We start from the raw sequence: 113350 nt of genomic DNA, 5'->3' as shown, positions 1-113350 counted from the left end.
GTCATCGCGACGTCGTCGCCCGGGACGGCGGGTCGCACGGAGACGTCGGCGGTCTCGCGGAAGAGGCTCATGGACCCACCCTAGGCGGGTGGACGGTCAGCCCCACCCGAGGGCGCGGAGCCCCGCGGCGGTCGCGGCGGCGAGCAGCACGACGACGATGAACGGCGCCCGCAGCGCGAGCGCGACGGCGGCGACCGCGAGCGCGGGCAGCCGCGCGTCGACGACGACCGACTGCCCCGCGGCGAGCGTCTGCACGGCGACGAGCGCCCCGAGGAGCGACGCCGTGACGAGGGCCGCGGTCCGTGCGACGCGCTCGTCGGCGAGCCAGTGCTCGGGCACGAGATGGCCCGCGAGCTTGAGCGCGAAGCAGACCGCCGAGGCGACGAGGACGACGAACCAGACGGTGGCGGGGGACATCAGGACTCCTTCCGCGGGTGGCGCCGGGCGTCGACCTGACCCACGACGACCGCGGTGGCGGCGGCGGCGAGCACGGGCAGGCCCGGCGGCACGAGCGGGATGAGGACGACGGAGACGACGACCGCGGCCGCGACCGTGAGCTGCACGGCCCGCGTCGCGAGACGCGGCCACAGGAGAGCGAGGAACGCCGCCCCGGCCGCGGCGTCCAGCCCCCACGTGCGCGGGTCGCCGAGCGCGTCGCCGGCGAGCGCACCGACGAGCGTCATGAGGTTCCACAGCACGAAGACGCCGGCCCCGGTGAGCCAGAATCCGACGCGTGCGGCGCGGCGCGAGCGCTGCGCCGTCGCGACGGCCGCGGACTCGTCGATCGTCAGCTGCGCGCCGAGGACCTTCTGCCACGCGCGCAGCGCGAGCAGCGGCCCCAGCTGTGCGCCGTACAGGCTGTTGCGCACGCCGAGGAGGCCCGCGGTGGTGATCGCCGCGGCCGCGGTACCGCCCGCGCCGACGACGCCGACGAGCGCGAACTGCGACCCGCCGGAGAACATGAGCAGGCTCAGCGCCATGGTCTGCACGACGTCGAGCCCGGCGACGACGGAGAGCGCACCGAACGAGACGCCGTAGAGCCCGGTCGCCACCGAGACGGACACGGCCTGCCGGACGGCGCCGCGGACCTCGTCCTCGACGGCGGCCTCGACCGCCTCCTCCACCCCCTCCGGCTCGGTCACGGGTGCGGGTCCGCGGGGCCCTCGCCCGCCGCCGCGGCGTTCGCCGCGCGCTGGTGCGCCGTGAGGGACATCCGGTCGATCGCGGCGAGGGCCAGCGCCGAGACGACGAAGGCGAGATGGATGACGACCTGCCACAGCATGACGTCGTCCGGGATGCGTCCGCTCGAGGACTCGATGAACGTGCGGAGCAGGTGGATGGACGAGATGCCCACAATCGACATGGCCAGCTTCGTCTTGAGCACGTTCGCGTTCACGTGGCTCAGCCACTCGGGCTGGTCGGGGTGACCCTCGAGCCGGATGCGGGAGACGAAGGTCTCGTACCCGCCGACGATGACCATGATGAGCAGGTTCGAGATCATCACGACGTCGACGAGGCCGAGCACCGCGAGCATGATCTCCTCGGCGCCGAAGACGTGCGCGACCATCTCGTGCGTCTCGGGGTCCTCGACCACGTGCTCGCCCGTGAAGCCGCCGACGATGAGGTGCCACAGCTCCTTGAGGAACTGCCACACGTAGACGACCTGCGCGACGATGAGACCGAAGTAGAGCGGCGCCTGGAGCCAGCGGGACGCGAAGATCATGTAGCCGACGGCGGTGACGCGCGCGCTGGGCGACGGCAGGCTCGGAGCGGTCGGGGCAGGTGCGACGGGCACGGGTTCGGTCTCTCCGGGGGGTCGGACGGCGCGGGGGCGCACTGCGCTCGGCGAGGCAGGGCGGGCGTCAGGCTACCAACGGCCGACGACGGTCAGGTCGACCGTCCCGGACGTCCGCCCCGGCGCGCGCTGAGCCCGCCGGGCAGCGGGCGCGCCGGTCACAGCGCCACGTACACCGTCTCCTGGAACTCCTCGAGCCCGGCCTCGCCGCCCTCGCGCCCGAGGCCGGACTGCTTGAGCCCGCCGAAGGGTGCGCTCGCGTCGGACACCATGCCGCGGTTGACCCCGATCATCCCGGCCTCGATCTCCTCCGAGACGCGCACCGCGCGGTCGAGCGAGGTCGTGTACGCGTAGGCGGCCAGGCCGTACTCGGTCGCGTTCGCGAGCGCGATGCCCTCGTCGTCGTCCCCGAACGCGACCACGGGGGCCACCGGGCCGAAGATCTCCTCGGTGACCACGCGCGCGTCGGGATCCACGCCCGACAGGACCGTGGGCGCGTAGAAGTGGCCGACGTCGCGGGGCCGCGTCGCTCCCGTGAGGACCTGGGCACCCCCGTCGGCCGCCGCGCCGACGAGCTCGTCGACCTTCTCCACGGCCTTCTCCTCGATCAGCGGCCCGACCTGCACGCCGTCGTCCGCGCCCGGTCCGACGCGCAGGTCCTCGAACGCGGCGGCGAGACGCTGCGCGAACTCGCGCGCCACGGCGTCCTGCACGAGGAAGCGGTTGGCGGCGACGCAGCTCTGGCCGGCGTTGCGCAGCTTGGCGACGAGCGCACCCTCGACCGCGGCGTCGAGGTCGGCGTCGGCGAACACGAGGAACGGCGCGTTGCCCCCGAGCTCCATCGAGGTCCGCAGGACCTGCTGCGCCGCCTTCTCCAGCAGGGTCCGTCCGACGGCCGTCGAGCCCGTGAACGACAGCTTGCGCAGGCGCGGGTCCGCGAGCAGGGGCTCGCTGACGTCGGCCGCGCGCGACGACGGCACGACGTTGACGACCCCCGCGGGCAGGCCGCGGTCCGCGAGCTCGGACCGCACGACCTCCGCGACGAGCGCCGTCGTGAGCGGGGTGAGGCGCGCGGGCTTGACGACGACCGTGCACCCGGCGGCGAGCGCCGGGCCGATCTTTCGCGTGGCCATCGCGATGGGGAAGTTCCACGGCGTGATGAGCAGGGCCGGCCCGACCGGACGGCGGTGGACGAGCTGCCGGTTGCCGCCGGCCGGGGCCGTGCGCACGAGCCCGTCCGCCCGCACGGCCTGCTCGGAGTACCAGCGCAGGAAGTCGGCGCCGTACAGCACCTCGGCCCGGGCCTCGGCGAGCGGCTTGCCGCACTCCGCGGTGATGAGGGCCGCGACGTCGTCGGCCCGCGCGACGAGCCGGTCGTGGACGGCGCGCAGGACCTCGCCGCGCTCGCGCGGGGGCGTCGCCCGCCAGGCGGGGGCCGCCCGGTGCGCGGCGTCGAGGGCTCGCAGGGCGTCCGCCGGGCTCGCGTCGGCCACGTCGAACAGCGACTCCTCGGTCGCCGGGTCCTCGACCTCGAACGTGCGCCCGCCCTCGGCGGGGCCCCAGCGGCCGTCCACGAGCAGGCCCGTGGGCACGTGCGCGACCAGCGCGGGGGACAGGTGCGACACCGACGCCGGGCGGGACATGGTCCGAGTATCGCCCTGGACCGGGGACCGACGCACCCGGGCGCCACGTGGTCCGGCGCGCCCCCGGTGACCGGTGGCACGGTAGTTTGTGCACATGGTCCTTCCCGCCACGCCTGCGCGCCCCTTCGGCGCGGTCCTCACCGCCATGGTCACGCCGATGACGACCGACGGGACCGTGGACCTCGAGGCGGCGGCACGCCTCGCGGAGCGCCTGGTCGACGACGGCAACGACGGCCTCGTGCTCAACGGCACGACCGGCGAGTCCCCGACCACCCACGCCCCCGAGAAGGCCGACCTCGTCCGTGTCGTCGTCGAGGCCGTGGGCGACCGGGCCGCGGTCGTCGCGGGGGCCGGGTCCAACGACACGGACCACGCGCTGCGGATGGCCGAGCAGGCCGCCGAGGCGGGCGCCGACGGACTGCTCGTCGTGTCGCCGTACTACTCCCGGCCGAGCCAGGAGGGCCTCTACCGGCACGTCGTGGCGGTCGCGGACGCCACGGACCTGCCCGTCATGCTCTACGACGTCCCCGGTCGCACCGCGGTGCGGTTCGCCGCCGAGACGTACGCCCGTCTCGCCGCGCACGAGCGGGTCGTCGCGACGAAGGACGCCTCGGGCGACGTGTACGCGGCGGCCACGCTCGCCGCCTCGACGGGGCTCGCCGTGTACAGCGGGGACGACACCCTGCTGCTGCCGTTCCTCGCGCACGGCGGGGCGGGGGTCGTCGGGGTGTCGTCGCACGTCGTCGGGTCGCGGTTCGCCGAGGTCGTGCGCCGGTTCGACGCGGGCGACCACGCCGGCGCGCTGGACGTCTTCCTCACCACCGTCCCCGTCATCGACGCGCTCAACGGCGCCGGGTTCCAGGCCGTCATGGCCAAGGCGGCGGTCGAGCTGCTCGGCCTCGCCGACAACCGTCACCTGCGCCTGCCCAACGTCGCGGCGAGCGAGGAGGAGGTCGCGATCGTTCGCGACGCCCTCGCGGCCGCGGGGCTGCTCCCCGCGGGGGCACCGGTCGCGCGGTAGCGCGCGACCACCAGACATCGATCCATCGGCTCAGCCACGACAGGAGGCCTCATGAGCCACCCCCATCCCGAACTCTCCCTGCCTCCCGAGCTCCCGGCCGGAGGGCTGCGCATCGTCGCCCTCGGCGGGCTCGGCGAGGTCGGGCGCAACATGGCCGTCCTCGAGTACGACGGGCGCCTGCTCGTCATCGACTGCGGCGTGCTCTTCCCGGAGGACAACCAGCCCGGCGTCGACCTCATCCTCCCGGACTTCGACTACATCGCCGACCGTCTCGACGACATCGAGGCGATCGTGCTCACCCACGGGCACGAGGACCACATCGGCGCCGTCCCGTACCTGCTGCGCCTGCGCCGCGACATCCCGCTCGTCGGGTCGCAGCTCACGCTCGCGTTCGTCGAGGCGAAGCTCAAGGAGCACCGCATCACGCCCGTGACGCTCGTCGTCAAGGAGGGCCAGGTCGAGCAGCTCGGCGTGTTCGGGTGCGAGTTCGTCGCCGTGAACCACTCGATCCCCGACGCGCTCGCGGTCGCCGTCACCACGGGTGCCGGCACGGTCCTGCACACGGGCGACTTCAAGATGGACCAGCTCCCCATGGACGGCCGCATCACCGACCTGCGCGCCTTCGCGCGGCTGGGCGAGCGGGGCGTCGACCTGTTCATGGTCGACTCGACCAACGCGGAGGTCCCCGGCTTCGTCACGCCCGAGGTCGAGATCGGCCCCGTGCTCGACAACGTGTTCGCCCAGTCGGAGAAGCGCATCATCGTCGCGTCCTTCTCGTCGCACGTGCACCGCGTCCAGCAGGTGCTCAACGCGGCGCACCACCACGGTCGGCGCGTCGCGCTCGTCGGGCGGTCGATGGTCCGCAACATGACGATCGCGTCCGAGCTCGGCTACCTCGACGTGCCGCCGGGCGTGCTCATCGACCTCAAGAAGGTCGACTCGCTGCGCGACGACGAGATCGTCCTCATGTGCACCGGGTCGCAGGGCGAGCCCATGGCCGCGCTGTCCCGCATGGCGAACGGCGACCACAAGGTGTCCGTCGGCATGGGCGACACCGTGATCCTCGCGTCGTCGCTCATCCCGGGCAACGAGAACGCCGTCTTCCGGATCATCAACGGGCTCACGCGGCTCGGCGCACGCGTCGTGCACGGCGGCAACGCCAAGGTCCACGTGTCCGGGCACGCGAGCGCGGGCGAGCTGCTCTACTGCTACAACGTGCTCAAGCCGAAGAACGTCATGCCCGTGCACGGCGAGGTCCGCCACCTCGTGGCGAACGGGGCGCTCGCGGTGCGCACGGGGGTCCCGGCGGACCGGGTCGTGCTCGCCGAGGACGGCGTCGTCGTCGACCTCGTCGACGGCAAGGCGTCCGTCGTGGGCGCGGTGCCGTGCGGCTACGTGTACGTCGACGGCTCCAGCGTCGGCGAGATCACCGACGCCGAGCTCAAGGACCGGCGCATCCTCGGCGAGGAGGGCTTCGTGTCCGTCTTCGCCGTGGTCGACTCCGCGACCGGGAAGGTGCTCGCCGGGCCGCAGATCCTCGCGCGCGGCTTCGCCGAGGACGACGCGGTGTTCGAGGGCATCCGGCCCGACGTCGTCCAGGCGCTCGAGGACGCGATCGCGGGCGGCGCGACCGACACGCACCAGCTCCAGCAGGTGATGCGCCGCGTCATCGGCCGCTGGGTGTCGAACCGCCTGCGTCGCCGCCCGATGATCGTCCCGGTCGTCGTCGAGGCCTAGCCCCCGTCCCTCGGGACCGTCGTCCGGTGGACGACGGTCCCGAGGCGCTCTCCGCGGCCCTATCCTGGCGCTCCGTCCGAGCCCAGGAGGCCGACCGTGTCCTTCCACCACCCCGTCGGGGTCGAGCCGCGCCACCCCGACCTGCCCGGCGCCACGGGGCGGCCCGTGCGGGCACGTCCGGGGCCGTCGACCGGGTGGGGACACCCGCCGGCGTCGACCGTGCTGAGGCCGGTGCCGCGGGCGTGGGGGACGGCGTCGGTCGCGCTCGCGGCGGTCGTCGCGGCCACCCAGGTCGCCGCCTTCGGGCTCTCGATCCCCGTCGTGGCGACGCTGCACGACGCGTGGTCCGGGCTGCCTGTGTCCCTCGGGGTGCTGTCGTCGTACGACGCCACCACCTACGCCATGTTCGCCGCCGGTCTCGTGGCCGGGGTCGTCACGATCGTGTGGCTGTGGCGCAGCCGCGTGCTGGCCGAGGACCTCTCGCCGGGCTGGCGCCACGCACGGTCGCGCACGTGGGTGTGGCTCGGCTGGCTGCTCCCGGTCGTGTCGTGGTGGTTCCCGTACCAGGTCGTCCGGGACGTCCGCACCGCGACCCTGCGCGTCCGCCGGCCCGGACCGGTGGCGTGGTGGACGGCGTGGGTCGTCGCGGCGTTCGCGTCGCAGCTGTCCGGACGCGTGCTGTCGTCGACCGAGCCGGCCGTCTGGAACGCGCTGCCCGTGCTCGACGGCGTCGGGGCAGCGGCGTTCGTCGCGGCCGCGGTGCTGTGGGCCCGGATCGTCCGCGAGGTCGCAGCGGGGCAGCGCGCGGCTGCGGCGGCCGCGCCCCCGACGACCGCGGCCGTGTCCTGACGGCCGCCGGGACGACCCGTCAGGGCGTGAGGAGGGCGCGCCCGACGGTGAGCGCCGCCGCCCGGTAGCGTGCGTCGCGCGCAGGGACGTCCCCCGGGACGAGGCCCGCGAGCTCGAGCGAGACGAGACCGTGCACGAGGCCCCACAGGCCGAGGGCCGCGTCCTCCACGGCCGGGGGCGGCGCGGCGGGCACGACGCGCGCGACCGCGTCGCGCAGGACGAGGAACGTCGGCTCGTCGACGGCGCGGTCGGCGTCCCCGCCAGGACGCACGCCGCGCGCGAACATCACGGCGTAGAAGTGCGGGTCCGCGAGGGCGAAGCCCCGGTACGCGACGGCGAGCGTGGCGAGGTCAGCGGCCGGGTCGTCGGTCCGCCCGGCGGCGCGCAGGTGCGCGGCGAAGCGGCGGAAGCCCTCCGCGGAGACGGCTGCGAAGAGGTCCTCGCGGCTGCCGAAGAGCGCGTACACGGCGGACGGGCTGGTCCCCGCGTCGGTCGCGACGGACCGGACCGTCACGGCCGCCTCGCCGTGCGCGGAGATCGTGCGGGACGCGACGTCGAGGAGCCGGTCGCGCAGCGCGGCGTCGTGCAGTCGGGGTCGGGCCACGGCACGAGTCTAGGGGCCTTGACGCCGGTTTGCGAACGGTGTTCTATAACGGTGTTCGCAAACTCTTCGACCCGCTGGGCGCCGTGCCGCGCGGCGGTCCCGTCGACCCTGGAGGTCCCCTCGTGATCGAGCTCACCGACGCCGCCCGCATCACCGCCGGCATCGTCCTCCTCTCCGTCGTCGGCATCGAGTCCGGCGGCGCGTTCCTCGTGCGGGTGGTCACCGGCAGGGTCGCCGCCACGGGCTTCCAGACGTCGTTCTTCCGCGCCGGTCACGCGCACGCCGGGGTGCTCGTCATCCTCGGCCTCGTGTGCCTCCTGCTCGCCGAGACGACGGACCTCACGGGCTTCTGGCGCTGGCTCGGGGCGACCGGTGTGCTCGTCGCGGCGATCGTCATGCCCGCCGGGTTCTTCCTGTCGGCGGCCGGTGCAGGCCGCGACGCGCCGAACCGTGCCGTCGTGCTGCTGCCCGTCGGGGCCGCGGTCCTCGCGGCCGGTCTCGTGACGCTCGGCGTGGGCCTGCTCCTCGCCTGAGGCGGCCCGCCGACGCCGGCCCGCGCGTCACCGCTGTGCCGGGCCTCCGCTCCCGTCCCGTGACCGCAGCGCGGCGAGCTGCTCGGCGTGCCAGCCGGCGACGTACCCGGTCAGCCGGGCGTCGGCGACCGGGCGCCCGTCCGACGCCGCCCGCTCGAGCGCGTCGAGGTACGCGCGGTCCGCGGCGAACCGGCGGGCGACCGCAGGGCGCCCGGCGGCGGGGGAGCCGTGCCCCGGCACCAGGACCCGCGCGTCGCGGGCCACCTCCTCGAGCAGGTCGAGCGCGGCACGGTATGTGCCCACGGGGTCGGGATCCTGCGTGTCCACCAGCGGCACCTCGACGTCCGACAGCATGTCCCCGGCGAGCACCGCGCCCGCGACGACGAGCGCCGCGTGGCCCGGGGCGTGCGCGTCGTGCCCGACGACGCGGGGCCGCTCGCGCTCGGCAGGCGGGCCGGGCGCCGGGGGTGTGAGGCCAAGGTCTCCGGGCCACGGGAGGGTCGGGCCGTCCGGCAGCGCGTCGAGCGCCCCCACGAGCGCGGGGTCGTGTCCCGGGGCGTCCGCCTCGACCGCCGCGAGGACCTCGCCGCGACGCCGCGCCAGCCCGGCCACGGCCCGCGCCATCGCCCACCGCGGCACGCGCCCGAGGTCACGGTGCCACAGCACGTGGTCCCAGTGCGGATGCGTCGAGAGACCGGCCGTGACCCGCCAGCCGCGCTCCGCGATCGCGGTCGCGAGCCCCGCGCACTCCGCGACGGTCACGCCGGGGTCCACGACGAGGGCCTCGCCGGAGCGCGACACGACCACGGTCGAGGTCGTCGTCCAGATCGACGACGTCGCGACGTGGACGCCCGGCGCGACCTCCACGAGCGACCGGGCACGAGGGCGTGCCGGGCGTCCCCGTGCCGGACCCGTCATCCCGACCTCCTTCGCAGACACACGTCGTCGCGTCCCCGCCCGTGTCGTCCCTCACGGGTAGGTTAGGACCACTATGGCGACCCGGACGTCCCCGCAAGCACGTCGGGCCGCGGCCAACCGCAGCACGACCGCCCGGACGGCGTCGCGCGGCGGCTCGTCCACGGCCCGCGGAGCGGCGCGCGCGGGCACCGGTCGCCAGAGCACCTCGACCCGGCGTGCGCCGGCGAGACGACCGGCGTCGCAGCCCCCGTGGCCCGTGCGAGCGCTGCGCGGGCTCTGGCTCGGCGCGGCCCACGGCGTGGGGGCGGTCACCCGCAAGATCGGTAAGGGAGCGAGAGAGCTGGACCCCGCACATCGGCGCGACGGCGTCGCGTTCTTCCTGCTCGCCCTCGCGGTCGTCGTCGCCGCCCGGGAGTGGTGGGGCATCTCCGGCACGTTCGGCACCGTCGTGCACGCCGTCGTCGCGGGCACGTTCGGGCTCGCCGGGGTCGCGGTCCCGGTCCTCCTCCTGTGGCTCGCCGTGCGCATCATGCGCCACCCCGAGCGCGCGCAGGCCAACTCGCGCGTCGCGATCGGCCTCACGCTGATCGTCGTGTCCGTGTGCTCGCTCGTGCACGTCGCGGAGGACCTCCCCGCACCGCGCGACGGGTTCGCGGCCGTGCAGGACGCGGGCGGGATCGTGGGCTATCTCGTCGCCACCCCGGTCACCACCGGCCTCACCGAGTGGTTCGCGGTGCCGATCTTCCTGCTCGTCGGCTTCTTCGGCCTCCTCGTCGTGACCGCCACGCCCGTCCACCGCATCCCGAGCCGGCTGCGCGGCGTCTACGACACGCTCACGGGCAACCACCGCGCCGGGGACGTCGAGACCGACGCGGACGGGCTCCCGCTCGCCGAGGGCGTGTCCCGGCACGACGGCAGCGAGGACGGGGTCCCGACGGGCCGGCGGCCCCGCAAGCCGCGCAAGACCAAGGCCCAGCGCGCCGCGGAGGCCGCGGAGATCGAGAAGCCGGAGGGTGGCTTCGCCGGCGACGAGGCGTTCGAGACGGCCGCGTTCCTGGACTACGAGGACGGCGTCGCACGACGGGCCAAGGGCCGCAAGGGCGGTGACGACCCCGCCCCGGGCACCGCGCCGACCGAGGCCGTCCCGGCGGTCGGACCGGCAGCGGGGCCGGGCGCGGCGCAGGACACCGCGGCCGCCGGGCTCGGCGCCGTCGCGGCCACGCCCGACGACGGACCGGGCGGCATCCCCGCACCGCCACCGCCGAGCGCGCCGCTGCCGCGGGGCGTCCAGCCCATGCTCGAGGGCGACACCGTGTACCTCCTGCCCAATGAGGACTCCCTCGTCAAGGGCGCCCCGCACAAGGTGCGCTCCGCCGCGAACGACCGCGTCGTGGAGGCGCTCACGCAGACGTTCGACCAGTTCGAGGTCGACGCGAAGGTGACCGGCTTCACGCGTGGTCCCACGGTGACGCGGTACGAGGTCGAGGTCGGCCCCAAGGTCAAGGTCGAGCGCATCACGTCCCTGTCCAACAACATCGCCTACGCGGTCGCGAGCGCCGACGTCCGCATCCTGGCGCCGATCCCGGGCAAGTCCGCGATCGGCATCGAGATCCCCAACACGGACCGCGAGACGGTCGTCCTCGGCGACGTCCTGCGCTCGTCCGCCGCGCGACGCACCGAGCACCCGATGGTCATGGGCGTCGGCAAGGACGTCGAGGGCGGCTACGTCGTCGCGAACCTCGCGAAGATGCCGCACATCCTCGTGGCGGGCGCCACGGGCGCCGGCAAGTCGAGCTTCATCAACTCGATGATCACGTCGATCCTCATGCGCTCCACCCCCGAGCAGGTGCGGCTCGTGCTCGTGGACCCCAAGCGCGTCGAGCTGACGATCTACGAGGGCATCCCGCACCTCATCACGCCGATCATCACCAACCCCAAGAAGGCCGCCGAGGCGCTCGACTGGGTCGTGCGCGAGATGGACGCCCGCTACGACGACCTCGCCGCGTTCGGCTACAAGCACATCGACGACTTCAACGCCGCGGTGCGCTCGGGCAAGGTCAAGCCGCTCCCCGGCTCGGAGCGCAAGATCGCGACGTACCCGTACCTCCTCGTCGTGGTCGACGAGCTGGCCGACCTCATGATGGTCGCGCCGCGCGACGTCGAGGCCTCGATCCAGCGCATCACCCAGCTCGCGCGCGCCGCGGGCATCCACCTCGTGCTCGCGACGCAGCGCCCGTCGGTCGACGTCGTCACCGGTCTCATCAAGGCGAACGTGCCGTCGCGTCTCGCGTTCGCGACGTCGTCGCTCGCGGACTCGCGCGTCGTGCTGGACCAGCCGGGCGCCGAGAAGCTCATCGGGCAGGGTGACGCGCTCTTCCTCCCCATGGGCGCGGCCAAGCCGATGCGTGTGCAGGGGGCCTGGGTCTCCGAGTCCGAGGTGCACTCGGTCGTCGAGCACGTCAAGGCACAGCTCAAGCCCGTGTACCGCGAGGACGTCGCGCAGTCCGTGACCAAGAAGCAGATCGACGAGGACATCGGCGACGACCTCGACCTGCTGCTCCAGGCGGCGGAGCTCGTCGTCACGTCGCAGTTCGGCTCGACCTCGATGCTGCAGCGCAAGCTGCGCGTCGGGTTCGCGAAGGCCGGACGGCTCATGGACCTGCTCGAGTCCCGCGAGATCGTCGGTCCCTCCGAGGGGTCGAAGGCCCGCGAGGTCCTCGTCACGCCGGAGGAGCTGCCGTCGGCGCTCGCGCTGATCCGCGGCGAACCCGTGCAGGAGGTGTTCGACGGCCAGTCCGACGCGCCGGCGCAGCCCGCCCCGCCGACCGGTCGCGACTACTCGGACGGGACCGACGGGCACATGCCGGCCGTCGCCCAGGAGTACCACGACGGCGCGGACGTCGAGTCCGGCTGGCGCTGAGCCGCCCGTCCCGCGCTCTGCCCGCGGTACCGACCCACCGGCGGCGACCGCCTAGGCTGGGTGCGTGGTCACCGACGTCCCGTCACCCTGGAACTCCGCGAACATCGTCACCATGGTCCGGATCCTTCTCGTCCCCGTCTTCGCGTGGGCGCTCCTCGTCGACGGCGGCGAGTCCGTCGCGTGGCGGCTCGTGGCGACGGGGATCTTCGTCCTGGCCGCGGCGTCGGACCGCCTCGACGGCTACCTCGCGCGGCGCTATGACCTCGTCACCGACCTGGGCAAGCTGCTCGACCCCATCGCGGACAAGCTCCTCATCGGAGCGGCGCTCGTGCTGCTCGCGTGGCCCCTCGGCGTGCTGCCCTGGTGGGTGCCCGTCGTGGTCCTCGCGCGAGAGCTCGGCATCACGGTCATGCGTCTGGCGGTGCTCAAGTACGCCGTCATGCCGGCCTCTCGGGGCGGCAAGCTCAAGACCGTCCTCCAGTCGGTCGCGATCACGCTCTTCCTCCTGCCGCTCGACCACCTGCCCTCGTGGGTCGAGGTCGTCGCGTGGATCGTGCTCGGGGCGGCGATCGTCGTGACCGTCGTGACGGGCGTCGAGTACGCGTACCAGGGGTGGCGGCTGCGTCGGGACGCGATCCGCGCCACGCGCGCCGGCGGCGGTCAGGACGCCGCGACCGTCCGGTGACCGGGACGGCGGCGCGCCTCCTGGCAGCGCTCGAGGCGCGCGGCTGGACGGTCGCCACCGCGGAGTCCCTCACCGGTGGGCTCGTCGCGGCGGCGCTCGTCGAGATCCCCGGCGCGTCGCGCGCCCTGCGCGGGGGCGTCGTGGCCTACGCGACCGACGTCAAGGCGTCGCTCCTCGGCGTGGACGCCGACCTCCTGGCCCGCCGCGGCGCCGTCGACCCGGACGTCGCGGCGCAGATGGCGTCGGGCGTCCGTGCCGCGGTCGGCGCCGACGTGGGCGTGGCGACGACCGGCGTCGCAGGACCGGACCCGCAGGACGGCCGGCCGCCCGGTCTGGCCCACGTCGCGGTGCGGACGCCGACGCGCGACGCGGTGCGCACGCTGCACCTAGCGGGGGACCGGGACGAGGTGCGCCGTGCGACGGTGGCCGCGGCGCTCGAGCTCGCCCTGCACCTCACGGCAGGAGACGCCGACGAGCCCGGCGGCGGTCCGGGCCGAGCGGCCTGAAGGAGCCCGCAGGGGGTGAAATCCTGCGCGCCCGCGAGGCTCCTGGGTGCGCCCCGTGGAGGGAGGGTGAATCCGGCGCCGACGGTCCGGGAGCGCGCGCCCGGGCGGGAACAACACCCCTCGTCGGCGCGTTGCACAGCACGTGATCGCGAACAGGACCGCCAGTCGACCTGTCGGCCGTCCGGACGCCGCCTCCCCAGGACGTCCCGGCAACCGGGCCGGAGACGTCAGCGCGCAGCGAGCGGGGTACGGTAGGACGACCCCCGCACGCGGGGTACGTACGAGCACCAACAGTTCGCGCACCCAGGTGGGAGCCCGGCCGGCTCCCGGGGGCGCACGGGACACGGAAGGGGGCCGCCAGATGATTGTTCTTCGACGCGAGATCGGAGACGTGCTGCGAGACGCTCGCCAGCGACAGGGGCGCACCCTGCGCGAGGTGTCCTCCGCCGCACGTGTCTCGCTCGGTTACCTGAGCGAGGTCGAGCGGGGCCAGAAGGAAGCGTCCTCCGAGCTGCTCGGGTCGATCTGCGAGGCGCTCGACGTCCCGCTGTCGCTCGTGCTGCGCGAGGTCAGCGACCGGATCGCCGTCGCCGAGGGCCTGCTCATCCCGGACACGATCCCGGCGGACTTCGCGACGGCAGTGCTCGGACGCCAGCACCCCGACGGGACGACGCGCCGCGAGGACCTGCAGCCGGTCGGCTGACCTCGTGTCGTCCGCTCCGCACCGGACGACCGCTCGTCACCCGGACGGCCGCTGGCACACGGGACAGTAGAAGATCGGCCGGTCGTAGGGCGGTTCGTTCGCCCGACCGACCTCGACGGGCGTGCCGCAGGTGTGGCACGCCCGTCCTTCGCGTCCGTGGACGTGCCGGACGTAGCCCGAACCGCGCGAGAAGCCGCTCCGCACGCTGTGCTGCAGCAGACGGCGCGCCGTGAGCAGGAGGCCCGCGAGGTCGGGCACGTCCCGCACCGGCGTCCACGGCCAGATCCCCAGCGCGTGGAGGGGCTCGGCGGTCCAGATCGTCCCGAGGCCGGCGACGAGATGCTGGTCGAGGAGCGCCTCCGCCACGGGGACGCCCGTCGCGACCCGTTCCGGGCGGTGGCGAGGCCCCCGGCCGCCGACGGCGTCGTCGGCGAGGAGGCGGTCGACGGCCTCGTGCACACCGAGCTCGGGGAAGTCGTCGGCGAGGACGTCGGGTCCGAGGGCACCGACGACCCGGTGCTCGTCGGTCGTGCGGAGCACGTGGAGCATCCCGATCCGCACGCCGATCGCCGTCCACCACGCGTTGGCGAGGACGACGCGCACGGTGGGCCCGGCGCCCCGCGCGGACGACGTCCCGGTGCGCGCGACGTGCCACTCGCCCTCCATGCGCAGGTGGGTGTGCAGCGACCAGCCGTCGTCGAACCGCATGAGCAGGTGCTTGCCGTACGGGACGACGGTCGTCACCGTGCGGCCCACGAGATCGTGCTCGGCCGCGCTGGGCCACCGCAGCTCCGAGCGCACGATCTCACGTCCGCGGAGCGCCTCGTCGAGCCGCGTCGCGGTCAGGCGCACGACGTCACCCTCGGGCACGCGTCCCTCCTCTCCCCGCCCGGGACCGGGACGTCCGGCTCCTGGGTCCCCGTCGGCCGACCGTGCGCACGGCGACCTCAGGCCGCCCGCAGGCCACGGGGTGTCGCGCGGAAGCCCGCGTCGAGCAGCGCCTGCGCGGCCTCGTCCGCGGGCGTGCGCGACGTCCCGGCCCCCGCGAGGGCGTCCACGCCGTCGATGCGCTGCACGACGACCCGGCCGAGGCGACCCGCGCGGACGGCGTCGACGAGCGCAGCGCACGCGTCCACGAGCCGGCGACCCTCGACGAAGGACAGCACCGACCTCCCCCCGCGCTCGACGTAGAGGGCGAGGTCGCCCTCGCTCAGCACGACGACGGCACCCGCCTTGCGGCCCGGGCGGTGCCCGCTCGCCCCGTCCTCGCCCGCTCCCGGTCGCGACGGCCACGCGAGCGCCGCGCCGTAGGGGTTGGCCGGGTCGGTCGCGGCGAGGAGGAGCGTGCCCGGTCGGGTGCCGGCTCCGGGGCCGGTGACGCCGGGCGCCGACTCGATCGCCCGCTCGCGGTCCAGCCCGTCGGTGCGGAGCTGGTCCACGGCGCCGGGCAGGGCGAACTGCGAGCCGCCGAGGTGCTCGACGAAGTACCCGCGGCGTGCCGCGCCGGTGGCCTCGAGCTCGGTGAGCACGCGGTACACGTTCCGGAACGCCCCCGCCACGCCCTCGGCGGGCGCGACGGCTCGCGTCAGGACCCCGTGGCGGTCGAGCAGGACGCGCGCGAGGGCGTGGGCGCGGCGGGTCGGGTCCGGTTCGCGCTCGGGGAGGGCCGACCATCGACCGCCGCCGCCCCGCAGCGTCGTCTCGGGCACCCGCGATCCCGGGGGCGGTCCCAGCCCGGCGAAGCGCGAGCGCGCCATGGGGCGGGCACGGGCCGGCGCGCGAGGCGCGCGGTGCGCCCCGCCCGAGCTGCCGAGCCGCGACCGCAGCGCGCCGTAGCCGTCGTTGGTGACGTGCCCGGACCAGACGAGCTCCCAGAGCGCGTCGAGGGTCGGTCCCACCTCTGCCCCTGCGCGTTCCGCGAGGACGGGCAGGAAGTACCCGCCCGAGCCGCGCAGGAGGTCGAGCAGCGACTGCGCGAGCGGGCCGTCCGGCGCCGGCCCCTCGTCGGGCAGCGTGAGCGGCGCCCACTCGGCGAGGTGGAGGGACACGAGCCCGTCGCCCCCGCCCGAGCCGGGCAGCGGTGCGTGCCCGCACCAGACCACCTCTCCCGCCGTCGTCAGCTCGTCGAGCAGGGTCGGCGTGTAGTCGCGCACGCGCGCCGGCAGGACGAGGGTCTCGAGCGCCGACGCCGGCACGGCCGCGCCGGACAGCTGCTCGACGACGCGCAGCAAACCGTCCGTGCCGCGGTGCTGGCCGAGGCCCTGCCAGCGGGGCAGGAACACGCCGAGAGTCTCCGACGGGACCGGCTCGACCTCGGCGCGCAGCGCCGCGAGCGAGCGACGGCGCAGCACGCGCAGCACCTCGGCGTCGCACCAGTCGTCGCCCGTCCCGCCGAGCGACTCGGGGCGCAGCCGCCCGCGCACCACGAGGCGCGCCGCCTCGAGGCGCTCGAGCGCGTGCAGCACGACGGCGACGCCGAGGCCGAGGCGCGCCGCGAGGTCGTGCGCGGAGAACGGCCCGCGCGTGCGCGCGTGACGACGCACGAGGTCGCCGAGCGGGTCGGGGACCGGCTCGGTGAACACCTCGGGGATGCCGACGGGCAGGGCGACGCCGAGCGCGTCGCGCAGGCGTCCGGCGTCCTCGACGACGGCCCACTGCCGGGCGCGCTCGTCGGGGACGCCGGCGAGCCGCACGGCGATCACACGCCGCGCCGCCTCGAGCCCCGCGAGCCAGCCGGCGACCTCTGCCCGTACGTCCTCGCGCGTGCGGGCGGCGAGCTCGTCGTGCGTGAGCGGCCCGAGACGCCGCAGCACGTCCCACAGGTCCTCCGCGTGCCGGGCCTGCCGCTCGGGCGCGAGCGCGCCCAGCTCGGCCTCCGTCCGCTCGATCGCGGCCGGGTCGAGGAGGTCCGCGAGCTGCGCGCTCACGCCGTCGCCGCCGAGCAGCTCCGCGAGCAGCGTCGGGTCGAGCGAGAGCGCCGCCGCGCGACGCTCGGCGAGCGGGGCGTCGCCGTCGTAGAGGAACTGGGCGGTGTAGCCGAACAGGAGCGACTGCGCGAAGGGCGACGGGGTCGGCGTGGTCACCTCGACGAGCCGGACCCGTCCCTGCTCGAGGTCGCGCATGAGACCGGTGAGCGCGGCGACGTCGAAGTCGTCCTGGAGGCACTCGCGCGCGGCCTCGAGGACGATGGGGAACTCGGGGTACTGGGACGCGACCGAGAGCAGCTGGGCCGAGCGCTGGCGCTGCTGCCACAGCGGCTGGCGCCGGTCGGGCCGACGCCGGGGGAGGAGCAGCGCACGGGCCGCGGCCTCGCGGAACCGCGACGCGAACATGACCGACCCCCCGAGCTCCGTGCGGACCGCGTCGAGCACGTCGTCGGGGTCGAGCAGCAGGTCCTCGACGGGGACCGGCGTGTCGCCGCCGCGCGACCGCTCGTCGTCCCCGCCGGTGCCCGGCGCGGCCTCGAGCCACGAGTCGCCCGCGTCGGGCAGGCGCAGGACGATGCCGTCGTCGGCGTGCATCGCCGCGGCGTCGACGCCGTAGCGCTCGCGCAGGCGCGCGGCGAGCACGAGCGCCCAGGGCGCGTGCACCTTCGCGCCGTAGGGCGAGTGCACCACGACGCGCCAGTCGCCGAGCTCGTCGCGGAACCGTTCGACGACGACGGTGCGGTCGTCGGGCACGCGCCCCGTCGCGGCCCGCTGCTCGTCGAGGTACGCGACGAGGTTGTCGGACGCCCACGTGTCCAGGCCGGCGTCGGCGAGGCGCGACCGCGCGGCCTCGCCGTCGGTCGCCACGAGCGCGTCGGTCTCGCGCACCCACGCGCCGAGCGCCCGCCCGAGCTCCGCGGGGCGCCCGGGGGAGTCGCCCTTCCAGAACGGCAGGCGCCCGGGGATGCCCGGCGCGGGCGTCACGAGGACCTGGTCGGGGGTGATGTCCTCGATGCGCCACGTGCTCGACCCGAGGGTGAACGTGTCGCCGACGCGCGACTCGTAGACCATTTCCTCGTCGAGCTCGCCCACGCGCTTGCCCCCGCGCGGGGCCCGGCCACGTCCCGCCGTCTCGCCGTCGCCGTCCGACGCGGTGGACGCGTCGGCCCCGGTCGCGAGGAACACGCCGTAGAGACCGCGGTCGGGGATGGTCCCGCCGCTCGTCGCGGCGAGACGCAGCGCGCCCGGGCGCCCGGTGAGGCGGCCCGACGCGCGGTCCCACACGATGCGGGCGCGGAGCTCGCCGAAGTCCTCGCTCGGGTAGCGACCCGCGAGCATGTCGAGCACGGCGTGCAGCGACGCGTCCCCCAGGTGGGCGTACGGCGCGCTGCGGCGCACGAGGGCGGCGACCTCGTCCACGGTCCACGCGTCGACCGCGACCATCGCGACGACCTGCTGGGCGAGCACGTCGAGCGGGTTCGACAGGACGTGCAGCTCCTCGATGCCACCCGTGCGCATGCGCTCGGCGACGACGGCCGACGGGACGAGGTCGCCGCGGTGCGTCGGGAAGACGACGCCGTGCGAGACGGCGCCGACCTGGTGCCCCGCCCGGCCGATGCGCTGCAGCCCGGACGCGACCGACGGCGGCGCGCCCACCTGGACCACGAGGTCGACGGCGCCCATGTCGATGCCGAGCTCGAGGCTCGACGTCGCGACGACCGCGGGCAGCCGGCCGTCCTTGAGCTCCGTCTCCGTGCGGGTGCGCTCGGCGCGGCTCATCGAGCCGTGGTGCGCGCGGGCGATGACGGGCTCGACGCCCGAGCTCGCGCCCGACTGCGCCTGGACCTGTGCCGCGGTCACGGTGCCCGGGTCGAGCACCTCCTCGCCCTGGCGCTCGGCCCACAGCTCGTTCATGCGGGCGGTCAGGCGCTCGGCGCCGCGCCGCGAGTTGGTGAAGACCAGCGTGGAGCGGTGCGCGGCGACCAGGTCGACGACGCGCTCCTCGACGTGCGGCCACACCGAGGGCCGGGGCGGACGGGCGGCGTCGGACCCGCCGGGGCGCGAGGTGGCCGGACCGGAGAGGTCGCGCTCGCCCGGCGGCAGCGGGACGAGACCCGGCAGGCCACCGGGCGCGGCGCTCGCCGGCGCTCCCGCGCCGGGGCGGCCCGGAGGACCCGGCGGACCGGGCGGGGCCGTGGGCGCCGACAGGTCCGCGAGGTCGGGGACGGGGACCACGACGTCGACGTCGATCTGCTTGGTCGAGGGGGGCTGGACGACGACGACCTCGCGCCCGCCGTCGGCCTCGGTGCGGTGCCCGGCGAGGAACGTCGCGACGGCCTCGACCGGCCGGACCGTCGCCGACAGGCCCACGCGCTGGGCGGGCGGTCGGTCGTGCGCCGCGAGGAGCGCGTCGAGCCGCTCGAGCGACACGGCGAGGTGGGCGCCGCGCTTCGTGCCCGCCACGGCGTGGATCTCGTCGACGATCACGGTCTCGACACCGACGAGACCGGCCCGCGCCTGGGAGGTGAGCACGAGGAACAGCGACTCGGGCGTCGTGATGAGGATGTCGGGCGGGTGGGTGGCGAGACGGCGCCGCTCGGTCGCGGGCGTGTCACCGGTGCGCGTGCCCACCACGACGTCGGGCACGTCCTGCCCCAGCCGCACGGCGGCCTGGCGGATGCCCGCGAGCGGGGACCGCAGGTTGCGCTCGACGTCGGCCGCGAGCGCCTTGAGCGGCGAGACGTACAGGACGCGGCACCGCTGCTCGCGCTCGGGGAGGGGTGTCGTCATGATCCGGTCGAGCGACCACAGGAAGGCGGCGAGCGTCTTGCCCGAGCCCGTGGGCGCGACGACGAGGGCGTGCCGGTCGCCCGACACCGCGTCCCACGCACCCGCCTGGGCGGCCGTCGGGGCCTCGAACGCGCCCGCGAACCACGCGCGCGTGGGCGCGGCGAAGCGCGCGAGCGGGTCAGGAGGGTCGAGGGCCACCCCGCCATTCTCGCCGCGACCACCCACACGCGCCCGCGTGCGCCCCGGCGCCGGACGGCGGCGAGCTCGTCGCATGGCAGGCTGGTCCCGTGCGCTATCGCGAGTTCTGGGAGCTGGTCGACGAGGTCTTCGGCGACGCCTACGGGCGGACGCTCGCGAGCGACCAGGTCCTCACCGCGCTCGAGAACCGCACGGCCGCCCAGGCGATCGACGACGGCGTGGAGCCCCGCGTCGTCTGGCACGCGCTGTGCGACGCGCTCGACGTGCCGGACGCCCGGCGGTGGGGTCGCGACGAGCACCGGCAGGCACCGCCGGCCCGCTGAGCGGACGCGGGCCGCCGCGCAGACCTGGACCGGCTCGCGCATGATGACCCCATGACGGACGCAGCCCGGGGTCGGGCGCGGCCGTGGCGCGTGACCGCCGCGGACGTGCGAGGCGCTCTGTGGTCCCTGGTCTCGACGGCGGCGGGCCTGGGCGTCGCGATCGCGGTCGTGCCCGGGGTCGAGGTCACGCACGTCGGGTCCCTCCTGCTCGCGTCGCTCGTCGTCGGGGTCGGCGACGTCGTGCTGCGGCCGCCGCTGCGCGTGGTCGCCCGCCGGCTCGGCGTGGTGGGCGCCCTCGTGTCGGGCGTCCTCGCCCAGGTGCTCGTCGTCTGGGCGGCGCTGACCCTCCTGCCGGGCTTCCGCATCGCGAGCTGGCCCGCGGCGCTCGCCGTCCTGCTCCTGGCCGGGTTCGTCATGGCGGTCGGCCGCTGGCTCGTCGGCGCGAGCGACAACGAGTACGTCCTGGGAGACCTCGTGCGGCGGGCGCGGCGCAGCGCCGGGCTGTCCGGGCGCTCCGCGGCACCGCGGGCCGGTCCCGGCGACCTCGCCCCCGACGGCGCCGCGACCGGGGAGCGCCCGGCCGGGCTGCTCGTCGTCATGCTCGACGGCGTCGCGCGCCCGACGCTCGACTACGCGCTGCAGGCGGGGCTCACCCCGACGCTCGCCCGCTGGATCGGCGACGGCACGCACCGCCTGTCGACGTGGTGGGCGCGCGTGCCGGCGACGACCCCGGCGAGCACGATCGGGCTCCTGCACGGCTCGACGGAGCACGTGCCGGCGTTCCGCTGGTGGTCGCGCGAGCTCGGCCGGCTCGTGGTGACGAACCGGCCGGCGGACGCGGCCGAGGTCGAGAAGCGCACGAGCGACGGCGCCGGGCTGCTCGCCGGGGGAGGGGTGGCGGTCTCGACGATGTTCTCCGGCGACGCCGCCACGAGCCTGCTCGTGATGAGCCGTGCGTCCACCGGGCTCGGTCCGGGACAGCTGTTCGTCCGGTTCTTCTCGAGCCCGTTCGTGCTCGTGCGCGCCGTCGTCGTCGCGGTGGGCGAGCTCCTCAAGGAGCTCTACCAGGGGTGGCAGCAGGCCGTGCGCCGCGTCGAGCCGCGGGTGTCGCGGCTCGGCTGGTACCCGGTGCTGCGCGCCGGGACCAACGTCGTGCTCCGCGACCTCAACACCACGCTCGTCGCGGAGCAGCTCGTCCGTGGCGCGCCCGTCGTCTGCGTCGACCTCGTCGACTACGACGAGATCGCGCACCACGCCGGGCCGTTGCGCCCCGAGTCGATGCGCGCGCTCGAGGGCCTCGACGGCCTCCTCGGGCTGTGGGAGCAGGTCGCCGCGCTCGCGGAGCGGCGGTACGAGATCGTCGTGCTGTCGGACCACGGGCAGTCCCTCGGCGCGACGTTCGAGCAGGTCGTGGGGCGGTCGTTCCTCGCGGAGGTGCGCCGCCTCATGGCGCTCGGGGACGACGGCGCCGCGGACGAGGCGGACCGTGCGCGGGAGCCGGGAGGGCGGCGCCGGGCGACGGCGCCCGACAGCGAGGAGTGGGGCCCGGCGAACACGGCGCTCAACGCGCTGCGCCGCGACGACGGCGGTGGCGCCGGGCGGGTCATCGTCGGCCCGGACCGCACGGAGCGGGCGGGCGCCGAGCGGGCGGCGCCCGACCTGCCCGAGCTCCCCGAGGTGGCGGTCGTCGGGTCGGGGAACCTCGGCATGGTGTGGTTCTGCCGCGAGCCGCGCCGTCTCACGGCCGCGGAGATCGACGACCGGTGGCCGGCGCTCGTCCCGGGCCTGCTCGCGAACCCGGCCGTCGGCGTCGTCGTGGCGCACGGGTCGGACGCCACCGGGACACCGACGCTCGTCGCGCGGGGGATCGCCGGCTCGCGCGACCTGCGCACGGGTGACGTCGAGGGCCTCGACCCCCTCGCGCCGTACGGCGCCCGCGCGGCGGCCGACCTGCTGCGCGTGGCGCGGCTGGACGACGCGGGCGACCTCGTGCTCGTCTCGAGCGTGGACGACGTCGGCATGGTGCACGCGTTCGAAGGGCTCGTCGGCTCGCACGGCGGCCTGGGCGGCGCGCAGAACCGCGCGGTCCTCGTCCACCCGGCGGGCCTCGACGTGCCGGACGGCGACCTCGAGGACGTCGACGGCGAGCGCGTGCTCGTCGGGGCCGAGGCCGTCCACCGCAGGCTCGTCGCGTGGCTGGAGGAGCTCGGCGTGCGCCCACGGCGCGCAGCCGCGGCGGAACGGCCAGGGGACACCCGTCCGCCGCGGGAAGCGGGCCGATGACCCTCAACCTGACCTGGCTCGGCCACTCCACGGTCGTGCTCGACGTCGCCGGCCCGCAGGGCGGACACGTCCGCCTCGTCACCGACCCGCTGCTGCAGCGCCACGCCGGTCTGCTGCGCCGGCGCGGGGAGCGGCCCGCGCCGGCGTGGCGGGACGCCGACGCGGTGCTCCTGTCCCACCTGCACCACGACCACGCCGAGCTCCGCTCCCTGCGCCTGCTGCCCGGGGCGCCCGTCCTCACGGCGCCCGCGAACGCGCGCTGGCTGCGCGCCCGCGGCCTGCGCGGAGTCGGTCTCGAGGACGGGTGGTGCCCCGTGGGCGACATCGGGGTCGACGTCGCGGTGCGTCTCGCACCGGCCGTCCACGGCCACCGGCCGATGCCGCACCGGCCCAACGCCGCGAGCGGCCACCTCGTCCGGGTCGGCGCGGTGGTGCCGGGAGCGGGACCGGACGGTGCGCCGGGGCGCCCCGCGGGCGGTGAGCACGGGACGCCCGAGCACGGCGTGCTCGACGGCGCGACACGCGTCTGGGTCGTCGGCGACACCGAGCACTTCCCGGGGATGGCCCGGCTGCCGGCGCTCGCGGGCGGCCCGGTCGACGTCGCGCTGGTCCCGGTCTCCGGCTGGGGACCCCGGCTGTCCCGCGGGCACCTGGGTCCGGCCCAGGCGGCGCGCGTGTGCGCGGAGGTCGGCGTCCGCGTCGCCGTGCCGGTCCACTGGGGGACGCTCCACGCGCCCGGTGGCCGCGACCTGCCGCGAGGGTGGATGGACCACGCGGGCGCGGCGTTCGAGGCGGCGGTCCGCCGCGAGGCGCCGTCGACGCAGGCCGTCGTCCTGCGGCCAGGCGAGTCGTGGGAGATGCCGGCCCGACGGTCAGCCGGACCGCCAGCGGGACCGTGAGGCGGCCGTGAGGCGGCCGTGAGGCAGCCGTGAGGCAGCCGTGAGGCAGCAGTGAGGTCGCGCCGCGGAGGGCGGGCGACACGCCGGACGGCACGGCGCCGGTCGAACACCTGTTCGGCTAGAGTTGTGCACAGGTGCCCACCGGGGCACGGACCCCCACCGGACCGCCACGGTGATCCACAGCCCGGATCGCCACCGACGCAGCCGTGTCGGTGGCCCCCCGTACTGTCGGGCACGACGAAAACGACGGACCACGACCGAAGGTGACCGACATGCCCGCACCTGCAGACCGCGAGAAGGCGCTCGAGGCAGCCCTCGCCCAGATCGACCGGAGCTTCGGCAAGAACTCCGTGATGCGCCTCGGGGACGAGGGGCGCGCGCCCGTCGAGGTCATCCCCACAGGCTCCATCGCGCTCGACATCGCCCTCGGCATCGGCGGCCTGCCGCGCGGTCGCGTCGTCGAGGTGTACGGCCCGGAGTCCTCCGGCAAGACGACCGTCGCGCTGCACGCCGTCGCGAGCGCGCAGCGCGCCGGCGGCATCGCCGCGTTCATCGACGCCGAGCACGCGCTCGACCCGGAGTACGCGAAGAAGCTCGGCGTGGACACCGACGCCCTGCTCGTCTCGCAGCCCGACACGGGGGAGCAGGCGCTCGAGATCACGGACATGCTCATCCGCTCCGGTGCGCTCGACATCATCGTCATCGACTCGGTCGCGGCGCTCGTGCCGAAGGCCGAGATCGAGGGCGAGATGGGCGACAGCCACGTCGGCCTCCAGGCACGCCTCATGTCCCAGGCGCTGCGCAAGATCACCGGTGCCCTCAGCGCGTCCGGCACCACGGCGATCTTCATCAACCAGCTCCGCGAGAAGATCGGCGTCTTCTTCGGGTCGCCCGAGACGACGACCGGTGGCAAGGCGCTGAAGTTCTACGCGTCGGTCCGGCTCGACATCCGCCGCATCGAGACCCTCAAGGAGGGGACGGACGCGGTCGGCAACCGGACGCGCGTCAAGGTCGTCAAGAACAAGATGGCGCCGCCGTTCAAGCAGGCGGAGTTCGACATCCTCTACGGCGTCGGCATCTCCCGCGAGGGCGGTCTCATCGACATGGGCGTCGAGCACGGCTTCGTGCGCAAGTCCGGCTCGTGGTTCACCTACGGCGGGGACCAGCTCGGCCAGGGCAAGGAGAACGCGCGCACGTTCCTGCGCGACAACCCGGACCTGGCGAACGAGCTCGAGAAGAAGATCAAGGAGAAGCTCGGTGTCGGGCCGCGTGTCGACGCACCTGCCGACGCCGTCGCCGCGGCCCCGGCACCGTCGGCCGAGTCGGCGGCGGCCGCCGTCAAGGTCCCGGCCGCCGCGGCCAAGGGGAAGAAGCCGTTCTGACGGGCGAGCACCAGCAGGGACGCGAGCGTCGCGCGGGGGGCAAGGGCCCCGCACGGCGCTCGCGCCCGTCCCTGCACGAGCTGGTGGAGAGCGGCGAGATCTCCGACGCCGAGCTGACCGAGCGCGCTCGGGAGACGGTCCTGCGGATGCTCACCGCGGCACCGAAGAGCCGCGCGGAGCTCGCGCAGTCGCTCGCGCGCAAGGGGTACCCGGAGCACGTCGTGCTGCCGCTCCTCGACCGCTACGAGGAGGTCGGGCTCGTCGACGACGCCCAGTACGCCGAGATGCTCGTCCGCACCCGGCACGCCGAGCGCGGGCTGTCGCGCCGCGCCATCTCGATGGAGCTCCGGCGCCGGGGGATCGACGACGACACGTCCGCCGGTGCGCTCGAGCAGGTCGACGACGACTCCGAGGCCCAGGCGGCACGTGACCTCGCGCGGTCGCGACTGCGCCGGACGGCCGGGCTCGACCGGGACGTCCGCATCCGGCGTGCCGTCGGTGCGCTCGCCCGCAAGGGCTACTCCCCGGGCCTCGCGTTCGAGGTGGTCCAGCGCGCCCTCGACGACGAGGCCGCCGCGGACCGACCCGACGCGTGACGCGAGCCGCGGACCGACCCGACGCGTGACGCGAGCCGCGGACCGACCCGACGCGTGACGCCGGGCCGGCCGACCCCGCCCTCGTGCCCGGTCAGCGTGCCGCGGTCGCCGTCCCGTCCGGGACCGCACCGGCCCCCGCCGTCACGGTCGGGTTGCCGATGCCGGGGCCGGCCGCGGTCGCGCCGGACGTCCTGCCCTTGAGGAAGCGCGAGAGCCACTGCGCGAGGCTCGTCAGCAGGAAGTTGATGATGATGAAGACGATGGCCGCGATCGTCAGCGACTGCAGGTTGTTGCCGTTGCCGTTGCCGAAGATCTGCGCGGCACGGAGCAGCTCCGGGTACACGATGATCTGGCCGAGCGCGGTGTCCTTGAGGACGACGACGAGCTGCGACACGAGGGCCGGGAGCATCGCGATGAGGGCCTGCGGGAGCTGGATCGAGCGCAGCGTCTGCCCGCGGCTGAGCCCGACCGCCATGCCCGCCTCGAACTGCCCCTTGGGCAGGTTCCCCACCCCTGAGCGCACGAGCTCGGCGATGACGGAGCCGTTGTACAGCACCAGGGCGAGGACGACGGCGAGGAACGACGGGTTCGGCACGTCGTTGAAGCCGAAGAGCAGCCAGAAGAAGATCATCAGCAGCAGCACGGGAACCGCACGGAAGAACTCGACGACGACCCCGCTCAGCCAGCGCAGCGGTCGGAGGTGGGACAGGCGGCCGGCGCCGAAGACCAGGCCGAACGCGATGGCGCCGACGATCGCGAACGCCGCCGCCCGCAGCGTGTTCCGGAGCCCGGGCAGGTAGTAGTTCTCCCACGCGTTGGCGGTGAACACGGGGCCCCAGAGGGTCCAGGACAGCTGCCCCTTGCGCCCCAGCTCGAGCAGGACCAGCGCGGCGATGCCCAGGACGACGAGCGCCCCGACGACGTTCGCGACCGCGATGTTGCGCCGGGCCCGCGGACCGGGGGCGTCGAAGAGGACGGAGTGCTGGGAGCTCATCGGCGGACCGCCAGACGGGTCGAGAGGGACGTGGTCAGGAGCCCGATCGGGATGACGAGGATGACGAAGCCGATCGCGAACATGAAGAAGATCCCGAAGATGTCGCTCGAGTTGTTCTCGATCATCTCCCGCATCACCGTCGACGTCTCCGTCGAGACGCTCGCGGCGGCGGCGACGGTCGAGTTCTTCAGGAGGGCGATGAGCGTGTTGCCGAGCGGAGCCACGGCCCCGCGGAACGCCTGGGGCAGGATGATGAGCCGGGCGGCCGGGAGGAACGGCAGGCCGATCGCGCGCGCGGCCTCGGCCTGCCCGAGGGGCACGGTGTTCACGCCGCTGCGGATGGCCTCGCAGACGAACGCCGCGTGATAGACGGTCAGACCGATCACGGCGAAGCGGAAGAAGTTCGTGGCGAAGTCGGGCGAGAGGCTGATCTGCAGCTGCGTCCACACGGCCAGGACCATGAAGGTCATGATGATCGTCAGCGGGGTGTTGCGGAGCACGTTGACGTACGCGGCCCCGGCCCACTGCAGGCTCGCGATCGGCGAGATCCGCATGAGGGCGAGGACCGTGCCGAGCACGAGCGAGAGGATCGCGGCCCAGAAGGTCAGCTGGATGTTGACCCAGAACGCGCCGGCCACGTCGTACTGCGTGAAGAGCTCGGCCATCTGGGACAGGAAGTCACCCACGGTTCGTCATCCTCCGGGTGGTGTGCTGGCGGCGGGCGCCGCGACGGACGGACGAGGGGAGCGGCGCGGCGCGCCGCTCCCCTCGTGCCGGGGTCAGGCGCAGGCGTCGACCGACGGCGGGTTCTCGCTCGAGTTCGGCGTGTACCCGGTGCCCTCGGTGTTGGCCGTGACGGCCTCCTCCCAGGAACCGTCCTCGATCATCTCCTCGATGGCCGCGTTGATGTCCTCGCAGGTCTCGTTGTCCTGCGGGAGGCCGACGCCGTAGCGCTCGGTGGAGAACGGCGCGCCGACGACCTTGACCTTGCCCTGGTTGTTCGGCTGCGCGGCGAGGCCGGCGAGGATGATGTCGTCGGTGGTCACGGCGTCGACCTGGCCGGCGGTGAGGGCGGTGACGCACTCCGCGTAGCCGGGACGCTCGAGGAGCTGGACGCCCGCGGCGTACTCGTCCTTGATGCGCTGCGCGGACGTCGAGCCCGTCACCGAGCACAGGTTCTTGCCCTCGAGCGACTCGGGGCCGGTGATGTCCGTGTTGTCCTCGGCGACGAGGAGGTCCTGGCCCGCGACGAAGTACGGACCGGCGAAGGCGACCGTCTCCTTGCGCTCGTCGGTGATCGAGTACGTCGCGAAGATCATGTCGACCTGGTTCGTCTGCAGCATCGTCTCGCGCTGCGCGGACGGGGCCTCGACCCACTCGATCTGGTCCGCGGAGTACCCGAGCTTCTCGGCCACGTAGGTCGCGACGTCGACGTCGAACCCGGTGTACTCGCTGCCGTCCTGGTAGCCGAGGCCCGGCTGGTCGAACTTGATGCCGATGCGGATCGAGTCCCCCGCGTCGTTGGTGTCGGACTGCTCGGGGTCCGTGGTGGTGCTGTCGGCCCCGATCTCGCTGTTGTCGCCGCCGCACGCGGCGAGCGTGAGAGCGGTCAGCGCTGCGAGGACGGCGACGCCTGCGTGTCGTGTGCGCATCGTTCTTACCCTTCGTGAGTGGTGGCCTCCCGCCGAGGTGTGCCTCGGGCGGGCGGCCGGTGTGGGAGCTGTCGGAACTCAGTGGGTGAGGATCTTCGAGAGGAAGTCCTTCGCGCGGTCGCTCTTCGGCGCGGTGAAGAACTCCTCGGGGGGCGCCTCCTCGACGATCTGGCCGTCGGACATGAACACGACGCGGTTCGCGGCCTTGCGGGCGAACCCCATCTCGTGCGTGACGACGATCATCGTCATGCCCTCCTTCGCGAGGGCGACCATGACGTCGAGGACCTCGTTGATCATCTCGGGGTCGAGCGCCGACGTGGGCTCGTCGAAGAGCATGACCTTCGGCTGCATCGCGAGCGCGCGGGCGATCGCGACGCGCTGCTGCTGTCCGCCCGAGAGCTGCGCCGGCATCTTCTGGGCCTGGTTCTTCACGCCCACGCGGTCGAGCAGCGCGAGCGCGCGCTCCTTGGCGTCCTTCGACTTCTCGCGGCGGACCTTGACGGGTCCCAGCGTCACGTTGTCGAGGATGGTCTTGTGCGCGAAGAGGTTGAACGACTGGAAGACCATGCCGACGTCGGCGCGCAGCCGGGCGAGGGCCTTGCCCTCCTCGGGCAGCGGCACGCCGTCGATCCGGATCTCGCCGCCGTCGATGGTCTCGAGACGGTTGATCGCCCGGCACAGCGTCGACTTCCCGGACCCCGACGGCCCGATGACCACGAGCACCTCGCCCCGACGGACCGTGAGGTTGATGTTCTGCAGGACGTGGAGCGACCCGAAATGCTTGTCGACGCCGCGCAGCTCGACGAGCGGGTCTCCCAGGGCCTCGTCGGACCGCCCGGTGGTCGGCTGGTCGCTCACGGCAGCACCGGACGGCACGTCGGACGGCAGGGGGGAGTCATCGACCATTTTTCGAACATAGGGGGCAACTGTTGCTGCCGCCACCGAATCGCGCAACAGTCCGGCAACAGTTCCGTAACACCGGTGGCTGCGCCGTACCCTGGACGGTGATGTCCACGATCGCCCCCGCCCCGCTCCCGACCGCCGACGCCCTCGACGGCGGCCCCCGCACGTACGTCGTGCGCACGCTCGGCTGCCAGATGAACGTCCACGACTCCGAGCACATGGCCGGCATGCTCGAGCAGGCGGGGTACACGCGCGCCAGCGCGGCGGACGAGGCGGCGAGCCGCGCCGACGTCGTGGTCATCAACACGTGCGCCGTCCGCGAGAACGCGGCGACCCGCCTGTACGGCAACCTCGGCCAGCTCGCGTCGCTCAAGGCGCAGCGCCCCGGCATGCAGATCGCCGTCGGCGGATGCCTCGCGCAGAAGGACCGCGGGACGATCGTCGACAAGGCTCCGTGGGTGGACGTCGTGTTCGGCACCCACAACCTCGACGCGCTCCCGGTCCTCCTCGAGCGTGCGCGCCACAACGAGGCGGCCCAGGTCGAGATCGCGGAGTCCCTGCAGGTCTTCCCCTCGACGCTCCCGACGAAGCGCGAGTCGGTCTACGCCGGCTGGGTGTCGATCAGCGTCGGCTGCAACAACACGTGCACGTTCTGCATCGTCCCGCACCTGCGCGGGAAGGAGCGCGACCGTCGCCCGGGCGAGGTGCTCGCCGAGGTCGGCGCGCTCGTCGAGGCGGGCGCGATCGAGGTCACGCTGCTCGGCCAGAACGTCAACAGCTACGGCGTCGAGTTCGGGGACCGGGGCGCGTTCGCCAAGCTGCTGCGGGCGTGCGGCACCGTCGACGGCCTCGAGCGCGTGCGGTTCACGTCCCCGCACCCGGCCGCGTTCACGGACGACGTCATCGCGGCCATGGCCGAGACCCCCAACGTCATGCCGCAGCTGCACATGCCGCTCCAGTCCGGGTCGGACCGCGTGCTCCGCGCGATGCGTCGCTCCTACCGTTCCGAGCGCTTCCTCGGCATCCTCGACCGCGTCCGCGCCGTCATGCCCGACGCCGCGATCACGACCGACGTCATCGTGGGCTTCCCCGGGGAGACCGAGGAGGACTTCGCCGACACCATGCGCGTCGTCGAGGCGTCACGGTTCTCGTCGGCGTTCATCTTCCAGTACTCGCCGCGACCGGGTACGCCCGCCGCCACGATGGACGGCCAGCTGCCGAAGGCGGTCGTCCAGGAGCGGTTCGAGCGCCTCCAGGCGCTCCAGGAGCGGATCGCCGGGCAGGAGTCGGCCCGGCAGGTGGGGCGCACCGTCGACGTCCTCGTCGGCGAGGGAGCGGGGCGCAAGGACGGCGCGACGCACCGGCTCACCGGCCGCGCGCCGGACAACCGTCTCGTCCACCTCGCGCTGCCGGCGGGCGTCCCGCTGACCGACGCCGTCCAGCCGGTCGCCGGCGGGGGACCCGTCGCCGTCCCGGAGGACGTCGACCCGCGCCTCGCGGAGACGCCGGACGCACGCCTGCCGCGACCGGGCGACGTCGTCACCGTCGAGGTGACGCGCGCCGCGCCGCACCACCTCATCGCGGACTCGGCGCTCGCGGGCGGGACGTTCGCCGTGCGGCGCACCCGATCGGGCGACGCGTGGGCCGCGCGCGAGCGCGCACGCCTCGGCGGCGCCGAGGACGACCACGGGCACGGCGCAGCCGCGACGGCCGGGCCGGTCGCGCTCGGCCTGCCGACCGTCCGCGCCTGATCGGCCGCGGACCCGGCCACGGCTCGACGGCCCCGGCTCAGTCCTCGACGACCCCCGGCGGCAGCTGCGCCCCGATCGCGTGGAAGAGCTGCACGGCCGTGCCGAGGCCGCACGAGACGGTCTGGGAGAGCTGCGCGTCCGTCGCGCCGTGCTCGAGGTCGACCGAGACCTCTGCGTACACGCCGAGTCGTCCCGCCTCCTCGCGCACGTAGACCTTCGGCCAGATGCGCTCGCGGTTCCAGTCGTTCACGGTCTGCAGCGTGACCAGGCGGGCCTCGAGCGGCAGCGTCGTGGACCACCGGCCGCGCACCTGGAGGATCTCGGAGCGGTCGCCGAGCAGCAGGAACCAGAACCGGTGGCCGTCCCACGTCCCCGTGATGTCGCCGTCGTCGTCGACCCGGAAGTGGTACCCACGACGCGTGAGGTGGTCCCCGATGCGGGACATCGACAGCGGGCGCGGGCGCTCCGCCTCGGCCGGGACCGACTCGGCGGACTTGGGGCGGCGGTTGCCGAAGAGCCGGGCGAACCAGCCCGTGCGCGAGGGGGTCATGGTGCCTGCCTCGCCGGGTCCGGGTAGAACTCGTCGAGCGCGTCGAAGAACATCGAGCCCGTGCTCAGACCGCACTGCAGGAGCTGGTCGAGCTGGTCGTCCGTGGCACCGTGCTCGAGGTCGACCGTGACCTCGGTGAAGACCTGGATCATGCCGTTGTCGCGCACGCGCGTATAGGTCTTGGGCCAGATGCGGTCGGCGTTCCACTCGTTGCAGAACTCGAGCACCTCCTCGAGCCGCTCGATCGCGAGGTCCCGGTTCCACTGCCCGCGCACCTGGAGGATCTCGTCGTGGTTGCCGAAGAGCAGGAAGTAGAAGAGCCGGCCGTGCCAGAGGCCGCCGACGTCGCCGTCGGAGTCGACGAAGTAGCTGTACCCGCTGTCGGTGATCCACTCGACCACGCGCGCCAGCGCGAGCGGAGCAGGGGCCCGGTCGTCGGCGGTCACCACCTGGCCGAGCTCACGGGCGAGGAGGTCCTCGACCTGGGACCGGAGCGCGTCGTCGTCCAGGCGTCCCGTCCCGGCCTCGTCGGGGAGCCCGCCGGGCTCGTCCTCCCGCCGGTCGTCGTCACGCTCGCCGAAGAACCTCACCGTCCCACCGTACTCGGCGACGGCGCGTCGCGTCGCTCCGCGGGGTCCGCGCCCGCCGGGCGGGGCGTGCGACGGCCGCTACCGTGGGTCCGGTGAGCACCCGCGCCGTCGTCCTGCCCGCCACGCCGCTCCTGGTGCCGGGCGCCGCCGGACGCACCGAGGTCCTGCGGGAGGCCCGCGCGGCGACGCTCGGGGCGCTGCACGAGCTGCTGGCGCGCGACGCTCCCGTCGTCGTGGTCGCCGCCGTGCCCGGTGGCGGTCTCGTCCGGGGCCTCGCGACCGCGTCGCTCGCCGCCGCGGGCGTGCCGAGCGGGGCCGTCGACCCGTCGTGGGTCGACACGGCCGGGGGCCCGGGCGCGACGACGGGCGGCCCGCCTCCTCGGGCCGCCGGGGTCGGGGCGTCCGTCGCGCTCCTCGCGCTCGGGGCCGCGGGTGTGCGCGACGCGCGGGATCACGCGGTGGACGTGGTCGAGCTCGGCCCGGACGTCGCGCCGGGCACGGCGCGCGACCTCGGCCGCGAGCTCCGCGCCGCCGGCGTGTCGGTGGTCGTCGCGGACGACCCCCGGTCCGCGGCGACCGCCGTCGTGCTCGACGCGTTCGTCGACGGCGCGTGGTCCGTCCGCTCCGAGCGCCTCCCCGGCGTGCCGGACGGCCAGGACTACGAGGTCCGCCGCTACGTCGGCACGGACGCCGGTGACAGCGGCACCGTCGGAGCGCCGGGGCGCGGGTACCGTTCTGCGCGTGACCTCTGAGACCGCGCGCGTGACGCGCACGTCGCCTCACCCGGTCGTGGTCGCCGTCGTGGGCCCGACGGCGACCGGCAAGTCGGACCTCGCGCTCGACCTCGCGGAGGCCCTCGGTGCGCCGGGTGGCCCCGCCGAGGTCGTCAACGCGGACGCCTACCAGCTCTACCGGGGCATGGACGTCGGGACGGCCAAGGTGCCGGTGGCGGAGCGCCGCGGCGTGCGGCACCACCTCCTCGACGTGCTCGACCCGACCGAGGACGCGTCCGTCGCGCGCTACCAGGAGCAGGCGCGCGCCGTCCTCGACGAGATCGCGGGGCGCGGCCCGCGGGCGGTCGTCGTCGGCGGCTCGGGGCTCTACGTGCGCGCGCTCCTCGACGACATGCGCTTCCCGGGCACGGACCCGGCCGTGCGGGCCGCGCTCGAGCAGCGCGCCGAGCGCGAGGGGACGCGCGCGCTGCACGACGAGCTCGCGCGGCTCGACCCCGGCGCGGCGGCGAGCATCGGTCCCGCCAACACGCGCCGGGTCGTGCGAGCGCTCGAGGTCATCGAGCTCACGGGCCGGCCGTTCACCGCGAACCTCCCGCGCCAGGAGTACGTGCGGCCCACGCTGCAGATCGGGCTCGACTGCGACCGTGCCGTGCTCGACGCGCGCGTCGAGGGCCGCGTCGGGCGCATGTGGGAGCTCGGGCTCGTGGACGAGGTGCGCCGGGTCGAGGCCGCGGGCATGGGCCGCACCGCGCGCCGGGCCGTCGGCTACGCCGAGGTGCTCGCCCACCTGCACGGCGAGTCGAGCGAGGCCGGGGCGCGCGACGCCGTGACCGCCAACACGCGCCGACTCGCGCGCAAGCAGATGGGGTGGTTCGGGCGTGACCCGCGCGTGCGCTGGCTCGACGCGCAGTCGCCCCGCCTGCTCGACGACGCGCTCGCGCTCGTGCGCGCGGCGGACGCGGGGGAGGACGCGGCGCCGGCCCCGGACGAAGCGGACACCGGTGCGCCGGTGCGCCGTAGTCTGGGCTCATGACGCGCACCCGGTTCACGAAGGGCCACGGGACCCGCAACGACTTCGTGCTGCTCGCCGACACGAAGGGCGAGCTCGACCTCACGCCCGAGCTCGTCCGCGCGCTCGCGGACCGTCGCGGCGGGATCGGCGGCGACGGCGTGATCCGGCTCGTCCCGACGGCTCTGGTCCCCGAGTCGCGCGACGTCCTCGCGCAGGACCCGCACGCGATCTGGTTCATGGACTACCGCAACGCCGACGGCTCGGTCGCGGAGATGTGCGGCAACGGGGTGCGGGTCTTCGCCGCGTTCGCCGAGAGCCTCGGCCTCGTGAGCTTCGCGGGCGGCACCGAGGTGCCCGTCGGGACGCGCGCGGGCGTCAAGCGCGTGCGCAAGGAGGACGACGGCTGGTACGCCGTCGACATGGGGCCGTGGTTCCTCCCCGGCGGGCGGGACGCGCTGCGCGCCGGCTTCGACGCGACGGTCGTCGTCCGCGGCTGGGAGGTCCCCCGGCCGGCGCTGAGCGTCGACCTCGGCAACCCGCACACGGTGCTCGCCCTGGCGCGCGAGGACCTGCTGGAGGACGCCGACCTGACGAGCGCCCCCGTCGTCGAGCCGGTGCCGCCGCGCGGCACGAACGTCGAGCTCGTCGTCCCCCTCGGCGAGACGGTCGAGGAGGACGGGACCGTCGTCGGCCACGTCCGCATGCGCGTGCACGAGCGCGGTGTGGGGGAGACGCCGTCGTGCGGGACGGGTGCGTGCGCCGCGGCGCTCGCCGTGCGCGTCTGGGGCGGGTCAGAGGCGCCGGACACGTGGTTCGTCGACGTCCCCGGCGGGACGGTGCGCGTCCGGGCGCTGCCGGACGACCACGTCGAGCTCGCCGGGCCGGCCGAGCTGGTCCACTCCGGCGAGGTGGATCTCGAGCGGCTCCTCGGGCCCGGTGCGGCAGGGGTCCCCGGAGCGGTCGCGGGAGAGCGACGCACGGACGACGCGCCGCAGGACGCACCGTCGACCGGCGCCGACGACGAGCCCGCCGTCGTCTGACGACGGCGGCCCCTCGGCGGGGTCAGGCGCCGGGCGCCTCGACCCGCAGGACGCGGAAGCCCTTGGCGCTCCCGGCCCGTCCGACCACGACGCCGGGCATCGCGGGCTCGAGGTGCTCGACCAGCCAGCGCTGCAGGGAGTCCGCCCCGAGGTTGCGCTGCACGACGAGGTGCGCGACCGCGCCGGGCGCGAGCCGCGGCAACCAGCGCAGGAGCATGCCGTGCAGCGCGTCCTTGCCGACGCGGATCGGCGGGTTCGACCACAGCGCGGCGAACGCGACGTCGTCGGGCACGTCGTCCGGGGTGACGGCCCGGACGCCGGTCAGGCCGAGCCGGTCCGCGTTGCGCCGCACGAGGTCGAGCGCGCGCTCGTTGACGTCCACCGCCCACACGGTCGCCCCCGGGGCGTCGAGGGCCATCGTCAGGGCGACCGGTCCCCAGCCGCACCCGAGGTCGAGCACGTGCGCGCCCGCGCCGACAGGGTCGCCGCCGTCGGTGCCGCTGCCGGGACCCGCGCCGACGGCTGCCGTGCCACCGAGGGCCTCGCCGAGCGGCGGGACCGTGCGCAGCAGGACCTGCGTGCCGAGGTCCAGGCGTCCGGGGGAGAAGATCCCGGAGGCCACCTCCACCTCGACGTCCCTCCCGGCGAGGCGCACGGCGAGGGTGCGCCGCTCGGCCGCGGAGGCGGGGTTCGCGGTGAAGTAGTGGTCCGGCTCGTCGCTCACGAGGCGTGATCCTACGGGGCGGTCGCACACCGGCCGGGGAATCCGTTGGCACCGGGACGTTTCCGCGTGCCACGCTTGTTCTACCCACGGGCGCACCGCGCGCCCGCGGACCACTCCCGACCGGAAGGCGGCACATGACCCAGACCCCAGCGAACCCCACGTCGGCCCGACCAGAGCCGACCGACGCGACGCGGGACATCGCGAGCGACGTCGTGGCGCGGGTGCTCGCTCGGGCCGGGACGGCGCGCGCCGAGGGCGGCACCGTCCACGCGGAGCACGACGGCGAGCAGCTCGACCTCGCGGAGCGCGCGTCGCTGCGCCGCGTCGCGGGCCTGTCGACCGAGCTCCAGGACGTCACGGAGGTCGAGTACCGGCAGCTCCGGCTCGAGAAGGTCGTGCTCGTCGGGCTGTGGAGCTCGAGCCGCGACGCGCACGAGGACGGTGCCGCGTCGAGCGCGGAGGAGGCGGAGGTCTCGCTGCGCGAGCTCGCCGCCCTCGCCGAGACCGCGGGGTCCCAGGTGCTCGACGGCGTGATCCAGCGCCGCGCGAAGCCCGACCCCGGCACCTATCTCGGGTCCGGCAAGGCCGCCGAGCTCGCCGACGTCGTCGCCGCGAGCGGTGCCGACACCGTCGTGATCGACGGCGAGCTGGCGCCCTCGCAGCGCCGTGCGCTCGAGGACATCGTCAAGGTCAAGGTCGTCGACCGGACCGCGCTGATCCTCGACATCTTCGCCCAGCACGCGAAGTCCCGGGAGGGCAAGGCGCAGGTCGAGCTCGCCCAGCTCGAGTACCTCCTGCCGCGCCTGCGCGGCTGGGGCGAGTCGATGTCCCGCCAGGCCGGTGGCCAGGTCGGCGGGGCCGGCGCGGGCATGGGCTCGCGCGGCCCGGGTGAGACGAAGATCGAGCTGGACCGACGGCGCATCCGCAACCGCATGGCCAAGCTGCGCCGGGAGATCCAGGCCATGGCCCCGGGCCGCGAGACCAAGCGGTCGTCGCGCAAGCGCCACGAGATCCCCTCGGTCGCCATCGCGGGCTACACGAACGCGGGCAAGTCGAGCCTCCTCAACGCGCTCACGGGCGCGGGGGTGCTCGTCGAGAACGCGCTCTTCGCGACCCTCGACCCGACGGTCCGGCGCACGCGGACGGAGGACGGTCGCGTGTACACGCTGGCGGACACCGTCGGCTTCGTGCGCGCGCTCCCGCACCAGCTCGTCGAGGCGTTCCGGTCGACGCTCGAGGAGGTCGGCCAGTCCGACCTGCTGCTGCACGTCGTCGACGCGTCGCACCCGGACCCGGAGGGCCAGATCGCCGCGGTCCGGCACGTGCTCGCCGACATCCCGGGCGTCCAGGACGTCCTCGAGGTGGTCGTGCTCAACAAGGCCGACGTCGCCGACCCGGAGGTCGTCGACCGCATCCGGCGGCGGGAGCGGCGCACGGTCGTCGTGTCGGCGCACACGGGCGCGGGGATCGACGAGCTGCGTCAGCTCATCGCGGACGAGCTGCCGCGACCCGACGTGACGATCGACGTCGTCGTGCCCTACAGCCGCGGCGACCTCGTGCACCGCGTCCACACCGAGGGTGAGATCGACCACGAGGAGCACACGCCCGAGGGCACGCTCCTGCGCGGCCGTGTCGCCGAGGCGCTCGCGGCCGAGCTCGCAGGCGCGGCCGCGAGCTCCTGAGCGGTCGCTCGACGAGCGTCGCCGACGGCGCCGCCCGGCACCGGAGTGCCGCGCGGCGCCGTCGTGCGTCGTCCACAACCCTGCGGTCGAGCCCGAGGAGCGTCGGCGCCCGACCGTAGACTCGACGCGTGCCTCCCGTCTCTCCCGCCACGAACCGTCCGACCGAGGACACCGCGGCGGCGGACGGCCCGCCCTCCCGTGACGCGGCAGCGCTCGCCGGGGTCCCGGACGTCGACACGCTGCTCGACCTCGCCGTCGGCAGGCTCGGCGGCGCACGCCGGGACGGCCAGCACGCGATGGCGGGCGCCGTCGCCGGGTCCATCGGGAGCGGCGAGCACCTCGTCGTGCAGGCGGGGACCGGTACGGGGAAGTCGCTCGGGTACCTCGTGCCCGCGGTGCGGCACGCCGTCGCGACCGACGAGCGCGTCGTCGTCTCGACGGCCACGCTCGCGCTCCAGCGCCAGGTCATCACCCGGGACCTCCCGCTCGTCGCGGAGGCGATCGGCGCGGAGCTGCCGCGCCCGGCCTCGATCGCCCTCCTCAAGGGCTGGCACAACTACGTGTGCGTCCACAAGGTGGCCGGCGGGTACCCGACGGACGAGCCGACGCTCTTCGACCTGCCCGGCGAGACGGCGGGCGCGACCGACCACCCGCCCGCGCGGGCCGACGGCCGCGCGGCACCGTCGCTCGGCGAGCAGGTCGTGCGCGTGCGCGAGTGGGCCCAGGAGACGACGACCGGTGACCGGGACGACCTCGTCCCCGGGGTGAGCGACAAGGCGTGGCGGCAGGTCTCGGTGACCGCTCTCGAGTGCCTCGGCCAGCGCTGCCCGCTGCTCGCCGAGTGCTTCCCCGACAAGGCCCGGGCGGCCGCGCGCGAGGCCGACGTCGTCGTGACGAACCACGCGATGCTCGGCATCGCCGCGATGGGCTCGCCGGGCGTGCTGCCCGAGCACGACGTCCTCGTGGTCGACGAGGCGCACGAGCTCGCCGACCGCGTGACGGCGGCCGCGACCGTCGACCTCTCCGTCCCCGCCATCGAGGGCGCCGCGCGCCTCGCGCGCCGGCACGGCGGCGCCACGACCGACACGCTCGACGCCGCCTCCGCGGCCTTCGGCACCGTGGTCGGCGCCCTGCCCGCGGAGCGCTTCCCCGACGGGCTGCCCGACGGCGCGCGCGACGCCGTCGCGGCCGTGCGCGACGCGGCGCGCGAGGTGCTCTCGCGCCTCAAGCCCGAGACGGGCGTCCAGAAGCCCGCGACCCCGGACACGGGCCTGAAGATGGCGCAGTCGGCGATGCTCCAGCTGTTCGAGGTCGCCGAGCGGATGGCCGGGGACCCGACCGGGCACGACGTCCTCTGGTGCTCGCGGCCCGGCGAGGGCGGCTGGTCGGCCGACCGGTTCGGCGAGGGCGCGAGCCGGCTGCACGCGGCGCCCCTGGGGGTCGCGGGTCTCATCCGTACCCACCTCCTCACCGAGCGCACCGGGGTCTTCACGTCCGCGACGCTCGCCCTCGGCGGGACCTTCGACGCCGTCGCCCGTACCTTCGGGCTGGGCGGGGGCGCGTCGGACGGCGAGGAGGCGCCGTCCTGGCGTGGCCTCGACGTCGGCAGCCCGTTCGACTACCCGCGCCAGGGGATCCTCTACGTCGCGAAGCACCTGCCGACACCCGGGCGGGAGGCCGCGACCGAGCACCAGCTCGACGAGATCGCGGCGCTCGTCGAGGCGGCCGGCGGCCGCACCCTCGGCCTGTTCTCGTCGCGTCGCGCCGCGGTCGCGGCGGCCGAGGCGATGCGCGAGCGGCTCGACGTCCCCGTGCTGTGCCAGGGGGACGACCAGCTCCCGACGCTCGTGCGCGAGTTCGCCGACGACCCGGCGACCTGCCTGTTCGGGACGCTCTCCCTGTGGCAGGGCGTGGACGTGCCCGGCCCGTCGTGCCAGCTCGTGCTCATCGACCGCATCCCGTTCCCCCGGCCGGACGACCCGGTGCGGTCGGCGCGCGCCCGCGCGGTCGAGGCCGCCGGCGGGAACGGGTTCATGCAGGTGTCCGCGACGCACGCCGCGCTCCTGCTCGCGCAGGGCGCGGGGCGCCTGGTCCGTTCGACGACCGACCGCGGCGTGGTGGCCGTGCTCGACCCCCGTCTCGTCACGGCGCGCTACGGCACGTTCCTCACGCGCTCGATGCCGGGGTTCTGGCAGACGACCGACCGCGAGGTCGCTGCCGCTGCGCTGCGACGCCTCGCCGCCCTAGGCTGAGCGCAACCCACGAGACGGAGGCGCGATGACCGACGCAGGCACCACCATGCCCATCCCCGAGGAGCGTGCAGGGGGACCGGTCCCGCCGGCGGGAGCCCGGACGACGAAGCTCGCGATCGTCGGGGCGGGGGCGGTCGGGTCGACCCTCGCGTACGCGGCGCTCATGCGCGGGGCGGCCCGCACGGTCGCGATGCTCGACGTCAACCGTGCCAAGGTCGACGCCGAGGTCCTCGACCTCCAGCACGGCATCCAGTTCATGCCCATGGCGAGGGTCGAGGGCTCCGACGACGTCGCGGTGTGCGCGGGCGCGGACGTCGTGGTCGTGACCGCCGGTGCGAAGCAGAAGCAGGGGCAGACCCGGCTCGACCTCGCGGAGGGCACGATCGGTCTCATGCGCACGATCCTGCCGGGGCTCGTGGAGGTCGCGCCGGACGCCGTCTACGTCATGGTCACCAACCCCGTCGACATCGTCACGTACGCCGCCCTGAAGTTCTCCGGCCTGCCGCCGGAGCGGCTCTTCGGCAGCGGGACGGTGCTCGACTCGTCGCGGCTGCGGTTCCTCGTCGCGCAGCACTGCGGCGTCGCGGTCCAGAACGTCCACGCCTACATCGCCGGCGAGCACGGCGACAGCGAGATCCCGCTCTGGAGCTCGGCGACGATCGGCGGTGTCCCGCTGCTCGAGTGGCCGGGGATCGCCGGCCACCCGCCGCTCTCCGAGGACGCGCGCGAGGCGATCGCCCGTGAGGTGGTCGAGTCGGCCTACCGGATCATCGAGGGCAAGGGCGCGACCAACTACGCCGTCGGCCTCGCCGCGACGCGCATCATCGAGGCGGTCCTGGGCGACGAGCACCGGCTCCTGCCCGTCTCGACGCTCCTGGACGGCGACTACGGGATCCACGACGTGTGCCTGTCGTTGCCGACGCTGCTCGACCGCCGCGGCGCGAGCGAGCGTGTCGACGTCCCGCTGTCCGACGCGGAGCTGACAGGTCTCCAGGGCTCCGCGGAGTCCCTGCGCGCGGTCGCGCGGCGGTTCGGCCTCTAGGAGCACGCGACGACGGGCCGGCGATCCCGCGGGAGGGATCGCCGGCCCGTCGTCGTGGGGGAGCGGCCGGGCCGGCGGCCGCGGCGCGGACGGACCGGTCCGTCAGAGGCTGCGCAGGACCGACACGACGCGCCCGAGCACCTGCGCGTCGTCGCCGGGGATCGGGTCGTACGCGGAGTTGTGGGGCATCAGCCACACGTGCCCGCCGCTGCGCTTGAACGTCTTGACGGTCGCCTCGCCGTCGATCATCGCCGCGACGATCTCGCCGTTCTCGGCGACGTTCTGCCGACGCACCACGACCCAGTCGCCGTCGCAGATCGCGGCGTCGACCATCGAGTCGCCCTGCACGCGGAGCAGGAAGAGCTCACCGTCCCCGACGAGCTGGCGCGGCAGCGGGAAGACGTCCTCGACGACCTGCTCCGCGAGGATCGGGCCGCCCGCGGCGATCCGGCCGACCACCGGGACGTAGGACGGCAGGGGGTGCGCCTCGTCGTGCACCTGCTCGTCGGCGACGCGGACGAGGGGAGCGGCGCGGCGGCCGTCGTCCGGCTGCACGACCTCGATGGCGCGCGGACGGTTCGGGTCCCGGCGCAGGTACCCCTTGCGCTCGAGCGTGGTGAGCTGGTGCTTGACCGAGGAGGGGCTCGTGAGCCCGACGGCCTCGCCGATCTCCCGCATGCTCGGGGGATACCCGCGCTGCTCGACGCACGAACGGATCGTGTCGAGGACGAGGCGCTGCCGTGGTGTCAGGCCGTCGCTGCCCGCCGTGCCGTCGGGGAGCTCGCGCACCTCGGCGAGCCCCGCACCCGTGTCCCTGCCGCGTCCCGCCATCGTGGTCTCCGCCCTCGTCGCCTCGCGGTCGACGCCCCGGTCGCAGGGAACCTGCACCCCGTACGGCACGCCGCCCTCCGTCGGTGGCGCCCGCGGCGTGGCCGGGGCGCCGGTCGACCCGTGCCCGGTGCGTCGTCCCTGGCGGGAGGCGCTCCGGGCCGGACGTGTCCGGTGGACATGTCCGGCGAACCGACCTGGTCCCAGGTTAGGGGAGAGCGCACCACGAATCAAACATCTGTTCGAGCATGTCTCGACTCCGTGGGTGGATCGTGATAGACCTTCGTACAGGTGTTCTACGCACAGGTGTTCGATCCGGCTCCCGGGTCGACGACGCAGACCTCGCCGGGCCGGAGCGACCGGGGAAGGCGCTCCGGCGCCGGCGAGGGACGGAGGCAGTGATGACGAGTGTGACGACAGGGTGGGACGGCCGGCTGGACCGGTCGGACCGCGGTGCGCGGCGTCAGGCCGGGACGGTGCGCCGCACGGGGGGCGCTCCCGAGGCGCCGCTCCGGCTGACCCGCCGGGGCCGGGTCGTCCTGGTGCTCCTCCTCGCGGTGCTCGTCGTGCTGGGCGCACGGGTCGGGAGCGCGGTCGCCGGCTCGGCGGGAGAGCCGGAGGAGGTGCGCGTCCACGTGGTCGCCGCGGGAGAGACGCTGTGGGACCACGCCGCACGCCTCGCGGATCCCGGTGAGGACGTGCGCGACGTCGTGGCGCGGATCGTCGACCTCAACGGCCTGTCGTCCTCGGGGCTCGCGGCAGGGCAGCGGCTGCTGCTCCCGGTCGACGGCTGAGGCACCGGACGTTCTGTGACCCAGGACACGCGGTGCGGCGCGATCAGGTGCTCTCCGGGGCTTGCGCTGACGATTAGGCGGCCCTAAGTTAGTGTCACCTCACTCGCCAGGCTGGGGGGCCGGGCGGGAGGCGGGGTCGGCGGTCAGCCGCCACCCCTGAGCACGTCGGCGCGTGCGAGGCGAGTCGCGCGCGAGATGGGGACGGGGGCGTCCCGACGGGGGCGACCGGAGACCGGTCGCCCCCGTTCTGCGTCTCCGGACGGCGGCGTCCCCGGTTCCGCACCGTCGCGCGGGCGTCGGCGTGTTGCACCGTCGCGGGGCGGCGGCATACGTTCGTCGCGCCGCTCTCGCCCTGCGAGTGCCGCGGAACCCCCAGCCGAGGAGAGTCGCCATGCACTGCCCGTTCTGCCGTCATGCGGACTCACGTGTCGTCGACTCCCGCACGTCGGACGACGGTGCGTCCATCCGCCGTCGTCGTCAGTGCCCGCAGTGCCAGCGACGCTTCACGACGATCGAGACGGCGAGCCTGTCCGTCGTCAAGCGGTCCGGTGTGACGGAGCCGTTCTCGCGCGAGAAGATCGTCAACGGCGTCCGCAAGGCGTGCCAGGGTCGACCCGTCAACGAGGACGACCTCGCGCTCCTCGCCCAGCGGGTCGAGGAGACGATCCGGGCCAGCGGGAGCGCCGAGCTCGACGCCTACGAGATCGGTCTCGCGATCCTCGGTCCCCTCCGCGAGCTCGACGAGGTCGCGTACCTGCGGTTCGCGAGCGTGTACCAGGCGTTCGACTCCCTCGAGGACTTCGAGAGCGCGATCACGTCGCTCCGTGTCGAGCGCGAGGAGCGGACCGCCGCCCGGTTGACCGGGGCGCGCGCTGACGCGGCGGTGGACGCGGGGGCCGCGACGGGCGGGCCCGAGGAGGCCGAGGGGACTGCCGGCGGCCTGGACGCCGCGTCCCCGACGCGCTGACCGGTGCGTCCGGACGCGCCGGACGTCAGAGGTCGCTCGAGCGGGACGCCCAGAGGTTGATCCCGGTGTCGGCCGGGACCGCCTCGACCGCACGGAGCTCCTCGTCGGTGAGGGCGGGGGCGCCGAGCGCGGCGAGGTTGTCGTCGAGCTGACGCGTGGAGCTCGCGCCGAGGAGCACCGACGTGACCCGCGCGTCGCGCAGGGCCCAGGCGATCGCCGTGGCGGCCAGCGAGCGGCCGTGCGCGCGTGCCAGGGTGTCGAGCCGGCGCACGTGCTCGAGGTTCTCCTGCGAGAGGAACTCCCCGCGCAGCGGTCCGCCGCGGGCCGCGCGCGAGTCGCGCGGCGTCCCGTGGAGGTACCGGTCCGTGAGCATGCCCTGGGCGAGCGGCGAGAACGCGACGACCCCCATGCCCGCGCGCGCGGCGACGTCGAGCACGCTCGTCCCCGAGGAGTCCGGGACCTCGATCCACCGGTTGAGCATCGAGTACGACACCTGGGTCACCACGAGCTCGACCCCGAGCTCGGTGGCGACCTGCAGCGCCTCGCGCGTGCGCTGCGCGGAGTACGACGAGATCCCGACGTACCGCGCGCGTCCCGAGCGCACGGCGCTCGCGAGGGCCCCGACGGTCTCGTGGAGCGGGGTGGTCGGGTCGTAGCGATGGCTGTAGAAGACGTCGACGTGGTCGAGGCCGAGCCGGCGCAGCGACGCGTCCAGCGACGACAGGAGGTACTTGCGCGAACCACCCTCGCCGTACGGCCCCGGACCCATGCGGTAGCCGGCCTTCGTGGTGACGACGAGCTCGTCGCGCACGGGGCGCAGCTCGCGCGCGAGCAGGCGGCCGAGCGACGACTCGGCCGCTCCGCCCGGTGGACCGTAGTTGTTCGCGAGGTCCAGGTGCGTCACGCCGCGGTCGACCGCGTGCAGGACGATCTCGCGCTGCGTCGCGAACGGGTCGGCCTCGCCGAAGTTCTGCCACAGCCCGAGCGAGACCGCCGGGAGCGTCAGGCCGGTCCGGCCGAGGCGCCGGTGCGGCAGCGCTCGAGGACCGGCGGGGACGGAGTCGTCGGGAGCGGTGTCGGGCACGTCCACGACGCTACCCGAGGGAGCGGCCGGGAAAGGACTGGCGTCGGCGCCTGGCGTAGGGGAGGCTGGCGGGGAGCCCGCGCCGTCGGGCTCCCGAGCATCCGACCTCGGCCGGGCCCGATCCCGGCCGATCCCCCTGACCCCGAGGACGAGGAGAACGCGATGGCGTCCGACCAGCAGCGCCCAGCAGCCGAGACGGCACCCAGCGACGAGGCCAAGGCGAAGTTCCGCGAGGCGCTCGACCGCAAGAACGCCGCGCAGCACCGCTCTGCGGACGGGGAGTCGAACACCGGCTCCGTGCACGGGTCGGAGACCGTCGGACCGGTGCAGCGCACCTTCCGCCGCAAGTCCGGCTGACCGCAGGAGCCCACGACGGGACCCTGCCGCCCCGTGCGGTCGGGTCCCGTCGTCGCGCTCCGGCCGGTCGGCGTCAGGGACCCGTGCCGGGCGACCGCTCGCCGGCGGCCGGCTCCGACCAGGCGGCGAGGAGGAACCGTCGACCGCTGATGGTCTGCGGCTCGATCCGCACCCACTCCTCGGTGGGGACGTCGACGAGCGGCGCGAGCGGCTCGACGGCGGACTCGACGGCAGCGACCTGCTCCGCCGTGTCGAGGCGGCGGGCCGTCCCGCGCACGACGACGCTCCACGCGGAGTCCTCCTCGACCCCGTCCCACTCGAGCGCGACACGGTCGTTGGTGACGAGCGTCGCGAGCTTGGTCCCCGGGATGGTGCGGAAGGTCAGCCCGCCGTCGTGCGCACGCACGCTCACGGGGTAGATGTCGGGCTCGCCCCGGACGCTCACGGCGAGCCGCGAGACGCGCGTGCCGGCGATGAGCTCCCAGCACGTGGCGGCGTCGAGGACCTCGGCGGCGTCGTTCGTGTATCCGGTCATGCTCCATCGTGGCACCGGGACGCCGCCGGCGCGCACGCGACGAAGGTCCTCCGTGACGGGGACCTTCGTCGCTCGCGCCGGGGCTCAGTCGAGGACGCGCAGGGCGATCGTCTGCTCCATGTCGGCGAGCGCGGTCACGACGGCCGGCTCGACGCGCGAGCCGACGTCCGTGACGACGTAGCCCAGCTCGCCGCGCGTCGCGAGGAGCTGGCCCTCGATGTTCGTGCCGTGCTCGGCCAGGGTCGCGTTGACGGCTGCGAGGACGCCCGGCGTGTTGCGGTGCAGGTGCGTGATGCGGGTGATCCCCGTGGTCTGCTCCAGCGCGAGGTTCGGCACGTTGACGCTGAGCGTCGTCGACCCGGTCGTGAGGTAGTCGCGCAGCTTCGACGACACGAACTGCCCGATCGCCTCCTGCGCCTCCTCCGTGGACCCGCCGATGTGCGGCGTGAGGATGACGTTCGGCAGGCCGCGCAGCTCGGAGTGGAACGAGTCGCCCTTGCGCTTGGGCTCCTCGGGGAAGACGTCGACGGCGGCCCCCGCGACGTGGCCCGACAGGATCGCCTCCCGCAGCGCGTCGTAGTCGACGACGAAGCCGCGCGACAGGTTGAGGAAGATCGCGCCCGGGCGCATGCGCGCGATCTGCTTGGCGCCGAACATGCCGGCGTTGCCGGCCCGGCCGTCGACGTGCAGGGTCACGACGTCGGCGGTCTCCAGGAGCTCGTCGAGCGTGTCCATGCGGCGGGCGTTGCCCAGCGCGAGCTTCTCCGCCGTGTCGTAGAACACGACGGACATGCCGAGGTTCTCCGCGACGACCGAGAGCTGCGTGCCGATGTTGCCGTAGCCCACGATCCCGAGCGTGCGTCCTCGCACCTCGTGGGCGCCCTCGGCCGACTTGTCCCACACGCCGTCGTGGAGCGCGCGGTCGCGCTCGGTGAGGCGGCGCGTCAGCGCGATGATCTCCGCGAGCGCGAGCTCCACGACCGACCGCGTGTTCTGGAACGGGGCGTTGAAGGCGGCGACGCCCTGGCTCGCCGCGGACCGCAGGTCGATCTGGTTCGTCCCGATGCAGAAGGCTCCGAGCGCGACGAGGTCGGGCGCGTTCTCGAGCACGTTCGCGGTGACGTTGGTCTTGGACCGGATGCCGAGCAGGTGGACGCCCTGGAGGGCGTCGATGAGCTCGGACTCGTCGAGCGCTCCGGTGCGGACGGTGACGTCGATCCCGGCGGCCTCGAGGTTCGAGGCGGCGAGCGGGTGCAGGTTTTCGAGGAGGAGGGCGCGTAGCACACCCCCATGGTGCGCCCCGTCCGCGGTGCGGACCAAACGGGTCTTGGCCCTCGGGACGACGTGACGGAGGCGGGCTACCGCGCGCCGAGCCCTGCCGGCAGGGGACGGGCGTGCACCACGACGAGACGCTGCGTGGGGCGGGTCATCGCGACGTAGAGGTCCGACGCGCCGGACTCGCCCTCGGCCACGTCCGCGGGCTCGACGAGGACCACGGCGTCGAACTCGAGCCCCTTGACCTGCACGGGGTCGAGGACGACGACGGGCGCGTCGGGGTCCGCGCGCCGCCCGGGTGCGTCGAGGTCCAGCGCGCTGCGCAGCGCCGGGAGGGCCGCGGTCGCCGCCACGACCGCGACGCGACCGGCCTCGCCTCCGACGAACGCCGACCGCGCGGACGCGACCTCGCGCCGCACCGCGTCCACGAGCGCGCCGCCCAGCTCACCACGGCCCGTCGCCGCACCGTCCGTGCTCCCGCCCGCGACCTCGACGAACCGGAGCGAGCCCGGGACCTCGCGCGCCGACGTGAGCGGCGAGACGGGCAGGCCGGCCGCGACGGCGGCGTCGCGCGCGGCGTCCGCGACCGCCGCGGGCGTCCGGTAGTTGACCGTGAGCTCGGCGAGGCGCCAGCCGTCGCGCAGCACCGGGTCGAGCGCGCCGGCCCACGAGCGCGCGCCCGCGAGCGACGACGTCTGCGCGACGTCCCCGACGATCGTGAACGACCGCGTCGGGCAGCGGCGGACGAGCATCCGCCACGCCATCGCCGACAGCTCCTGCGCCTCGTCCACCACGACGTGGCCGTACGTCCAGCTGCGGTCCTGCGCCGCGCGCTCGGCGGTCGTGAGCCGTGGGCCGCTCGCCGCGAACCGTTCCGCGAGCACGTCCGCGTCGACGATCCCGTCACCCGCGCCGGACGACTCGAGCACCTGGCGCGCGTACTCGAGGTCGCGCGCACGCTGCGCGGACTGCGCCGCGGCCTCGGCGCGCGCGACCTGGTCGTCCTCGCCGAGCAGGTCGGCCGCCTCGTCGAGCAGCGGGACGTCCGCCGGCGTCCACGGCGAACCCTTCGGCCGCTCGAGCAGGCGGCGGTCGGCCGGCGAGAGCTCGGGGGCGGCCTCCGCGAGCCGGTGCGGCTTGGTGTACAGGTCCTCGACGAGCCGCTCGGGCGTGATGGGCAGCCACGCGAGGTTGAGCGCGACCCGGACGTCGTGGTGCGACCGCAGGTCCTCCAGCGCGATCGTGCGGTCCTCGCCGACGAGCGCCTCGCCGAGCTGTGCGGCGTACTGGTCGACGAGCCGTCCGAGCATGTCACGGACGAACGTGACGCGCGCGAGGTTGTGCGGCTTGTGCGTGCGGCGTGCCTTCGCGATCGCGTCGCGCACGTCGCGCCGGCGGATGACGAGGTCGTGGCCGTCGAGCCGGACGGGCACGTCGTGGGCGGGGACCCGTTCGCGCGCACGCACGGCGCGACGCACCGCCGTCGCCATGACCGCGCGGCCCTTGACCCGGGCGACGCGCGGATCCTCGTCCCCGTCCGCGACGAGACCGGGCAGCAGGTCGGAGATCGTGGTGCTCACGACGCCCGTCTCGCCGAGGGACGGCAGGACCTGGTCGATGTACTGCAGGAACGACAGGCTGGGGCCGACGAGCAGCACGCCCGAGCGCTCGAGCACGCGCCGGTGCGCGTACAGGAGGTACGCGGCACGGTGCAGCGCGACCGCGGTCTTTCCCGTCCCCGGACCGCCCTGGACGACGAGGGCCCCGCCGAGCGGGGACCGGATGATCGCGTCCTGCTCCGCCTGGATCGTCGCGACGATGTCGCCCATGCGGCCGGTGCGGCCCGCCGCCATCGCGGCGAGCAGGGCACCCTCCCCGGAGAGCGTCGAGCCCGCGACGTCCGCCGGTGCGTCGAGGTCGAGCAGCTCGTCCTCGATCCCCGTGACCTCGCGACGGTGCGTCACGAGGTGCCGCCGGCGCACGACGCCGTCCGGGTGCGCGGCGGTTGCGCGGTAGAACGCCTGCGCGGCGGGCGCGCGCCAGTCCGTCAGGAGGCTCGTGTGCTCGGCGTCGGTGAGCCCGATGCGTCCCACGTAGCGCCGCGTGGAGTCCTCGAGGTCGAGCCGGCCGAAGGCGAGCCGGTCCTCCACGGCGTCGAGCTGCGCGACCCGGTCCTCGTAGAGCGTCGCGAACGCGTCGCGCTCGCTCCGGTTCTGGGGCGATCCGGACGGTCCCGACCGGCGGACCGCGTCGAGACGCGCGCGGGACGCGGCACGCAGCTCGTCCAGACGTGCGTAGAGGGCGTCCACGATCTCCTGCTCGAGCCGGAGCTCGTCCGAACGTCCCACGTCTTCCTCTCGTCCGTCCCGCGCGTCGGGCCGCCGCCGTCCGCGCCGCCCGACCTCGTCTGCCGCACCGACCGCCCGCGCCTGCCGTACCGTGACGCGGCCGTCCATTATGGCGCACCGCGCGCGCCGTCCGGCACGACCGGGGCGTCGCGCCGGGCCGGACGGGCAGGGGCCGCTAGGATCGGTGGCCATGGCGACTGGTGGGGAGCGGACGTCGTGACCGGCGAGCCCGGGCACGGCCCCGTCGCAGGGCCCCCCGACGCCGCGGGCGCCCCGGGCGGTACCGGCGCGGCCGGTGGTGCCACCGACCGGTCCGTGCTCGCCCCGTCCGACGTGCTGCGGATCCTGCTCGTGGAGGACGACGACGGCGACGCCCTCCTCGTCGAGGAGCTGCTCTCCGACGCGAGCCTCAAGGTCGAGCTGCACCGGGCGACGACGCTCGACCTCGCGCTCGAGATGCTCCCGGCCCGCCCCGTCGACTGCGTGCTGCTCGACCTCGGCCTCCCCGACTCGGTCGGCCTCGGCGGGGTCGAGCGCCTGCGGGCCGGCGTGAGCCCGCCCGCGCTCGTGGTGCTCACCGGGCACTCGGGCATCGACCTGGGCGTCCAGGCCGTCGCGGCGGGCGCCGACGACTACCTCGTCAAGGGCGAGGTCGGCGGCGACCTGCTCGGGCGCTCGCTGCGCTACGCCGTGCAGCGGCGCAAGTCCGAGGAGCAGCAGCGGGCGCTGTACCGCAGCGAGGTGCGGGCGGCCGAGACGGCCCGGCTCGAGCGCGCGCTGCTGCCCACGCCGCTCGTCCAGGACGAGCGGCTCGCGGTCATGGTCGGCTACGTGCCCGGCGGGAACGGCCTCCTCGGCGGGGACTTCTACGACGCCGTCGAGCGGCCCGACGGGTCCGTGCTGTGCGTGATCGGCGACGTCGCGGGCCACGGGCCCGACGAGGCCGCGCTCGGCGCGACGCTGCGCACCGCGTGGCGGACCATCGTCCTCTCGGACACGGAGCCGGCGGGGATCCTGCCGCTGCTCGAGCGCGTCCTCGTGCCCGAGCGCGCGCGGCCGGAGGTCTTCGTCACGCTCTGCCAGGTGGTCGTCGACCCCGGTCGGCGGTTCGCGGACATCCATCTCGCGGGACACCTCGCGCCGCTCCTGCTGCAGGAGAGCGCGACGGAGATCGTGCCGACGGCGCGCGGGCGGGCGCTCGGGATCCCGGTCGACGGCGGGTGGTCCGCCCAGCGCGTCGAGCTCGGCGGCCGGTGGGCGCTCATGCTGTACACGGACGGGCTCGTCGAGGCGACGGTCGCGGACCCGGAGGCGACCTCGCGCGGGGCCCGTCCGCAGCGCATCGGCGTCGACGGCCTGCGACGTGCGGTCGACACGGCCCTCGAGCACGGGACCGAGGGGATCGTCGAGCGGGTCTTCCGCCGCGTGCGCGACCTCCACGGCGGACCCCTCGCCGACGACGCCGCGCTGCTCGTCATCGGCTGGGCCGGCGACGACGCGCCCGTGCCGGCCGAGCGCACCGCGACGCTCGCCGACTCCGACGAGTGGGCACGGTGAGCGTGAGCGCGAGCCGCAGGGCGCCCACCCTGCGCCGTCGGCTGGGGTGGGCGCTCGTCGTCGCGGGCGTGATCGTGCTGGGCGTCGTGACGACGTCGGCGCTCGCGCTCTCGCGCGTGCTCGCCCTCCAGGACGAGATCACGGGACCCTACTTCGACGCCGTCACCCAGGCCGACTCGTCGTTCGTCGCTCTGCTGGACACGGAGTCGGCCGTGCGCTCGTACGCGGCGACCGGCGACGAGACCGCGCTCGAGGCCTACGGACGTGCGGTGGGTGGTGACGGGACCGTCGCGATCGCCGACCCCGCGGACCTCGCGCGGCTCGGCTCCGGCGACGGCCTGACCGCCGCGCACGACGAGGCGCTGCGCGCGGTCGACGCGTGGTTCACCGACTACGCCGAGCCCGCGATCGAGAGCACGGGGCGCGCGGGACCGGGCACCGTCTCGCGGGTGGAGCGTGCCGACGGGGCCGCGCTCTTCGCCGAGGCGCGAGCCGCCACGGGGCGGTACGTCGTAGACCTGCGCGCCGAGCGCGCGGAGGCGGTCGAGGCGCTGGACCGCTGGAGCCGCGTCCTCTTCGGCAGCGTCCTCGTGCTCGTCGGGGCGGCGCTCGCGGTGGGGATCATCCTGTGGGTGTGCCTCAAGCGATGGGTCACCGAGCCGGTCGCGCAGCTCGCCCACCGCGTCCGCCTCGTCAGCTCGGGCCAGCTCGACGAGCCCGTCGTCACGTCGGGTCCCGCGGAGATCGCGGACCTCGCGCAGGACGTCGAGCACATGCGCGTCGAGCTCGTGAGCCAGGTCGCGGAGATCAAGGCGTCCCACGCGGACGCGGCGCGCGCGCACGAGCTGCTCGAGGAGCAGGCCCACGAGCTCGAGCGCTCCAACCGCGACCTCGAGCAGTTCGCCTACGTCGCCTCGCACGACCTGCAGGAGCCCCTGCGCAAGGTCGCGAGCTTCACGCAGCTGCTCAAGAAGCGGTACGGCGGCGAGCTCGACGACCGGGCCGACCAGTACATCGACTTCGCCGTCGACGGCGCCAAGCGCATGCAGCGGCTCATCCAGGACCTGCTGGGGTTCTCGCGCGTCGGGCGGACCGGGACGGAGCGCGTCGACGTCGACCTCGAGGCGTCGCTCGCGCTGGCGCTCGACGACCTCTCCGAGACGATCGGCGCGACCGGTGCCACCGTCACGCACGACCCGCTGCCCGTCGTCGTCGGCGAGCGGGCCCTGCTCCAGCAGCTGTTCGCGAACCTCGTCGGCAACGCGCTGAAGTTCCGGGCGCCGGACCGCCCGCCGGTCGTCCACGTGGGCGTCCTCGCGCACGACACCCACTGGGAGCTCTCGGTCGCCGACAACGGGATCGGGATCGACCCGCAGTACGCGGAGCGCGTGTTCGTCATCTTCCAGCGGCTGCACGCGAAGGACGTGTACGAGGGCACCGGCATCGGGCTCGCGCTGTGCAAGCGCATCGTCGAGTACCACGGCGGGCGTATCTGGATCGAGCCGCGCGACGGCGGGACGACGGTCCGCTTCACGCTCGCGCACGCCTACGTCCACGCGCAGGTCGGATACGCTCGCACCGACGACGCCGGCCCGAGGACGGGCCGCGACCCCGAGGAGACCACCGCATGAGCCACGGCACGAAGCCGATCGACGTCCTGCTCGTCGAGGACGACCCGGGCGACGTGCTCATGACGCGCGAGGCGTTCGAGGACCACAAGGTCACGAACCGGCTGTCGGTCGTCTCGGACGGCGTGAGCGCGCTGGCGTTCCTGCGCAAGGAGGGGGAGCACGCCGGCGCCCCGACGCCCGACCTCATCCTGCTCGACCTCAACCTTCCGCGCATGGACGGCCGGGAGGTCCTCGCGGAGCTCAAGAAGGACGACGCGCTGCGTCAGATCCCCGTCGTGGTGCTCACGACGTCGGAGGCCGAGGAGGACGTGGTCCGCAGCTACTCCCTGCACGCCAACGCCTACGTGACGAAGCCCGTCGACTTCGACCGCTTCATCGACGTCGTCCGGCAGATCGACGACTTCTTCGTCTCGGTCGTCCGCCTGCCCGGTCGCTGAGCGCCCGCGGGCCAGCGCCGGCCGCGCCTCCCACGCACGTGCGCCGGGAAGGATCTGCCGGTGCGACGCGTTGTCGACCACAGGCCTCCGCGCACGACGGCGGACGGCGTAGGACGCGACGAGGAGGACGGATGCTGGACCCCCGGGAGATCTACGAGCTCGACGAGGACGCGGTCGCGCGCCTGTGGCCGAGCACGCCCGAGCCGGGCGCCGGTCCGGTCCTGGTGCACGCGATCGCCGGCTTCGTGGACGCCGGGAGCACCGGCGAGCGCGCCGTCGAGCACCTGCTCGAGGTGGGCGAGGTCACCCGGCTGGTGACGTTCGACGTCGACCAGCTCCTCGACTACCGCTCGAAGCGCGCGACCATGACGTTCAGCACGGACCGGTGGTCCGCGTACGACGAGCCGCGGCTCGTCGTCGACCACGTGCGCGACGCCGAGGGGTCGGGGTTCCTGCTGCTGCACGGCGCGGAGCCCGACCTCCAGTGGGAGCGCGTGGTCGCCGCGCTGCGCGGCGTGGTCGACCGGCTGCGGGTGTCGTTGACCGTCGGCATCCACGGGATCCCCATGGGCATCCCGCACACGCGCCCGCTGTCCGTGACGGCCCACGCGACGCGCCCCGAGCTCGTCGCGGAGCACGCGTCGTGGTTCGGGACGGTGAAGGTACCCGCGAGCCTCGCGGCGCTGCTGGAGCTGCGGCTCGGCGAGGCGGGCCACGACGCGGTCGGCTACACCGTGCACGTCCCGCACTACCTCGCCCAGTCCGCGTACCCGCCCGCGACGGTGGTCGCGCTCGAGCACGTCCAGCGACTGACCGGTCTCGACCTGGCGACGTCCGGCCTGGCCGAGGCCGCCCAGGACGCGACGACCGAGGTCGAGCGGCAGGTCCGCGACTCCGAGGAGGTCGCGGCCGTCGTGCACGCGCTCGAGGAGCAGTACGACGCGTTCGCCCGCGCGGTGGGTCGTACCAGCCTCCTCGCGGACACCGCGCCGATCCCGACCGCGGACGAGCTGGGCGCCGAGTTCGAGCGCTTCCTCGCGCAGCAGGGGGACTGACCGCCCGCCGGGGTATGTGCCGACAAATCCGTACGAGACACCGCGATTCTGCGTGGCACATCCCACACCCTCCGTGCCAGACTGTCACCCGCTGCAGTGACGAGCTCGCGCACGACCCGGTGCCGGCCGCACGGGCCGACGCGTGATCGAGCGCCCCGGACGGGCGTCGCGCCGGCCCTCGGGGCCGGTCGCCGGCGAAGGACGTGGGACGTCGCGCTGTGGCGCACGGGGTGGACGAAGGGTCCGCTCGCCGACGTCCCGGACGGACAGAAGGTCAGAGGAACAGCATGGCGCAGGGTTCTGTGAAGTGGTTCAACGCCGAGAAGGGCTTCGGCTTCATCGCGCAGGACGGCGGGGGTGCCGACGTCTTCGTGCACTACTCGGCGATCGAGACGCAGGGGTACCGCACGCTCGACGAGGCGCAGCGGGTCGAGTTCGAGATCACCCAGGGCCCCAAGGGCCCGCAGGCGGAGAACGTCCGCCCGCTCTGACGGCCGCGCCGGCGGCACCAGCCCGCCCGGCGGTCCTCGCACAGGAGCCGCGTCCCGCGTCGGGGCGCGGCTCCTGCGCGTCCGGGGCCGTCGAGCCTGCGCGTCCGGGGCCGTCGCGGCCCGCCGCAGGTCCGGCGCCCGCGGGGACCGAGGCCGTCACGGGACGGTCGGGGAGGGCGCGGTCGCAGGCGGGTCCTCGAAGGGGCGGGCCGCGCCGACGAAGGCCTCGAGGTCCGTCCCCACGAGGACGCGCGCGGGGACGGGCAGGGTGCGCGCCGCGCGCGCCAGGCTCGCGGAGGCGAGGTCGACGGGGACCGGGCCCGGGCGGGCCGCCACGAGCACGAGGTTGCCGTAGCGCCGGCCCTTGAGCTGACCGGGCTCCGCGATCGCGGCGAGCCGGGACCCGTGGGGGTCGTGCGAGCCGTCGGCCGGGCGGGCGTCCTGCGCGGTCCCGACCGGGTCGTCGGGGGCTGCGACCGTCGCGAGCGTCGCCAGCTCACGGCGCGCGGTCGTCAGCGGCGGGCGGTCCGCGCAGTTCGCCAGGTACAGGCCACCCGGGCGCAGCACGCGGCGGACCTCGCGAGCGGTGCCGAGCGTCACGAGGTGCTCCGGCGTCGCGTCCCCGGCGAAGACGTCCCGGACGACGACGTCGAAGGCCCCGTCGGCGAACGTCGTCAGCGCGTGGCGCGCGTCGTCGGCACGCAGTCGCAGGCGCGGCGACCGGGGCAGGTCGAACCACTCGCGCACGAGCTCGAGGAGCCGGGCGTCGAGGTCGACGCCCACCTGCGTCGAGCCGGGGCGGGTGTGCTCCACCCAGCGTGCGAGCGTGCACCCGGCGGCCCCGAGGTGGAGCACGCGCAACGGCCCGGGCGGCGCGTGGTCGACGACCGCCGCCATCTGCTGCATGTACTCGAACGCGAGGAAACCGGGGTCGTCGAGGTCGAGGTGGGAGCTCGGCACGTCGTTGACGTACAGGGTCACCGCGCCGTCGTGGTCGGGGTCGCGCTCGAGCCGGGCGGTCCCCGTCGTCGTGGTGACCGGCCCCTCCGGCAGCTCGCGGCCGCGCGGGGACGGGGCCCCCCGACGGCGGGCACGCGGTGTGGGTGGCTCGGAAGACGCTGTGACGGTACGGGGGGACCGGCGGGCACGACGAGCCATGCGCCCACCGTACGGTGCGGCGACCGACGGCGTTGACAGGTATCGAACACGTGTTCGATAGTGGTGGTGGAGGTGCGCGATGTCGAAGATCACGAGTGGTGCCGTTCCGGCCCCCGTCCCCGGCGAGGTCGGGCGGATGCTCGCGCGTGCGGACGCCGAGCTCGTCTGCGCGGCGCTCGCGACGGACCCTGCCGAGCGCTTCGTGCACGCGCACCTGGGCGCGCTGAGGGCGGCGGCGGCGGTCGTCGCTCTCCGGGGCCGGCCGGTGCGTCGCGGTCGGGCGCGGCCCGTGTGGGACCAGCTCAGCGACGCCGAGCCGGGCCTGGCCGCGTGGTCCGTGTACTTCGCCGGGGGCGCCCGGGTGCGTGCCGCCGTCGACGCCGGCCGGTCCGACGCGGTCGACGCCCGCCGGGCCGACGAGCTGCTGGCGTGCGCCGAGGACTTCCGCGACGAGGTCGCGATGCTCGTCGACCCCGACGCGGGGTTCGCGCGGCTCCCGGGCGTGCGCTCGGTCGCGTCATGACCACGTCGGCGCGCCCGCGATGAGCAGGGGGCCCCGTGCCACGGTGCGGCGCGACTGGGGCGGCGACGAGGAGGGGTGCTCGATCCTGCACGTCGACATGGACGCGTTCTTCGCGTCCGTGGAGCTCGCGCGGCGTCCCGAGCTGCGCGGTCGCCCCGTGATCGTCGGGGGTGCCGAGCGGGGGGTGGTCCTGGCCGCGACCTACGAGGCGCGTGCCTTCGGGGTGCACTCGGCGATGCCGATGACCGCCGCGCGCAGGGCGTGCCCGCAGGCGGTCGTCGTCCCGCCGGACCACGGTCGCTACCACGAGGTCTCGCGCTCGGTCATGGAGATGCTCGGGGAGGTCACCGCGCTCGTCGAGCAGGTGAGCGTCGACGAGGCCTTCCTCGACGTGAGCGGAGCCCGCCGCAGGCTCGGCCCGCCCACCGTGATCGGCGCCGCCCTGCGGGACCGGGTCCGCGCGGCGCACGGCATCACGTGCTCGGTCGGCGTCGCGACGACGAAGTTCGTCGCCAAGCTGGCCTCGACGCACGCCAAGCCCGACGGGATGCTCCTGGTCCCCGCGGCCGCCACGGTGCCGTTCCTCAGGACGCTGCCCGTCGGCGCGCTGTGGGGCGTGGGGGAGCGCACGGAGCAGGCGCTGGCCCAGTGGGGGATCCGCACGGTCGCCGAGCTCGCCGACACCGACGTGCCGGTGCTGCAGGCGGCGGTGGGCAAGGTGGCGGGGGCGCACCTGCACGACCTCGCGTGGGGCCGCGACCCGAGGCCCGTGGAGCCCGAGCGGTCGGAGCGGTCGATCGGCGCCGAGACGACGTTCGAGCACGACCTGCACGATCTCGGCGCGGTCCAGGTCCGCGTGCTCGAGCTCGCCGACCGCTGCGCGGCGCGGCTGCGGCAGCACGGGCTCGTGGCCCGCACCGTGAGCGTGAAGGTCCGCACGAGCGACTTCCGGACGGTGACCCGGTCCCGCACCCTGGGGTCGCCGACGGACGTCGCGCGGGAGATCTATCTCGTCGCGCGCGAGCTCGTCGCCGGGGTGGACCTGCGCGGGCTCGCCGTGCGTCTCGTGGGGGTCCGTGCCGAGGGGCTGGAGGTCCGGCAGGGGTCGGTCGCCCAGCCGACCCTGGACGAGGCGGTCGACGAGCACGGGGCCACCCGGCGGCGCGCGGAGGAGGCCGTGGACGCCGTCCGGGGCCGGTTCGGGGTGAGATCCATCGCGATGGGGCCCCGAGGACGCCGCTCGACTACCACGCCCGCTGATGTGGATCTATCCTGAGGGTGTCATACGACCACCGCGGAGAAACGGGGTGCCCATGCCTCTGTCTGAGTACGAGCAGCGGGTCTTGGAGCAGATGGAGCGCGCCCTCACCACGGACGACCCGCGCCTGGCCAACACGCTGCAGTCGCCACGTCGCCGATCGGCGCTGAGATACGTCCTGGTCGGGGTCGGTGTGGTCGGAGGTCTGCTGCTGCTGGTCCTCGGTGCCGCCACCTCCCAGACCTGGCTGGGCGTCGTGGGCTTCGTGCTCATGTTCGCGGGAGTCGTGCTCGTCTTCCAGGCGCCGCGCGCGGCCAAGGTCGGCCCGGTGGGCACCGTCGACGCCGACGGTCGCGTCCGCCCGGCGAACCCGGCCCCGGCTTCCCGGAAGTCGTTCCTCAGCCGACTCGAAGAGCGCTGGGACCGTCGTCGCGAGCACGGCGGTCGCTGAGCGACCGCTCGACCTCCGCCGCGGAGGTCTCGACGAGCTCCGCCAGCCGGGCCGGCTCCGTCGCCGCACCGTCGCGGGCGTAGCGCTCCGTCTCCAGCGCCGTCACCAGCGCGACGAGGGCCTCCACGCCGGCGTCCGACAGGTCTGAGCCCGAACGGTCCCGCACGACGGCGGCGACCGTCGTCGGCACGTTGCGCGGTGTCGTGGACGCGTGCCACGTGACGCCGAGCCCGTCGAGGCGCGCCGTCAGCTCGACCCAGGCGCGCTCCGCGTCCAGGTCGCCCTCGGGGCGGGTCCGCCGGCGGGCGACGAGCCACAGCGCTCCGGCGGTCAGGGCGACCAGCAGGAACGCGGCGACGACGACGAGCCACGACGCCCCGGACCCGTCCGCCGCCGCGTCGGCGCCACCCGTCCCGCCGCCGACCGTGGGTGCGGGCGTCGCGGGCTCCTCGGGCCCCGGGACGACGCCGGGGGTCAGCGCGTCGCTCGGGTCCGTCAGGCCGGGGACCGTCGAGCTCCCGACGGGAGTCGCCCAGGTCGGTGCCGGCCCCGTCTGCTGGGCGGGCGTCGGTTCGAACCGCACCCAGCCCTGGCCGGGGAAGTAGAGCTCGGGCCAGGCGTGCGAGTCGCGGCCGGTGACCTGGAACGTGGTGTCGTCGGTGCGCTGTCCGGGGAGGAAGCCGACCCCGAGCCGCGCCGGGATGCCCAGCGTGCGCGCCATCATCGTCATCGCCGTGGCGAACTGGACGCAGTACCCCGTGCGCTGCTGCAGGAAGTCCCACACCGCGTCGCCGGAGTCGCCGGGCGGCACCTGCGTCGAGTACGTGAAGGTCGCCGCGTCGCGGAAGTAGGTCTGGAGCGCGAGGGCCTGGTCGTACCGCGTCGGCGAGCCCTGGACGACCTGGGCCGCGAGGTCGCGGATGTCCTGCTCGTGGGACGACGCCGGCACGTCGAGGTAGTTGGGGTCGTCCGGGTCCGCCCCGCCCGCCGAGCGCAGCGTGTCCGCGTCGAGCGCACGGGCGTAGAGGGTCATCTCGTAGCTCGAGCCGGCGCTGGTCGCCCGGGTGCCGAGCACCTCGTCCCGCACGGGGTCGTACGTCCAGTCACCGTCCACGTCGACGGAGCGTGGCTCGGTCGGCACGGGCAGCTTGGTGTCCCGGAGGGACCGGAGCGTGACCGTGACCTCGCTGGGCTCGCCCCGACCGGTGTCCTGCGGCCAGAGGAGCTGGTCCGGGCCCTCGATCGGCGTCCCGTCGCGGTCGGCGCCACGGCGCCAGTTCGTGCCGTCGAAGCCGGTGAGGGTGAAGACCCGCAGAGGTCCCACCTCGTCGCCGTCGGTGCGGTACTCGAGGACGACCTCGTCCGACCGTTCGGCCAGGTCCCGGCGCATGTCGAGGTCGTCGGAGAGCCGGACCGTGTCGCCCGTCGAGGAGAAGAGGCGGTTCCAGGACGACGACGCCACCTCGGGCAGGGTCGCGCTCGCGGCGCCGACGCCGAGCCCGACCGTGGCGACGGCGAGCGCGGTCGCGACGGCCGTCACGACGCGCGAGCCGCCGACGGCGCGCTGTCGTCCCCGGCCCTCGCCGGCTCCGGCGCGGCGGAGCGCGCGGTGCGGGTTGTCCACGGCGAGCAGGAGCACGAGCGCGGTCACGGTGAGGACGAACGCGACGGGGGGTACGTCTCCCACGATGACCAGGCCGGGGATCCAGAGCGCGAGCAGCGGCAGCCCGACCCCGGCGCCGAGGCGCAGCCCGCCGGCCATGAGGTCGGCGACGAGGAACACGACGACGGCGCCGCCGACGGCGAGGAGCTCGATGGGCAGGCTCGGGTCGATCGGGGCGACCTCCGCGAGGGTGAGCTCGCGCCCCGTCTGGACCCGGGAGAGGAGACGTTCGACGTTCGACAGCCCGATGAGGACGGAGAACCGGTCGGTGGGTCCGCCGTAGAGGCCGAGGAGCGCCCACGACCCGACGACGAGGCCGGCGAGCGACGGCAGGAGGGCGGCGGGTGGCGCCAGCGCCTCGCCCTGCACGGACCGGGACCGCTCGAGCGCGTACCGCGAGAGCCCGGTGACGAGGGCGAGGACGGCGAGCGTGCGGACCGCGGTGCGCGTCCAGTCCCCGGGCCCGATGACGGTCCCGAGCGCGTACGTCGACGCCGCGACCGCGACGGCCACGCACAGGGTCGTGGCCAGCACGCGCGCGCCGAGCCCCGCAGGCGCCGTCGAGCGCGGTCGAGAGGTGGCGTGGTCGTTCATCGAGCACCGTCCATGAGCCGCATCCAGGCGTTCTCGAGAGGGGTCCCGGCGTCGACGAGGGCGACGTGCCAGCCGGTCGCGCGCAGCGCGTCCACGGTGTCCTGGGCCTCCGTGCGCTGCGACGACCAGGTCCGCGGCCGCACCACGAAGGCCCAGTGCAGGGCGTCCCCGGCCATCGACGCGACCGTGTGGCGGGCGACGGGGCCCAGCGGGCCGGTCACGGCGACGGTGATCTCGCCGGGGCGTCGTGCCGTGCGCAGGGCCTCGGCGGTGGCGGCCGCGGCCCGGTCGGTGTCGGACAGCCCGTGGTGCCCGTGCAGGTCGACGGTCGCGTCGAGCAGGTCGGCGGGCCCCTCCCCGGACCGGTTGGCGGTGAACCCGGAGGTGTCCACGACGGGTGCCAGCGACGTCGCGACGAAGCGGACCGGGTGGCCCGCGTGCAGGAGGGACACGCCGACGGAGGCCGCGCACTCGACCGACCAGTCGCCGTCGGCGAGCGCGTGCCCCCCGCTGCGCCCGAGGTCCGGGTGCGGCAGGAGCCCGCGGTCGAAGAGCACCGTGACCGGGGGCAGGCTCGCGCTCTCGTCCGAGCGGACCATGAGCTGGCCGTGGCGGGCAGCGCTCGCCCAGTGGACGCGGCGCGGGTCGTCGCCCGTGACGTAGTCGCGCAGCACGGAGTCGTCGCTCGACGAGAGCCGTGCACCGGACGTCGACCGCTCCTGCTCGCCGAAGGCGCGGGTACCGCGGACCGGCAGCTCGACGGTGCGCGGCCACACGGCGACCGACGTGGCCTCGCCCAGCTCCTGCGTCGCGCTCACGAGGCCGAACGTGTCGACCCGCGTGGTGAGGAGGGGACCGAGCGACCAGCGCCCGCGGCGCAGGGGGCGCAGGCGGTACCGCACGGCGATGTGGTCGGCGCGCGTCGCGACCTGGGCGCGCAGCGAGCCCTGGTCGCACAGCTCGTGCGCGGCCTGCTCGCTGATGCGCAGCCGGGCGAGCACTCCCGCCGTCGTCGCCGACCGGCGCGCCGCCGAGACCGTCAGGCGGGCCGTCGTGACCTGGCCGGCCACCGCGGGGTTGGGCTGGACCCGCCGGGCGACGCCCAGGGCGCGCCGCCCGCGGTCGATGCGGCGGGCCGTCATCCAGCACCACGCCGCGCCGACGGCCAGCATCGCGGCCGCACCCAGCCCGACGACGTCGGGCAGGCCCAGCGTCACGCCGGTCGCGACGAGCACGGCTCCCGCGACGAGGAGCGACGTGCCGCGCCGGGTGAGGCGCGCGCGGGCGAGGCTGCGGCCGAACCTGCGCAACCGGGGCAGGGCGGAGAGGCCGCGCACGTCAGCGCCGCTCGGGCTGCCGCTCGGACGGATCGCGCGCCGGGACCGGCGTCTGCGCCAGGAGCGCGGACACCACGGCCTGCGCGTCGAGGCCCGCGAGCCGCGTCTCCGTGGTGATGACGAGGCGGTGGGCGAGGACCGGCACGGCGAGGTACTGGACGTCGTCCGGCAGGACGTGGTCGCGTCCCGACATGGCGGCGAGCGCCTTGGCCGCGCGCAGCAGCTGGAGCGACGCGCGCGGCGACGCGCCGAGCCGCAGGCCGGGGTGCTGGCGGGTCGCCGTCACGAGGTCGAGCACGTAGCGCTTCACCGCGGGAGAGGCGTACACCGAGCGGACGACGCCCGCGAACCGCAGGACGGCGTCCCCGGTCGTCACGGGGCGCAGGTGGGCGAAGGGGTCCTCCGCCTCCTGGCGCTCGAGCATCTGGATCTCGGCGTCGAGGTCGGGGTAGCCGACCGCGAGACGCGCCATGAAGCGGTCGCGCTGCGCCTCGGGGAGCGGGTACGTGCCCTCCATCTCGACCGGGTTCTGCGTCGCGACGACGAGGAACGGGCGGGGCAGCGCGTGGGTCGTGCCGTCGACGGTCGTCTGGCCCTCCTCCATGCACTCCAGGAGGGCCGACTGCGTCTTGGGCGACGCCCGGTTGATCTCGTCCCCGATGACGATGTTGGCGAACACCGGACCGCGACGGAACTCGAACTGGTGGTCGGCCGCGCGGTAGATGTTGACGCCCGTGAGGTCGCTCGGCAGGAGGTCGGGCGTGAACTGGATGCGGCCGACCTGGCAGTCGATCGTGCGCGCGAGCGCCTTCGCGAGGGTGGTCTTGCCGACCCCCGGGACGTCCTCGAGGAGCAGGTGGCCCTGGGCGAGCAGGACGGCGACCGTCACGTTGACGAGGTCGGGCCGGCCGGTGACGACGGACTCGATGCCCGACCGCATGCGGGACGTCGTCTCGACGAGCTCGTCGAGACCGCCCGGCGTCGTGGCCGGGTCGTCGTGCTCGTCGGCTGACGCGACAGGGGCGATGTCGGGGAGCACGGTGACCTCCGTCGTCGGTGGTGGCGCGGCCGCGGAGTGGGAGCCCGCAGGTGGGACGAGCCTAGTTGACGACGACCGCTGCTCCGAGCGGAGGACGGGTGCGGTGCCGCCATCGGCGGCCGGCATGCCCGTCGCGCCGCGTGCGGTCCCGCCGCCACGCCCGTGGGGAGAACTCCCCTCCACGTCGCACCACCGGTCTGACCTGCGGAGATCCTGCGAAGAGGGGTGAATTCCCGCGGTTTCCCCGAGAGCGGTGGAGCGAAGTGGAGTACCGTGGAGGAACTGGGAGCAGGAGGGGAGGTGCCAGGTGCATGTCCGGCTTCGTGGACGACGTGCTCGGCGGTTCCTCGAGCCTGCTTCTCGGGACCTTCACTCCTCGTCTGGACGACAAGGGGAGGCTCATCCTCCCGGCGAAGTTCAGGCCCCGGCTCGCGTCGGGGCTCGTCATGACGCGTGGGCAGGAGCGGTGCCTCTTCCTCCTGCCGATGGACGAGTTCCGGCTCATGTACGACCAGATCCGGCAGGCGCCGGTGACCAGCAAGCAGGCACGGGACTACCTGCGGGTGTTCCTCTCGGGCGCGAGCGACGAGATCCCGGACAAGCAGGGCCGGGTCTCGATCCCCGCTCCCTTGCGGGCGTACGCGGGTCTGGACCGGGACGTCGCGGTGATCGGCGCGGGCACCCGCGTCGAGATCTGGGACGTCACGGCCTGGGAGACCTACCTCGCGGAGCAGGAGTCGGCGTACGCCGACACCGCGGAGGAGGTGTTCCCGGACCTGCGCTTCTAGGACGGGCTCGGGTACCCGTCCGGTGAGGTCTCCTCCCGCCCGGTCTGGCGCACTTCCCCGGCGCCAGAAAGGACGCGGAGGGAGACCTGACCGGACGGTCCCGACCGGCGGGGCGCGGAGCACGACCAGCGGGACCGACGCACGAGACACGACGGAAGGAGGACACGATGAGCACCACGACCGACGACGCGGCCGAGCGCCACGTCCCCGTCCTCCTCGAGCGCTGCGTCGACCTGCTCGCGCCGGCGCTCCGGGAGCCCGGCGCGGTGCTCGTCGACTGCACGCTCGGCATGGGCGGGCACACGGAGGCCGTGCTCGACCAGCTCCCCGCGGCGCACGTCGTGGGCATCGACCGCGACCCGGAGGCGATCGCCCGGGCCTCGCGGCGGCTCGCACGGTTCGGCGACCGGTTCCGCGCCGTGCACGCGGTGTACGACGAGATCGGCGACGTGGTGTCCGACGTCGTGGGCGCGCCCGTGCAGGGGGTGCTCATGGACCTCGGCGTCTCCTCGCTGCAGATCGACGAGAGCGAGCGGGGCTTCTCCTACGCGCAGGACGCGCCGCTGGACATGCGCATGGACCCGACGACCGGCCCCACCGCCGCCGACGTGCTCAACACGTACGACGAGCGCGAGCTGACGCGCATCCTGCGCGAGTACGGCGAGGAGCGGTTCGCGCAGCGCGTGGCACGCGCGATCGTGCGTCGTCGTGAGCAGTCCCCGTGGACGCGCAGCGGCGAGCTCGTGGACCTGGTCCGGGCCTCGATCCCTGCCGCGACGCGGACCACGGGCGGGAACCCGGCGAAGCGCACGTTCCAGGCGCTGCGCATCGAGGTGAACGGCGAGCTCGAGGTCCTCGCGCGCGCGGTCCCCGCAGCCGTCGACGCCCTCGCCGTGGGCGGGCGGATCGTCGTCGAGTCCTACCACTCGCTGGAGGACCGCATCGTCAAGCGCGAGCTCGTGGCGGGGTCGACGGTCGACGTCCCGCCCGGGCTCCCCGTCGTCCCCGACGAGGCCCAGCCCTACCTGCGCCTCCTCACCCGCGGCGCCGAGGAGGCCCCGCCCGACGAGCGCGAGACCAACCCGCGCTCCGCGTCCGTGCGGCTGCGCGCCGCCGAGCGCACCCGTCCCACACCCGACCACCGCCGCCCGCGCACGGGCACGCACCGACCGGACCGACCGGGGGAGAGGAACCGATGAGCGCACTGAGGTCCACCGCGACCGCCCGCCCGCTCCCGCGCACCACGCGCCCGCAGGCCCGGCCTGCCGGGCCCGACCTGAGGGCGCTGCCGGGCGGGGCGACCGAGCGCGGCGCGCGCTCCCGGCTCGAGCTCGTCCGCGCGCCGCTGCAGGCGCGCTCGCGGGTCCCGTTCCTCGTCCTGTGCATGTCGCTCCTGGGCCTGGCGCTCCTGTGTGCTCTCCTGGTGAACACGACGATGGCGCAGAACTCCTACGAGATGTCGGAGCTGCGGCGGGAGGTGGGTCAGGTGCGCCAGGACACACAGCGGTTGCAGGCCGAGGTCTGGGACGCGAAGGCGGCGCTCCCCGAGAGCGCTCGTGCGCTCGGCATGGTGGAGGCCCCGAGCCCGAGCATGGTCCGGCTGTCCGACGGCGCGGTGCTCGGCGTCGCGGAGGAGGGGGCCGGGCAGTGACGACGGGCGCGGGAGGGCGCGACCGCGCCGCGCGCTCCGGCACGCCCGCGGCGCGCTCGACCACGTCCCGCTCGACCACGTCCCGCTCGACCACGTCCCGTTCGACGACCGCACGGACGTCGGCCGCGCGCGCGACCGCCGCCGGGTCGTCGGCCACCCGGTCGGCGACCGCTCGGGCGTCGGCGCCGCGGTCGACGACGGCCCGACCCTCCGCCGGGTCGCCGTCCACGCAGCGCGTGACGACCGCGAGGACCGCGGCCGGCCCCGCGCGGGTGCCGCGGTCGGGCGGGTCCGGACCGCGCCGTCCGGCACGCCCGACGCGCCAGCCGGGGCGCCCGGAGAACAGGCAGCGCTGGCTCATGGGGGTCGCGACGCTCGTCGTGCTGCTCTTCGTCGGCCAGCTCGTCAACGTGCAGGTGATCAAGGGGCCCGCGCTCGCCGCCGCGGCGCGCGACGACCGGCTGCGCAGCACGACGATGCTCGCCCACCGCGGGGACGTCACCGACGCGGACGGCGTCGTGCTCGCCACGTCGGTCGACCGGTACACGATCGGCGCGGACCGCACCGCGATCCGGTCGTTCACCCCGGGGAGCAGGAAGCTCGCCGACGGCACCGCGCTCACCGAGGGCGGCGCCGTCGGGGTCGCGAAGCTGCTCGCCCCCGCCCTCGGCGAGTCCGCGCCCGAGCTCGCGGCCCGTCTGAACGGCGAGGGCTACGTCGTCCTCGCGAAGGAGGTCACGCCGGAGGTCCAGCGCGAGATCGCGGAGCTGCGCCTGTCGGCCTTCATCCGCGCCGACGCGACGAGCGAGCGGTCCTACCCGGCGGGGACGGTCGCCGGGAACCTCGTCGGCTTCGTCGACGCCGAGCAGGTCGGCCAGGGCGGGGTCGAGGCCGCCTACGACGACGTCCTCGCCGGGACCCCCGGGTCGAGCTCGTGCGAGGCCGGCCTCGGCGGGCAGCTCATCCCGACGGGGGAGTGCGAGACCGACCCGGCGGTGCCGGGGGAGAACCTGCGCCTGACGATCGAGCACGACGTGCAGTGGAAGGCGCAGGACGCCGTGGACCGCGCGGTCCGCGAGTCGGGGGCCGACTTCGGCATCGCCGTCGTGCAGGACGTCCGCACGAGCGAGCTCCTCGCGCTCGCGGACTCGGGCACCGTCAACCCGAACGACCGACGGACCGACGCCGTGGCGCGGCCCAGCCGGGCGGTGTCCAACATCTTCGACCCCGGGTCGACGGGCAAGGTCGTCACGATGGCGGCGGCGCTCGAGGGCGGGTACGCGGACGCGGCGACGCAGTTCGAGGTGCCCTACACGTACACGACGCCCAACGGCCAGACGTTCAAGGACTCGCACGAGCACGGGGTCGAGCGGCTCACGCTCGCCGGGGTGCTCGCGGAGTCGTCGAACACGGGCACGGTGCAGGTGGGCGAGCGCATCCCCAAGCAGGTGCGCTACGACTACCTGCACAAGTTCGGCTTCGGTCAGGCGACGGGCCTGGGTCTGCCGGGCGAGTCCGCCGGCATCCTGCACCCGGCCGACGCGTGGGACGGCCGCACGGAGTACGCCGTGCTGTTCGGCCAGAGCGTCTCGGTCAACGCGGTGCAGGCGACGAACGTGTTCTCCACCGTCGCGAACGGAGGCCTGCGGGGGACGCCGCGGCTCGTGGCGGGCACGACCTCCACCGACGGGACCTTCACGCCCGCCGAGACCGCGGCTCCGACGCGCGTGGTGTCGCAGGAGACCGCCGACACGGTCCTGCAGATGATGGAGACCGTGGTGGAGGACGGCACGGGGTCCGCGGCCGCGGTCCCGGGCTACCGCGTCGCGGGCAAGACGGGGACGGCCGAGGCGGCCGGGGCGGACGGGCAGCTCTCGGGCATCATGGCGTCCTTCATCGGCGTCGCCCCGGCGGACGACCCCCGGTACACGGTCGCGGTGTTCCTCAAGAACCCGCGCACGTCCATCTACGGCGGGGTGGTCGCGGCGCCCGTGTTCTCGCAGATCATGGGCTTCACCCTCGAGCACCAGGGCGTCGGGCCGAGCACCGAGCCGTACGTGCCGCTGCCGACCTCGTGGTGAGCCCCCGTGGGGAACGTCACGGGGGTCGTGCGCCCCGCCGTGAAGGTCCCGTGAAGCGCGGCCGGGGGCCGTCCGCGAGGCCGGGAGTCGCACCCCGGCACGGTAGGTTCTACACGTGACATCCCCGATCGACCGCATTCGTCCTGCCGTGTCCGCGCACCGCACCGTGGGGGACGCGGCCGTCCGGTTCGGGCTCGCGGTCCGCGCCGGTGCCGGGGGCCCCGACGACGCCGCCGCGGTCGAGATCTGGTCGGTCGCCTCGGACGACCGGACGGTCGCGGACGGCGACCTCTTCGTCGCGCTGCCCGGTGCCCGCGCCCACGGTGCGGGGTTCGCCGCCGCCGCCGTCGAGCGTGGCGCGCGCGCCGTCCTCACCGACGAGCAGGGCGCGCTCCTCCTCGCGGACGCCGTGACCGGCGTCCCCGTCCTCGTGGCCGACGACCCGCGGTCGATGCTCGGCCCGCTCGCCGCGTGGGTCTACGGCAACCCGGCGGACCGGCTGACGACGTTCGGCGTCACGGGGACGAACGGCAAGACGACGACGACGTACCTCCTCGACCACGCGCTGCGCGCGCTCGGCTGGAAGGGCGGGCTCATCGGCACGGTCGAGATGCGCTCGGGGGACCGGGTCCTGCCGAGCCGGTTGACCACCCCTGAGGCGGCGGACCTGCAGGCCCTCCTCGCGGCGATGCGCGAGGACGAGGTGAGCACGCTCGCGATGGAGGTCTCCTCGCACGCGCTCGCGCTGCACCGGGTCGACGGGCTCGTGTTCGACGTGGTCGGCTTCACGAACCTCAGCCAGGACCACCTGGACTTCCACGGCGACCTCCAGGAGTACTTCGAGGCCAAGTCGCTGCTCTTCACGCCCGAGCACGCGCGCCGCGGGGTCGTCGTCGTGGACGACGCGTGGGGCGAGCGGATGGTCGACGCCGCGCGCGTGCCCGTCGCGACGCTCCGCGTGGCGAGCGCCGGGTCCGACGGCGCCCCGGCCGACTGGACCGTCGCGGACGTCGAGGCGGGTGCCGCCGGCGGCACGTCGTTCACGCTGCGCCACCGCGACGGCCGCTCCGTCCGCACCGCGACCACGCTGCCCGGCAGCTTCAACGTGGCGAACGCCGCGCTCGCGCTCGCCATGGTCCTCGAGGCGGGCTCCGACGCGCGCGACGTGGAGGAGGCGCTCGCCGCCGCGGGCGGACTGGCACCTGCCGTGCCGGGCCGCATGGAGCTGGTCTCGACCCCGCCGCACGAGCCGCGCGTGGTCGTCGACTTCGCGCACAACCCCGACGCCCTCGGGCTCGCGCTCGCCGCGCTGCGGCCCACGACCCCCGGGCGCCTCGTCGTCGTGTTCGGCGCGACGGGCGACCGCGACCGCGGCAAGCGACCGACCATGGGGACGGTGGCGGTCGACGGCGCCGACGTCGTCGTCGTGACCGACGACGACCCGCACGGCGAGGACCCAGCCGCGATCCGTGCCGAGGTCCTCCCCGCGGCGCTGGCGGCTCGCGACGCCCTGCTCGCCGCTCCGGAGCCGCGGGACGTCCTCGTGCGGGAGGTCGCGCCGCGGGCGCGCGCCATCCGCGAGGCGGTCGCCGCCGCGGGACCCCAGGACACGGTGCTCGTCGCCGGCCGCGGCCACGAGGTGTGGCAGGAGATCGCGGGCGTCGACCACCCGCTCGACGACCGCGTCGAGGCCCGCGCGGCGCTCGTGGCGCGGGGCGCGCCGCCGGAGCACCACCCCTCGCCCTCCTCCGGTCCGGCGGACGCCGGACCACCCGAGACGACGCACGACCCGAAGGAGCACCACGCATGATCGAGCTCACTGCGGCCGAGGTGGCCGCAGCGACCGGGGGACGCCTGTCCGCCGCCCCCGACGTGCGGGTGGCCGGCCCGGTCGTCGTCGACTCCCGCAAGGTCGTGCCGGGCGCGCTGTTCGTCGCGCTCCCCGGCGAGCACGTCGACGGCCACGACTTCGCGGCGCGCGCGGTCGCGGACGGTGCGGCCCTCGTGCTCGCCGCGCGGCAGCTGGACGAGCCGTGCGTCGTCGTCGACGACGTGCAGGCGGCGCTCGGCGAGCTCGCGCGGCACGTCCTCGCGACGCTGCGCGAGCGAGGCGACGTGCGGGTGGTCGGCGTGACCGGGTCCGTGGGCAAGACGACGACCAAGGACCTGCTCGGCCAGCTCCTGCGCGCCGAGGGGCCGACGGTCGTCCCGCAGGGGTCGTTCAACAACGAGATCGGCCTGCCGCTGACCGTGCTCGAGGCGGACGCGACGACGCGCTTCCTCGTCCTCGAGATGGGCGCGAGCGGGGTCGGGCACCTCACGTACCTCACGCGCATCGCGCCGCCCGACGTCTCGGTCGTCCTCACCGTGGGCAGCGCGCACCTGGGCGAGTTCGGCGGGATCGAGGCCGTCGCGCGGGCCAAGTCGGAGATCGTCACGGGGCTCGCGCCGGGCGGGACCGCGGTGCTCAACGCGGACGACCTGCGCGTCGCCGCGATGGCGGGCGTGGCGCCCGGCGAGGTCGTGACGTTCGGGACCATCCCGTCGGCCGACGTGCGTGCCGAGGACCTGCGCATCGACCGCACGGGCCGCGCCTCGTTCACGCTCCGGACCCGCACGCCGGCCGACGGCACGCCCGCCGTGGCCGCGGTGACGCTGGGCCTCGTCGGCGAGCACCACGTGGCGAACGCCCTGGCGGCGGCGACCGCCGCGCTGCGTCTCGGGGTCGCGCCACCCGACGTCGCGGCCCGGCTCTCCGACGCGAGCGCCCTGAGCCCGCACCGCATGCAGGTGACCGAGCGCCCCGACGGCGTGACGGTCATCGACGACTCGTACAACGCGAACCCGGACTCGATGCGGGCCGCGCTCAAGGCCCTCGCGGTCGTCGCGGGGCGGGACCGGCGCTCGGTCGCCGTGCTGGGCGAGATGCTCGAGCTCGGCGACGACGCGCGCGTCGCGCACGACGACATCGGCCGTCTCGTGGTGCGATTGAACATCAAGCTGCTCGTCGTGGTCGGCGAGGGTGCCGGCGGCATCCACGACGGCGCGACCCAGGAGGGCTCATGGGGTGACGAGACACGCTTCGTGCCCGACGTCGCGGCGGCCGCCGCGCTGCTGCGCGAGGAGCTCCGGGAGGGTGACGTCGTGCTCGTGAAGGCCTCCAACGGGTCCGGGCTGTGGCGCCTCGGCGACGAGCTCGCCGCCGGCGACGCGTCCGGCGCGCCCGCCGGCTCCGGCGAGCCGCAGGGTGGTCGCGCATGATCGCCGTCCTCGTCGCGGCGGGCGTGTCGCTGCTCGTCGCGCTGTTCGGGACGCCGCTGTTCATCCGCTTCCTCGTGCACCGCAACTACGGGCAGTTCGTCCGCCAGGACGGCCCGACGGCGCACTTCACGAAGCGTGGGACGCCCACGATGGGCGGCGTCGTCATCATCGGCGCGACGCTGGTCGGCTGGGCGATGTCGTACGTCGTGTCGGGCCGTTTCCCGAGCGTGTCCGCCCTCCTCGTCCTGTTCCTCATGACGGGGCTCGGACTCGTCGGGTTCCTCGACGACTTCACGAAGATCAAGAAGCAGCGCAGCCTCGGGCTCACCGCGCGCGCGAAGATCGTGGGCCAGGGCGCCGTCGGCATCACGTTCGCGGTGCTCGCCCTCCAGTTCCCCAACGAGAACGGCCGGACCCCCGCGTCCACGCGCATCTCGTTCCTGCGCGACACGAACCTCGACCTCGCGTTCGCCGGGGTGACGGTCGGGCTGATCCTCTTCGTCATCTGGGCCAACTTCCTCATCACGGCGTGGTCCAACGCCGTGAACCTCACGGACGGCCTGGACGGGCTCGCGACGGGCGTGTCGCTCATCGTGTTCGGCGCGTACATCCTCGTGAGCATCTGGCAGCTCAACCAGACGTGCCAGCGGATCGTCTCGGCGGGACCACGCTGCTACGAGGTGCGCGACCCGCAGGACCTCGCGATCATCGCGGCCGCCATCATGGGCGCGTGCTTCGGCTTCCTGTGGTGGAACGCGAGCCCGGCCAAGATCTTCATGGGCGACACCGGCTCGCTCGCGCTCGGCGGGGCGCTCGCCGGGCTCTCGATCCTCTCGCGGACCGAGATCCTCGCCGCGATCATCGGCGGGCTCTTCGTCATCATCGTCATGTCGGACATCATCCAGATCGGGTTCTTCAAGATGACCCGGCGGCGCGTGTTCAAGATGGCGCCGCTGCACCACCACTTCGAGCTGTCCGGGTGGGGCGAGGTCACGATCGTCATCCGGTTCTGGCTCATCGCCGGACTGTTCGCCGCGCTCGGCATGGGGATCTTCTACGCGGAGTGGGTGGTCGGCTAGTGGTGCGCGACCGCCACGACCTCGCCGTGCCGCTCGCCGAGGCCCGGGTCGTGGTCGCAGGGCTCGGGGTGTCCGGGCGCGCGGCGGCCGCGGCGCTGCGTCCCCGGGCGGCGTCGGTCGTCACGCTCGACGACCGCGCCGACGACGCCGACGCGCGCACGCCCGACGCCGTGGACCTCGCCGCGACCGACCTCGTGGTCGCCTCGCCCGGCTGGGCGCCCAGCCACCCGTTCCTCGCGGCGGCCGCCGCCCGGGGCGTGCCGGTCTGGAGCGAGGTCGAGCTCGCGTGGCGGCTGCGCGTGGACGGTCCCGCGGGGCTGCCCGCGCCCTGGCTCGCCGTGACGGGCACCAACGGCAAGACCACGACGGTCGAGATGCTCGAGACGATCCTGCGCACGGCGGGTCGGCGAGCGGCCGCCGTCGGGAACGTCGGGACGCCGGTCGTCGAGGCGGCGCTCGACCCGACCCTCGAGGTGCTCGCCGTCGAGCTGTCGAGCTTCCAGCTGCACTTCACCCACACGACGTCGCCCGAGGCGGGCGCGGTGCTCAACGTCGCGCCCGACCACCTCGACTGGCACGGGGGGATCGACGCCTACGCGGCCGACAAGGGACGGGTCTACGAGGACGCGCAGGTCGCGTGCGTCTACAACGTCGCCGACCCGCGCACCGAGGCGCTCGTCGTCGAGGCCGACGTCGTCGAGGGGGCGCGCGCGGTGGGGTTCACGCTGGGCGCGCCCGCGCGCGGACAGCTCGGCGTGGTCGAGGGGGTGCTCGTCGACCGGGCGTTCCACGCGCCGGCCGACGCGCGCGACCGCCACACGTACGCCGCGGAGCTCGCGACGCTCGAGGACCTCGCGCACCTCGCGGGCGCCGACGGGCAGGTGCCGGCGCACGTCGTCGCGAACGCGCTCGCGGCGGCGGCGCTCGCGCGCGCGCACGGCGTGCCGGCGGTGGCGGTGCGCGACGGCCTGCGCGCCTTCCGGACGGGCGCGCACCGGATCCAGCAGGTCGCGACGGTCGACGGCGTCGCGTACGTCGACGACTCGAAGGCCACCAACGCGCACGCCGCGTCCGCGTCCCTCGCCGCGTTCGCCGCCGGCACGGTCGTCTGGGTCGCGGGGGGCCTCGCGAAGGGTGCCTCGTTCGACGACCTCGTCGCCTCCCGCGCGGACCGGCTGCGCGCCGTCGTGCTCATCGGGGCCGACGACGCGCCCTTCGCCTCCGCCCTCGACCGACACGCGCCCGATATCCCCGTCGTGCGCGTGGATCCTGGCGACACTGGGACCGTGATGACCCGCGCCGTCGACTCCGCCCGCCGTCTCGCCGTCCCCGGCGACACGGTGCTGCTCGCGCCGGCGGGTGCGTCGATGGACCAGTTCCGGTCGTACGCCGCGCGCGGCGACGCGTTCGCCGCCGCAGCCCGCGCCCTCGCGCCCGAGCACGGGTAGCCCATGACGCAGACCGCGAGCGGCCGCACCTCGACGTCGCGCACGGGCAAGGACGCGCGGCGCTCCCCGGGCGCGTCCCGGTCCGCCGCCCCCCGACCGGCGCGGCCGGCCCCGGCCGCCGAGCGGCAGTGGCTCGGCCAGTGGAACAGCACGGTGACGAGCTACTACCTGCTGGTGGGCGCGACCACCCTCCTGACGATCATCGGGCTCGTCATGGTCTTCTCGAGCTCGGCCGTCACGGAGATCGCGGAGGGCCGCTCGCCGTTCACCGCGCTGCTGAGCCAGGGCCAGTTCGTCCTCATCGGGCTCCCGGTGCTGCTCGTGGCGGCCCGCCTCCCCGTGCGCTGGTACAAGGCGCTCGCGTGGCCCGCGCTCGCGGCCTCCCTCGGGCTGCTCGTCGCCGTCCTATTCGTCGGGTCGAGCCGGGGCGGGAACACGGGCTGGATCGCGCTCGGCGCGTTCTCGTTCCAGCCGTCGGAGATCGCCAAGCTCGCGCTCGCGCTGTGGCTCGGCGTGGTGCTCGGCCGCAAGCAGCACCTGCTCGGCCGCTGGCGCCACGTCATCGTGCCCGCGGTGCCCGGCGCGCTCGTCGTCGTGGGGCTCGTGCTGGGCGGCCACGACCTCGGGACGGCGCTCGTCATCATGCTGCTCGTCGCGGGTGCCTTCTTCGTCTCCGGCGCGAGCACTCGCCTGCTGGGCCTGGGCGCCGCGGCCGCCGCGTTCGTGGTGGGGTACGCGTTCATCCTCCAGCAGGACGGCGGCGACCGGCTCGGACGCATCATGGCCACCTACGGCGAGTGCGTCGACACGCTGGGCGAGTGCTACCAGCCGACGCACGGGCTGTGGGCGCTCGGCACGGGCGGCCTCACGGGGGTCGGGCTCGGAGCGAGCCGGGAGAAGTGGAACTATCTCCCGGAAGCCCACAACGACTACATCTTCGCCGTGATCGGCGAGGAGCTCGGGCTGCTCGGGACGCTCCTGGTCCTCGGCCTGTTCGTGGTGCTCGGCCTCGCGATGAGCCGGATCGTGCGGCGCCATCCCGACCCGTTCGTCAAGATCACGACCGCCGCGATCGCGTGCTGGATCGTGGGCCAGGCGTTCATCAACATCGGCGTGGTCATCGGGCTCCTGCCCGTGATCGGCGTCCCGCTGCCCCTCGTCTCTGCGGGCGGCACGGCGCTCATCATGACGATGGCGGCTCTCGGCGTCGTCATCTCCTTCGCGCGCACCGAGCCCGGCGCCGCGGAGGCGCTCGCCGCGCGGGGGAGCGTCGTCCGCCGCTCGCTCGCGGTCGTCGGCCGGGCCGCCAGGCCACGCCGCCGCACCACCTGAGCGCGCGGCTCGGGCCCGGACGCACCGGGCACGAGCACCACCGGACCAACGGACGACGCGGCACCCGCCGCGCAAGGAAGGACGACGAGGTACGTGACGACGATCGGATCTGTGGTGCTCGCCGGGGGCGGGACGGCGGGGCACGTCAACCCTCTGCTCGCGGTGGCGGACGAGCTGCGGGCGCGTGAGCCCGGGCTCGTGGTGACGGCGCTCGGCGTCGCCGGCGGGCTGGAGGACGACCTCGTCCCGGCGCGCGGCTACCCCTTGCGGCACGTGCCGCGCGTCCCGCTGCCGCGTCGCCCGAGCGCCGAGTGGATGAACCTCCCGGGCCGGTTCAAGGCGGCGGTCGACGCCGCGGGCGCGGCCATCGACGAGTCCGGGGCGCGGGTCGTCGTGGGGTTCGGCGGCTACGTCTCCACGCCCGCCTACGTCGCGGCGCACCGTCGCGGGATCCCGATCGTCGTGCACGAGCAGAATGCGCGGCCCGGTCTCGCGAACCGGGCCGGCGCGCGCTGGGCGTCCCGCGTCGGGGTGACGTTCGAGGGCACGCCGCTCAAGGGCGGTGTCGTCACGGGCCTGCCGCTGCGCCGCGAGATCGCGGACCTCGTCGCCGCGCGCACGACGGACGCGGCCGGGGTGCGGGCACGCGCCGCCGCGACCCTGGGGCTGGACCCGACCGCGCCCACGCTCGTGGTCACCGGCGGGTCGCTCGGCGCGCAGAGCCTCAACGAGGCGGTGTCGGGCGCGGCGGGCGAGCTGCTCGGCGCGGGCGCCCAGGTGCTGCACCTCACGGGCAAGGGCAAGGACGGCCCCGTCCGGGACGCCGTCGCCGGCGTGGCCGTCGGCGGCGCGCGCTACGACGTGCGCGAGTACCTCGCCGAGATGCAGCTCGCGCTCGCGGTGGCGGACCTCGTGGTCTGCCGTGCCGGAGCGGGCACCGTGGGCGAGCTCGCGGCGCTCGGGGTCCCGGCCGTCTACGTGCCGCTCCCGATCGGCAACGGCGAGCAGCGGCTCAACGCGGCACCCCTCGTCGCCGCCGGCGGCGGCCTGCTCGTCGACGACGACGCCCTCGACGCCACGTGGGTGGCCCGGAACGTTCCCGGACTCCTCGGCGACCCGGTCCGTCTCGCGGCCATGGCGCGCGCGGCCGCGGCCGCGGGCGTGCGCGACGGCGCCGCGCGCGTCGCGGACCTCGTGGCCGAGGCCGTGGCCGAGGGGTCGCGACCGTGAGCGCGGACGCGCCCGGCGTGGAGCGCCTGGAGGACCTCGGGACCGTCCACCTCGTGGGGGTCGGCGGCGCCGGCATGTCGGTCGTGGCCCGGCTGCTCGCGGCGCACGGCGTCGCGGTGCAGGGCTCCGACGCGCGCGAGAGCGAGGTGCTGGCCGCGCTCCGGCACGACGGGCTGCGCGTGTGGGCCGGGCACGACGCCGCGCACGTCGCGGGAGCCGACACCGTCGTGGTGTCGAGCGCGGTGCGCGAGAGCAACCCCGAGCTCGCCGCCGCCCGTGCGGCGGGACTGCGGGTGCTGCACCGGTCCCAGGCCCTCGCGGCGCTCATGGCGGAGGGGCGTGCGGTCGCGGTCGCCGGCGCCCACGGCAAGACCACGACCTCCGCGATGATCGCGACCGTCCTGCGCGGCGCGGGCGTCGACCCGTCCTTCGCGATCGGGGGGACGGTGCTCACCGCGGCGGGTCCCGTCCCGGGCGGGCACCTCGGCGCCGGCGACGTCGTCGTGGCGGAGGCGGACGAGTCGGACGGGTCGTTCCTCAACTACGCGCCCCAGGTCGCCGTCGTGACGAACGTCGAGCCCGACCACCTGGACCACTACGGCTCGCGCGCGGCCTTCGAGCAGGCGTTCGTCGACTTCGCCGCCCGCATCCTGCCCGGCGGGACGCTCGTGGCGTGCGCCGACGACGCCGGATCCCTCGAGCTCGCCCGTGCGCACGCCGCGGGCGGGGGAACGGTCGTCACCTACGGCACCGGCCCGGACGCCGACCTGCGCGTGCGCGACGTGCGCCCGGTCGCCGCGAAGGGTGCCGGCGGGGGAGTGCGCGCGACGCTCGACGGGAGCGTCGCGGGCCGCGCGGTCGACGGTCTCGACCTCGTCCTGCGCGTCCCCGGTCACCACAACGCGCTCAACGCGACGGCCGCCGTCGCGACCGCGGTCCTCCTGGGTGTCGACTCCGCCGTCGCGGCGTCGTCGGCGCACGACTTCCTCGGCACCGGACGACGGTTCGAGGCGCGCGGCGAGGCGGGCGGCGTGCGCGTCGTCGACGACTACGCGCACCACCCGACCGAGATCGCGGCGCTGCTCGCCGCGGCGCGTCCCGTGGCGGGCGACGGCCGCGTCGTCGTGCTCTTCCAGCCGCACCTCTACTCCAGGACGCGGGCCTTCGCGCGCGAGTTCGCGGACGCGCTCGGTGCCGCGGACGTCGTCGTCGTCACCGGCGTCTACGCGGCGCGCGAGGACCCCGACCCGGCCGTCGGTGCGCGCACGATCGTCGACCTCGTGCGCCCGGGCGTGGCGACTGCGGTCGAGGGGCGGGTCGACGCGGCCCACCGCGTCGCCGACCTCGCACGCCCCGGCGACCTCCTCCTCACGGTCGGAGCGGGCGACGTGACCGAGCTCGGTGCCGTCGTCCTCGAACGCCTCGCCGCACGGGACGCGGAGACCGACGGCTGATGCGCCCGCCCCCTCGCCCCCGACCGGCCGCGCCGCGGCCGGACCGACCGCGCGCCGCGACGCCCGCACCGCGGGACGACGCCGCGTCGGACGCCGCGCGCGGGCGGTCCGGTGCGCGCGCTCGGGGCGAGGTGCGCGACGCGCCGCGCGGGGCCTCGGCGCGCCCGGCCGCACGTCCGTCCGCGCCCACGCGCGACGTCCCGACCGTGCCCGTGCCGCGACCCGGCGCGGAGCTGGTCCGGGCGACGGCCACGCCGCCCCGGTCCGCGGGCGGTCCCTCGACGGCCACCGGCTCACGGGCGGGGACGGACCGCGCGCGGGGACCGGCGACCGCGCCCGTGGGCGTCGTCTCGCACGGCATGGCCGAGCGGCTCGCGGAGCGCGACGCCATGCGTCGGCACCGCATCCTGCGGCGCGTGCTGTGGTGGACGGTCGGCGTGCTGACCGCGGCCGCGCTCGGCTGGGTCGCGTTCTTCTCGCCGGTGCTCGGTCTCGACCCGCAGGACGTGACGATCAGCGGCGAGGGCACCGTGATCGACCCCGCGCAGGTCTCCGACGTGGTGGCCGGGTCGCAGGGCGTCCCGCTGCCCCGGCTCGACACGGTCGCGCTGCGCGAGCGCGTGCTCGCGCTCAACGGGGTCCGGGACGTCGAGATCCGGCGCACGTGGCCCAACGGGCTCGACGTCCGGCTGGAGTCCCGCGAGCCGGTCGTCGCGGTGCCCCTCGACGCGGGCTACGCGCTGCTCGACGCCGACGGCGTCCAGGTGCGCACGGAACCGGCGGTCCCGGAGGGGCTCCCCGAGGTCGACGTCCCGCTCGACGACACGGGCCGGCGCGCGCTCGAGTCGGCGCTCGTGCTCGTCAACGCGCTCCCGCCCGAGCTGCACGCGCAGGTCGCGGAGGTCTCGGCGACGACGCGCGACGCCGTCGTCATGCGGCTGCGCGACGGCGTCACGGTCGAGTGGGGCAGCTCGGAGGACGCGGCGCTCAAGGTCCGCGTCCTCCAGACCCTGCGCGCCGTCCCCGAGAACGCCGCGGTGACCGTCTACGACGTCTCGGCGCCGACGCTGCCGGTCACGCGATGAGCCGCCCGGACGTCGTCCGCCGGCACACGACCTCGAAGGATCCCCGACACGCGCAGGCGGGTCGTTGATGAAGGGTTTGTCGGCCCCTACCGTCGACACATGGCACCACCTGACATAACTCTAACCCTCTAGTTGAGGGTGAAGGTTCAGGGCTGACAGATCGAGAGGCATCGACGTGGCAACTCCGCAGAACTACCTGGCAGTGATCAAGGTGGTCGGCATCGGCGGCGGTGGCGTGAACGCCGTCAACCGGATGATCGAGGTCGGCCTCAAGGGCGTCGAGTTCATCGCCATCAACACCGACGCGCAGGCCCTGCTGATGTCGGACGCCGACGTCAAGCTCGACGTCGGCCGTGAGCTCACGCGCGGGCTCGGCGCCGGCGCCGACCCCGAGGTCGGCAAGAAGGCCGCCGAGGACCACGCCGAGGAGATCGAGGACGTCCTGCGCGGCGCCGACATGGTCTTCGTCACGGCGGGCGAGGGCGGCGGCACCGGTACGGGCGGCGCGCCCGTCGTGGCACGCATCGCCCGCTCGCTCGGCGCGCTGACCGTCGGCGTCGTGACGCGTCCCTTCACGTTCGAGGGCCGCCGGCGCTCCGTCCAGGCGGACCAGGGCATCGAGAACCTGCGCAACGAGGTCGACACCCTCATCGTCATCCCGAACGACCGGCTGCTGTCGATGTCCGACCGCAACGTCAGCGCCCTGCAGGCCTTCCACCAGGCCGACCAGGTGCTGCTCTCGGGTGTCCAGGGCATCACCGACCTCATCACCACGCCGGGACTCATCAACCTCGACTTCGCCGACGTGAAGTCGGTGATGCAGGGGGCCGGCAGCGCGCTCATGGGCATCGGCTCGGCGCGCGGCGAGGACCGCGCCGTCCAGGCGGCCGAGCTCGCGATCTCCTCGCCCCTGCTGGAGGCGAGCATCGACGGCGCGCACGGCGTGCTGCTGTCCATCCAGGGCGGTTCCGACCTCGGCCTCTTCGAGATCAACGAGGCCGCGCGCCTCGTCCACGAGGCCGCGCACACCGAGGCGAACATCATCTTCGGTGCCGTGATCGACGACGCGCTCGGGGACGAGGTGCGCGTCACGGTCATCGCGGCCGGGTTCGACGGCGGTGCGCCCCAGGTCCGCGGCGACGGTCGCGGCCTGGGCCAGGTGGCCGGGTCCACCGCGCGACCGGCGACGAGCGCGATCCCGGCGGTCCCCGGCGCTCGCCAGGTGCCTGCGGTGCCGGCACCGACGAGCGGTGCGCACACGCTGCCGCGCCCGGTCGTGCCCATCGCCACCGAGGGTGACGACGTGCCCGTGACCCTCGACGGCGGCAGCGGTCCGGTGCCGGTGCAGCCCGCCACCCCGGCGTTCACCGTCGTCGGGTCGGACCAGGCCGCCAACCACAACGCGGATCCCGCGGCGGGGCGCCAGAACCCGTCCGTCGACGTGCCCCCGCGCATCTACGACGAGGAGCCGGCGCGTCGCAAGGTCGAGGAGCTCGACGTGCCCGACTTCCTCAAGTGACGGCCGACCGGCTCCCCGTGCTCGAGGTCGACCTCGGGCCGGGGGTCCGGGCGGGCTTCACGACCCGGGCCGGGGGCGTGTCCCCGGCCCCGTGGGACAGCCTGAACCTCGGTCTGGGCGTGCACGACGACGCGGCCCGGGTACGGGCGAACCGGCGCCGCGCGGCGGCCTGGCTCGGGCGTCCCGCGCGCTTCTCGACGCAGGTGCACGGGACCGCCGTCGCGGTGCTCGACCGGGAAGCGGCGGCGGACGGCCCGGCCGAGCCCGCCGGCGGCGTCGACTCCGTCGGCGACGCGGACGCCCTCGTCGCGACGCGCACGGCCGCCGTCGGGCTGGGCGTGCTCGTCGCCGACTGCGTGCCCGTCCTGCTCGCCGACCCCGTGGCCGGCGTCGTCGCGACGGCCCACGCCGGGCGGCGGGGTCTCGCGGAGGGCGTGGTGCCGGCCGTGCTCCGCGCGATGGTCGCCGCCGGGGCCGACCTGGGCAGGGTGCGGGCCGCCGTCGGGCCGGCCGTCTGCGGGTCGTGCTACGAGGTGCCGTCCACGATGCGCGACGAGGTCGCGGGCACCCGGCCGGAGACGTGGTCCACCACCTCGTGGGGGACGCCGGCGCTGGACCTGCCCGCCGGCGTCGCGGCCGAGCTCGGGTCCGCCGGGCTCGCGTCGGTCGAGCGCTCGCACGCGTGCACCGTCGAGGACGACCGCTGGTTCTCCCACCGTCGGGCGACGCGATCGGGGACGACGACGGGCAGGTTCGCCGGCCTCGTGGCGCTCGTCCCCGGCTGAGCGCCGCCGACGGCACGGACCGCGTGACGCCCGGCCCGCGCGAGGTCGACGCGTCCCGGGCGTGTCGCGCCGGGCCGCCGCCACGTGCTCGGTTAGCGTGGGTGCACCGGCCGGGCGGCCGGTGTCCGACGGTACGAGTTGAGGACGGAGCAAGGCCCATGGCGGGAGCGCTGCGCAAGACCATGCTGTATCTGGGCCTCGCGGATGATCGCGGCGAGGACGAGCGGGACGAGTACGTCGAGGAGTACGACGAGACGGGGGCGGACGTGCCACAGGACTACCAGGCCCAGGTGACGCCGTTGCACCGCTCGCTCGGCCCGCGGGAGGTGCCGCAGACCAGCATGTCTGCCGCAGAGCTGCGCCGGATCACCACCGTGCACCCGCGCTCGTACAACGACGCGCGCGTGATCGGGGAGGCGTTCCGCGGCGGGACGCCGGTCATCATGAACCTCTCGGACATGGACGACGCGGACGCCAAGCGCCTCGTCGACTTCTCCGCGGGCCTGATCTTCGGGCTGCACGGGGCGATCGAGCGCGTCACGAACAAGGTGTTCCTGCTCTCCCCGGAGCACGTCGAGATCACGGGCGAGGAGCAGGCCGCGCCGCCGCCGGACGCGCGCGCAGGCTTCTACAACCAGAGCTGACCCGGCGCGGCGAAGGGTCGCGCGGGCCGGAACCGGCGCGACGTCTGGCACAGTTGTCCCCGTGATCGTGGACCTCGTGACCGGAATCCTCGGGTTCGTCCTGTGGCTGTACCTCATCCTGCTCATCGGACGCCTGATCTTCGACTGGGTGCAGGTGTTCGCGCGCGAGTGGCGGCCCAAGGGGGTCGTGCTCGTGCTCGCCGAGGTGATCTACACCGCGACGGACCCTCCGCTGCGCCTCCTGCGTCGTCTGATCCCCCCGCTCACGCTCGGGCAGATCCGGCTCGACCTCGGCTTCGTCGTGCTGTTCCTCGCCGTGACGATCGCGCTCCAGGTCGTCCAGAGCATCTGAGACGCGCATCACCCGATCCGCCCGCCGCAACGCCCTCCGGGCGTTGCCGTACGTCCGGTTCGCCCCTGCTCGTGCCGTTCGCGCGGCACGCGCCCGGGGCCGTGCTCCGGGCTCCGGACGGCAAACTCCGCTACGTTGGATCCTGGCGATCGCGAGGTCGCCCGGACCGAGACGCTAACGCTGATGAGGTGAACCGATGGCACTGCTCACTGCAGAGGACATCCTGAACAAGAAGTTCGCGGCGACGAAGTTCCGCGAGGGGTACGACGTCGAAGAGGTCGACGACTTCTTGGACGAGGTGGTGAGGACGCTCAACTCCGTGCAGGAGGAGAACGAGGACCTCAAGTCCAAGCTCGCCGCCGCGGAGCGTCGTGTCGCCGAGCTGAGCAGGGCCGACGCGTCCTCCGCAGCAGCGACCCCGGTGCCCGTCGAGGCGCCGAAGCCGGCGCCGGAGCCCGAGCCGGCTCCCGCCCCCATCTCGCAGGCCGTCGTCACGAAGAACGCGGCCGAGCCCGAGTCGGCGACCGGGATGCTCCAGCTGGCCCAGAAGCTGCACGACGACTACGTGCGCTCCGGGCAGGAGGAGGGCGACCGGCTCATCGCCGAGGCGAAGGAGGAGGGCTCGCGCATCGTGCGCGAGGCCGAGGAGACCTCGCACCGCACGCTCTCGCAGCTCGAGCAGGAGCGCTCGCTCCTCGAGCGCAAGATCGACGAGCTCCGTCTCTTCGAGCGTGACTACCGCACGCGCCTCAAGAGCTACCTGCAGAACCTGCTCGGGGACCTGGACAACCGGGGCAGCGCGCTCCCGCCGCGCAGCAACGTCGGCGGGTCCGGTCGCGCGAGCGACCTCGCGTCCGGCATCTAGCCCCAGCGTCGACCGTCCGGCAGCGGCCGGTACGCACGCGCACCTGTGGTCCCTCCGCGGAGGGACGGCGTGGTGTGTTGTGCGTACCGGCCGCTGCGTCTACTCTCGCGTGACTCGATCCAGGAGGGGCAGATGACCAAGCTCAGCACCGCGGCCAGGTCGGCCGTGCGCGAACAGTTCCCGAACCTCGCGAAGGACGTCAAGACCTTCCCCGTGCGCGACGGCGAGGAGCCGTGGACCCTGCGCGAGGTCGAGGAGCTGGCCTCGGAGCTCCTGTCGGAGAAGGAGCGCCTGGAGGGCGAGCTGGCCCAGGCCGACGAGGCGCTGTCGAACCTCCTGCGGGACTCGGGTGACGGCGCGGGCGACGACCAGGCGGACTCGGGGTCGAGCGCGCTCGAGAGGGAGCAGGAGCTCACCCTCGTCAACAACGTCCGCGACCTCCTCGCCCAGACGACGCACGCCCTCGACCGGATCGCGGCGGGAACCTACGCGACGTGCGAGGCGAGCGGCCTGCCCATCGGCAAGGCGCGTCTCCAGGCGTTCCCGCGGGCCAACCTGTCGGTCGAGGCGAAGCAGCGCGAAGAGCGCCGCTGACCCGGTCGGCAGGGCCGGGGCCGTCGGTGGGGGACGACCCGGACCCGTCGGGCGACGAGCACGTGGCAGACTTGCCGCCGATGTCCACCTCCCCGCGCCCCGAACCCCTCGACCCCGTCGAACCGCCGTCGGGTCCCTCGACCGACCGGTCCGGCGACCCCGTGCCGGTCGCACCCGCAGGTCGCCGCCGCGGCCGGCTCGTCGCGTGGACCGTCGGTCTGGCCGTCCTGGTCCTCGTGCTCGACCAGCTCACCAAGTGGTGGGCCGAGTCGTCGCTCGTGCTGGGTGAGGACCCGGTGCCGCTCGTCGGCTCGCTGCTCGGGCTGCGCCTGCTGTACAACCCGGGGGCGGCGCTCTCGATCGCGACCGGCATGACCTGGCTCCTCACCGTCGTGGTCGTCGCGGTGGTCGTGGTGATCGTGCGCATGGTCGGCCGCATCGGCTCCCGGGGCTGGGCGATCGCCCTCGGTCTGCTGCTCGGCGGCGCGGTCGGGAACCTCGTCGACCGGATCTTCCGCGAGCCCGGCTTCGCCCGCGGCCACGTCGTGGACTTCATCGACTACGCCGGGTTCTTCGTCGGGAACGTCGCGGACATCGCGATCGTGGCGGCGGCCGTGATGATCGCGGTGCGGTCCGTGCTCGGCATCGGCCTCGACGGCACGCGCCAGGGGCGCGACGACGAGGACGCCGCGCGGGGCGTGGACGACGCGGACGGCTCGCGGAGCGCCGGGACCGCCGAGGGGGAGGCGCGGTGAGCCTGCGCTCGCTCCCCGTCCCCGACGGTCTCGCCGGCGACCGCGTCGACGCCGGGCTGTCCCGGCTCCTGGGGCTCTCGCGGACGCGCGCCGCGGAGCTCGCCGCCGAGGGCGCCGTGCGTCTCGACGGCCGCGAGGTCGGCAAGTCGGACCGTCTCGTCGCCGGGGCCTGGCTCGAGGTCGACGTGCCCGACGCCGCGCCGGCCGCGGCGGAGGTCGTCGCCGAGCCCGTCCCCGGGATGGGCATCGTCCACGACGACGAGGACCTCGTCGTCGTGGACAAGCCGGTGGGTGTCGCGGCGCACCCGTCGCCCGGCTGGACCGGTCCCACCGTCGTGGGCGCCCTCGCGGCGGCCGGCTACCGGATCTCGACGTCCGGTGCCGCCGAGCGCCAGGGGATCGTGCACCGCCTGGACGCGGGCACGTCCGGGCTCATGGTGGTCGCCAAGAGCGAGCACGCGTACACCGCGCTCAAGCGCGCGTTCAAGGAGCGCACGGTCGAGAAGGTCTACCACGCGCTCGTGCAGGGTCATCCCGAGCCGACGACCGGCACGATCGACGCCCCCATCGGCCGGCACCCGAGCTCGGACTGGAAGTTCGCCGTCACCGCCGAGGGCAAGCCGTCCGTGACGCACTACGAGGTCCTCGAGATGCTTCCGGCGGCGTCGCTCGTCGAGGTGCACCTCGAGACGGGCCGGACGCACCAGATCCGCGTGCACTTCTCCGCGCTGCGCCACCCGTGCGTCGGCGACCTGACGTACGGCGCCGACCCGGTCCTGGCCTCGCGCGTCGGTCTCGCGCGGCAGTGGCTGCACGCGATGCGGCTCGGCTTCGAGCACCCGGGCACCGGGCAGTGGCTCGAGCTGACGTCGCAGTACCCCGACGACCTCGCGCACGCGCTCGAGGTCCTGGGCGGGGCGTACGCGTGAGCGCGCCGTCGTCCGACGCGCGCGGCGCGCGGCTCGTCGTCGAGCGCGTGCGCGACGACGCGGGTCTTGCCGCGGCGCACGCCCTGCGCCTCGCGGTGTTCGTCGACGAGCAGAAGGTGCCCGCCGAGGAGGAGATCGACGACCTCGACACCGCGCCCACCACGACGCACGTCCTGGTGCGCGACACGCAGCAGGGCGGCACCGTCGTCGGGACGGGACGGCTGCTGACCGACCCGGCGCACCCCGGCGAGACGCACATCGGTCGCGTGGCCGTCGCCGCGTCGGCGCGCGGCACCGGCGCGGGCGCGACGGTGATGCGCGCGCTCGAGCAGATCGCCCTGGCCGAGCACTCCGTGCCGGGACCGGACGGGAGGCGCGCCGTGCGCGTCGAGCTCTCCGCCCAGGTCCAGGCGATCGGCTTCTACGAGCGCCTCGGCTACACCGTCTCGGGTCCCGTCTACCTCGACGCGGGCATCGACCACCGCGACGCCGTGAGGATTCTCACCGCCGACGGGTGATCCCGGCGCCGGCCCGGGCGCCCCGGCGCCGACGACCCGACGCGTCGTGGTCGGGGTGCGCCCGAGCGTCAGGACCCGCGCCTAGGATCGACGCATGCCGACCGCGACCGAGGACTTCGTCCACCTCCACGTCCACACCGAGTACTCGATGCTCGACGGCGCGGCGCGGATCGGGGACCTCTTCGACGAGGTCGAGCGGCTCGGGCAGAAGGCGATCGCGACGACGGACCACGGGTACGTGTTCGGGGCCTTCGAGTTCTGGTCGAGGGCGCAGGCGAAGGGCATCAAGCCGATCATCGGCGTCGAGGCGTACGTCACGCCGGGCACGAGCCGGTTCGACCAGACGCGCGTGCGGTTCGGCGAGAAGGGTCAGGAGGCGGACGACGTGTCCGCGCGCGGTGCCTACACGCACATGACGCTGCTCGCGAAGGACAACGAGGGCCTGCACAACCTCTTCCGCGCGTCCTCGCTCGCGTCGCTCGACGGGCAGATGGGCAAGTGGCCGCGCATGGACCGCGACCTCCTCCAGCGGTACGGCAAGGGACTGATCGCGACGAGCGGCTGCCCGTCCGGGGAGATCCAGACGCGCCTGCGGCTCGGGCAGTGGGACGAGGCCGTCCGCACCGCGGGCGAGCTGCAGGACATCTTCGGCCGCGAGAACTTCTACGTCGAGCTCATGGACCACGGGCTCGAGATCGAGACCCGGGTCAGCAAGGACCTGCTGCGGCTCGCCGAGACGATCGGCGCGCGCGTCGTCGGGACGAACGACCTGCACTACGTGCGCGAGGAGGACGCGTCGAGCCAGGAGGCGCTGCTCGCGATCAACTCCGGCTCGACGCTCGACGACCCGGACCGGTTCAAGTTCGACGGCACGGGGTACTACGTGAAGTCGGCGGCCGAGATGCGCCGCGTCTTCGCCGAGATCCCGGAGGCGTGCGACACGACGCTGCTCATCGCCGAGCAGTGCGAGGTGTCGTTCGACACCAAGGCCAACTACATGCCGCGGTTCCCCGTCCCCGAGGGCGAGGACGAGACGAGCTGGTTCGTCAAGGAGATCGAGCGCGGCCTGCACCGGCGCTACCCGGACGGCATCCCGGACGCGTCGCGCAAGCAGGCGGAGTACGAGACCGAGGTCATCGTCCAGATGGGCTTCCCGGGGTACTTCCTCGTGGTCGCCGACTTCATCAACTGGGCCAAGGCCCAGGGCATCCGCGTCGGGCCGGGCCGTGGCTCGGCCGCGGGCTCGATGGCGTCGTACCTCATGGGGATCACCGAGCTCGACCCCCTGAAGCACGGCCTCATCTTCGAGCGCTTCCTCAACCCGGAGCGCGTGTCGATGCCCGACGTCGACGTCGACTTCGACGAGCGCCGGCGCGGCGAGGTCATCCGGTACGTCACGGAGAAGTACGGCGACGACCGCGTCGCGCAGATCGTCACGTACGGCACCATCAAGGCCAAGCAGGCGCTCAAGGACTCCTCGCGGCTCCTGGGCTTCCCCTTCGCGATGGGGGAGAAGCTCACCAAGGCGATGCCGCCCGCGGTCATGGGCAAGGACATCCCGCTCTCCGGCATCTTCGACCCGAAGCACGAGCGGTACGCGGAGGCGGGCGAGTTCCGCCAGCTCCACGACACCGACCCCGAGGCGCAGCGCGTCGTGGAGCTCGCGCGCGGCATCGAGGGGCTGAAGCGCCAGTGGGGCGTGCACGCCGCGGGCGTCATCATGTCGAGCGACCCGCTCATCGACATCATCCCGATCATGCGCCGGCTCCAGGACGGCGCGGTCATCACGCAGTTCGACTACCCGACGTCCGAGGGCCTCGGCCTCATCAAGATGGACTTCCTCGGCCTGCGCAACCTGACGATCCTCGACGACGCGCTCGAGAACATCGTCATGAACGGCAAGGACCCGATCGAGATCGAGACCCTCGAGCTCGACGACCGCGCGGCCTACGAGCTGCTCGGCCGCGGCGACACGCTCGGCGTCTTCCAGCTCGACGGCGGTCCCATGCGCGCGCTGCTGCGCCAGATGCGGCCGGACAACTTCGAGGACATCTCCGCCGTCATCGCGCTGTACCGCCCGGGCCCGATGGGCATGAACTCGCACACGAACTACGCGCTGCGCAAGAACGGCCTGCAGAAGATCGAGCCGATCCACCCCGAGCTCGCCGAGCCGCTCGCGGAGGTCCTCGACGAGACGTACGGCCTCATCGTGTACCAGGAGCAGGTGCAGAAGGCGGCGCAGGTGCTGGCCGGCTACTCGCTCGGCCAGGCCGACCTGCTGCGCCGCGCGATGGGCAAGAAGAAGAAGGAGATCCTCGACAAGGAGTTCGTGCCCTTCCACGGCGGCATGAAGGAGCGCGGGTACTCCGACAAGGCGATCCAGGCGGTCTGGGACACGCTCGTCCCGTTCGCCGGGTACGCGTTCAACAAGGCGCACTCCGCCGGCTACGGCCTCGTGTCGTACTGGACGGCCTACCTCAAGGCGAACTACCCCACCGAGTACATGGCGGCGCTGCTCACCAGCGTGCGCGACGACAAGGACAAGTCGGCGCTGTACCTCAACGAGTGCCGCCGCATGCACATCACGGTGCTCCCGCCGGACGTCAACTCCTCGGCCGCGAACTTCACGGCGGTCGGGGACGACATCCGGTTCGGGCTCACGGCGGTCCGCAACGTGGGTCGCAACGTCGTCGACGCGATCGTCGCGACGCGCGAGGAGAAGGGCGACTTCACGTCCTTCACCGACTTCCTCGACAAGGTCCCGGCCGTCGTGTGCAACAAGCGCACGATCGAGTCGCTCATCAAGGCGGGGGCCTTCGACTCGCTCGGCCACGCGCGGCGCGCGCTGCTCGTCGTGCACGAGCAGGCCGTGGACTCGGTGATCAGCGTGAAGCGCAAGGAGGCGGAGGGCCAGTTCGACCTGTTCGCCGACCTCGGCGCCCAGGACGACCCGACGATGTCGTTCAGCGTCGACGTGCCCGACCTCCCGGACTGGGACAAGAAGCAGCGTCTCGCGTTCGAGCGGGAGATGCTCGGTCTCTACGTGTCCGACCACCCGCTGTCCGGCCTCGAGCACGTGCTCACGCGCGCGGCCGACACGGGGATCGCGGCGCTCATCGCCGACGAGGGCCGCCCCGACGGGTCGACCGTGACCGTCGCGGGGCTCATCACGTCGCTCCAGCGCAAGATGAGCAAGAACGGCAACCCGTGGGCGGCCGTGACCATCGAGGACCTCGAGGGCGCGGTCGAGGTGATGTTCTTCGGCGAGACGTACCTCGCGTACTCGACGATCCTCGCCGAGGACCAGGTGGTCGTCCTCCGCGGCCGCGTGCGCCGTCGGGACGACACGATGCAGCTCCAGGCGATGGAGGTCTCGCTCCCGGACGTGTCCGTGGGCGCGGAGTCGCCCGTGGCCGTGCGCGTGCCGCACACGCGGTGCGTCGAGCCGGTGATCACCCGGCTGCGCGAGGTCCTCGCGACGCACCCGGGTTCCGCGGAGGTCCACGTCCAGGTGCTCGAGCCGGGCAAGACGACGGTCGTCCGGGCGGGCGACGCCCTGCGGGTCGAGAGGTCGCCCGCGCTGTTCGGCGACCTCAAGGCCCTGCTGGGACCGTCGTGCCTCGTGGGCTGAGCGCGGTGCCGAGCCCGGTGCCGGACGTCCCCGCGACGTGGGACGACGGATCGGCCGTTCACCGGTTCCGCGTCGTCCCCGCCGCGTACGTGCTGGTGCGTCGCGACGACGAGCTGCTCCTCCAGCTGCGCCGGGGCACGGGCTACCGCGACGGCCACTGGGCGACCGCCGCCGCGGGACACGTCGAGGCGGGGGAGTCGGTCCTCGCCGCCGCGGTGCGGGAGGCGCACGAGGAGCTGGGGATCGTCGTGTCCTGCGCCGACCTGCGCCCTCTCACGACGCTGCACCGCGGGTCTCCCGACGGTCCGGCGATCGAGCAGCGCGTCGACTTCTTCTTCGAGACCACGCGGTGGACCGGGACGCCGGAGCTCCAGGAGCCCGACAAGGCCGCCGACCTGCGGTGGTTCCGGCTCGGCGCCCTCCCCGAGCCGGTGGTGCCGCACGAGCTCCACGTGATGCACGCGCTCCGCGGGGACCTCGTCCCGCCCGTCATGACCTTCGGCTTCGACGACCGGGTCCCGGGCGGCGAGCCCGGCTCGACGGTCCGGGGCCGTAGGCTCGGCTCGTGATCCGGCTCAACCCCGAACAGCGCGTCTTCGTCACGGAGCGCCACCTCGCGACGCTCACGACCCTGCGCGCGGACGGCTCGCCGCACGTCGTCCCCGTGGCCTTCACGTGGGACCCGGACGCCGGCGTCCTGCGGATCACGACGAACCGTGCCTCGGTCAAGGCCCGCAACGCGCGCCGCACCGGACCGGCCGGTGAGCCGGCGCGTGCCGCCGTCTGCCAGGTCGACGGCGGCCGGTGGATGACGCTGGAGGGCACGATCGAGGTGGTCGAGGACGCGGACGAGGTGGCCGACGCGGTCGCGCGGTACGCCCGCCGCTACCGACAGCTGGCCCCCAACCCCGAGCGCGTCGTCCTGCGCCTCACGCCCGACAAGGTGATGGCGTCGACGTACATGGCCTGACCCGCGCCCGGCGGCCGCGACCCGAGCGGTCGGTCAGGCGACCGTCGCGCCCTGCGCCCCCTGCGGGTGCTCGACCGTGACGGTGTCCCCCCGACGCAGCTGGCGACCGCGCCGCGTGTCGACCTCTCCGTTGACGCGCACCTCTCCGTCCGCGATGAGCTCGCGGGCGTCGGCCCCGGAGTCCGCGAGGCCGGCGAGCTTGAGGAACTGGCCGAGCCGGATCACGTCGTCGGAGATCTCGACCGGGGTGGCGTCGCGTGCGTCCATGGCGTCCATGGTCCCACCCCGGGACACGGCCCGGCACGACCGGTGGGCGAACCGCCTCGTCCGCGCACGGCAGACACTCCTAGACTCGGGGCATGATCACCCGCATCGATCTCCGAGGCCGCACCCTGTCCGCGCGCGAGCTCGTCGCGACCCTGCCGCGCGCAGAGGTCGGCGTGGAGGACGCCGCGCACCGGGTGGCACCGATCATCGAGGCGGTCCGCACGCGGGGCGCCGACGCGCTGCGCGAGTACGCGGAGCGGTTCGACGGCGTGCGCCCCGAGCACCTGCGGGTCCCGGCGGAGGCGCTCGCGACGGCGCTCGCCGAGCTCGACCCCACCGTCCGCGCGGGCCTCGAGGAGGCGATCCGCCGGGTGCGGCAGGTCCACGCCGCGCAGCGGCCCCAGGACTTCACCGTGCAGATCGCCCCGGGGGCCCAGGTGCGCCAGCGCTGGGTGCCGGTGCAGCGCGTCGGCCTGTACGCACCGGGCGGGCTCGCCGTCTACCCGTCGTCGGTCGTCATGAACGTCGTCGCGGCCCAGGAGGCCGGCGTCCCGAGCCTGGCCGTCGCGTCACCGCCGCAGAAGGACGACGGCGGGCTGCCGCACCCGACGATCCTCGCCGCGTGCGCCCTCCTCGGCGTCGACGAGGTGTACGGGGTGGGCGGTGCGCAGGCGGTCGCGATGTTCGCCTACGGTGCCGCGGGCAGCGAGCCGCAGGACGGCGAGGTGCTGTGCGAGCCCGTCGACGTCGTCACCGGGCCGGGCAACGTGTTCGTCGCCGCGGCGAAGCGCCTCGTGCGCGGAGTGGTCGGCATCGACTCCGAGGCGGGTCCCACCGAGATCGCGGTCCTGGCGGACGCGACGGCCGACCCCGGCCACGTCGCGTCCGACCTCATCAGCCAGGCCGAGCACGACCCGTTGGCCGCCGCGGTGCTCGTCACGCCGTCCGTCGAGCTCGCCGCGGCGGTCGAGGCGCGGCTCGTCGACCTGGTGCCGGTCACGAAGCACACCCAGCGCGTCGCGCAGGCGCTCGCGGGCAAGCAGTCCGCGGTCGTGCTCGTCGACGACCTGGAGCAGGGCCTGGCCGTCGTCGACGCGTACGGCGCGGAGCACCTCGAGATCCAGACCGCGGGCGCGTCCGCGCTCGCGGACCGTGTGCGCAGCGCAGGCGCGATCTTCGTCGGCCCGTGGTCGCCGGTGTCGCTCGGCGACTACATGGCGGGCTCCAACCACGTCCTGCCGACGGGCGGGTGCGCGCACTTCTCGAGCGGCCTCGGCGTGCACAGCTACGTCAAGGCCGTCCAGGTGATCGAGTACGACCGCGACGCGCTCGAGGAGGTCGCGGACCGCATCGTCGCCGTCGCCGCCGACGAGGACCTGCCCGCGCACGGCGAGGCCGTGCGCGCGCGGTTCCTCTGACGGTCGTGGTGGAGCCGACGGACGGCGACCGCGTGCGCCGGGCTGGGCGTGCGGACGCGACGGCTCTCGTCGGGCTGCGCGTCGAGCTCATGCGGGCCATGGGGGAGGACGCCGAGGACCCGGTCTGGCAGGAGCGCGCCCTGACGTGGTTCCGTGACGCCCTCGCCGGCGACGACGCGGCGGCTTTCGTCGTGGACGAGGACGGCGCCGTGGTCGCCGGCGCGCTCGTGACCCTCGGGCGCGGAGCACCGTCCGCCCGCAACCCTCGCGGCCTCACGGCTCACCTGTCCAACGTGTGCACGCTGCCGTCCGCGCGCGGGCGCGGCCACGGGCGCGCGTGCGTCGAGGCCGCGATCGCGTGGGCGCGCGACGCCGGCGTCGACTCGGTCGCGCTGCACGCGACGCCTGACGGCGAAGAGCTGTACCGCTCGCTCGGTTTCGTCGACACGACCTACACCGAGCTCCGGCTGCGGTGGTGAGCGCGGTGCGGGCGGGACCGCAGGCCACGAGCCCGCGTCGTCCGGGGCCGCGCCGGGGAGACGTGGCGTACCTCCCGTCCGCACCGAGGGTCAGCGCACGCCGAGCACGAACGGGTAGACCGCGTCGGCGCCGGCCTGCCGCAGCAGCCGCGCCGCGACCGTGAGGGTCCAGCCGGACTCCGTCCAGTCGTCGACGAGGAGGATGCGCCGCCCCGCGAGACCGGCCAGCGCAGCGGGGGACAGCTCCAGCCGGAGGCGGCCCGCGACGCCCGACAGCCGCGTCGCGGAGTTCACGTCGTGGCGCCCCGGCTCCTCGCGGCCGGGCGCCGGCCCGATCGCCCCGATGAGCGGACGCCCGAGATACGCGGCGAGACCTGTCGCGAGGTGACGGGTCAGGACGGGCCGCGAGACGGACCGGACGGCGACGACGCCGTCGACGAGCAGAGGGCGCGCGTCCGCCGCCGCGCCCGGCGCCCCCGCCGCGCCCGCCGCCCCCGTCGCGTCGTCCGCGCCCGCGCCGGCGCGGTCGCCGTCCGGGGGGACGGCGCCGGCCGGTGCCGGGGCGCGCAGCGCGTCCCACTCGTCGAGCACGCGCGCGGCGGCACGGCGCAGCGGGACGGGCGTCTCGCCGTCGGGCGCCCCCGGGGCGAACAGCTCGCGCAGCGGTGCGGACCACCCGAGGCCGTCGAGCCGCGCCACGGCACGCCCGGGCTCGGCCTGCTCCTGGGCGGGGATCCGCCCCCGCACGTCGAGGCCGAGCCGGTCCATCCCGCTGGGCCACTGGCGGCGCGCGACCACCTCGACCCCGGGGCGGTCCATGTCGGCGCGGGCCGCGGCGACCGTCTCCGCGTCCGGCAGGGCCGGCAGCGTGACGCCGCCGCACCGGTCGCACCGCCCGCACTCCCAGCCCGCCTCGAGCTCGGGGTCGTCGAGCGCGGCGCGCAGGAACGCCATGCGGCAGCCGGTCGTCGCCTCGTAGTCGAGCATCGCGCGCTGCTCGGCCGTGCGCGTCTCCTCGACGCGCGCGTAGCGCTCGGCGTCGTACTCCCAGGGCCTCCCGGTCGACTCCCAGCCGCCCTTGACGCGGCGCACCGCGCCGTCGACGTCGAGCACCTTGAGCATGCCCTCGAGGCGGGACCGCTTGAGGTCCACCTGGGTCTCGAGCTGCGCGACCGACTGCGTGCCGCCGCCCTCGAGCGCGGCGAGGGTCGCGCGCACCTGCGCCTGGGGCGGGAACGCCGTCGACGCGAACCACTCCCAGATGCGCCGGTCCTCCTCGCCGGGCAGGAGCACGACCACCGCGGAGTCCACGCCGCGCCCGGCGCGACCGACCTGCTGGTAGTACGCGATCGGCGAGCTCGGTGCGCCGAGGTGCACGACGAACGCCAGGTCGGGCTTGTCGAAGCCCATCCCGAGCGCCGACGTCGCGACGAGCGCCTTGACGCGGTTCTCCTTGAGGTCCTCCTCGAGCCGTTCCCGCTCGGCCGGGTCCGTCTGCCCGGTGTAGGCGGCGACCGCGAGGCCTGCCGAGCGGAGCTGGCTCGCGACCTGCTCGGCCGCCGAGACCGTGAGGCAGTAGACGATGCCCGACCCGTCGACGTCCTGCAGCGCCTCCGTGAGCCACGCGACGCGCGACGGCTGGTCGGGCAGAGGCAGCACCGCGAGGTGGAGCGACTCGCGGTCGAGACCGCCGCGCAGGACGAGGACCTCGTCGGACGTCCCGGGACCGCTCGGTGCCGCGGCGGCGTCCGCGTGCACGCCGAGCTGCTCCGCGACGTCGGCCGTCACGCGCGCGTTGGCCGTCGCGGTCGTCGCGAGGACGGGGATACCGCTGGGCAGGTCGGCCAGCAGGGTGCGGATGCGGCGGTAGTCGGGACGGAAGTCGTGGCCCCAGTCGGAGATGCAGTGCGCCTCGTCGACCACGACCAGACCCGCGTCGGCCGCGAGGCGCGGCAGCACCTCGTCGCGGAAGCCCGGGTTGTTGAGCCGCTCGGGCGAGCACAGCAGGACGTCGACCTGGCCGGCCTCGATGGCGGCGTGCACGTCGTCCCACTCGGTGACGTTCGACGAGTTGATGGTCACCGCGCGGATGCCTGCGCGCGCGGCGGCGGAGACCTGGTCGCGCATGAGCGCCAGCAGCGGCGAGACGATGACGGTCGGCCCGGCGCCGCGGTCGCGCAGGAGCTTCGTCGCGACGAAGTACACCGCGGACTTCCCCCACCCCGTGCGCTGCACGACGAGCGCACGGCGACGGAACGCCACGAGCGCCTCGATCGCGCGCCACTGGTCGTCGCGCAGGCGGGCGTCGTCGCGCCCGACGAGCGCGCGCAGCGCGGTCTCCGCGTCCTCGCGCAGCGACTCCCCGTCCAGCAGGCCGCGGAGCATCGCGAGCTTCGCGCGCCGCACGGCCTCGCCGTCCCCCGGCCCTGCCGCGGGACCGGCCGCGGGCGCTGCGGGCACGTCGTGCGGCGGGTCGGACGGCACGTCGGAGGCCGTCGCGGCGGGGGCCGTCCGGGGTACCGGGAGCGACCCGGTGCTCGGCCCGCTCTGCCGTGACGCGGCGTCCGCACCCGGGACGACGGCGGCCCCGGCAGCAGGCTCGGTCCAGGGTGCGTCGTACGGGTCGTCGAGCGGCGGCTCGTCGGCCGGGTCGAAGGGCAGGTCCGCGTACGGGTCGGAGGAGCTCACCCGCCCGATCGTAGGCGCACCCGCCCCTGCGTGTGCCCGGCCGTCCCCAGCCGCGGTCCCGTCAGGACCGCATGTCCATGACGACGCGACCGTCGATCGCGCCCGCCTCCATCTCGTCGAAGATCGCGTTGACGTCGTCGAGCGGCCGGACGGTGTACGTCGGGCTCACCTTGCCGCGCGCGAAGAAGTCGATCGCCTCGGCCATGTCCTTGCGCGTCCCCACGATCGACCCGCGGACGGTGAGGCCCAGGAGCACCGTCGTGAAGATGTCGAGCGGGAACTTCTCCGGGGGCAGGCCGACGAGCGAGACGGTCCCTCCGCGCCGCAGCGCCGCCACGGCCTGCGGGAAGGCGTACGCGTTGACCGCGGTGACGAGCGCGCCGTGCACCCCGCCGCCCGTCTGCCGCTGGATCTCCGCGGCGGCGTCGGGCGACGTGGCGGCGTTCACGGTGACCTCGGCGCCGTGCTTGCGGGCGAGGGCGAGCTTCGCCTCGTCCACGTCGACGGCGGCCACCCGGCGGCCCATCGCGACGGCGTACTGCACCGCGATGTGCCCGAGACCCCCGATGCCCGAGACGAGGACCCACTCGCCCGGCTGGGTGTCGGTGACCTTGAGACCCTTGTAGACGGTGACGCCCGCGCACAGGATCGGTCCGACGGCGGACTCGTCGACGCCGTCCGGGATGACCGGGCAGTACCGCGCGTCGACCAGCATGTACTGCCCGAAGGAGCCGTCGACCGAGTACCCGCCGTTCTTCTGGGCCGGGCACAGCGTCTCCCAGCCCGTCTCGCAGTACTCGCACTCGCCGCACGCGCTCCACAGCCACGCGTTGCCGACGAGGTCGCCGACCTTGACGCGCGTCACCTGGTCACCGACGGCCACGACGTGACCGACGCCCTCGTGCCCGGGGACGAACGGCGGAGCGGGCTTGACGGGCCAGTCCCCGTGCGCGGCGTGCAGGTCGGTGTGGCACACGCCGGTGTAGTCGACCTCGACGAGGGCCTCGTGCGGCCCGGGCGTCGGCACCTCGACCTCGTCGATCGAGAGCGGGCGGGCGAAGTCGTGGACGACGGCGGCACGCATGGTGGTCATCGCGATCTCCTCCAGGTGGTCGGGGACGGTGAGGGTCTCTCCTGATCGACGCTACGCGCGCTCGTCGGCCGCCGGGCCGTGCCCGGAGGGACGGAGGACTCACGGCGACGCGACCCGGGACCTTCGTCCCTCCACCACGAGCGCGAGCGTCCCGGCGACGACCACGACCCACTCGGCGACGGCCGCGAGCACCTGCTGCGTCCCGCGCACCGTCTCCTCGACCCCGAAGAACCCGACCGTCGCGGACAGGTAGAACGCCGCGAGCGTCAGGGCGCCGAACCCGACCGCACCGAGCAGCGGGAGCCAGTGCCGCCACACGAGCACGAGGATCCCGAGGACGAGCCCCGCGACCGCGTTGAGCACGAAGAGCGGCCCCACGACGTCGATGTCGGCGTAGCCCTCGACGTAGAGCACGAGGTGGATGTCGGCCGACAGCAGCAGCCCGGCGGCCGTCAGGCCGCGGAGCACCCACGCGCCACGGGCGCGCGGCCCGGCGGAGGGGGGCCCGGGAGGTCCGGGGAGGGTCATCGCGGCTCCGTCCGGTGGACGAGCGAGGGTGCCGGGAACGGCGTGCGGGCCGGCGTGCGGCCCGGCTCGGCGATCGCCCGGGGGCGGACCTGCGACCCCGGTGCTTCAATTGAAGCGCCGTCCGCCGTGCGGCGCTCGTCGGCGGCGAGCGGCGGACAGGGCACGCCGTCGGCGCACGCCGGCTCCACGACGTCCCCGCCCTCCCGGTACACCGCTGCGACGGAGGCCACCATGGACGGACCGCACCGCGACGAGGGGGTCGTCGAGCGGCACGCACCGACTCGGCGAGCGGTCCTCACGGGCTCGGGCGCGGGTGCCGCGCTCCTGGTCCTGGCCGCGTGCGGCGGGCCCGCGCCGTCGGGCACGGGCGGCGGGACGGGCACGGCGGACGGCGGCGAGCAGGGTGGGGGCGTGGAGCCGGGCGAGCCTGCTCGCCCAGGCCGACGACGTCCCCGTGGGCGGGGCGCTCGGCGTCACGGTCGGCGGCGCGCAGCTCCTCGTGACGCAGCCCGAGGAGGGGTCGTTCGCCGCGTTCAGCGCGATCTGCACCCACCAAGGGTGCACGGTGGCCCCGGGCGACGGCGAGCTGGTCTGCCCGTGCCACGCGTCGCGGTACGACCTCGCGACCGGCGCCGTGCTCGGCGGCCCGGCGCCCGAGCCCCTGCCCGAGGTGCCCGTCACGGTCGAGTCGGGCGAGGTCACCTCGGCCTGACACCCGGTCCCGCGACCCACCGACCGTCGTGACCGCGTGCCGGACGCCGGCGCCGGTCGGCGCCGGTCGGTTCGTAGACTGTTCCGGTGACCCCACCCACCGTCGCCGGGACCTCCGGGCTGCCGCTGCGCCCCGAGCTCGCCGGCATCGAGCCGTACGGCGCGCCGCAGCTCGACGTGCCCGTGCTCCTCAACGTCAACGAGAACCCGCACGCGCCGGGCCCGGCCGTCGTCGCGACGATCACCGAGCACGTCCGGGCCGCGGCCACCGGGCTCAACCGGTACCCGGACCGCGACTTCCACGCGCTGCGCGCCGACCTCGCGGCGTACCTCGAGGTGGAGTCGGGCGTGCACCGTGCGCCCGAGCAGCTCTGGGCGGCGAACGGGTCCAACGAGATCATGCTCCACGTCCTGCAGGCCTTCGGCGGGCCCGGGCGCACCGCGGTCTCGTTCGCACCGACCTACTCGATGTACCCGGAGTACGCGCGCGACACGCACACCGCCTGGGTCGTCGGGCGCCGGGCCGAGGACTTCACGCTCGACCCGGGGCACGCGCGCGACGTGATCCTGCGCGAGCGGCCGTCCGTCGTCCTGCTCGCGAGCCCCAACAACCCGACGGGCACGGCGCTGCCCGCCGCGACGGTCGAGGCGGTCTGCGAGGCGGCGCTCGCGGTCCGCGTGCCGACGGGTGACGGCGAGGCACCCGCCGTCGTGGTCGTCGACGAGGCGTACGGCGAGTTCCGGCGTGCGGGCACGCCGTCCGCGCTCGAGCTCCTCGACCGCTACCCGAACCTCGCGGTCACGCGCACGATGTCGAAGGCGTTCGCGCTCGCCGGCGCACGGGTGGGATATCTCACGGCCTCGACCGGGCTCGTCGACGCGCTGCGCGTGGTGCGCCTGCCGTACCACCTGTCGGCCGTCACGCAGGCGGTCGCGCGGGGTGCGCTCGCGCACGCCGACGAGCTCCTCGCCCAGGTGGACGCGCTGCGCGCCGAGCGCGACGCGACCGTCGCGTGGCTGCGCTCCCTGCGCCACCCGGACGGCCGCGCGCTCGAGGTCGCGGACTCCGACGCGAACTTCGTCCTCTTCGGCACGTTCGCCGACCGGCACGCGGTCTGGACCGGTCTGTTGGAGCGGGGCGTGCTCATCCGGGAGACTGGGCCCGACGGATGGCTGCGGGTGTCGATCGGCACCCGCGACGAGATGCGGGCGTTCCGGGACGCCCTCGTGGAGGTGGCAGGACTGTGAGTCGCACAGGGCGCATCGAGCGGTCGACCAGCGAGTCGAGCGTCCGGGTCGAGCTCGACCTCGACGGGACGGGGCGGACGGAGATCTCGACGACCGTCCCGTTCTACGACCACATGCTCACCGCGCTGGGCAAGCACTCGCTCATCGACCTCACGGTCGAGGCCACGGGCGACACCCACGTCGACGCGCACCACACGGTCGAGGACGTCGCGATCGCGATCGGCGAGGCGCTGCGCGTCGCGCTCGGCGACAAGCGCGGCATCTCGCGCTTCGGCGACGCCACGGTCCCGCTCGACGAGGCGCTCGCGCTCGCGGTCGTGGACGTGTCCGGCCGTCCGTACCTCGTGCACTCGGGCGAGCCCGAGGGGCAGGAGTACCACCTGATCGGCGGGCACTTCACGGGGTCGCTCACGCGGCACGTGCTCGAGTCGATCGCGCACCACGCCGGCATCTGCCTCCACGTCCGCGTCCTGGCGGGCCGCGACCCGCACCACGTCGTGGAGGCCCAGTTCAAGGCCCTCGCCCGGGCGCTGCGCGCCGCCGTCGCGCTCGACCCGCGCGTCGAGGGCGTCCCGTCGACCAAGGGAGCACTGTGAGCACCGACCCCACCCTCGGCGCGCCGGACGACGACCGTGCGCGCGCCGAGTCCCTCGAGGGCCTCGAGGTCCCGGACGACCTGTCGTCACTGACCGGAGGGTCGGAGCCGGAGCTCGTCGCGCTCGTCACGCAGATCGCGGGCGCCGAGCCGCTCGCCGCCGCGTGCTCGCTCGCCCAGGTCGAGGCCGACGTGGTCGCGACCGACGTGGGCGCCGTCGCGGTGCTCCGTGACCGGTCGGGCGACGCGCCGTCGGTCGCCGCCGCGGCGCTCACCACGCTCGTCAAGGGCGTCCCGCTCATCCTCGTCGAGCGCCGCGGCGAGCAGCTCACCATGACGCGCTGGAGCGACGGCGCGGTCGGGGACACGCTCGCGCCGGGCCTCGTCCTCGGCGGTGCTCCCGAAGCGCTCGAGGACCTGCTCACCGGCTCCACCTCCGTCGCGGACCTCGACGGTGTCGTCGCCAGCTCGTCCATCTCCCGGTGGAAGGCCATGCGGCTGCTCACCGCCGCCGGTCGCCGGGCGCGCAAGCAGTGAGCGCCGTCGGCAGCGGTCCGGCGGCCGGCCGGCGACCCTCGGTGGTGGTCCTCGACTACGGGTTCGGCAACGTGCGGTCCGCCGTGCGTGCTCTCGAGCGCGTCGGCGCTGACGTCGAGCTCACCGCCGACCGCGCTCGCGCGCAGGACGCCGACGGTCTCGTCGTGCCGGGCGTCGGCGCGTTCGCGGCCGTGATGGACGGCCTCAGGGCGGTGCGGGGGAACGAGATCGTCGGGCGCCGGCTCGCGGGCGGGCGTCCCGTCCTCGGCATCTGCGTCGGCATGCAGGTGATGTTCGAGCAGGGCGACGAGCACGGCACGCTGGCCGACGGGCTGGGGGAGTGGCCCGGGCTCGTCGACCGCCTCGAGGCGGAGGTCGTCCCGCACATGGGCTGGGACACCGTCGACGCACCGGAGGGCACCGTCCTCTTCGACGGCATCCAGGACGAGCGCTTCTACTTCGTGCACTCCTACGCGGCGCGCACCTTCCCGCTCGGCGACGACGTGCCCTCCGGGTCCTCGATCCGGCGTCCCCTCGTCACGTGGTCCGACCACGGCGGCCGGTTCGTCGCCGCCGTGGAGAACGGCCCGCTGTCCGCCACCCAGTTCCACCCGGAGAAGTCCGGCGACGCGGGCGCGGCCCTGCTCGAGAACTGGGTCCGCACGCTCTGACGCGACGTCTCCGTGCGCGGCCGACGGTCCGACCGTCGCCGCGACCGCGGGCCGTCCGAACCACCCGGCGCGGGAGGCCGCGCCACGACCGATGGAGATACCTCGTGACCGACCGCCTCGTGCTGCTCCCCGCCGTCGACGTCGCCGACGGCCAGGCCGTCCGCCTCGTGCAGGGCGAGGCGGGCTCCGAGACCTCGTACGGCGACCCGCTCGCCGCGGCGCTCGACTGGCAGTCCGGCGGTGCGGAGTGGATCCACCTCGTGGACCTCGACGCGGCGTTCGGGCGGGGGTCCAACGCGGAGCTCCTCGCCGACGTCGTCGGCCGGCTCGACGTCCAGGTCGAGCTGTCGGGCGGCATCCGCGACGACGCGTCGCTCGAGCGCGCGCTCGCCACCGGCGCCCGGCGGGTCAACCTCGGCACCGCGGCGCTCGAGAACCCGGGCTGGACGGCGAAGGTCATCGCGGAGCACGGCGACGCGGTCGCCGTCGGCCTCGACGTGCGGGGCACGACCCTCGCGGCGCGCGGCTGGACGGAGGAGGGCGGCGACCTGTGGGAGGTCCTCGACCGCCTCGAGGCCGCGGGCTGCGCGCGCTACGTCGTGACGGACGTGACGAAGGACGGGACGCTGCGCGGCCCGAACCTCGAGCTCCTGCGCGACGTCGCGTCGCGCACCGACGCGCCCGTCGTCGCCTCGGGGGGCATCTCGAGCCTCGCGGACCTGGAGGCGCTGCGTGCCCTCGTGCCCGCCGGCATCGAGGGCACCATCGTGGGCAAGGCGCTGTACGCCGGGGCGTTCACGCTCCCGCAGGCGCTCGACGTCGCGGGCCGGCCGTGACCGTGGCCGACGGCACCCACGACCGCGGTCCCGGTCGCCCGGAGCCGGGCGCCGGTGTCGGCGCGGCGGGCGCCGGGAAGGCGCTGCCGCCCTCGTCCGGCTTCTCGGGCGACGACGGCTCGCCCGATCCCGAGCTGGCCGGGACGCTCGCCGCGCACCAGCGCGGGGAGGCGACGGTCGCCCAGGTCGTGAGCCGGCTCGCGAGCACGCGCGTGCTGGTCCCGATCCTCGCCGAGCTCGAGGCGTCGGACGAGGGGGAGCACGGCCACACGGTGGACAAGGAGGCGTCTGCCGGCGTCGTCGCGCTCCAGGCGCCGGACGGACGTCGTGCCCTGCCGGCGTTCACGTCGGTCGCGTCGATGGCGGCGTGGCGCGCGGACGCGCGTCCGGTCCCCGTGGACGCGCGCCGGGCGGCGCTGTCGGCCGTCAGCGAGGACTGGGCTCTGCTGGTCGTCGACCCGGCCGGCCCCGTCACCGTGCTCGTGCCGCGACCGGCGGTCTGGGCCCTCGCCCAGGGCGTGGAGTGGGAGCCCGCCGTGGTCGACGGCGTCGTCACGCCCGCGGTGCGGGACGCGGTCGCGTCGGCCGTCGCCGGGGTGCCGCACGTCGCGCGCGCGTGGGCGGAGCCCGGGCGGCGCGCGGAGGTCGCCGTCGTCCTGCGCATCGACGCGGGCCTCGACCGCGCAGGTCTCGACGCCGTGCTGGCGCAGGTCAACGCGGCCCTGGCGGCGAACGAGGTCGTGTCGGGGCGCGTGGACGGGCTCGAGCTGCGGATCGGTCGCGCGGACTGACGGGTCCGGGCGTCCGAGCCGACCTCGTCAGCCCCGGCGGAGCCGCCCGACGGCCCAGGCCACCGACGCCGCGACCCCGACGACCGCCAGGACGGCCTGCCCTCCGAGGACCACGCGGTTCACGTCGACGGCCGGCTGCCAGCGCACGCCCGCGTCGTCGACGACGTACACGCCCGTGGCCTTGACCCGGACGCCGAACCCGCCGCCCCCGCCCGAGCCCTCGCCGCCGGCGTCGCCACCCGCGTTGCCGGAGCCGGGACCGTCGGACGGCCGCTCCGTGGCGGTCTCGGCCGGGGGCGTGGACCGTCCGACGCGGAACGGCCAGTCGGCCGCCCCCTTGCCCGACAGCTCGCCGGAGCCGGAGCCCCAGCCGGAGCCGGTACCGCCCCAGACCGTGGCCACGGGGATGACGAGCGTGGAGCCGCGCTCGTAGGCGTCCCCGTAGACCCGGCGGACGGTCAGGGTGTCACGTGCGGCCTGCGTGATGTGCGCCGGGTCGACGGCGGGCGCGTCGCCGGGGCTCGCGTTCGTTGTCATGCCGCCGACAGTAGACCTCCGCGACGCGTCGCGCGCGGCTCAGCCCCCGCACTCCGTCACGGCGCTGAACGAGGACTCGTCGGCGAGCAGCTCGCGGAGGGTGCTCACGGGCACGAGCAGGCTCTTGTCCGTCGAGGTCTTCGCGTACACGACACCGATGACCTCGCCCGACCCGTTGAGCGCAGCCGACCCGGAGCTGCCGGGCTCGACCGGGGCGTCGGTCACGAGGACCTCGCCGAGGTTCTCGTGCAGCGGGTCGGTCGTCGTGCCGATCACGGAGCCCTCGGTCACCGTGAGGCGCCCGCCCTCCGGGTACCCCACGACGGTCACGGGGTCGCCCGGGCCCGGGTCGGCCGCGGCCAGCGTCGGCGCCGACGGCAGGTCCTCGGCCGTGCGCACGATCGCGAGGTCGGCGAGACCCGCGGTGCTCGCGGTCTGGGCGGCGATGTCCCTGCCGTCGTAGGTGAGGAGCTGGAGCGAGCGCGAGGAGTCCACGACGTGCTTGTTCGTCACGAGCGTGCGGGCGTCGAGCGCGAACCCCGAGCCCGTCGACAGACCCTCGCAGCCGACGTTGCGGATGCGCACGGCCATCCGTCGCACCGCGTCCGACCCGTCGGGGGACAGGACCCCCGACCCGGAGGGCTCGTCCGGTGCGGCGAACGACGGGACGACGCTCTGCGGCACGGGTTCGGGCAGCTCGGGCAGGACGCCGCACCCGGCGACGACGGACACCGCGACGACGGACGCCGCCACCGTGGTCGCGACGGGCGCGCGCCGGCGGGGGCGCGCCGTCCACCGGTCGGCGCGCCGCGCCGCGCGCCGCTCCCGCTGCGCCCGCCGGGCCTCCCGCGTCATCCCGCGAGCTCCTGCTGGAGCTGCGCGTTCGCGTCGGTCGCCGCCTGGCACAGCTCGTCGACCTGGCCGGAGAAGCGCTCCAGGTCGGCGGGCTCGTAGGCGTCGCGGTTGTTGAGGTAGCCGATGAGCTGGGACTGCGCCGTCGTGCACTGGCCGAGCGCCGCGGCGACCTTGCCCGCCGCGTCGGAGACCCTGCTCTGGTAGTCCAGGTACTGCTGCGAGGCCTCGTTCTCGTCGCCGAGCTGGGCCTTCTCGTTCGCCAGGTCGGCGATCCTGTCCTGGGCGGTGGTGAGCTGGCCACGGGCCGACTCGAGCTCGGCGTTGGCGCCGTCGAGGTCCGCCTGCAGCCGCGCGACGTCCTCGCCGAGCGCGCGGGCCTGCGTCTCCCAGTCGGCACTGGTCTCCTGCCAGCGGGCCGTGGTGACCCACAGGTACGCACCCAGCCCCAGCGCGCCCGCGAGCAGGAGCGACAGGAGGACGATCGTCACGACGGCACGCCGGCGCCGACGGCTCCGCGGGGCGGGCGCCGGGGGCGGCGGCTGCCCGGGTCCTCGCTCGGGCGTCGCCGACGGGTGCCCGGGCACCTGCTCGCCGTCACCGGGTGCGGGGTCGCCGGGTGCGGGGTCGCCGGGCGCGGGGCCGCCGCCCGGCCACAGGCGCTCCGTGGGGGCGGCGCCGGGGGGAGCCGGGCTGCCGGGCGCGGGACCGCCCGACGACGGAGGCGGCGGCGGGGTGCTCAACTCACCGCGCCCGTGTAGTTCTCGCCGGGCCCGTCACCGGGGGCGTCCGGGTACACGGAGGCCTCGCGGAAGGCGAGCTGCAGCGAGCGCAGCCCGTCGCGCAGCGACCGGGCGTGCTGGTTGCCGATGTCCGGCGCGCTGGCGGTGACGAGGGCGGCGAGCGCGTTGATGAGCTTGCGTGCCTCGTCGAGGTCGAGGTGGCCCTGCGCCTCGGCGTCCTCCGCGAGGCCGCACTTGACGGCGGCGGCGCTCATGAGGTGCACCGCGGCCGAGGTGATGACCTCGACGGCGGCCACGTCCGCGATGTCGCGCACGGCGTCCGTCGACGGGTCCTGCGCGGGGGAGTTCTCGGTGCTCATGGCGTCCATCCTTCCATCCGGGCCGGGCGGCCGGGACGGCGTGCCGCCACGAGGACGTCCTGCGCTCGCCCGGAACGGGGGAGCCGCCCGGGGTCCGCGAGGTCCCCGGGCGGCGCCCGACGTCCCGGCACCGGGCCGGGACGTCGGGCCGGGACGTCAGACGCGCACGGGCTCGCTCGCCGTGCCCGGCTCGCCGGACTCGACCGGCGCGCCCTCGGCCTCGAGCGCGACGCGCAGCGCGGCGCCGAGCTCGGCGTCGACGTTCGTCCAGTACTGGATCGCCCGCTCGCGGATGTCGACGCTCTGCACGCCGCCCACGTGGCCCGTGATCGTCTCGAGGAAGCGGGTGCGCGCCGGACCGTCGAAGACCTCGCGGTAGAGCGTGCCCGCCTGGCCGAAGTCGTCGTCCTCGGAGTGGAGCGTCGCGGCCGCGCGCGTGAGCTCGCCGTCGGCCTCCCAGCCGGTGGACTCGGCCGCACGGGCCGGGTCGGCGTGCGCCCCGCCGCGGCTGTTCGGCGCGTAGACCGGCGTCGTCGCGGAGGGGAAGCCGTAGCGCATCGCGCCGTCCTTCGCGTACGAGTGGCCACCCTCCTCGGCGCCGCGCGGGGCGTTCACCGGGAGCTGGGCGTGGTTCGTGCCGACGCGGTACCGGTGCGCGTCCGCGTAGGAGAAGATCCGCGCGAGGAGCATCTTGTCGGGGCTCGCCGCGATGCCGGGCACGAAGTTGCTCGGCGCGAACGTCGCCTGCTCGATCTCGGCGAAGTAGTTCTCCGGGTTGCGGTTGAGCTCCATGACGCCGACCTCGACGAGCGGGTAGTCGCCGTGCGGCCACACCTTCGTGAGGTCGAACGGGTTGAACCGGTACGTCTTCGCGTCCTCGTACGGCATGACCTGGACCGACAGCGTCCAGCGCGGGAAGTCGCCCGTCTCGATGTGCTCGTAGAGGTCGCGGATGTGGTGGTCGGCGTCGGAGCCCGCGAGCTGCGCCGCCTCGTCGGCCGACAGGTTGTCGATGCCCTGCTGGGTCGTGAAGTGGTACTTGACCCAGAAGCGCTCGCCCGCGGCGTTGATCCACTGGTAGGTGTGCGAGCCGAACCCGTCCATGTGGCGCCAGCTCGACGGCAGGCCGCGGTCGCCCATGAGCCACGTGACCTGGTGCGCCGACTCGGGCGACAGCGTCCAGAAGTCCCACTGCATGTCGTTGTCGCGCAGGTTCGACCCGGGCAGGCGCTTCTGCGAGCGGATGAAGTCGGGGAACTTGATGCCGTCGCGGATGAAGAAGACGGGGGTGTTGTTCCCGACGAGGTCGTAGTTGCCCTCGCTCGTGTAGAACTTCAGGGCGAAACCGCGCGGGTCGCGCCACGTGTCGGGCGAGCCGTGCTCGCCGGCGACGGACGAGAAGCGCGCGAGCATCTCGGTCGCCGTGCCCGGCTGGAAGACGGCAGCGCGCGTGTAGGCGCTGACGTCGCCCGTCACCGTGAAGGTGCCGAACGCGCCGCCGCCCTTGGCGTGGACGACTCGCTCCGGGACCCGCTCGCGGTTGAACTGCGCGAGCTTCTCGACGAGGTAGTGGTCGTGCAGGACGATCGGGCCGTCGGCACCGACGGACTGCGAGTGTGCGTCGGACGCGACGGGCGCTCCGGCGTTGGTCGTCGTGTACGGGGCGGTCATGAGGCGCTCCTTCCAGCGGACCTGGTCGGCGAGACCGGGTCCGGATCGTGATCTTCGTGCGAAAACGGGCAGCCGCGGGGTGCGCGGGTCCAGGCGGTGGGGGTGGTCGGGGTCAGGGTGCGCAGTCGGGGCACAGGCCCCAGAACGTCACCTCGGCGGTGTCGATCCGGAAGCCGGAGGTGCTGCTCGGGGTGAGGCACGGGGCGTGGCCCTCGGTGCAGTCGACGTCGGAGACGGCGCCGCACGCGCGGCACACGACGTGGTGGTGGTTGTCCCCGAGGCGGCGCTCGTAGCGGGCGGGGTGGCCGGCCGGCTCGATGCGCCGGAGCAGGCCCTTGTCCGTCAGCGTGTTGAGGACGTCGTAGACCGCCTGGACCGAGACGGAACCCAGCGCCGCGCGCACCGCACGCAGCACGGCGTCCGCGTCGACGTGCTGGCGGGCGTCCACGGCGTCGAGCACCGCGAGGCGCACCGCCGTGACGCGCAGCCCGTGCTCGCGCAGCTCGGCCTCGTGGCCCGCCCGGTGCGTGGTGGTCGCCCCACCGTCCGGTGCGGCGACGGACCGTGCCGATCCCGTCGTCATGGCACCACCCTAACCCGCTTCTCTGGAAGAGTTCCAATGATGGAGACGATCTAGTTCCCTGGACACGTCCCGGGGCGCTCGGGCCGCGTGGCGCGGGGCTCGCGCGGGGTCGCGCAGGGTGGGGCCGGCCTCTGGTAGTCTTGCTGGCTGACCGACCTGCACGACGTGCGTCGGCGATCCGGAGCGGCTCCACCGCCGTCTCCGGCCCGCCGGGGCGGGTCCGCGCAGGTGCGCAAGTGGATCCCATCCCACCCGGGTCTCGACCGTCGACGTCATGTCGCGACAGAGGCCGGGTCCTGGTCCGGACGGCTCGCCCGCGTGGCGCGTCGCCCAGACGTGGTCGTCGTGGCTCGCGCCGCGGCTCCCGGAACCGATGGCCTCCGCCCTGCGCTCAGGACGGGGGCCTTCCTCGTGCCGGGCGGTCTACCGACGACTTCCTAGGAGCATCACATCAGCGAGCCTCGCATCAACGATCGGATCCGCGTCCCCGAGGTCCGGCTCATCGGTCCCGGCGGGGAGCAGGTCGGCGTCGTCCGCACCGAGGTTGCCCTGAGCCTTGCCCAGGACGCCGACCTCGACCTGGTCGAGGTCGCCCCGGACGCCCGCCCGCCCGTCTGCAAGGCTCATGGACTTCGGCAAGTTCAAGTACGAGTCGGACATGAAGGCGCGCGAGGCGCGGCGGAACCAGGCGAACACGGTCCTCAAGGAGATCCGTTTCCGGCTGAAGATCGACCCGCACGACTACGGCACCAAGAAGGGCCACGTCGAGCGGTTCCTCTCGGCCGGCGACAAGGTCAAGGTCATGATCATGTTCCGCGGCCGTGAGCAGTCGCGCCCCGAGATGGGCGTCCGTCTGCTGCAGCGCCTCGCGGACGACGTCTCCGAGCCTGGGCTTCGTCGAGTCGATGCCCAAGCAGGACGGGCGCAACATGACGATGGTCCTCGGCCCGGTGAAGAAGAAGGCCGACGCCAAGAGCGAGCAGCGCAAGCGCGCGCAGGAGGCCGAGCCCCGGCTGACGAAGTCCGCGCAGCGGGCCGCCCAGCGCGAGCCCGACGCCCCGGAGGACGACGACGCGCCTCAGGTCGAGGCCCCGGTCGAGGAGACCGCCCCGGCCGGGTCGCCGGTCGCGGAGGCACCGGTGGAGACGCCGGTGGCCGAGGCGCCGGCCGAGCCCGTCGCGCCGTCGCCGGCCCCCGCTCCCGCCCAGGCACCCGCCCCGGCGAAGGCACCCGCCCCGGCGAAGGCGGCCGCGCCCGCCAGGGCACCCGCGGCACCGCGTCCCCGGACGCAGGCGGCGGAGCCGGCACGGTCGGCACCGCGTCCGCCGGCGCCCCGGCCCGCGGCGGCGCCGTCTCCCGCGGCGTCCGGCACGCCCAAGCCTGCCGTGCCGCGGCCCGCGCCGAAGCCGGGCGCCCCGCGCCCCGCGCCGAAGCCCTCACCGCGCGGCAAGACCGGCTGACGACCGGGCGCACCGACCGACCCTGCTCGGGGTCCGGGCCCACCGGCCCGGACCCGAACACGTCGGCCACCGCGAGGTGGCTGACCGGACACAAGGAGAGACGGCAGTCATGCCGAAGAACAAGACGCACTCGGGTGCCAAGAAGCGCTTCCGCATCACGGGGAGCGGCAAGGTCATGCGCGAGCAGACCAACGCCCGCCACTACCTGGAGCACAAGGCGACCAAGCGCAAGCGCCGCCTCGCCGCAGACCAGGTGGTCTCGCCCGCCGACGTCAAGTCCATCAAGAAGCTGCTCGGCAAGTGACCCGGTCGCGGTGACGGCATCCCGTCGCCGACCGGCTCACCCTGAGCCCCGAACTGCAAGGAGCATCACGTGGCACGCGTGAAGCGGGCGGTCAACGCCCAGAAGAAGCGCCGTACGACCCTCGAGCGCGCCAGCGGCTACCGCGGCCAGCGCTCGCGCCTCTACCGCAAGGCGAAGGAGCAGGTCACCCACTCCCTCGTCTACTCCTACCGTGACCGCAAGGCGCGCAAGGGCGACTTCCGCAAGCTGTGGATCCAGCGCATCAACGCGGCGTCGCGCGCCCAGGGCCTGACGTACAACCGCCTCATCCAGGGCCTCAAGGCCGCGGGTGTCGAGGTCGACCGTCGCCTGCTCGCGGAGCTCGCGGTCAACGACGTGGTGGCGTTCAACGCCCTCGTCCAGGTCGCGAAGGACGCGCTCCCCGAGGACGTCAACGCGCCCAAGGCCGCGGCCTGAGCAGCCGCACCGACGCCACGGACGCCCGGCCGGTGCCCGACCCCCTCGACCCCACGCTGACGAACCCTCGCAGCGACCGGGTCAGGGCGGTCCGGGCCCTGTCCGGGCGTCCGGCGCGTTCGCGGCACGGTCAGCTCCTCGTCGAGGGCCCGCAGGCCGTGCGCGAGGCGGTGCGGCACGCGCCCGGACGCGTACGCGACCTCTACCTCACGCCGTCGGCGGCACGGCGCTACGACGAGATCGTCGCGGACGCGCGCGCCGCCGCCCTGCACGTCCACGTGGGCACGCCCGAGGTCCTCGCGGCGATGAGCCCGGACGCGCAGGGCGTGCTCGCGGTCGTGCGCGAGGAGCGCCCCTCTCTGGCCGAGGCGCTGGTGACGGCGTCGGCCCGCGCCACGGGCCCGCTGCTCGTCGCGGTCCTCGCGACGGTCCGCGACCCCGGCAACGCCGGGACCGTGATCCGCGCGGCGGACGCGGCCGGGGCCGGCGCCGTCGTCCTCGCGGGCGACAGCGTGGACGTGCACAACCCCAAGGTCGTGCGCTCGACCGCGGGTTCGCTCTTCCACGTCCCCGTCGTCTCGGGCCTGCCGCTCGAGGACGCCGTGGACGCCCTGCGTGCTGCCGGCCTGCTCGTCCTCGCCGCCGACGGGGCCGGGGACCACGACCTCGACGACCTGCTCGACGTCGCGGGTCGAGGCAGCGTCCCCGCCGGAGCGGACGGTGTGCGCGATCTCCCGGACCTCGCCCGGCCGACGGCGTGGGTGTTCGGGAACGAGGCGTGGGGGCTCCCCGAGGAGGACCGCGCCCTCGCGGACGCGGTCGTCCGCGTCCCCATCCGCGGACGTGCCGAGTCGCTCAACCTCGCGACCGCCGCCACGGTGTGCCTCTACGCGTCCAGCCGGGCCCACCGCGGGGTGCGCGGGTGAGGATCTTCGCCGCGGTGTACCCCGACGTCGCCGCGAGCGACCACCTCGACCTCGCGCTCGGCGCGGTGCGCGCCCACGAGGCGTCTCGCCCCGACGGCGCGCCCCTCGTCCGGTGGACGCCGCGGGAGCTGTGGCACGTCACCGTCGCGTTCTACGGCGAGGTGCCCGACGGCGCGGTCCCCGACCTCGTCGACGCCCTCGCCGAGGTCGCTCGCGCCACGCCCGCGCTCGAGCTCGGGCTGCACGGCGCCGGCGTCTTCGACCGGCGGGTGCTGTGGGTGGGCGTCGGCGGCCCCCGCGCCGACCTGGACCACCTGCGCACGCTGAGCGCGTCGGCAGCCGAGGCCGGTGCGGCGGCCGGGGCCCGCGTCGACCGTCGACCGCGCCAGCGCGCGCACCTCACCGTCGCGCGCGCGGCGGCCGGTGCACGCCAGGCGGACCGACGGGCCGGCCGGCGGGGCCGCCCCACCGGGCCGACGCTGCGGGACGCGCTCGAGGTCCCGGCCGCGGCGCTCGCCGTCTACGACGGTCCCCGCTGGCAGGCGACGCGCCTCGCCGTCGTCGCCTCGGACCTCGGGGCCGGCCGACCGGTGCACCACGAGATCGGCTCGGCGCCGCTCACCGGTCCCCGGCCGGGGCCGGGGGAGCCGGTCGACGTTCCCGACGTCAGCCGCTGAAGGCGACCCACAGCGGGGTCGCCACCAGCGCGGCGAGCACGACGCCGAGGACGGTCGTCGCGCCGCCCAGCACCCGGCTCGGCCGCACCGGTGCCGGGTCGCCGACGGCGCGCGCGGCGCGTCGGCGGGACGCGTCCCGCGCCCAGCCGACCGCGCACACGACGCCGAGCAGCGGACCGACGACGAGGGTCACGGCGTACGGCACGACGACGGCGGGGCTCTCCGGACCCAGGCCGGTCGTGACGCGACCGACGACGAGCACGACGAGCACCACGCCGGCGCCGGGCAGGAGGCCGCGGCGCAGGGACGCCCAGAAGCCGCGGTCCCGCGGCGCGGCGGGTGCGGCTGCTGCGACGCGGTCCGCGGACGGCGGGCCGACGGCCCTGCGTGCCGACGGCCGCGCGGCCCGAGCGTCCTCGTGGTGCCGTCCCCCGGCGGGTGGCGTCCGTGTCGACAGGTCGGCGTCGAGCGTGCGCTGCAGCGGGTCGGGCGGTGCGTCCGCGCGTCCGTACGCGGGCCACGCCGGTCCCTGCTGGGTCCTCTCCACCACGGGCCCATCATGCCCCGGTCGGCGAGGAGCCGCCGTCGTGCGACGATGGGCGGGTGAGCGTACGAGCTGGTCGTCGATTTCCCGGGCCCGTCACGGGCCCGCGCTGCTGACGTACGCCGTCACGCCTCCTCACCGGGACGCGGACGCGACCGGTAGGTCGGGGCCCGGACGGGCGCCCTAGAATGTCGCGGACGCGCCCGGCGCGTCCGCGCGTCCGGCCCTCGTGATGCGCCCGTGGGCCCTCCCCACCGTCCAGCCAGCTGTCCCGACATCGCCAGGAAGGCTCGTATGTCCAGCCCTGACGCCGCCGTCGCCCCCGCGAGCGACGGCCCTCCCACCGACGCGCCGTCGCCGCTCGACGTCGACGCCCTGCAGCGTGCGCTCGACGCGGCGCTCGCGGCCGTCGCCGCGGCCGGCGACCTCGACGCCCTGAAGGCCGTGCGCACCGAGCACACCGGCGACCGCAGCGCGCTCGCGCTCGCGAACCGGCAGATCGGCTCCCTCCCGCCCGAGGACAAGAAGACGGCCGGCCGGCTGCTCGGGCCGCTGCGCGGTCGCCTGAACCAGGCCCTCGCCGCGCGCCACGCCGAGCTCGAGGCCGAGCGCGACGAGCGCGTCCTCGTCGAGGAGGCCGTCGACGTCACGCTGCCGACCGACCGCGCCCCGCGGGGCGCGCGCCACCCGCTCGAGACGCTGCAGGAGCGGGTCGCCGACTTCTTCGTCGGCCTCGGCTGGGAGATCGCCGACGGCCCCGAGGTCGAGGCGGAGTGGTTCAACTTCGACGCGCTGAACTTCGGCCCCGACCACCCGGCGCGCCAGATGCAGGACACGTTCTACGTCGCGGGCGACGGCGACGAGCCGTCGAACCTCGTGCTGCGCACGCACACGTCCCCCGTCCAGGCGCGCTCGCTGCTCGCGCGGGGCGTGCCGCTGTACGTCGCGTGCCCGGGCAAGGTGTTCCGCACGGACGCGCTCGACGCGACCCACACGCCCGTCTTCCACCAGGTCGAGGGCATCGCGGTCGACGAGGGTCTGACGATGGCGAACCTCCTGGGGACGCTCGACGCGTTCGCGCGGGCCATGTTCGGGCCGGAGGCCCGCACGCGACTGCGCCCGAGCTTCTTCCCGTTCACCGAGCCCAGCGCCGAGATGGACCTGTGGTTCCCGCAGAAGAAGGGCGGGCCGGGCTGGATCGAGTGGGGCGGCTGCGGGATGGTCAACCCGAACGTGCTGCGCGCCGCGGGGGTCGACCCGGAGGTCTACTCGGGGTTCGCGTTCGGCATGGGCATCGAGCGCACGCTCATGCTGCGCCACGAGATCGCGGACATGCACGACATGGTGGAGGGCGACGTGCGCTTCTCCGCCCAGCTCGGAAGGGGCGTCTGATGCCGTACGTCGACCTGGACTGGCTCGGCGACCACGTCGAGCTCCCCGCAGGCCTCACCGCCGAGCAGCTCGCCGCCGACCTCGTGCGCGTCGGCCTCGAGGAGGAGGAGGTCCACGGCGCCGCCGTGACGGGCCCGCTCGTCGTCGGGCGCGTGCTCGCGCTGACGCCCGAGCCGCAGAAGAACGGCAAGACGATCAACTGGTGCCAGGTCGACGTCGGCGTGCACAACGTCGACGGCGTCCCGGCGTCGCAGGGCGGCGAGCCGCGCGGCATCGTGTGCGGGGCGCACAACTTCGGCGAGGGGGACCTGGTCGTCGTCGCGCTCCCGGGCGCGGTGCTGCCCGGGCCGTTCGCCATCGCGAGCCGCAAGACCTACGGGCACGTGTCCGACGGCATGATCTGCTCCCAGCGCGAGCTCGGGCTGGGCGAGGACCACGACGGCATCATCGTGCTCCCGCGCCTCGGGTTCGCCGAGGCCGACCTCACCCCGGGCCAGGACGCCGTCGCGCTCCTGGGCCTGGGGAACGAGGTGCTCGAGATCAACGTCACCCCGGACCGCGGGTACGCGTTCTCCTACCGCGGGGTCGCGCGCGAGTACGCGCACTCGACCGGCGCGCGCTTCACCGACCGGGGCCTCGCCGCCTCGCTGCCGACGCCGCCCCCGGCCGCGACGCCCGACGGCTTCCCCGTGGAGGTCGACGACGTGGCGCCCGTCCACGGCGTGGACGGCTGCGACCGCTTCGTCACGCGCGTCGTGCGCGGCCTGGACCCGGCCGCGACGACGCCGGCGTGGATGCAGCGACGTCTCACCGCGTCGGGCATGCGACCCATCTCGCTCGCGGTCGACGTGACGAACTACGTCATGCTCGACCTCGGCCAGCCGCTGCACGCCTACGACCTCGCGCAGGTCGCCGCGCCGGTCGTCGTCCGGCGCGCGCAGGCGGGGGAGCGGCTGACGACGCTCGACGGCGCCGACCGTGCGCTCGACGCGCAGGACCTCCTCATCACCGACTCGCCCGGCGGCGCGCGCGCGTCCCGCGTCCTCGGCCTCGCGGGCGTCATGGGCGGGGCGTCCTCGGAGGTCGGCCCGACGACGACGGACGTCCTCGTCGAGGCCGCGCACTTCGACCCCGTGTCGGTCGCGCGCACGTCGCGCCGGCACAAGCTCTCGAGCGAGGCCGCGAAGCGGTTCGAGCGCGGTGTCGACCCGCGCCTGCCCGCGGTCGCCGCGCAGCGCGTCGTCGACCTGCTCGTCGAGCACGGGGGCGGCACCGCCGACCCGGCGGTCTCGGACCTGGACCGCGTCACCCCGCCCGCTCCCGTGCTGCTGCCTGCCACGGAGCCGGAGCGGCTCGTCGGCGTGCCGTACTCGCTCGAGCAGGTCGTGGGCACGCTGGGCGCGCTGGGCTGCGACGTCGCGGGCGGCTCGTCGTCCGACGGTGCGGACGTGCTCGTGGTCACGCCCCCGTCGTGGCGACCCGACCTCACCGGCTCGGCGGAGCTGGTCGAGGAGGTCGCGCGGCTCGTCGGCTACGACGCGATCCCGTCGGTGCTGCCGAAGGCACCCGGCGGCCGCGGCCTCACCCGCGAGCAGGCGGTCCGCCGCGCGGTGGCCCGGGCGCTCGCCGAGGCAGGGTTCGTCGAGACGCTCAGCTACCCGTTCGTCGGGACGGCCGAGCTCGACGCGCTGCGCCTGCCGGCCGACGACGAGCGCCGTCGGGCCCTGCGCCTGGTCAACCCGCTCGCGGACGACCGGCCCCTCATGCGCACGGACCTGCTCACGACGCTGCTCGAGACCGCGCGGCGCAACGTCGGCCGCGGCATCCCGGACGTCGCCGTCTTCGAGACGGGACTCGTGACCCGTCCGCGCGCCGGCGCACCGGCCGCGCCGGCGCTCCCGCCGGGCGTGCGCCCGTCCGACGACGAGCTCGCCGCCCTCGCCGCGGCGGTGCCCGACCAGCCGCGGCACGTCGCCGGTGTGCTGGTCGGTCGACGCGAGCGGGCGGGCTGGTGGGGCGCGGGTCGTGCGGCCGACTGGACCGACGCGCTCGACGCGGCCCGTCTCGTCGCGGAGCACGTCGGTGCCGAGGTCGCGGTGCGCGCCGACACGGACCGCGCGCCCTGGCACCCGGGCCGCTGCGCTCGCCTCGAGCTCGCCGACGGGACCGTCGTCGGGCACGCGGGCGAGCTGCACCCGAAGGTGCTCGAGAACCTCGGGCTGCCCGCGCGGTCGGTCGCGTTCGAGGTGGACCTCTCCGCGCTGCTCGCCGGGTCGAGCGCGGAGCCGCTCGTCGCGGCGCCCGTCTCGACGTTCCCCGCCGCGAAGGAGGACCTCGCGTTCGTCGTGGCCGACGACGTCACCGCCGAGGCGCTGCGCTCCGCGGTCGCCGCC

At 74.9% G+C, this 113350-nt stretch carries 107 protein-coding genes and 1 pseudogene (2 of these 108 only partly in view); 71 read left to right on the top strand and 37 right to left on the bottom strand.

Translation table 11 applies throughout. The annotated features are described in order from the left end of the window. The 5 genes from ACWPWV_RS17700 to ACWPWV_RS17680 all read right to left on the bottom strand — a co-directional run. Positions 1 to 71: the start of an N-acetyltransferase family protein gene (locus tag ACWPWV_RS17700; RefSeq protein WP_454044215.1), read on the bottom strand. 439 nt of this gene lie to the left of the window's left edge; the window shows 71 of its 510 coding nt (coding positions 1–71); its start codon is at positions 69 to 71; the stop codon falls past the left edge of the window. Positions 72 to 96: 25 nt separating this feature from the next. Next, positions 97 to 417 carry an AzlD domain-containing protein gene (locus ACWPWV_RS17695; RefSeq protein ID WP_454044214.1) on the bottom strand — a complete coding sequence of 107 codons (321 nt, stop codon included), beginning with the start codon at positions 415 to 417 and terminating at the stop codon, positions 97 to 99. Next, a complete protein-coding gene (locus ACWPWV_RS17690; protein ID WP_454044213.1) occupies positions 417 to 1142 on the bottom strand; it encodes an AzlC family ABC transporter permease in 726 nt (241 codons plus the stop codon). Before ACWPWV_RS17690 ends, ACWPWV_RS17695 begins: the two co-directional genes overlap by 1 nt. After that, positions 1139 to 1795 carry a TIGR00645 family protein gene (locus ACWPWV_RS17685; RefSeq protein WP_454044212.1) on the bottom strand — a complete coding sequence of 219 codons (657 nt, stop codon included), beginning with the start codon at positions 1793 to 1795 and terminating at the stop codon, positions 1139 to 1141. The genes ACWPWV_RS17690 and ACWPWV_RS17685 overlap by 4 nt, the downstream gene beginning before the upstream one ends. Positions 1796 to 1953: 158 nt before the next feature. Next, a complete protein-coding gene (locus ACWPWV_RS17680; protein WP_454044211.1) occupies positions 1954 to 3438 on the bottom strand; it encodes an NAD-dependent succinate-semialdehyde dehydrogenase in 1485 nt (494 codons plus the stop codon). A 94-nt stretch (positions 3439 to 3532) separates the two neighbouring features. Between ACWPWV_RS17680 and dapA the strand changes: the two genes are divergently transcribed. The 3 genes from dapA to ACWPWV_RS17665 all read left to right on the top strand — a co-directional run bounded on the left by dapA (position 3533) and on the right by ACWPWV_RS17665 (position 7045). Then, the gene (gene dapA / locus ACWPWV_RS17675) at positions 3533 to 4459 is read left to right on the top strand and encodes a 4-hydroxy-tetrahydrodipicolinate synthase (RefSeq protein WP_454044210.1); all 927 of its coding nucleotides are present in this window, start codon (positions 3533 to 3535) and stop codon (positions 4457 to 4459) included. 51 nt (positions 4460 to 4510) lie between these two features. Continuing rightward, positions 4511 to 6196: a ribonuclease J gene (locus tag ACWPWV_RS17670; RefSeq protein ID WP_454044209.1), complete on the top strand. Its 1686-nt coding sequence runs from the start codon at positions 4511 to 4513 to the stop codon at positions 6194 to 6196. Between the two features lie 96 nt (positions 6197 to 6292). Then, the gene (locus ACWPWV_RS17665; protein WP_454044208.1) at positions 6293 to 7045 is read left to right on the top strand and encodes a DUF4328 domain-containing protein; all 753 of its coding nucleotides are present in this window, start codon (positions 6293 to 6295) and stop codon (positions 7043 to 7045) included. Positions 7046 to 7064: 19 nt separating this feature from the next. On the opposite strand, the gene ACWPWV_RS17660 is transcribed toward ACWPWV_RS17665, so the two are convergent. Then, the gene (locus ACWPWV_RS17660; RefSeq protein ID WP_454044207.1) at positions 7065 to 7649 is read right to left on the bottom strand and encodes a TetR/AcrR family transcriptional regulator; all 585 of its coding nucleotides are present in this window, start codon (positions 7647 to 7649) and stop codon (positions 7065 to 7067) included. A 122-nt stretch (positions 7650 to 7771) separates the two neighbouring features. On the opposite strand from ACWPWV_RS17660, the gene ACWPWV_RS17655 reads away from it, so the two are divergent. Then, entirely contained in the window at positions 7772 to 8182 is a 411-nt protein-coding gene (locus ACWPWV_RS17655) for a hypothetical protein (protein ID WP_454044206.1), read from the top strand. A gap of 27 nt (positions 8183 to 8209) precedes the next feature. On the opposite strand, the gene ACWPWV_RS17650 is transcribed toward ACWPWV_RS17655, so the two are convergent. Next, positions 8210 to 9100 carry an MBL fold metallo-hydrolase gene (locus tag ACWPWV_RS17650; protein ID WP_454044205.1) on the bottom strand — a complete coding sequence of 297 codons (891 nt, stop codon included), beginning with the start codon at positions 9098 to 9100 and terminating at the stop codon, positions 8210 to 8212. A gap of 73 nt (positions 9101 to 9173) precedes the next feature. Here ACWPWV_RS17650 and ACWPWV_RS17645 point away from each other — a divergent pair, with 73 nt between their 5' ends. From ACWPWV_RS17645 to ACWPWV_RS17630, 4 genes are all read left to right on the top strand, one after another. Continuing rightward, positions 9174 to 12020, top strand: coding sequence for a DNA translocase FtsK 4TM domain-containing protein (locus ACWPWV_RS17645; protein ID WP_454044204.1), 2847 nt, complete (start codon positions 9174 to 9176; stop codon positions 12018 to 12020). A 64-nt stretch (positions 12021 to 12084) separates the two neighbouring features. After that, on the top strand, positions 12085 to 12705 hold the full coding sequence (gene pgsA / locus ACWPWV_RS17640; RefSeq protein WP_454044203.1) for a CDP-diacylglycerol--glycerol-3-phosphate 3-phosphatidyltransferase: 621 nt from the start codon (positions 12085 to 12087) through the stop codon (positions 12703 to 12705). Then, positions 12702 to 13211: a CinA family protein gene (locus tag ACWPWV_RS17635; RefSeq protein ID WP_454044202.1), complete on the top strand. Its 510-nt coding sequence runs from the start codon at positions 12702 to 12704 to the stop codon at positions 13209 to 13211. The genes pgsA and ACWPWV_RS17635 overlap by 4 nt, the downstream gene beginning before the upstream one ends. A gap of 361 nt (positions 13212 to 13572) precedes the next feature. Then, the gene (locus ACWPWV_RS17630) at positions 13573 to 13914 is read left to right on the top strand and encodes a helix-turn-helix domain-containing protein (RefSeq protein ID WP_454044201.1); all 342 of its coding nucleotides are present in this window, start codon (positions 13573 to 13575) and stop codon (positions 13912 to 13914) included. A 36-nt stretch (positions 13915 to 13950) separates the two neighbouring features. Here ACWPWV_RS17630 and ACWPWV_RS17625 read toward each other — a convergent pair whose 3' ends face one another. Beyond that, positions 13951 to 14784, bottom strand: coding sequence for a DNA-formamidopyrimidine glycosylase family protein (locus ACWPWV_RS17625; protein ID WP_454044200.1), 834 nt, complete (start codon positions 14782 to 14784; stop codon positions 13951 to 13953). A 77-nt stretch (positions 14785 to 14861) separates the two neighbouring features. Next, entirely contained in the window at positions 14862 to 19904 is a 5043-nt protein-coding gene (locus ACWPWV_RS17620; RefSeq protein ID WP_454044199.1) for an Lhr family helicase, read from the bottom strand. A gap of 14 nt (positions 19905 to 19918) precedes the next feature. On the opposite strand from ACWPWV_RS17620, the gene ACWPWV_RS17615 reads away from it, so the two are divergent. From ACWPWV_RS17615 to ACWPWV_RS17595, 5 genes are all read left to right on the top strand, one after another. Next, positions 19919 to 20152, top strand: a complete 234-nt coding sequence (locus ACWPWV_RS17615) for a DUF3046 domain-containing protein (protein ID WP_454044198.1) — start codon at positions 19919 to 19921, stop codon at positions 20150 to 20152. A 51-nt stretch (positions 20153 to 20203) separates the two neighbouring features. Then, a complete protein-coding gene (locus ACWPWV_RS17610; protein WP_454044197.1) occupies positions 20204 to 22435 on the top strand; it encodes an alkaline phosphatase family protein in 2232 nt (743 codons plus the stop codon). Beyond that, complete coding sequence (locus tag ACWPWV_RS17605; RefSeq protein WP_454044196.1) at positions 22432 to 23334, top strand: MBL fold metallo-hydrolase; 903 nt, start codon at positions 22432 to 22434, stop codon at positions 23332 to 23334. Before ACWPWV_RS17610 ends, ACWPWV_RS17605 begins: the two co-directional genes overlap by 4 nt. A gap of 272 nt (positions 23335 to 23606) precedes the next feature. After that, entirely contained in the window at positions 23607 to 24716 is a 1110-nt protein-coding gene (gene recA, locus ACWPWV_RS17600; RefSeq protein ID WP_454044195.1) for a recombinase RecA, read from the top strand. Between the two features lie 83 nt (positions 24717 to 24799). Beyond that, entirely contained in the window at positions 24800 to 25312 is a 513-nt protein-coding gene (locus ACWPWV_RS17595; protein WP_454044194.1) for a regulatory protein RecX, read from the top strand. Between the two features lie 91 nt (positions 25313 to 25403). Here the strand turns inward: ACWPWV_RS17595 and ACWPWV_RS17590 are convergent, their stop codons facing one another. The 4 genes from ACWPWV_RS17590 to ACWPWV_RS17575 form a co-directional block, all read right to left on the bottom strand. After that, positions 25404 to 26306: an amino acid ABC transporter permease gene (locus ACWPWV_RS17590; RefSeq protein WP_454044193.1), complete on the bottom strand. Its 903-nt coding sequence runs from the start codon at positions 26304 to 26306 to the stop codon at positions 25404 to 25406. Continuing rightward, positions 26303 to 26971 (bottom strand): amino acid ABC transporter permease, encoded by a 669-nt coding sequence (locus tag ACWPWV_RS17585; RefSeq protein ID WP_454044586.1) that lies wholly within the window; start codon positions 26969 to 26971, stop codon positions 26303 to 26305. The genes ACWPWV_RS17590 and ACWPWV_RS17585 overlap by 4 nt, the downstream gene beginning before the upstream one ends. 114 nt (positions 26972 to 27085) lie before the next feature. Beyond that, positions 27086 to 27958 (bottom strand): glutamate ABC transporter substrate-binding protein, encoded by an 873-nt coding sequence (locus ACWPWV_RS17580; RefSeq protein ID WP_454044192.1) that lies wholly within the window; start codon positions 27956 to 27958, stop codon positions 27086 to 27088. Between the two features lie 78 nt (positions 27959 to 28036). Continuing rightward, a complete protein-coding gene (locus tag ACWPWV_RS17575) occupies positions 28037 to 28864 on the bottom strand; it encodes an amino acid ABC transporter ATP-binding protein (protein WP_454044191.1) in 828 nt (275 codons plus the stop codon). Between the two features lie 101 nt (positions 28865 to 28965). On the opposite strand from ACWPWV_RS17575, the gene miaB reads away from it, so the two are divergent. Further along, entirely contained in the window at positions 28966 to 30612 is a 1647-nt protein-coding gene (gene miaB / locus ACWPWV_RS17570) for a tRNA (N6-isopentenyl adenosine(37)-C2)-methylthiotransferase MiaB (protein ID WP_454044190.1), read from the top strand. 37 nt (positions 30613 to 30649) lie between these two features. Here the strand turns inward: miaB and ACWPWV_RS17565 are convergent, their stop codons facing one another. Next, positions 30650 to 31162: a YbjN domain-containing protein gene (locus tag ACWPWV_RS17565; RefSeq protein ID WP_454044189.1), complete on the bottom strand. Its 513-nt coding sequence runs from the start codon at positions 31160 to 31162 to the stop codon at positions 30650 to 30652. Then, a complete protein-coding gene (locus ACWPWV_RS17560) occupies positions 31159 to 31752 on the bottom strand; it encodes a YbjN domain-containing protein (protein WP_454044188.1) in 594 nt (197 codons plus the stop codon). Before ACWPWV_RS17560 ends, ACWPWV_RS17565 begins: the two co-directional genes overlap by 4 nt. 92 nt (positions 31753 to 31844) lie before the next feature. Between ACWPWV_RS17560 and ACWPWV_RS17555 the strand changes: the two genes are divergently transcribed. From ACWPWV_RS17555 to dapF, 3 genes are read left to right on the top strand one after another with little or no spacing between them, the layout of a single operon-like run. Next, the gene (locus tag ACWPWV_RS17555; RefSeq protein WP_454044187.1) at positions 31845 to 32504 is read left to right on the top strand and encodes a hypothetical protein; all 660 of its coding nucleotides are present in this window, start codon (positions 31845 to 31847) and stop codon (positions 32502 to 32504) included. Beyond that, on the top strand, positions 32494 to 33519 hold the full coding sequence (gene miaA / locus ACWPWV_RS17550; protein WP_454044186.1) for a tRNA (adenosine(37)-N6)-dimethylallyltransferase MiaA: 1026 nt from the start codon (positions 32494 to 32496) through the stop codon (positions 33517 to 33519). The genes ACWPWV_RS17555 and miaA overlap by 11 nt, the downstream gene beginning before the upstream one ends. Then, positions 33516 to 34538: a diaminopimelate epimerase gene (gene dapF, locus ACWPWV_RS17545; RefSeq protein WP_454044185.1), complete on the top strand. Its 1023-nt coding sequence runs from the start codon at positions 33516 to 33518 to the stop codon at positions 34536 to 34538. The genes miaA and dapF overlap by 4 nt, the downstream gene beginning before the upstream one ends. A 22-nt stretch (positions 34539 to 34560) precedes the next feature. On the opposite strand, the gene ACWPWV_RS17540 is transcribed toward dapF, so the two are convergent. Next, the gene (locus ACWPWV_RS17540; RefSeq protein WP_454044184.1) at positions 34561 to 35262 is read right to left on the bottom strand and encodes a class I SAM-dependent methyltransferase; all 702 of its coding nucleotides are present in this window, start codon (positions 35260 to 35262) and stop codon (positions 34561 to 34563) included. A gap of 134 nt (positions 35263 to 35396) precedes the next feature. Between ACWPWV_RS17540 and hflX the strand changes: the two genes are divergently transcribed. The 3 genes from hflX to ACWPWV_RS17525 all read left to right on the top strand — a co-directional run bounded on the left by hflX (position 35397) and on the right by ACWPWV_RS17525 (position 40238). After that, complete coding sequence (gene hflX / locus ACWPWV_RS17535; RefSeq protein WP_454044183.1) at positions 35397 to 36944, top strand: GTPase HflX; 1548 nt, start codon at positions 35397 to 35399, stop codon at positions 36942 to 36944. 128 nt (positions 36945 to 37072) lie between these two features. Continuing rightward, on the top strand, positions 37073 to 39196 hold the full coding sequence (locus ACWPWV_RS17530; RefSeq protein WP_454044182.1) for an ATP-dependent DNA helicase: 2124 nt from the start codon (positions 37073 to 37075) through the stop codon (positions 39194 to 39196). 46 nt (positions 39197 to 39242) lie between these two features. Further along, entirely contained in the window at positions 39243 to 40238 is a 996-nt protein-coding gene (locus ACWPWV_RS17525; RefSeq protein ID WP_454044585.1) for an L-lactate dehydrogenase, read from the top strand. A 102-nt stretch (positions 40239 to 40340) separates the two neighbouring features. On the opposite strand, the gene lexA is transcribed toward ACWPWV_RS17525, so the two are convergent. Continuing rightward, positions 40341 to 41069: a transcriptional repressor LexA gene (gene lexA, locus ACWPWV_RS17520; protein WP_454044584.1), complete on the bottom strand. Its 729-nt coding sequence runs from the start codon at positions 41067 to 41069 to the stop codon at positions 40341 to 40343. Positions 41070 to 41467: 398 nt separating this feature from the next. On the opposite strand from lexA, the gene ACWPWV_RS17515 reads away from it, so the two are divergent. Further along, entirely contained in the window at positions 41468 to 41860 is a 393-nt protein-coding gene (locus ACWPWV_RS17515) for a LysM peptidoglycan-binding domain-containing protein (protein ID WP_454044181.1), read from the top strand. A gap of 391 nt (positions 41861 to 42251) precedes the next feature. After that, on the top strand, positions 42252 to 42827 hold the full coding sequence (nrdR, locus tag ACWPWV_RS17510; RefSeq protein WP_454044180.1) for a transcriptional regulator NrdR: 576 nt from the start codon (positions 42252 to 42254) through the stop codon (positions 42825 to 42827). Positions 42828 to 42852: 25 nt separating this feature from the next. Here nrdR and ACWPWV_RS17505 read toward each other — a convergent pair whose 3' ends face one another. Further along, on the bottom strand, positions 42853 to 43911 hold the full coding sequence (locus tag ACWPWV_RS17505) for an aldo/keto reductase (RefSeq protein ID WP_454044179.1): 1059 nt from the start codon (positions 43909 to 43911) through the stop codon (positions 42853 to 42855). 162 nt (positions 43912 to 44073) lie between these two features. On the opposite strand from ACWPWV_RS17505, the gene ACWPWV_RS17500 reads away from it, so the two are divergent. Further along, positions 44074 to 44268, top strand: a complete 195-nt coding sequence (locus tag ACWPWV_RS17500; RefSeq protein ID WP_454044178.1) for a DUF5302 domain-containing protein — start codon at positions 44074 to 44076, stop codon at positions 44266 to 44268. 73 nt (positions 44269 to 44341) lie between these two features. Here the strand turns inward: ACWPWV_RS17500 and ACWPWV_RS17495 are convergent, their stop codons facing one another. The 3 genes from ACWPWV_RS17495 to ACWPWV_RS17485 all read right to left on the bottom strand — a co-directional run bounded on the left by ACWPWV_RS17495 (position 44342) and on the right by ACWPWV_RS17485 (position 48534). Then, positions 44342 to 44803, bottom strand: a complete 462-nt coding sequence (locus ACWPWV_RS17495; RefSeq protein ID WP_454044177.1) for a pyridoxamine 5'-phosphate oxidase family protein — start codon at positions 44801 to 44803, stop codon at positions 44342 to 44344. An 84-nt stretch (positions 44804 to 44887) separates the two neighbouring features. Continuing rightward, a complete protein-coding gene (gene serA, locus ACWPWV_RS17490) occupies positions 44888 to 46087 on the bottom strand; it encodes a phosphoglycerate dehydrogenase (RefSeq protein WP_454044176.1) in 1200 nt (399 codons plus the stop codon). A gap of 74 nt (positions 46088 to 46161) precedes the next feature. After that, positions 46162 to 48534: a HelD family protein gene (locus ACWPWV_RS17485; RefSeq protein ID WP_454044175.1), complete on the bottom strand. Its 2373-nt coding sequence runs from the start codon at positions 48532 to 48534 to the stop codon at positions 46162 to 46164. Between the two features lie 108 nt (positions 48535 to 48642). Here ACWPWV_RS17485 and ACWPWV_RS17480 point away from each other — a divergent pair, with 108 nt between their 5' ends. From ACWPWV_RS17480 to ACWPWV_RS17460, 5 genes are all read left to right on the top strand, one after another. Then, positions 48643 to 49983, top strand: a complete 1341-nt coding sequence (locus tag ACWPWV_RS17480) for a PP2C family protein-serine/threonine phosphatase (protein ID WP_454044174.1) — start codon at positions 48643 to 48645, stop codon at positions 49981 to 49983. Positions 49984 to 49985: 2 nt separating this feature from the next. Next, positions 49986 to 51614 (top strand): sensor histidine kinase, encoded by a 1629-nt coding sequence (locus ACWPWV_RS17475; RefSeq protein WP_454044173.1) that lies wholly within the window; start codon positions 49986 to 49988, stop codon positions 51612 to 51614. Further along, the gene (locus tag ACWPWV_RS17470) at positions 51611 to 52051 is read left to right on the top strand and encodes a response regulator (RefSeq protein WP_454044172.1); all 441 of its coding nucleotides are present in this window, start codon (positions 51611 to 51613) and stop codon (positions 52049 to 52051) included. Before ACWPWV_RS17475 ends, ACWPWV_RS17470 begins: the two co-directional genes overlap by 4 nt. Before the next feature lie 131 nt (positions 52052 to 52182). Then, on the top strand, positions 52183 to 53106 hold the full coding sequence (locus ACWPWV_RS17465) for a proteasome assembly chaperone family protein (protein ID WP_454044171.1): 924 nt from the start codon (positions 52183 to 52185) through the stop codon (positions 53104 to 53106). A gap of 287 nt (positions 53107 to 53393) precedes the next feature. Beyond that, the gene (locus tag ACWPWV_RS17460) at positions 53394 to 53597 is read left to right on the top strand and encodes a cold-shock protein (protein ID WP_251150730.1); all 204 of its coding nucleotides are present in this window, start codon (positions 53394 to 53396) and stop codon (positions 53595 to 53597) included. Positions 53598 to 53753: 156 nt separating this feature from the next. Here ACWPWV_RS17460 and ACWPWV_RS17455 read toward each other — a convergent pair whose 3' ends face one another. After that, positions 53754 to 54578 carry a spermidine synthase gene (locus tag ACWPWV_RS17455; RefSeq protein WP_454044170.1) on the bottom strand — a complete coding sequence of 275 codons (825 nt, stop codon included), beginning with the start codon at positions 54576 to 54578 and terminating at the stop codon, positions 53754 to 53756. A gap of 256 nt (positions 54579 to 54834) precedes the next feature. On the opposite strand from ACWPWV_RS17455, the gene ACWPWV_RS17450 reads away from it, so the two are divergent. Genes ACWPWV_RS17450 through ACWPWV_RS17440 form a run of 3 tightly spaced genes read left to right on the top strand, consistent with a single transcriptional unit; the run spans position 54835 to position 56987 of the window. Further along, positions 54835 to 55278, top strand: coding sequence for an SAV_6107 family HEPN domain-containing protein (locus ACWPWV_RS17450; protein WP_454044169.1), 444 nt, complete (start codon positions 54835 to 54837; stop codon positions 55276 to 55278). A gap of 19 nt (positions 55279 to 55297) precedes the next feature. Further along, positions 55298 to 56554 (top strand): DNA polymerase IV, encoded by a 1257-nt coding sequence (locus ACWPWV_RS17445; protein WP_454044168.1) that lies wholly within the window; start codon positions 55298 to 55300, stop codon positions 56552 to 56554. Between the two features lie 37 nt (positions 56555 to 56591). Further along, the gene (locus ACWPWV_RS17440) at positions 56592 to 56987 is read left to right on the top strand and encodes a DUF3040 domain-containing protein (protein ID WP_454044167.1); all 396 of its coding nucleotides are present in this window, start codon (positions 56592 to 56594) and stop codon (positions 56985 to 56987) included. On the opposite strand, the gene ACWPWV_RS17435 is transcribed toward ACWPWV_RS17440, so the two are convergent. From ACWPWV_RS17435 to ACWPWV_RS17425, 3 genes are read right to left on the bottom strand one after another with little or no spacing between them, the layout of a single operon-like run. Then, positions 56935 to 59244 carry a transglutaminase family protein gene (locus tag ACWPWV_RS17435; protein ID WP_454044166.1) on the bottom strand — a complete coding sequence of 770 codons (2310 nt, stop codon included), beginning with the start codon at positions 59242 to 59244 and terminating at the stop codon, positions 56935 to 56937. The genes ACWPWV_RS17440 and ACWPWV_RS17435 overlap by 53 nt on opposite strands. Beyond that, on the bottom strand, positions 59241 to 60581 hold the full coding sequence (locus tag ACWPWV_RS17430; RefSeq protein WP_454044165.1) for a DUF58 domain-containing protein: 1341 nt from the start codon (positions 60579 to 60581) through the stop codon (positions 59241 to 59243). Before ACWPWV_RS17430 ends, ACWPWV_RS17435 begins: the two co-directional genes overlap by 4 nt. 1 nt (position 60582) lies before the next feature. Further along, positions 60583 to 61521 carry an AAA family ATPase gene (locus ACWPWV_RS17425; RefSeq protein WP_454044583.1) on the bottom strand — a complete coding sequence of 313 codons (939 nt, stop codon included), beginning with the start codon at positions 61519 to 61521 and terminating at the stop codon, positions 60583 to 60585. Positions 61522 to 61973: 452 nt separating this feature from the next. Between ACWPWV_RS17425 and mraZ the strand changes: the two genes are divergently transcribed. From mraZ to ACWPWV_RS17305, 24 genes are all read left to right on the top strand, one after another. Continuing rightward, positions 61974 to 62408, top strand: coding sequence for a division/cell wall cluster transcriptional repressor MraZ (gene mraZ / locus ACWPWV_RS17420; protein ID WP_454044582.1), 435 nt, complete (start codon positions 61974 to 61976; stop codon positions 62406 to 62408). 167 nt (positions 62409 to 62575) lie between these two features. Beyond that, complete coding sequence (rsmH, locus tag ACWPWV_RS17415) at positions 62576 to 63607, top strand: 16S rRNA (cytosine(1402)-N(4))-methyltransferase RsmH (protein ID WP_454044164.1); 1032 nt, start codon at positions 62576 to 62578, stop codon at positions 63605 to 63607. Next, the gene (locus tag ACWPWV_RS17410; RefSeq protein WP_454044163.1) at positions 63604 to 64059 is read left to right on the top strand and encodes a hypothetical protein; all 456 of its coding nucleotides are present in this window, start codon (positions 63604 to 63606) and stop codon (positions 64057 to 64059) included. The genes rsmH and ACWPWV_RS17410 overlap by 4 nt, the downstream gene beginning before the upstream one ends. Before the next feature lie 236 nt (positions 64060 to 64295). Then, complete coding sequence (locus ACWPWV_RS17405; protein WP_454044162.1) at positions 64296 to 66140, top strand: peptidoglycan D,D-transpeptidase FtsI family protein; 1845 nt, start codon at positions 64296 to 64298, stop codon at positions 66138 to 66140. 115 nt (positions 66141 to 66255) lie between these two features. Continuing rightward, positions 66256 to 67950, top strand: a complete 1695-nt coding sequence (locus ACWPWV_RS17400) for a UDP-N-acetylmuramoyl-L-alanyl-D-glutamate--2,6-diaminopimelate ligase (RefSeq protein WP_454044161.1) — start codon at positions 66256 to 66258, stop codon at positions 67948 to 67950. Next, positions 67947 to 69401, top strand: a complete 1455-nt coding sequence (locus ACWPWV_RS17395) for a UDP-N-acetylmuramoyl-tripeptide--D-alanyl-D-alanine ligase (RefSeq protein WP_454044160.1) — start codon at positions 67947 to 67949, stop codon at positions 69399 to 69401. The genes ACWPWV_RS17400 and ACWPWV_RS17395 overlap by 4 nt, the downstream gene beginning before the upstream one ends. Then, positions 69398 to 70480, top strand: coding sequence for a phospho-N-acetylmuramoyl-pentapeptide-transferase (mraY, locus tag ACWPWV_RS17390; protein ID WP_435735669.1), 1083 nt, complete (start codon positions 69398 to 69400; stop codon positions 70478 to 70480). The genes ACWPWV_RS17395 and mraY overlap by 4 nt, the downstream gene beginning before the upstream one ends. 2 nt (positions 70481 to 70482) lie before the next feature. Further along, positions 70483 to 71928 (top strand): UDP-N-acetylmuramoyl-L-alanine--D-glutamate ligase, encoded by a 1446-nt coding sequence (gene murD / locus ACWPWV_RS17385; protein WP_454044159.1) that lies wholly within the window; start codon positions 70483 to 70485, stop codon positions 71926 to 71928. A gap of 3 nt (positions 71929 to 71931) precedes the next feature. Further along, positions 71932 to 73260 (top strand): putative lipid II flippase FtsW, encoded by a 1329-nt coding sequence (ftsW, locus tag ACWPWV_RS17380; RefSeq protein WP_454044158.1) that lies wholly within the window; start codon positions 71932 to 71934, stop codon positions 73258 to 73260. A 93-nt stretch (positions 73261 to 73353) separates the two neighbouring features. Further along, positions 73354 to 74490, top strand: a complete 1137-nt coding sequence (gene murG / locus ACWPWV_RS17375) for an undecaprenyldiphospho-muramoylpentapeptide beta-N-acetylglucosaminyltransferase (protein ID WP_454044157.1) — start codon at positions 73354 to 73356, stop codon at positions 74488 to 74490. Beyond that, the gene (gene murC, locus ACWPWV_RS17370; protein ID WP_454044156.1) at positions 74487 to 75944 is read left to right on the top strand and encodes a UDP-N-acetylmuramate--L-alanine ligase; all 1458 of its coding nucleotides are present in this window, start codon (positions 74487 to 74489) and stop codon (positions 75942 to 75944) included. Before murG ends, murC begins: the two co-directional genes overlap by 4 nt. A gap of 206 nt (positions 75945 to 76150) precedes the next feature. Next, the gene (locus ACWPWV_RS17365) at positions 76151 to 77029 is read left to right on the top strand and encodes a cell division protein FtsQ/DivIB (RefSeq protein WP_454044155.1); all 879 of its coding nucleotides are present in this window, start codon (positions 76151 to 76153) and stop codon (positions 77027 to 77029) included. 175 nt (positions 77030 to 77204) lie between these two features. Beyond that, entirely contained in the window at positions 77205 to 78548 is a 1344-nt protein-coding gene (gene ftsZ, locus ACWPWV_RS17360) for a cell division protein FtsZ (RefSeq protein ID WP_454044154.1), read from the top strand. Continuing rightward, the gene (locus ACWPWV_RS17355; RefSeq protein WP_454044153.1) at positions 78545 to 79333 is read left to right on the top strand and encodes a polyphenol oxidase family protein; all 789 of its coding nucleotides are present in this window, start codon (positions 78545 to 78547) and stop codon (positions 79331 to 79333) included. The genes ftsZ and ACWPWV_RS17355 overlap by 4 nt, the downstream gene beginning before the upstream one ends. A gap of 158 nt (positions 79334 to 79491) precedes the next feature. Next, on the top strand, positions 79492 to 79977 hold the full coding sequence (locus tag ACWPWV_RS17350) for a cell division protein SepF (protein WP_454044152.1): 486 nt from the start codon (positions 79492 to 79494) through the stop codon (positions 79975 to 79977). Between the two features lie 67 nt (positions 79978 to 80044). Beyond that, entirely contained in the window at positions 80045 to 80329 is a 285-nt protein-coding gene (locus ACWPWV_RS17345; RefSeq protein ID WP_454044581.1) for a YggT family protein, read from the top strand. Between the two features lie 196 nt (positions 80330 to 80525). Next, positions 80526 to 81194, top strand: a complete 669-nt coding sequence (locus ACWPWV_RS17340; RefSeq protein ID WP_454044151.1) for a DivIVA domain-containing protein — start codon at positions 80526 to 80528, stop codon at positions 81192 to 81194. 132 nt (positions 81195 to 81326) lie between these two features. Beyond that, positions 81327 to 81788, top strand: coding sequence for a TraR/DksA family transcriptional regulator (locus tag ACWPWV_RS17335; RefSeq protein ID WP_454044150.1), 462 nt, complete (start codon positions 81327 to 81329; stop codon positions 81786 to 81788). An 80-nt stretch (positions 81789 to 81868) separates the two neighbouring features. Then, positions 81869 to 82543 carry a signal peptidase II gene (locus ACWPWV_RS17330; protein ID WP_454044149.1) on the top strand — a complete coding sequence of 225 codons (675 nt, stop codon included), beginning with the start codon at positions 81869 to 81871 and terminating at the stop codon, positions 82541 to 82543. After that, complete coding sequence (locus ACWPWV_RS17325) at positions 82540 to 83472, top strand: RluA family pseudouridine synthase (protein WP_454044148.1); 933 nt, start codon at positions 82540 to 82542, stop codon at positions 83470 to 83472. The genes ACWPWV_RS17330 and ACWPWV_RS17325 overlap by 4 nt, the downstream gene beginning before the upstream one ends. Further along, positions 83469 to 83990: a GNAT family N-acetyltransferase gene (locus ACWPWV_RS17320; protein WP_454044147.1), complete on the top strand. Its 522-nt coding sequence runs from the start codon at positions 83469 to 83471 to the stop codon at positions 83988 to 83990. Before ACWPWV_RS17325 ends, ACWPWV_RS17320 begins: the two co-directional genes overlap by 4 nt. A gap of 94 nt (positions 83991 to 84084) precedes the next feature. Further along, a complete protein-coding gene (gene dnaE / locus ACWPWV_RS17315) occupies positions 84085 to 87621 on the top strand; it encodes a DNA polymerase III subunit alpha (protein WP_454044146.1) in 3537 nt (1178 codons plus the stop codon). A gap of 5 nt (positions 87622 to 87626) precedes the next feature. Continuing rightward, complete coding sequence (locus tag ACWPWV_RS17310; protein ID WP_454044145.1) at positions 87627 to 88190, top strand: NUDIX hydrolase; 564 nt, start codon at positions 87627 to 87629, stop codon at positions 88188 to 88190. Next, complete coding sequence (locus tag ACWPWV_RS17305) at positions 88187 to 88591, top strand: pyridoxamine 5'-phosphate oxidase family protein (RefSeq protein ID WP_454044144.1); 405 nt, start codon at positions 88187 to 88189, stop codon at positions 88589 to 88591. The genes ACWPWV_RS17310 and ACWPWV_RS17305 overlap by 4 nt, the downstream gene beginning before the upstream one ends. A gap of 33 nt (positions 88592 to 88624) precedes the next feature. Here ACWPWV_RS17305 and ACWPWV_RS17300 read toward each other — a convergent pair whose 3' ends face one another. Further along, positions 88625 to 88858, bottom strand: coding sequence for an RNA-binding S4 domain-containing protein (locus ACWPWV_RS17300; RefSeq protein ID WP_454044143.1), 234 nt, complete (start codon positions 88856 to 88858; stop codon positions 88625 to 88627). Between the two features lie 92 nt (positions 88859 to 88950). On the opposite strand from ACWPWV_RS17300, the gene hisD reads away from it, so the two are divergent. Together hisD and ACWPWV_RS17290 are read left to right on the top strand one after the other, a co-directional pair. Then, positions 88951 to 90276 carry a histidinol dehydrogenase gene (gene hisD / locus ACWPWV_RS17295; protein WP_454044142.1) on the top strand — a complete coding sequence of 442 codons (1326 nt, stop codon included), beginning with the start codon at positions 88951 to 88953 and terminating at the stop codon, positions 90274 to 90276. 5 nt (positions 90277 to 90281) lie between these two features. After that, entirely contained in the window at positions 90282 to 90755 is a 474-nt protein-coding gene (locus ACWPWV_RS17290; protein ID WP_454044141.1) for a GNAT family N-acetyltransferase, read from the top strand. Between the two features lie 90 nt (positions 90756 to 90845). Here ACWPWV_RS17290 and ACWPWV_RS17285 read toward each other — a convergent pair whose 3' ends face one another. The 4 genes from ACWPWV_RS17285 to ACWPWV_RS17270 all read right to left on the bottom strand — a co-directional run bounded on the left by ACWPWV_RS17285 (position 90846) and on the right by ACWPWV_RS17270 (position 95297). Beyond that, positions 90846 to 93140 (bottom strand): RecQ family ATP-dependent DNA helicase, encoded by a 2295-nt coding sequence (locus ACWPWV_RS17285; RefSeq protein WP_454044580.1) that lies wholly within the window; start codon positions 93138 to 93140, stop codon positions 90846 to 90848. Positions 93141 to 93504: 364 nt separating this feature from the next. Continuing rightward, on the bottom strand, positions 93505 to 94536 hold the full coding sequence (adhP, locus tag ACWPWV_RS17280) for an alcohol dehydrogenase AdhP (RefSeq protein ID WP_454044140.1): 1032 nt from the start codon (positions 94534 to 94536) through the stop codon (positions 93505 to 93507). A gap of 99 nt (positions 94537 to 94635) precedes the next feature. Next, the gene (locus tag ACWPWV_RS17275) at positions 94636 to 95064 is read right to left on the bottom strand and encodes a hypothetical protein (RefSeq protein ID WP_454044139.1); all 429 of its coding nucleotides are present in this window, start codon (positions 95062 to 95064) and stop codon (positions 94636 to 94638) included. After that, a complete protein-coding gene (locus ACWPWV_RS17270; RefSeq protein ID WP_454044138.1) occupies positions 95061 to 95297 on the bottom strand; it encodes a hypothetical protein in 237 nt (78 codons plus the stop codon). The genes ACWPWV_RS17275 and ACWPWV_RS17270 overlap by 4 nt, the downstream gene beginning before the upstream one ends. A 170-nt stretch (positions 95298 to 95467) precedes the next feature. Between ACWPWV_RS17270 and ACWPWV_RS17265 the strand changes: the two genes are divergently transcribed. From ACWPWV_RS17265 to ACWPWV_RS17235, 7 genes are all read left to right on the top strand, one after another. Further along, entirely contained in the window at positions 95468 to 95776 is a 309-nt protein-coding gene (locus ACWPWV_RS17265; protein WP_454044137.1) for a Rieske (2Fe-2S) protein, read from the top strand. A gap of 86 nt (positions 95777 to 95862) precedes the next feature. Further along, positions 95863 to 97023: a histidinol-phosphate transaminase gene (locus tag ACWPWV_RS17260; protein ID WP_454044136.1), complete on the top strand. Its 1161-nt coding sequence runs from the start codon at positions 95863 to 95865 to the stop codon at positions 97021 to 97023. Then, on the top strand, positions 97020 to 97619 hold the full coding sequence (gene hisB / locus ACWPWV_RS17255) for an imidazoleglycerol-phosphate dehydratase HisB (protein ID WP_454044135.1): 600 nt from the start codon (positions 97020 to 97022) through the stop codon (positions 97617 to 97619). Before ACWPWV_RS17260 ends, hisB begins: the two co-directional genes overlap by 4 nt. After that, positions 97616 to 98155, top strand: coding sequence for a hypothetical protein (locus tag ACWPWV_RS17250; RefSeq protein ID WP_454044134.1), 540 nt, complete (start codon positions 97616 to 97618; stop codon positions 98153 to 98155). The genes hisB and ACWPWV_RS17250 overlap by 4 nt, the downstream gene beginning before the upstream one ends. A gap of 41 nt (positions 98156 to 98196) precedes the next feature. After that, positions 98197 to 98826 carry an imidazole glycerol phosphate synthase subunit HisH gene (hisH, locus tag ACWPWV_RS17245; RefSeq protein ID WP_454044133.1) on the top strand — a complete coding sequence of 210 codons (630 nt, stop codon included), beginning with the start codon at positions 98197 to 98199 and terminating at the stop codon, positions 98824 to 98826. Positions 98827 to 98930: 104 nt separating this feature from the next. After that, complete coding sequence (priA, locus tag ACWPWV_RS17240) at positions 98931 to 99662, top strand: bifunctional 1-(5-phosphoribosyl)-5-((5-phosphoribosylamino)methylideneamino)imidazole-4-carboxamide isomerase/phosphoribosylanthranilate isomerase PriA (RefSeq protein WP_454044132.1); 732 nt, start codon at positions 98931 to 98933, stop codon at positions 99660 to 99662. A gap of 83 nt (positions 99663 to 99745) precedes the next feature. After that, positions 99746 to 100453, top strand: coding sequence for an SseB family protein (locus ACWPWV_RS17235; RefSeq protein ID WP_454044579.1), 708 nt, complete (start codon positions 99746 to 99748; stop codon positions 100451 to 100453). Between the two features lie 27 nt (positions 100454 to 100480). Here ACWPWV_RS17235 and ACWPWV_RS17230 read toward each other — a convergent pair whose 3' ends face one another. The 6 genes from ACWPWV_RS17230 to ACWPWV_RS17205 all read right to left on the bottom strand — a co-directional run bounded on the left by ACWPWV_RS17230 (position 100481) and on the right by ACWPWV_RS17205 (position 105198). Further along, a complete protein-coding gene (locus tag ACWPWV_RS17230) occupies positions 100481 to 100990 on the bottom strand; it encodes a hypothetical protein (protein WP_454044131.1) in 510 nt (169 codons plus the stop codon). A gap of 39 nt (positions 100991 to 101029) precedes the next feature. Continuing rightward, positions 101030 to 101845 (bottom strand): S1C family serine protease, encoded by an 816-nt coding sequence (locus ACWPWV_RS17225; RefSeq protein WP_454044130.1) that lies wholly within the window; start codon positions 101843 to 101845, stop codon positions 101030 to 101032. After that, complete coding sequence (locus ACWPWV_RS17220; RefSeq protein ID WP_454044129.1) at positions 101842 to 102333, bottom strand: hypothetical protein; 492 nt, start codon at positions 102331 to 102333, stop codon at positions 101842 to 101844. The genes ACWPWV_RS17225 and ACWPWV_RS17220 overlap by 4 nt, the downstream gene beginning before the upstream one ends. A gap of 248 nt (positions 102334 to 102581) precedes the next feature. Beyond that, the gene (locus ACWPWV_RS17215; protein WP_454044128.1) at positions 102582 to 102944 is read right to left on the bottom strand and encodes a DUF1844 domain-containing protein; all 363 of its coding nucleotides are present in this window, start codon (positions 102942 to 102944) and stop codon (positions 102582 to 102584) included. Between the two features lie 156 nt (positions 102945 to 103100). Beyond that, positions 103101 to 104615, bottom strand: a complete 1515-nt coding sequence (locus tag ACWPWV_RS17210) for a catalase (RefSeq protein WP_454044127.1) — start codon at positions 104613 to 104615, stop codon at positions 103101 to 103103. A 112-nt stretch (positions 104616 to 104727) separates the two neighbouring features. Further along, entirely contained in the window at positions 104728 to 105198 is a 471-nt protein-coding gene (locus ACWPWV_RS17205; protein ID WP_454044126.1) for a Fur family transcriptional regulator, read from the bottom strand. Positions 105199 to 105648: 450 nt separating this feature from the next. Here ACWPWV_RS17205 and infC point away from each other — a divergent pair. The 5 genes and pseudogenes from infC to thpR form a co-directional block, all read left to right on the top strand. After that, a pseudogene (gene infC / locus ACWPWV_RS17200) lies at positions 105649 to 106256 on the top strand (translation initiation factor IF-3); the annotation flags it as partial. A gap of 511 nt (positions 106257 to 106767) precedes the next feature. Further along, positions 106768 to 106962: a 50S ribosomal protein L35 gene (gene rpmI / locus ACWPWV_RS17195; RefSeq protein WP_034653792.1), complete on the top strand. Its 195-nt coding sequence runs from the start codon at positions 106768 to 106770 to the stop codon at positions 106960 to 106962. 69 nt (positions 106963 to 107031) lie between these two features. Beyond that, on the top strand, positions 107032 to 107418 hold the full coding sequence (gene rplT / locus ACWPWV_RS17190; RefSeq protein WP_115942427.1) for a 50S ribosomal protein L20: 387 nt from the start codon (positions 107032 to 107034) through the stop codon (positions 107416 to 107418). Positions 107419 to 107450: 32 nt separating this feature from the next. Further along, positions 107451 to 108344 carry a TrmH family RNA methyltransferase gene (locus ACWPWV_RS17185; protein WP_454044125.1) on the top strand — a complete coding sequence of 298 codons (894 nt, stop codon included), beginning with the start codon at positions 107451 to 107453 and terminating at the stop codon, positions 108342 to 108344. Then, complete coding sequence (gene thpR / locus ACWPWV_RS17180) at positions 108341 to 109021, top strand: RNA 2',3'-cyclic phosphodiesterase (protein WP_454044124.1); 681 nt, start codon at positions 108341 to 108343, stop codon at positions 109019 to 109021. The genes ACWPWV_RS17185 and thpR overlap by 4 nt, the downstream gene beginning before the upstream one ends. Here the strand turns inward: thpR and ACWPWV_RS17175 are convergent. Next, complete coding sequence (locus tag ACWPWV_RS17175; protein WP_454044123.1) at positions 109011 to 109571, bottom strand: hypothetical protein; 561 nt, start codon at positions 109569 to 109571, stop codon at positions 109011 to 109013. The genes thpR and ACWPWV_RS17175 overlap by 11 nt on opposite strands. A gap of 288 nt (positions 109572 to 109859) precedes the next feature. On the opposite strand from ACWPWV_RS17175, the gene pheS reads away from it, so the two are divergent. Next, positions 109860 to 110957, top strand: coding sequence for a phenylalanine--tRNA ligase subunit alpha (gene pheS, locus ACWPWV_RS17170; protein WP_454044122.1), 1098 nt, complete (start codon positions 109860 to 109862; stop codon positions 110955 to 110957). Continuing rightward, positions 110957 to 113350, top strand: the 5' portion of a protein-coding gene (gene pheT / locus ACWPWV_RS17165; RefSeq protein WP_454044121.1) for a phenylalanine--tRNA ligase subunit beta. 201 nt of this gene lie beyond the right edge of the window; only the first 2394 of its 2595 coding nucleotides appear in the window; it begins with the start codon at positions 110957 to 110959; its stop codon lies beyond the right edge, outside the window. The genes pheS and pheT overlap by 1 nt, the downstream gene beginning before the upstream one ends.

This window comes from Cellulosimicrobium sp. Marseille-Q8652 (assembly GCF_965112045.1).
Note: the sequence above shows the minus strand (reverse complement) of the source record. Positions and strands in the feature narration are given on the sequence as shown.

Excerpts from the sequence above, each read along its gene's own strand:
- ACWPWV_RS17695 (WP_454044214.1), bottom strand. The coding sequence starts at position 417 with ATGTCCCCCGCCACCGTCTGGTTCGTCGTCCTCGTCGCCTCGGCGGTC.
- ACWPWV_RS17680 (WP_454044211.1), bottom strand. The coding sequence starts at position 3,438 with ATGTCCCGCCCGGCGTCGGTGTCGCACCTGTCCCCCGCGCTGGTCGCG.
- dapA (WP_454044210.1), top strand. The coding sequence starts at position 3,533 with ATGGTCCTTCCCGCCACGCCTGCGCGCCCCTTCGGCGCGGTCCTCACC.
- ACWPWV_RS17670 (WP_454044209.1), top strand. The coding sequence starts at position 4,511 with ATGAGCCACCCCCATCCCGAACTCTCCCTGCCTCCCGAGCTCCCGGCC.
- ACWPWV_RS17650 (WP_454044205.1), bottom strand. The coding sequence starts at position 9,100 with ATGACGGGTCCGGCACGGGGACGCCCGGCACGCCCTCGTGCCCGGTCG.
- ACWPWV_RS17645 (WP_454044204.1), top strand. The coding sequence starts at position 9,174 with ATGGCGACCCGGACGTCCCCGCAAGCACGTCGGGCCGCGGCCAACCGC.
- ACWPWV_RS17630 (WP_454044201.1), top strand. The coding sequence starts at position 13,573 with ATGATTGTTCTTCGACGCGAGATCGGAGACGTGCTGCGAGACGCTCGC.
- ACWPWV_RS17620 (WP_454044199.1), bottom strand. The coding sequence starts at position 19,904 with ATGCGACGAGCTCGCCGCCGTCCGGCGCCGGGGCGCACGCGGGCGCGT.
- ACWPWV_RS17610 (WP_454044197.1), top strand. The coding sequence starts at position 20,204 with ATGACGGACGCAGCCCGGGGTCGGGCGCGGCCGTGGCGCGTGACCGCC.
- ACWPWV_RS17605 (WP_454044196.1), top strand. The coding sequence starts at position 22,432 with ATGACCCTCAACCTGACCTGGCTCGGCCACTCCACGGTCGTGCTCGAC.
- recA (WP_454044195.1), top strand. The coding sequence starts at position 23,607 with ATGCCCGCACCTGCAGACCGCGAGAAGGCGCTCGAGGCAGCCCTCGCC.
- ACWPWV_RS17590 (WP_454044193.1), bottom strand. The coding sequence starts at position 26,306 with ATGAGCTCCCAGCACTCCGTCCTCTTCGACGCCCCCGGTCCGCGGGCC.
- ACWPWV_RS17585 (WP_454044586.1), bottom strand. The coding sequence starts at position 26,971 with ATGGCCGAGCTCTTCACGCAGTACGACGTGGCCGGCGCGTTCTGGGTC.
- ACWPWV_RS17580 (WP_454044192.1), bottom strand. The coding sequence starts at position 27,958 with ATGCGCACACGACACGCAGGCGTCGCCGTCCTCGCAGCGCTGACCGCT.
- ACWPWV_RS17575 (WP_454044191.1), bottom strand. The coding sequence starts at position 28,864 with ATGGTCGATGACTCCCCCCTGCCGTCCGACGTGCCGTCCGGTGCTGCC.
- miaB (WP_454044190.1), top strand. The coding sequence starts at position 28,966 with ATGTCCACGATCGCCCCCGCCCCGCTCCCGACCGCCGACGCCCTCGAC.
- ACWPWV_RS17565 (WP_454044189.1), bottom strand. The coding sequence starts at position 31,162 with ATGACCCCCTCGCGCACGGGCTGGTTCGCCCGGCTCTTCGGCAACCGC.
- dapF (WP_454044185.1), top strand. The coding sequence starts at position 33,516 with ATGACGCGCACCCGGTTCACGAAGGGCCACGGGACCCGCAACGACTTC.
- hflX (WP_454044183.1), top strand. The coding sequence starts at position 35,397 with ATGACCCAGACCCCAGCGAACCCCACGTCGGCCCGACCAGAGCCGACC.
- ACWPWV_RS17525 (WP_454044585.1), top strand. The coding sequence starts at position 39,243 with ATGCCCATCCCCGAGGAGCGTGCAGGGGGACCGGTCCCGCCGGCGGGA.
- lexA (WP_454044584.1), bottom strand. The coding sequence starts at position 41,069 with ATGGCGGGACGCGGCAGGGACACGGGTGCGGGGCTCGCCGAGGTGCGC.
- ACWPWV_RS17515 (WP_454044181.1), top strand. The coding sequence starts at position 41,468 with ATGACGAGTGTGACGACAGGGTGGGACGGCCGGCTGGACCGGTCGGAC.
- nrdR (WP_454044180.1), top strand. The coding sequence starts at position 42,252 with ATGCACTGCCCGTTCTGCCGTCATGCGGACTCACGTGTCGTCGACTCC.
- ACWPWV_RS17500 (WP_454044178.1), top strand. The coding sequence starts at position 44,074 with ATGGCGTCCGACCAGCAGCGCCCAGCAGCCGAGACGGCACCCAGCGAC.
- ACWPWV_RS17495 (WP_454044177.1), bottom strand. The coding sequence starts at position 44,803 with ATGACCGGATACACGAACGACGCCGCCGAGGTCCTCGACGCCGCCACG.
- ACWPWV_RS17485 (WP_454044175.1), bottom strand. The coding sequence starts at position 48,534 with ATGGACGGCCGCGTCACGGTACGGCAGGCGCGGGCGGTCGGTGCGGCA.
- ACWPWV_RS17470 (WP_454044172.1), top strand. The coding sequence starts at position 51,611 with ATGAGCCACGGCACGAAGCCGATCGACGTCCTGCTCGTCGAGGACGAC.
- ACWPWV_RS17465 (WP_454044171.1), top strand. The coding sequence starts at position 52,183 with ATGCTGGACCCCCGGGAGATCTACGAGCTCGACGAGGACGCGGTCGCG.
- ACWPWV_RS17460 (WP_251150730.1), top strand. The coding sequence starts at position 53,394 with ATGGCGCAGGGTTCTGTGAAGTGGTTCAACGCCGAGAAGGGCTTCGGC.
- ACWPWV_RS17450 (WP_454044169.1), top strand. The coding sequence starts at position 54,835 with ATGTCGAAGATCACGAGTGGTGCCGTTCCGGCCCCCGTCCCCGGCGAG.
- ACWPWV_RS17445 (WP_454044168.1), top strand. The coding sequence starts at position 55,298 with ATGAGCAGGGGGCCCCGTGCCACGGTGCGGCGCGACTGGGGCGGCGAC.
- ACWPWV_RS17440 (WP_454044167.1), top strand. The coding sequence starts at position 56,592 with ATGCCTCTGTCTGAGTACGAGCAGCGGGTCTTGGAGCAGATGGAGCGC.
- ACWPWV_RS17435 (WP_454044166.1), bottom strand. The coding sequence starts at position 59,244 with ATGAACGACCACGCCACCTCTCGACCGCGCTCGACGGCGCCTGCGGGG.
- ACWPWV_RS17425 (WP_454044583.1), bottom strand. The coding sequence starts at position 61,521 with ATGCGGTCGGGCATCGAGTCCGTCGTCACCGGCCGGCCCGACCTCGTC.
- rsmH (WP_454044164.1), top strand. The coding sequence starts at position 62,576 with ATGAGCACCACGACCGACGACGCGGCCGAGCGCCACGTCCCCGTCCTC.
- ACWPWV_RS17410 (WP_454044163.1), top strand. The coding sequence starts at position 63,604 with ATGAGCGCACTGAGGTCCACCGCGACCGCCCGCCCGCTCCCGCGCACC.
- ACWPWV_RS17395 (WP_454044160.1), top strand. The coding sequence starts at position 67,947 with ATGATCGAGCTCACTGCGGCCGAGGTGGCCGCAGCGACCGGGGGACGC.
- mraY (WP_435735669.1), top strand. The coding sequence starts at position 69,398 with ATGATCGCCGTCCTCGTCGCGGCGGGCGTGTCGCTGCTCGTCGCGCTG.
- ftsW (WP_454044158.1), top strand. The coding sequence starts at position 71,932 with ATGACGCAGACCGCGAGCGGCCGCACCTCGACGTCGCGCACGGGCAAG.
- ACWPWV_RS17350 (WP_454044152.1), top strand. The coding sequence starts at position 79,492 with ATGGCGGGAGCGCTGCGCAAGACCATGCTGTATCTGGGCCTCGCGGAT.
- ACWPWV_RS17340 (WP_454044151.1), top strand. The coding sequence starts at position 80,526 with ATGGCACTGCTCACTGCAGAGGACATCCTGAACAAGAAGTTCGCGGCG.
- ACWPWV_RS17335 (WP_454044150.1), top strand. The coding sequence starts at position 81,327 with ATGACCAAGCTCAGCACCGCGGCCAGGTCGGCCGTGCGCGAACAGTTC.
- ACWPWV_RS17330 (WP_454044149.1), top strand. The coding sequence starts at position 81,869 with ATGTCCACCTCCCCGCGCCCCGAACCCCTCGACCCCGTCGAACCGCCG.
- dnaE (WP_454044146.1), top strand. The coding sequence starts at position 84,085 with ATGCCGACCGCGACCGAGGACTTCGTCCACCTCCACGTCCACACCGAG.
- ACWPWV_RS17300 (WP_454044143.1), bottom strand. The coding sequence starts at position 88,858 with ATGGACGCACGCGACGCCACCCCGGTCGAGATCTCCGACGACGTGATC.
- hisD (WP_454044142.1), top strand. The coding sequence starts at position 88,951 with ATGATCACCCGCATCGATCTCCGAGGCCGCACCCTGTCCGCGCGCGAG.
- ACWPWV_RS17285 (WP_454044580.1), bottom strand. The coding sequence starts at position 93,140 with ATGCTCCGCGGCCTGCTGGACGGGGAGTCGCTGCGCGAGGACGCGGAG.
- adhP (WP_454044140.1), bottom strand. The coding sequence starts at position 94,536 with ATGACCACCATGCGTGCCGCCGTCGTCCACGACTTCGCCCGCCCGCTC.
- ACWPWV_RS17275 (WP_454044139.1), bottom strand. The coding sequence starts at position 95,064 with ATGACCCTCCCCGGACCTCCCGGGCCCCCCTCCGCCGGGCCGCGCGCC.
- ACWPWV_RS17270 (WP_454044138.1), bottom strand. The coding sequence starts at position 95,297 with ATGGTGGCCTCCGTCGCAGCGGTGTACCGGGAGGGCGGGGACGTCGTG.
- ACWPWV_RS17230 (WP_454044131.1), bottom strand. The coding sequence starts at position 100,990 with ATGACAACGAACGCGAGCCCCGGCGACGCGCCCGCCGTCGACCCGGCG.
- ACWPWV_RS17225 (WP_454044130.1), bottom strand. The coding sequence starts at position 101,845 with ATGACGCGGGAGGCCCGGCGGGCGCAGCGGGAGCGGCGCGCGGCGCGG.
- ACWPWV_RS17215 (WP_454044128.1), bottom strand. The coding sequence starts at position 102,944 with ATGAGCACCGAGAACTCCCCCGCGCAGGACCCGTCGACGGACGCCGTG.
- ACWPWV_RS17210 (WP_454044127.1), bottom strand. The coding sequence starts at position 104,615 with ATGACCGCCCCGTACACGACGACCAACGCCGGAGCGCCCGTCGCGTCC.
- ACWPWV_RS17205 (WP_454044126.1), bottom strand. The coding sequence starts at position 105,198 with ATGACGACGGGATCGGCACGGTCCGTCGCCGCACCGGACGGTGGGGCG.
- rpmI (WP_034653792.1), top strand. The coding sequence starts at position 106,768 with ATGCCGAAGAACAAGACGCACTCGGGTGCCAAGAAGCGCTTCCGCATC.
- pheS (WP_454044122.1), top strand. The coding sequence starts at position 109,860 with ATGTCCAGCCCTGACGCCGCCGTCGCCCCCGCGAGCGACGGCCCTCCC.